Source organism: Reichenbachiella ulvae (genome assembly GCF_025833875.1).
Classification (GTDB): Bacteria; Bacteroidota; Bacteroidia; order Cytophagales; family Cyclobacteriaceae; genus Reichenbachiella; species Reichenbachiella ulvae.
In genome coordinates this window covers 1,960,832-2,076,174 of record NZ_JAOYOD010000001.1, presented here as the reverse complement: position 1 = coordinate 2,076,174, position 115,343 = coordinate 1,960,832, and the positions used below count along the sequence as shown (strand labels likewise).

Sequence of the window (115,343 nt, the reverse complement as noted above, 5' to 3'; positions counted from 1 at the left end):
TAGGCCCGTTTGAATATCAAGGTGTACTACTGCCACCAATGAACAGCGGCACAAGTCATCACTCGATTGTGGAATACAAGGGTGAGTGGTATTTGTTTTATCACAACGCCAATCTCTATTATCAAAACAACCCTGAGGTTACGCCGGGAACGGGACTGAAACCCGGGCGGGGGCCACATCGCTTTAGGCGCTCAATGACCTTTCAGAAGCTCGTATACAATGAAGATGGCACGATTCAAAAAGTAAACCCTTATGAATAAACAACTAGTCAATTTTTTGTTCGTGTCAGGATTACTGGCCGCCATTGTTAGCTGCGAAGGTCCGTCAACAGCTAGCGATCAAGATGCTAAAAGCGCCCCTAAACCCAACATTATTTTCATTCTTGCCGATGACCTGGGTTATGGAGATTTAAGCCTTACAGGTCAAACAAATTTTAAGACACCATTCATTGACCAACTGGCAGAAGACGGGATGTTTTTTACCCAGCATTATTCCGGATCAACTGTCTGTGCACCCTCCCGTTCCACATTGATGACCGGTATGCATACGGGTCATACCTTTATTCGTGGGAATAAAGAAATCAGACCAGAGGGACAGCATCCGTTGGACTCATCTGCAGTGACGGTTGCTAAATTGCTACAGTCTGCCGGCTATGTGACGGGAGCATTTGGAAAATGGGGGTTGGGCTATCCCGGATCAGATGGAGACCCAAATAATCAGGGTTTTGATGAGTTCTATGGCTTCAATTGTCAGCGTTTAGGACATAATTACTACCCTTATCATCTGTGGCAGAATCAGACTAAGGTTATGCTTGAAGGTAACGCAGGGGATAAAAAAGAAACGTATGCTCCTGATATCATCCACCAGAAAGCAGTGGAATTTCTGGAGAAAAATAAGGACACCTCTTTCTTCATGTATTATCCATCCATTATCCCCCATGCGGAGCTGCTCGTTCCTGATAGCTTGCTCCAAAAGTTCCGTGGGAAATACTTACCTGAAAAAGCGTATGCTGGGGTTGATGACGGACCAAGTTATCGAAAAGGGCCTTATGGCTCTCAGAGGGAATCTCATGCTGCTTTTGCTGCTATGGTTTATTTGCTTGATAAGCAGGTCGGGGAGATTAGGCAAAAATTGGAAGAACTTGGAATTGCAGAAAACACCCTGATCATTTTTAGTTCGGACAATGGACCCCACAAAGAAGGGGGTGCTGATCCTGACTACTTCAATAGCAATGCGAGCTTCAAAGGCTACAAACGTGATTTGTATGAAGGAGGATTAAGAGTACCCACGATTGCCTGCTGGCCCAATAAGATTAAGACAAATACTACTTCCGATCACATTTCCGCATTCTGGGATTTTTTACCCACACTATGCGATATCGCAGGTGTGCAGCCACCTGAAAATATCGATGGTATTTCCTTTTTACCAGAGCTCTTAGGCGCAGAACAAGCAAAGCATAAATATCTCTATTGGGAATTTCCAATGCGAGGGGGTAAGCAAGCGGTTCGGTTTGGGGATTGGAAAGGCATTCGACTGAATATGACTGAAAATCCCGATGCGCCAATTGAGCTTTATGATTTGGCTACTGATCCTGGTGAGGAATATAATGTGGCGGATGAAAATCCGGAGGTCTTACAGGAGATCGCCACTATTATGAGTAAAGAACATACCTATTCCGAGGTGTTCAGCTTTGAATTTGAAAAGAATAAAAACGAGTACTAAAGGACATAAAGATGAAAGTTTCTAACGGCAGATTAGTAATTATTATGAGCATCTTGCTCTTAGTTGGTTCATGTGCGATTAAACCAAGGAAAGAAACCAAACCCAATATTCTCCTTATCAATATTGATGATATGGGGTGGAAAGATGTTGGTTTTATGGGGAGTGAATATTACGAAACCCCGAATATCGATGAGCTTTCAACCGCCGGAATGGTGTTTACCAATGGATACGCAGCTTCCGCCAATTGTGCACCCAGCCGTGCTTGTTTGATGACCGGACTTTGGACACCACGTCACGGTATTTACACGGTCAATTCTTCTGAAAGGGGTGCTTCAAAAAATCGGAAATTGATACCCACTCCAAACACCACTACGCTGGCCAAAGAGCATACGATCATACCCGAAGTGCTTCGAAAAAATGGATATGTAACTTGTCATGCGGGAAAATGGCATCTAAGTGAAAATCCATTGGAATATGGTTTTGATATCAACATTGGTGGAGGACATAATGGACTTCCAAAGAGTTATTATCCTCCGTATAAGAATGTGAAAATTGAAGAAGGAGAAAACGAATATTTGACAGACCTGATCATGGAGAAAGCATTGGAGTTTGTGGACACCACGGCTGCTCCATTCTTCCTTTATTATTCTCCTTACGCCATTCACGTACCAATTGATCCTGTCAAGAGCCTGGTGGAAAAATATAAGAACAAAGAACCGTCGAACGGTCAAGACCATGCCGAATATGCTACCATGGTGGAAAACCTGGATCGTAATATCGGACTGTTAGTAGATAAACTAAAAGCGAAAGGAATATTCGACAATACCCTCATTGTTTTTACTTCTGACAATGGCGGATTGTATGCAGTAACCAAACAGCCACCGCTGCGTGCAGGTAAAGGCAGTTACTATGAGGGAGGCATTCGCGAGCCGTTTTTCTTTGTGTACAAAGACAGAGTAAAAGCAAATGTCACCAGTGATGTCCCAATCACCAATTTGGATATTTTTCCAACGATTTTGAGTTATGCCGGAATCCATAACCCTGAGTTGAAACTCGACGGTGACAACCTGTCTTCCATTCTTGAAGGCAAGGAAAGTGAGTTGAACCGTCCGCTTTTTTGGCATTTTCCAATCTACCTGCAGGCATACAACAAAACTATGAATGAAACACGTGACCCATTGTTCAGGACGCGCCCTGGCTCAGTGGTACGTCAGGGAGTTTGGAAGTTGCACTATTATTTTGAAGATAATGAAGTCGAGCTCTTTAATCTATCAGAGGATATAGGTGAACGAAATGACCTATCTACAGTTGAAGCGGAAAAGAAGGAAGAACTACTAAGTCTACTCGAAAACTGGTGGGAAGAAACGAATGCGCCTATTCCTACGGAAATGAATCCAGATTATAAAGGTCAAATTCATCGGATTTTGAATTGAACGACTGGTTTGGTGAGCGTATGGTCTTTCGTATTTAGGAATAATGAAAATGCTCCTGTGCATCTAGATGGGTTTTCGTTTTCTAAGTAGGGTTTAATCAAAATTGTTGTCTGACTATATTGTTATACAGTTATTTGTAATTATTGAGGTTTTTTATTTGCGTGTTACTTGTCAATCCCTGGGGTCTAGAAGGAGGTCGAGTAGCTTGAATTTTATAAATACGGATGATTCTACCATTCTTTCGAACAATTGTGCTTTTCTATTCAACTAGTTTTGATGCAAGATTTCTCAGTTTAAGATTATTCATATCCAATATTCTGAATAGAAGAGATTAAATAATAATAGCAGCAAAAACTATGAAGAAATTATTACTATCAATTTTGTTTTGGCTTTTTACCAACTGTATCAATGCAGCAGACTGGGGGGACGCCCAGTGGATCTGGCAGGAGGCTGATGGCCCATCCAACACTTGGATGAGTTTTAGGAAAACAGTTAAGTTGGAGGAGGTCCCCGTTTATGTAGAAGCGCAAATCTCTGTTGATAGCAAATTTTGGCTTTGGATTAACGGTGAGATGGTGATGTTCGAAGGTGGGCTATCCCGGGGGCCTAGTCAAGCTGAGGAGTGGGATAGAAAAAATAAAATCACTCCTACCAATAGCTGGTACGAAACTGTGGATATACAACCTTACTTGAAAGAAGGCGAGAATACGATTGCTCTATTGGTCTGGTATTGGGGGCGAGAGACACACAAAGGAACCCACATTGATAGTGGAAAAGGAGGGCTACTCTTTCATGCTCAGATTGGAGAACAATCCGTAGTATCTGATAGTTCATGGAAGGCTATCCAGCATCCGGGGTATAACAATGTCATAGCGCCCGCCAGTAAAAACCTGGTACAGTACAGTATCTTGTTTGATGCAAGAAAAAGTATGGGGGACTGGTCTTCGGAGGCCTGGTATACAGCAGGGTACTATGATCAGGACTGGCCAATAGCTGCCGAAAAAGGTGGTTTGGGTACTGCTCCGTGGTACGATGTGGAAAAGAATATTGTCCCTCAGTTGATCAATCACGGTTTAAAGGATTATGTTAATCATGAAGAGCTAAAATTACCTTTCGTGAGCGAAGGCGTGACCATTGAATGTAAACTCCCATTTAATCAACAGGTCACACCTTATTTGGAAATTGAGGCAGAAGCTGGAGACACCATTTTTATTACCACAGACAATCGACTCAACAAAATCAACGCCACCTACATTACCAAAGCAGGTAAGCAGGCTTTTGAAAGTTTCTCATGGTTCAATGGACATAAAGTACAATACACAATTCCAGCAGGGGTGAAGGTAATCGCCCTGAAGTACCGATGGATGAGCGTGGGCGAGATGGTGGGGCAATTTAATGTGAATGATCCCTTTTATTCTCGACTGTGGACAATGGGTAATAATACACTTTTTGTTTGTGCGCGTGATAACTTCATGGATTGTCCTGATAGGGAACGAGCCCTATGGATCGGAGATGTGGCGGATCAGACAGGTTATTTATTTTATTCGATGGACGATGCAGGTCGGCAGCTGTTAAAGAAAGCCATACTTCAAACTACATCCTTTAGTCAGGATAGCGTACTGGGTGCTCTTGGCCCACTTAGAGTGCGCGAGTTGGTATGTCAGAGTCTCCAGTTTATTGCTCAGGTAGTTTGGCCATATTACTTAAACACCGGAGATAGGGAGACACTTGAGATCGCATATCCTTATGTTTATGACTATTTGAACTTGTTTCCTATGCTGGATAGCGGATTGCCAGAGTACAGAAAGGGGAAAAGCCCAGACTCATGGAATTGGTTAGACTGGGGAGTGAAAAATACAGTTGACGAGCAGCCTATTCAGATGGCTTTCTACTATTTGGCATTGAAGGAGGCCAAGAAAATGGCTGAGGTGATCGGCAATGAAGAGCATGCGAAATGGTACGAAGAGAGGATGTCTTCTATGAAGCCAGCCTTCGACAAGGCATTTTGGAAAGATGGGTTCTACAGCACAGATTCAGAAAAGCTCAAAGATGATAGAGCTAATGCAATTGCTATCGTTTCAGGAATAGCTAAACCAGAGTATTATGACCAAATAGTGGATAATGTATTGATGCCAAATCGTTTTTCGAGTCCCCATTTTGAGTGGATGGCAGAGGAAGCGATGTGTATCGCCGGGAGATATACAGAGTCGCTACAGCGGATGAAAGAACAGTATCAAAGTCAAGTGGATCGTGAAGGAATGACTACCCTATATGAAATGTTCCCCAATGGCGGTAGTTACAATCATGCATGGAATGCCCCCAACACCATTCTTTCCAAATACATAGCAGGCGTAGAGCCCACGGATACAGCCTGGTCAGAATACAAGATCATGCCTCATCTCGAGCATTTCACGAGTTTGAATAAAACCATTCCGACAGTGAAGGGAAACATCGATTTGGAGATTGATAAAGGTGATACCGAATATCAATTGAAATTGAATTCACCAAAAGGGACGACAGCCATTATCGGTGTGCCAAAAGATGGAAAAGTGGTGCGCCAATTGCAAGTCAATGGAGTGGTGGTTTGGAAAAAAGGGAAAGCTAAAGCGGCAATGGAAGGTGTATCATTCATAGGCGAGGATCATGAATTTATCACGTGCAGTGTCCAGGCCGGAGGATACCTCATCGTGGCACAATATCAATGAAAAGATGAAATTCAGACATTTGCTTTCGATCACCATAGCGCTGCTTGGTTCAAACTCAACGTTTAGTCAATCAACCAATGAATATGTCAACTACTTCTCCAACAACGCCTTTGGAAATCCAATCGTAGGCAAAGCTGGAGAGCATTACAAGGGGGTGACCTACGTCGCCTATCAAGGCGAAAAAGAAGATTCCTACGTAGCAGCGTACCACCATGAAACAAGAAAATGGATAGGACCCTACAAAGCTGGGACGAGTCTGCTGGGTAAGACACCCGGAATGAAGATCGATAACCATGGCAAGCCAACTTTGGTAGTGGATGGCGAAGGCTATATCCATGTCGTTTTTGGGGGGCATGGGGGAACCAAGGATTTAGGTGAAAACACCCTCGGCAACTACTTTAAAGGAAAGCAAATCCATGTGAAGACCAAAAAGCCGATGGACATCAGCTCTTGGGAGGTAGTGGACAATATAACACCATTTGGTACATACAGCCAATTCTTGAAAATGGACAATGGTGATATTTATTTAATATTCCGACATGGGGCACATCGGAGCAATTGGGTCTATCAAATATCCAAGGACAACGGTCGCACTTTTACCCCAAAAGTATCTTTTCTAGATGCCAAGCCCACAGAAGAGGACGTCAATGATTGGGATTCATGGTATATCGATCTGGCACGAGGTGAAGGAAACGATATACTGGTCTCCTACAACTACCACTTTTGCAAGAGTTCTAAGAAGGGGCATGATGGAGAACGGCACCACGGGTATTTCATGAAGTTGGACACAGATAGCAAGGAATGGTTCAATGTGAAAGGCGAGAAGCTAGCTATTCCCGTTACCAAAGAGCAGGCAGACACGATGACGCTAGTGAAGAATACCGGTGATCTATGGAACCATATCGGAAAGGTAGGATTGAGTAAAGACGGGCTACCTCGTGTGAGCTGGTATGAAGGTGAGCATGATGGCTCCAAACATGGCGGACCCAAGCAGTTGGTTGGCTATCAATGGACAGGGAGCCAATGGATAGGATCAAGAAGCAATTTGCCTATAGAGGCCAGAGGAGAAATACGTGCCATTTCCATAGACTCAGTCAGTTATTTGCTGGGCTCTATGCAGCAAAATATGGGTGAGGTAGCCTGGTGGCATGGTGTCGATGGAGGGGTCAACTTTAGCAAAGGAGAGGTGCTTTTGAAGCATAACGGAGAAAAAATCACACTCTCTCACTTTATTAGAAACTCCCATCCCGACGCGATGATCCTAGCAACTCAAAAAATTAAAGGGACGGATTATTCGAAAATCTTTCTCCTAGGAGAAAACGGAGCGATTGAGAGAACTAAAAATGAAGCCGATATTCTAGAAATAGAATGATGATGAAGATACCTGCGACAATATGGACAACAAGTGCGGTTTTCCCTTTTTTTTGGATGCTATCAGGATCGGTAGAGGCTCAGAATCAGAAGGCGTTTGACGCCATCAACCAAGCGGAAGATTGGAACCTGGTGCTAAACGATCCATGTACAGAAGATTGGACAGAACAATGGACACTTGATGGTCGGATAGCTACCGTAGGAAATACCGTAGAGGGTATGCATTTCTCTGCAGGACCAGAGGCCAAAAATGATGCCCACCATGCTGTGCTATGGACGAAGGAATCGTATGAGGGAGACATTAAAATCGAGTACGATTACATTCGTAATGACTCAGCCACCAAGTATGTGACGATATTGTATATCCAGGCCACTGGCGATGGAGAGGGGCAGTTTGCCGAAAATATATCAGAATGGAATGCATTTCGCCAAGTACCCGCCATGCGTAAGTATTTTGAGAATATGAACCTATTGCATGTGAGTTATGCAGCCTTCGGAAACAATGGAGACGGATTTTATTATGTGCGGGCGCGACGGTATCCAAAACCTGAAGATAAGGGCTTTAACGTTACACGCATCGAACCTTCCTATGATTACAATGGCTATTTCAAAACGGGCCAAGAATACCATATCACCGCTATTAAATCAGACAACATACTGTTCTTTAAAATAGAAAGCGCAGACGGTACAGAGTTGCTTGTATGGGATTTGTCAGACGTAAGTCCTGTGAATAAAGGCAGGGTGGGATTGAGACACATGTACACCCGTTCTGCCGTTTACAAGAATTTTAAAATTTACACCAAAGATTGAGAGATGATATCAGATGCGAAACCTTTAACAATACTGTTTGTAACCTTACTGTTTTATTCAATTTTGATAGCAAATGGGCAATCTAGAAAGTCTAAACAGGCTATTTCCTCAATTCAGCAGACCCAAAACTTTATAAAGAAAAACGCACAGCTAAACGTCCTTTTCATAGCAGTAGATGATTTGAGACCTGAGTTGAATTTCTATGGTGCAAACCATATTCAATCTCCAAATCTAGATCACCTAGCAAGTGAAAGTATCGTTTTTGATCGGGCCTACTGCAATATACCAGTGTGTGGAGCCTCAAGAACAAGTTTAATGACAGGTGTTCGTCCTACTAGGAAACGCCTGCTCAACGCTCAGACCCAAAAGGATATTGATCTTCCTGATGTTGTGTCGCTTCCTATGCTACTCAAACAAAACGGTTATAAGACCATTTCGAATGGGAAGATATACCATCACAAGCAAGACGATTTATCAGCGTGGGACGAAATATGGCACCCAGATCAATTGTGGGATTTTGCTTTACCTGAGAACCAGCAGCTGAGAAAAGAAACAAAAAGAGGCTTGCCTGTAGAGGCTGCAGATGTGGCGGATTCTGTCTATCGAGATGGGAGGTTGGCCAAGAAGGTGATCGCTGATTTGAATAAGCTTAAAGGCCAAAATCAATCTTTCTTTTTGACGATGGGAGTGGCTAAGCCACATCTGCCATTTACTGCTCCCAAGAGGTACTGGGATATGTATGATAGAAAAGATATCAAGCTCCCTGAGAGCTATATCCAACCAGAAAGCACACCCCAACAAGCTTTTCATAAATATGGAGAACTACGACAATATGAGGGTGTTCCCAAAAGTGGAGATCTATCAGAGGAATTAGCCAAAGAGCTAATTCACGGGTATTATGCATGTGTGAGCTATATCGATGCTCAGATTGGTCTGGTGCTGGATGAATTAGAGAACTTGGGATTAGCAGAAAATACCATTGTCATTCTTTGGGGAGATCATGGATGGAATCTAGGCGATCACCAACTTTGGTGCAAACACGTAACCTTTGAAAAGGCACTTAGAACACCTTTAATCCTGAAAGTTCCTGGGAAAACAAGTGGACAAAGGACGGAAGCTATCACTGAGTACATTGATGTCTATCCTACTTTGGCAGAATTGGTAGGGCTGGATGCTCCCGAAACAGCAGTTGGGCAAAGTATGGTGCCAATCCTCAATGGACAGGAAAGTGAGAAAGACTGGGCAGTTTCCAAATTCAAGGATGCTGTCACATTGATCAAAGGAGATTTGTTTTACACCGAATGGACAGACGATCAAGGTATTGACTATGCACGGATGCTTTTCGATCATAAAACTGACCCCTTGGAATTGGATAATCTCGCTGAGAAAGAGGAGTACGCGGCTATGGTTGAAAGTCTTGCCAAAGAACTCAGAGAAAAGTGGGGAGAAAATTTTTTGGACTGATGAGTCAAAATGTAGATTTAGATACAGAGTTATGAAAGGTTGTTTTTTGTTGCCATTTGTTTTGCCTCTGGTGTTCTATTCCTGCGGGATTGGTATAGACACCAGATTGCCGTCTCCTATGGAGCTTACAGTCTCCGAGGGGTTTGTCAATCCCATTGGGTTTTACGACAGTGTCCCTGACTTTTCTTGGAAACTGCCAACTGCTGTTCAAGAGCAATCAGCGTACGCTATTGAGGTAGCGAGCAATCCCGACTTGTTAGGAAGCAATGCGGATCTTTGGAATAGCGGAAAAGTCAAGACAGGTCAGTCGACCTTCGTCAAGTATGAAGGGAAGGCTTTGAGCTCTCGGCAAAAAGTTTGTTGGCGGGTAAAGTTTTGGGACAAGGAAGGCAAGGAGTCTAGTTGGAGTGAGACGGCCTACATTGAGTTGGGGCTATTGCGCAACAGCGACTGGAAAGGAAAATGGATTCACATTCCTTATGAGCAATTGAATGAAACTGATTATCTGGGTTCGCTGCTGTTTCGTCCGCAATACATCCGAAGGGAAATTGAAATTCCGGCCGACATTAAAAATGCCAGATTATATATCACTGCCAAAGGAGTTTTTGAAGTTTACGTAAATGGGGTGCGAGTCAGCGATGATAGGATGGCGCCTGGGTGGGTGCCGTTTCGAGACTATATACCTACTATGACATATGACTTGAGTACGATGCTGAGAAAAGGAAAGAACACAGTCGGTGTTGTCTTGGCAGAAGGCTGGTATGCCGGTCGCATTTATTTGAGAAAGGAAAGAAAAGTACATAGACACACGCCTTCATTGCTATGCCAGCTTGAAATAGAACACGATCAGGGAGAAATGGAAATTATTTCAGATCAAGACTGGAAAGTGAGTCAGAATGGCCCTGTTCGCGTTTCCAAAATTTACGATGGCGAAATCTACGATGCTAATTTTGGTCTAGGGGATTGGTGCAATAATGGATATGATGCATCAGGATGGAATGATGTTCAAACCAAAGCCTTGGACAGTGCTTTATTAATGCCCAAGCGTTTTGGATGCGTAAAGGATCAAGAGGTGATCAACGCGCAAAGTATCACACAACCCGAGCCAGACGTCGCTATTTTTAATTTTGGCCAGAATAATGTGGGTGTTCCTGAGCTTAATGTTCCGATGAAAAAAGGAGATACTTTGAAGGTTCGTTTCGCAGAAATGCTGGACTCGGACGGCACACTCTACACCAAAAATTACAGAAGCGCCAAATCGACAGACTATTATGTGGCGGCCAATGACGGGATGATCCATTGGCGACCAAGTTTTACTTTTCATGGATATCAATATCTAGAGTTGAGTGGCTACAGCAAAGGAGAGCAACCTCAAAAAGAATGGGCAAAGGCTATTGTGCAATATTCCGATTTTGAAAGCAACGGTACCTTTGACTCGTCGCATAAAAAATTGAATCAACTGCAAAGCAACATCACTTGGGGCCTAAAAAGCAACTTCTTCGACATTCCTACGGATTGTCCACAGCGCGACGAACGTCTAGGCTGGACAGGAGATGCGCAAGTTATCGCACCGACTGCCATTTTCAATGCCGATATGTATGCTTTTTGGGCTGGATATTTACAAAGCCTTCGATATGAGCAATCTGAAGATGGAGGTGTACCGAGGGTAGTCCCTAATAATCTGGGGAAACGAGCTTCAACAGGTTGGGGTGATGCTTGTGTTATCATTCCATGGGAACTCTATTTTAGAACTGGCGATACCAATGTATTGGCAGAAAACTATGAGACCATGAAAAGTTGGGTGGGGTATTATGACCTTCATGCCCGAGATTATATCGTTGAAACTATGCATGCCTTTGGAGATTGGTTACAGCCTTTTGCTCGCTTGGATAGCAATGGACAAGAAGTTAGAAGTGGTGATACTCCTAAAAACTACATTGCTACGGCCTATTACGCTCGTTCGGTGGAACTCACTCAAAAGACGGCAGAAGTGTTGGGCGAGACGGAGGAGGCTATTTATTATAAAAATTTGCACGATTCCATCAAAACAGCCTTTCAAAAACGGTTTTATGATGAAGATGGAATGACCAAGAACCAAGTAGAAACACAAACGCAATATATCCTGGCTATTGTTTTTAATCTGATCACTGAGGATTTGAAACCCAAAGTATGTAGGCATTTGAAAAGGATTATCAACGATTGCGACAATCATTTGCGTACGGGTTTTTTGGGGACACCTATTTTACCATTTGCTCTGGATCAGGCTGGTGAAATTGATCTGATGTATTCAATATTGTTTAAGGAGACTTATCCTTCATGGTTTTATTCTATCAATCAAGGCGCAACTACCATGTGGGAACGATGGAATAGCTATACGCTTGAGGATGGCTTCAATAAGCAAGGTATGAACTCCTTCAATCACTATGCATATGGGGCCATTGGGCAATGGATGTATGAGCGTATTGCGGGCATCAGACCCATGCAAGCAGGATATAAAAAGATAGAAATTGCACCCGTACCTGGAGGACCATTAACCTCAGTACAGGCCAGCTACAATAGTCCCTACGGTCAAATATCATCTGAGTGGACATTGGAAAATGGAGTTTTCGAATTGAAAGTGAATGTTCCTCCAAATACGACAGCTGTCATCAAGGTTCCGGGTGATACTTACAAGTCTTTGATAATCAATGGAAAATCTATTGGTGAGAATAAGAACATTCGATTACTCCTGAAAAGAAAAAAAGTCTTTGAACTATTGGCTCAACCGGGAAGCTATGTGTTAGAAACAAAATATTAAATACTGAATTAAAAGCCGATAATAAGAAATGAAAATAAGACGCAACACCTCTAATCCTTACATTACATTCATTTCTGTCATTATCATCATCCTGATATGTGTAGCATGTGGCACGAGTCAGATTCAAGTAAACGACCTCAAATGCGAATACAAATCAGAACCACTAGGTATTGATAATACCTCTCCTCGTCTTAGTTGGAAGCTGGTTGATCCTTACCAACAGAGAGGTCAAAATCAAACCGACTACCATGTCTTGGTAGCGAGTAGCATGGATAAACTTAGTAGTGAAGAGGGGGATCTTTGGGATACCGGTAAAACTGAATCACAACAGTCTGTGAATGTGATTTATGATGGTAAAACCCTTACCTCTAATCAGGAATGCTTTTGGAAAGTGCGAGTTTGGGACAAGGATGGGAAACCGTCCGATTGGAGTGAATCTAGTCGTTTTTCTATAGGGTTGTTGACATCAGATGATTGGCAAGGTGAGTGGATTCTCAAAGATGATCAGCTTAAAACAGATCACAATTGGTACCGAAAGAATTTTAACTTAAAAGGGGAGGTACAATCGGCATTCGTCTATCTGGCTTCTTTTGGCTATCATGAATTGTATGTGAATGGTCAGAAAGTAGGCGATGAGGTACTAAATCCTGCGTCTTCGTTTATGAAAAAGCGAATTCGTTATCTGACCTATGACATCAAAGACTTTCTTCAGAGAGGTGAGAATGTCATTGCCGTATGGCATGCTGGGGGATGGGCTAGATGGTCAAGGGTAACGGAATATATGAACCCACCTTTTGTGTTTAAGGCTCAGGCGGAGATTATGACTGGGGAGCAAAAACTTACGATCGTATCTGATAAAAGCTGGAAGTGTAAAAAGAGCCATAGCCAATACATAGGTAATTGGGATATACTTGATTTTGGTGGCGAAATCATAGATGATCGACTCAGAGAAGATGATTGGAATACGGTATCCTACGATGACAGCAAATGGGCCAATGCCACAGTCTACGATCATGAGGTCCTAAATTCCAGAATCACAGGCGACAATGTCTCCCTTACCTTGAACAGTCAGAAAAGTCGACCCATGCGAAAGGATTATGAGCCTATCACTACTACACTCAGTGGGCAGATGGTAGAGCCGCAGGTAAAGTATAAGGAGATATCACCGATAAGAGTGAGCATGAATAGCGACAGCACCTATCTCATCGATATGGGAGAAAACTATACAGGTTTTTTTGAAATGAACCTATTCAATGGAATAGAGGGAGATACGGTCACATTCGAAATTGCCGACAGGCAAGAAGTCACATCTTCATGGAAACAAAGAAGTCAGTACATTTATAGTGCTTCAGGCAAAGGACAATTCACAAACCGGTTTAATGTAGCCGGAGGTCGTTGGGTCACAGTCTATGGGCTAGGGTGCAAGCCCGATTTAAAGGATATTAAGGGATATGTAGTAACCAGCAATCGCAAGCAAATCAGCAGCTTTGAAAGCTCGAGTGAACTACTGAACCGAATCTATCAAGTCAATTTGAATACCTATTTAGCTAATACAATGGATGGATTATTGGTAGACTGTCCGCATCGCGAGCGTAGAGGATGGGGCGAAGTAACTGTGGCTGCCATGTATGGAGATGCACTGCCAAACTATGAATCTGGTGCCTACATGGAGCAATACCTGCAGTACATGAGAGATGCTCAGCTAAGGGATGGGCGTACCCGGGCAGTACTCAACGAGCAGGATCGTCCATTCCTGATGTGGAAAGCGAATAGTCCTATTACGATTTGGGAGGCCTATCGCACTTTAGGTGATCCTAAGATATTGAAAGACAACTACGCCTCCATGAAAAAATGGATGGAGTGGATGCACAACTCCTCACAGTATGAATCTCAAGGTGCATTGAAGATCGGTGAACGTGGCAAGAGAGAAATGCCAGGTCTAGGTGATTGGTGCACGCCAAGAGGTAACTTTTGGGACAGTAGTAACTCACCAGATGCCGCCCATTTCAATAACTGCGTGTACGCTTTTATGTTGGAATGCGCCATGAATATGGCCGAAGCGGTTGGAGAATATGAAGATGCTACTGCGTATAGCGATCGCCTAGAAATTCAAAAAAAGGCCACACATCAGATTTCGTACAATGCTGCGACAGGACAATATCTGGATGGAAAACAAGTAGATCAGGCTTTTGCACTACTGACAGGTGTTACTCCTGAAAGCGAAAAAGAAAAGGTACTTAGCCAATTGGAAAACAATGTGCTTTATGACTTTCCATATTACGATACGGGGAGTTCAGGGCAAGCGCTATATACTCGCTATTTTATTGAGCATGATCGCATGGACTTAATCTATGAACTACTCAGAGACAAATCACACCCGAGCTATGGTTACTTTTTGGAGCAAGGAAAAACCACCTGGCCAGAGCGCTGGTCCGCCATCGGCAATAGTCAGATTCATACTTGCTATACAGGTATCGGAGGCTATTTTTTGAAAGGATTTGGGGGTATTCGATTAGCTGAGGGTCAGCATGGGTTTCAAAACTTTACGCTTAAACCTTCGCCAGTGGGGGATTTAACGTACGCGAATACGACATACGAATCTCTTTATGGTACTATAGTTTCAAACTGGAAAATTGAAAATGGAGAATTTCATTATCATATCGAAGTGCCTGTTAATAGCACAGCTAAGGTTTTCGTTCCTGCCAAAGATAGAACGCTAATTTCAGAAGGTGGTTTGTCTGCTGAGCAATCCCAAGGCATGATATATGTAGGAACGGAACAGAGCAAAGCAGTAGGTAATTATATCATTTATGAGGTGGGGTCCGGACAGTACGATTTTGTTTCTACGGAGCTTCCTGAGAACCTCTCTTCCTGATCCTATAATGGTTCCAGAAAATCTAGCAACCATCGGACGAATGAATGCATCATCAATGTACATAGAAACAGAGAAACTGCCAGGGTACGAAGCGTTCAAGGCCAACGACGAAAATCCAGAAACCGGCTGGCAGGCTGATGGTACAACAGATGAATGGCTAGAAGTAGAGTGGCTCAAGCCTCAGACTTTCAATACGGTTGTAATAGACGAAGTTGGCAATTACATCAGTAGTTATAAACTTCAATATTGGCAACATGGAAAGTGGACTGATATCACATCAGGAGAAACTTGTGGGGAAGGTAGAACTCACACTTTTGATCAGTTGAGGACTACCAAGTGTAGGGTGTGGATTGATCATGTGCTTAGGCCACCTAAGATTTCTGAGTTGAAAATCTTTGATGTAAAGTCTTAGAACCAGAAAAAAATCCAACTTTTTAGAAGCGTCTGAATAGTTGCAAAGTAGATGCGATGACTAAATTAGTCTTTATATGATAAGCAATACCAACATGATAGTTTTATGAAAAAGATAGTTGTACGACAGCTTTGTCTTTCAGCCATTGTAGTTTTCTCTTCGCTGATATTGAAAGCAGGAGATTTATCAGAATACTGGATTTATATTTCTTCGTATGAATCTGGTGGAGATCATGGCATAGGGGTCTATTCCTGGAACCCCGAAAAGAGAAGTCTTTCTCCGTCTTTCTTAAGTGATGCAGTTAAAAACTCGTCATATCTCACAGTTGACTCAATTAATAATAGGCTATATAGTGTGTATGGGAATGCTATACATGGTTTTCTAATAAAAAGAAGTACTGGTGAGTTAGTTCTAATTGATAGCATGATGACTTCAGGAAGAGGGGGAGCATATATTAGTCAAACCTCTGACATGAACCATTTGATGGTAGCCTACTATAGGTCTAGTGCAATAGGTACTTATAAACTTGAACCAACTACAGGGTCTATTGCTTCCGAAATAGTTTATAAGACATTCAATGGCAATAGTGTCAATTTAAAAAGACAGGAGGCATCTCATCCTCATATGATATATCAAAGACCAAATTCAAATAAAGTGCTGGTGCCGGATTTGGGAACAGACCAACTGATGTTTTTTGATCTCCATTCCAATGGTCATTTGACTCAGTCTAAGAAATCAGGCATAAAACTTGAACCGGGTATGGGGCCTCGTCACATCGATTTTCACCCACAACTCCCTTATGTTTTTCTGTTGGCCGAATTAAGCGGTGATGTGGTTGCCATGAAACTTGATATAAACAATGATATAGGACATATCATCGATACCCAAAGTATTTTGCCTGAAAATTATGATCAATTCAATAAGTCTGCGGATATATTAGTAAGTAAGGACGGTCGTTTTTTATATGCCTCTAATCGCGGACATGATAGTATTGCCATCTGCGAAATTGATCCGCTAACAGGAGAAATAGCACTCAAAAGGATAATGTCCAGTGGAGGGAATTGGCCTAGAGCATTGGCTATTGATCCAACAGGTGATTTTTTGCTAGTGGCAAACAAAAGGTCTAACAATATTGTAGTGTTTGAAATCAATCACCAAACTGGCGATTTGACTGAAGTAATGTCTTTGGATACTCTACCAAATCCGCAATGCATTCGATTTATTAAGAAGTAAATGTTTAGAATGGAAGTTTATTACGTGATCTGATTGTATATAAGACTAATTGAATATTTATGAATAGTATTCTTTTACCCTATTTTTTGAGTTAGATATTAGGCTATTACTGCTGATTTTTTTTCTAAGCTTTTCTGTTGAGGTAATGGGATAAACTCCATCTGGGTTGGTCAGTGATACGCTTTACTATGCGAGCAATCGGAAATTGCTGATTCCAATAATTTCACTTACTTAAGAGTGGCTAGTTTTGATCCGGAGCGTTTAATTTTTATAGGATATTACATCGATTTTAATTTGATGGAGTGATTTTAGAAAAGGATCACTGCAGTGAATATGGAAGGAAAGAAGGTCTGTTTGAACGGTATTTCCAGAATGGTAATTTGTATAGTCGGGGAGAGTTTATTCAGAACCAAGTAGCTGGAGTCTGGACATGTTATTATAAATATGGTCGCTGAAAGAAAATGTTGCATTCACTGAGGATGATATAGCGGTGATCGAATATTATGGCCCTTTGGGCAAACAAAAGGTAGAAAATGGTACAGGAAAATGGGAGTGTTCCTTGAAGATACGTGGTTGTGACAATCCATTTATCAGAGGAGAATTTCGGTTAGGGGTAAATCTAATGTAGGGGAAAGTTGAAAATTACTATCAGCCCATTGTGACAAGGAAAAGTTTTATTCCGAGTAACCACTCCATTGTAGAAATATTCCAGTTCAATAGATGGGTGACTCAGTCAACCTATCCATACTTCAAATTTTTGCCAAGAAAGAGATAGGAATAGGTCAATTTACCTATTTAAAGTGCCTTACTTTTTAGCCCTACATAGTTTTGGATGATAGTGCTACTATTTTGGATTATTCATTTTCAGTTCTAGCCTTAATTTAACTTTATAAAATCCTGCATTGCGCTTGGCTAGCCAATCAAGGCACGAGGTTTTACAAATTATTTTTTAATGCAAAATAGGAAGATGCTTTTACGAAATTTACTCATCATTTTCTTGACAATAGCTCTGGGGATTCGATCATGGGCTCAAGAAAAAACACAAACAAACAGATCGTCCAATAGGCCCAATATTATTTTCATCTTGACAGATGATCAACGCTGGGATGCCATCGGATATGCTGGCAATGAGTTGGTAACTACACCAGCTATGGATGAATTGGCTAGGTCTGGTACTTATTTCAACAATGCTATGGTGACCACTCCGATATGTGCGGCTAGCCGAGCTAGCATCTTCTCTGGATTGTACGAACGAACTCACGCTTACAACTTCCAGACCTCGGCCATCAAGGAAGAATATATGGAAACAGCCTATCCTCGGGTACTCAAAGAAGCCGGCTATACCACTGCATTTTATGGCAAATTTGGTGTAAACTATGGTGATAAGGATAAGCTCTTTGACCAGTACGAAGATTACGACAGAGCCAACCAATACAAGGATCGTCGAGGGTATTATTACAAAACATTAGAAGGAGATACAGTGCACCTGACCCGATATACTGGACAAAAAGCACTTGATTTTATCAATCAGGCGGATGGTGATCAGCCGTTCTGCTTGCAGCTAAGCTTTAGTGCACCACATGCTCACGATGGAGCTCCAGAGCAATATTTTTGGCAGAATACTACCAATGATTTACTTCAAAATATTGAAATTCCTAAAGCGGCGATTTCATCAGATAAATATTTTGACGCCCTACCAGAGCCAGTAAAAGCAGGATTCAACCGACTAAGATGGGAGTGGAGATACGATACTCCCGAAAAATACCAGCACAGTGTAAAGGGATACTACAGAATGATTGCTGGTGTGGATCATGAAATTACCAAAATCAGAAGCCTACTTGAAGAAAAAGGCCTGGCTGATAACACCGTCATTATCCTGATGGGTGACAACGGCTATTTCCTAGGAGAAAGGCAGCTTGCCGGAAAATGGCTGATGTATGACAACTCGGTGCGTGTACCTTTGATCGTGTACGATCCACGCATAAAAAAGCACCAGGATGTGAACGACATGGCTCTCAATATTGATGTGCCAGCTACTATTGTAGACTTAGCCGGAGTAGAGAAACCTGAAGCATGGCAAGGAAAAAGCCTTATGCCAGTCGTAAAAGACAAAGCACAAGGGTTGCAAAGAGATACAGTATTGATCGAGCATTTGTGGGAGTTCGAAAACATTCCGCCAAGTGAAGGTGTAAGAACCAACAAATGGAAATACCTCCGATACGTCAATGATCAGTCATCTGAGGAGCTTTACAACTTGCAAAAAGATCCGATGGAAATCAAGAACTTGGCCAAGAGTAAGAAGTATGCTACTGTTTTGGCCGATTTGAGAAGAAAAACTGACGAGTTGATCGAAGAATATAGTGACGCCTCGACTGCTCGTCCCTACAATCTGACTGTGGAATACATCCGTCAGCCACAGCACGTTGAGATACAAGATCAGACACCAGAATTTGGCTGGACAGTACCATCAGGAGTGGTGTATCAAAAAGCGTATCAGATACTTGTAGCCTCTACCAAAAGCAATATTGAGGTCAATAAAGGTGATATATGGAATAGCGGGCAGGTTCGTGGCAACAATTCCACGAATGTGACTTTTGCGGGTGCTGATCTAAAACCTGGCACGACCTATTATTGGAAAGTTAGAGTTTGGGATGCTAACAATCGCCTGAGCAGATATTCGAAAGTGCAGACTTTCAAATTAGGTAAGTCGGTGAGCGGATGGACTACACCAAACCGCTTTTTGCTTGAAGAAATCGCTCCTGATCAATTTGAAGAAATTTCATCAGGATCTTATTTTATTGATTTTGCTAAGGCGGCCTTTGCTACGCTTAAAATCAAATACGATGCCCCAGCTGCTGATACTCTGATCGTAAGGATTGGTGAATCCTTGGTGGATGGAAAAATCAATAGAGAGCCGCTTGGTAATATTAGATATCAGGAGATTAAAATGCCTGTGAGCCGAGGACTCAAGACCTATGACTTGCCGATCATGGCCAATAAGAAGAATACTTTACCAGTGGCAGTCGCTTTGGCGGATTCTTTTCCAGTGTTGATGCCATTTAGATATTGTGAGATTGAAAACGCAAAGGGCAAACTGACAGAAAGTGATATTGCTCAGATGGCATACTTTGGCTATTGGGAAGAAGATGCGAGTTCATTTTCAAGTAGCGATATGACCTTGGATCAAATTTGGGATTTGTGTAAGTATTCGATCAAGGCTACTTCTTTTGCCGGTCTTTACATCGATGGCGAAAGAGAACGTATCCCATATGAAGCGGATGCTTATCTAAACCAATTGAGCCACTATGGGACTGACAGGGAATATGCTATTGCCAGAAGGACTATTGAGTATTTTATGGATCATCCTACTTGGCCTACTGAGTGGCAACAGCATGTAGCTCTTTTGTTTTATGCCGACTATATGTACACTGGCAATTCGGAACTGATAGAGAAGTATTATGAAGAACTGAAGCATAAAACTCTAGTTGAATTGACTGGGGATCACGGTTTGATTACTTCAGACAAGGTCACTCCTGAGTTGATGTACAAATTGGGATTTGATGAAGGGTATAAAAAACCCTTAACAGATATTGTAGATTGGCCGCCAGCTAAATTCAACCGTAGCACGACCAAAGGAGAAAGGGATGGATTTGAATTTAAATCATACAATACGGTTATCAATTCCTTCTTTTATGAAAATATGAGAATCATGGCAGAGTTTGCTGATCTGCTTGGTAAATCTGATGAAGCTCTAGATTTCGAATTTCGTGCTGCAAGAGCTAAAAAGGCCATCAACGAACACATGTTTGATTCGGAAAAGGGAGTGTATATCGATGGGATCGGCTCTGAGCATGCCTCCCTTCATGCTAATATGTTGCCTCTTGCATTTGGGATCGTTCCCACTAAATATCAAGCAAGTGTAATAGAACACATCAAGTCCAGGGGAATGGCATGCAGTGTCTATGGATCTCAGTTTTTGATGGATGGTTTGTATCGTGCAGGTGAGGCGGATTATGCTTTAGAACTGCTCACTAGCCAAGAAAAAAGGAGCTGGTATAATATGATCAGAGAGGGATCGACAATTACCATGGAGGCATGGGGCAATGAATATAAGAATAATCAGGATTGGAATCATGCATGGGGTGCCGTGCCTGCCAATGCCATACCTAGAGGGTTGTGGGGTGTACAGCCCAAGAGTGCTGGTTTTGGTATCGCGCAGATCAAACCCCAGTTGTCCAAGTTGAGATCAAGTTCTATCACTGTGCCTACGATTCGAGGACAAATAAAAGCGAGTTATACCAAGCAGGGCCGAATACAAAAGTTCGAAATAGAGCTACCTGCAAATATGCTGGGAGAGTTCGTTGTACCTGATGCATCTGGCAAAGAGCTGACTTTGAATGGTCAAAGAGTTTATGCTGAATTTGGCACAATTAGGTTAAGCCCTGGAGTTAATCATATCGAATTGAAAATCAATTCTTTTTAACCTAATTCCTCAAAAATCAATCGCTTGCCAAGGTTGGAGGTGATGTCAAAATGGAATGCCAAAGTTGCAAGGAACCAAAGATTGAAATATTAATAGAATATGAAAGGACATCTGGTCGCATGTGCAATTATCTTCTTTGCGGTGAGTTTGAGGGCGCAAGAGGTAACCAAGCTTATCGAACTCAAGGTTGCTGATAATGGATTGTATTTCGATGGTGCGAAAAGAGGAAATAACGATCTAGACATAAACGAGCCTGGATTTGAATACTTTTTTGGGAGGAGAATTACTCCTCACGGAGATTGTATCAAAGTATTTGGAGACTATGTATTCATGACATGGTGGTCTGGAGGTGAAGAAGAAAAGCATGTTATGTTGTCGAGATACAATATGAAAACAGAGGTGTTAGAAACAATCGAATTTCCTCATACTCATGTCGGTTTTCGTCATCAATACGAGCATATTGGAGACTCGCACAATACCATTGCAGTTGGGATCTGTCCATTGGATAGCACCGTTCATCTTTTGTATGATATGCATTCTTATAATGAATTAGAGTACCCAGATTCGTTTTTCAATTATAATGTGTCTAAGGTAGGTGCAGCCGCCGCAGCTGACGGTAGTTTTAGTTTGGATCTTTTCTATACAAAAAACACCTACTTAAATGCTCAATACAACTATTCGGATATTACCTACCCCAATTTTTTTCTCAATGATCGAGATGAATTATTCGTTTGGTTCAGAGAAGGAGGAAACAACAACGGTTCATACAAATTCGCCAAGTACGATGGTAGCTCATGGGGTCCATTCACGGACTTCAATGTTTTGAATGCCAAAAGTTTTGGAAATGAGTACAACTGGGGGCTATATGGAGATATGAAGTATATCAATGGCAAACTGCGAGTCGGATTTGCTAAGAGGATGAACTACAATAATGACGAGTATGTCTATAATAATGGCATGCACTACGCTTACTCCAATGATCAGGACGGTAAAGTGGAATGGTATAATTATAAAGAGCAATCTTTGACCTTGCCTTTGAGCAGCCCAGAGAAATTATTCTTTTTCGAGCCAGGTAGTTTGGTGGCCAATGGAGGGGCGAACTCTATCACTATGAGCTCAGGTACTGATTGGACTGTGACTGATAGAGAGAGTGTCCACTTTATCATGAATAATGTGAGGTCTAGTGCCAGTAGTGAAAGGGTGAATGTTCATGCATACAAGAGAGCTGGCGAAAATTCTTTTACTACAACTACCGATTTCCCTGGAGGAAATCTCTATTCGGTTCCAGGAAATATGGTGTTTCTGATGGGCTTGAATTCAAAAAGACCCTATATCTATTTTACAAAAGGAGGAACAAATAACTGGCAGCTACTATTTGAGGAGACTAAGGGAGTGGAATTTCGTCATATGAATGTCTTAATTGAAGGTAATAGACTCTATCTCTATTTGATGGAGGATGCTAGTGGCGATGCTCAACCGATACATCTTCAGATATATGATTTAGGCTTGCCTGAAGTTGTTCTGGATGCTAAACCAAGCAGCTCTAAGGTATTGATCTATCCAAATCCTGTAGAACAACAGTTGATGATAGAAGGGGTAAATGAAATCGACTCGGAATATTCAATTTACAATCTGATGGGACGTCAATTAGATCAGGGGCAGTTAATCGATAATACAATAGATGTTTCCGCACTTGCTTCGGGCATTTATATTTTGAAATTAATCGGTAATACCGGAGAACGTTTGTATCGCTTTAATGTGAAATAAAACTATGGCTATGAAAATGGAAAAATATGAAATACTAAGCAAAGGACGGTTGATAACTGGATTGCTCTTGATTCTATTTGGAATGTGGGGCTGTAGTAAATTAGATAAAAATGATTCAAACGCCTCTGCAACAAAAGATCAAAAGAGACCTAATATTTTATGGCTAGTTACAGAGGATATGGGACAATATATTCCCCCTTTTGGTGACTCGACTATTCAAACGCCCAACCTGAGTAGGTTGGCTGCAGAGGGAATCAGGTTTACTAACTTGTATTCCACCTCTGGAGTATGTGCACCTAGTCGTGCCGCTATCGCCACGGGCATGTACCCTTCGGGAATAGGAGCCAATCATATGCGTACCAATTCCTACACAGAGGAAAGAGGAATGCCTCCTTATGAGGCCGTTCCGCCTGCGGATGTGAGGATGATCAGCGAACTATTAAGAGCAGAGGGCTATTACTGCACTAACAATTACAAAACAGATTATCAATTCAAGGCTCCTATGACAGCTTGGGACGAAAATAGTCCTTATGCTCATTGGAGAAATAGAGACAAGGGTCAGCCGTTTTTTGCTGTATTCAACTTTACAGACACCCACGAATCTGGACTTTTCGAACCATACGGATTTAGAAACATCGAAACTCGCCACTACCATGCTGGAGATACGAGCTACCACTGGGGCAAAGATCGCATGTCAGAAGAGGAAACGCCGGTACATTTATCAAAAGATACGAACTTCAATATTCCACCATACCTACCAGACAATGAGGTGGTTCGAAGGGATATGTGGAAAATGTACAACAACATTGCTGAAATGGATAGTCAGTTGGGCGCAGTATTGGCTCAGCTAGAAGAGGATGGTCTGTTGGACGAAACGATCATATTTTTTTATGGAGACCATGGAGGACCCTTGCCTCGTCAAAAACGATTGATTTATGATTCCGGCCTAAAAACACCTTTGATCGTCAGATATCCTAATCAGGAAATGAACGGCACCATAGACGATCAATTGGTCAGCTTTATTGATTTTGCTCCAAGTCTTCTTTCGTTGGTTGGCAAAGAGATACCGGATTATATGGATGGCCAAGCTTTTCTGGGTAATCAGGCCTCTGAGCCAAGAGAATACATACATGCCGCTGCAGATCGGTTTGATGAAGTAACCGATGTTATTCGAGCAGTAAAAGATCAACGATTCAAATACATAAGAAATTATAGACCTCAACAGGGGTATTATTTGCCACTGAACTATCGAGAACAAATCCCTACTATGCAGGAGTTGTTAAGATTGAGAGACTTAGGTCAATTGAATGATGTGCAGACCCAGTGGTTTAGAGATCAAAAGCCTGAGGAAGAATTGTTTGACTGTATCGCTGATCCGCATGAACTGAATAATCTTGCAGATGATCCAAAATATGAAGAAACGCTTCAAGAACTGAGTATGGAAATGGATCGCTGGCTGAATGAGATCGAAGATGATCCCGAGCTATCAGAGCGAGATTTGCTCACCAAACTGTGGAATGGGAATCAAGCCATGCCAGTAACCTCTACTCCTGAAATAAAAATGAAAGCAGACACGGTCGAAATCACAAGCGCCACAGAAGGTGCCTCTATCGGGTATATGGTAGTCGATAGTCCAGGTGTAGAACTTTCCAGTTGGACAGTCTATACTGAACCGTTTACCATAACGAAAGGTCAAGTGGTTCTAACAGCCAAAGCACATAGAATAGGGTATCAACCGAGTCAACAGGAGACACTGATTTGGAATGAAACAGAGTAAGGAAATCCTGGATAGATATTACATATTATGAATAGAAGAGAATTTGTACAAAGTTCAGCAATAGTAGGGTTGGGAGTGTCTTTGCCATTGAGCTCCTTGTTAGGTTGTGTGTCCGGAAATGCCAGGATTCCACATTCTAATGAGTATAGAGAGTTGGTTTTTAATTTGTTGAAGGATTGGTGTGATGGGATGATCAAGACTCAAATAAATAATCCCTCAGATCCTACTACCCATGGGTTGATGGTGTGTCCAGGTGACGATACGATTCATGCCCGACTTCAAGATGCTATTTACCCTTTTTTCTGTATGGCGAAGGCTACTGGAGAAAAAAAATATTTAGAGGCAGGTATCAATGCCTTCGAATGGTCTGATAGAAATGTAAGCTTGCCAGATGGTAGCTGGACTAATGATGTCAACCCAAAATCTTGGAATGGAACAACTGTTTTTGGAGCAATAGCTTTGGCTGAATCTTTGAAATATCATTCGGATTTAATTGGGGAAGACAGAATTAAACGATGGAAGGAAAGGTTGCTCAAAGCAGGGAAGTTTATCTACAGTAAATTCCCAACTATAGATGCAACTAATGTTAATTACGGAGCGACCAATATCTATGCTCTCTATCTACTGGGACATGTTTTGGATCAACCTATCTTTATAGAAAGAAGTCATGAATTGGCCTCTGAGATCAAAAACTATTTTACTACGGAGAACAAGTTGCTGTTTGGTGAAATAAAGCCTTCTGCTCATAAATTAAGTGAGAAGGGCTTACCAGGTATTGACCTTGGTTACAATGTGGAAGAATCCTTAAATAGCATCGTGATTTATGCGGTAGAAGAAAATGATGAGGAGTTGATTGAGATTCTAATCAAATCATTGAATAGTCATTTGGAATTCATGTTACCAGATGGTGGTTGGGATAATAGTTGGGGCACTCGAATGTTCAAATGGACTTATTGGGGTAGTAGAACGTGCGATGGAATTCAGCCCGCTTTTAGCTTGCTAGCTGCTCATAACCCTGCCTACGGTACAGCGGTCATTCGAAATACAGAATTGTTGAAAAAATGTACGGCTGATGGATTATTGCATGGGGGGCCTCATTATGTGTCGCATGGTATTAAACCTTGTATCCATCATACATTTACTCATGCTAAACCTTTGGCCTTCTTGTTAGACCGATGGGATATGCTTCCTACTATTGACAGCAAGACACCTCTGCCACGAACTCACTCTGATGGGATTAGATATTTCGAAGAATTAGATACATATCTTTTTTCGCGAGGAGACTGGAGAGGAACAGTAACAGCCTATGACGCAGAGTATTATCACAAAAAAGATGTCAGACAAGCTACAGGTAGCTCACTTTCTCTGCTTTATCATAATAGGCTAGGGCTTTTGTGTGCAGCAAGTTTGGCAATATATAAAAGAATGGAACCCTTGAATCAGCAAAATCTACCTGGAAAAGATATTGCATTGACACCAAGAATTGAATCTTATAAGAACGATGTGTGGTATACAAATTTGTTTGATTTAGGTGCAAGTATTGGTGCTCAGGATAACAATGGCCAAATCCGCATTAAAGGTCATGTCAAGCTTAAGAATGAAGCAAGGGAGATAATGACTGGTTCTGCATCAGATTTTGCAATCACTTATACGTGCAACGATGACGGAATGGAGATAGCGGCAGAGACCACTGCAGTTATTTTGAATCCAACTACCTTCGTATTGCCTATTATTTCAGCGTCTGGAGAAAAAGTTAGGCAACTGAATGATCGTAAGATCTCGATCAAAAAGGAAAATGGAGAAGTAATAGTCTCGGCAAATCTTCCCATCAAGGTAAGAGCGACCCCTCAAGGAAGAACATTCAATATGGTTCCGGGCGCAGAAGCGCTTCCTTTGGAAGTATCCTTTGATCAAACTCGAAATAATGTGGTGATTAATATTGAGGTAGCGGGATGGTGATAGAGTTAGACTGAAACTGGTTTTACAGGAACAATAGAGTTTAGTAGTATACATTTAATTTAGTCGTTTGAGCCAATGGTTTACTGCCATTGGCTTTTTTGATCGTAAGAATAGTGCCGTATTGTAGGTCAAGGACTACCTTTAAGACAAAATTTTAATTTACCATATTGACTGTGAGGAAAGTATGAAGGATTTTTTTGATTATCTAACTTGCAGCAATGCAGATAGACTTTGGGGACTATTCTTGACTGTGGTAGGGAGGTATCATGCGCCTGCCAATGAACTTTACCCATCTAAAAAACACCCGACAGGATATTATTTCGAGTGGGAGACAGGGAGAGTTCTGGATGAGTTCCAGCTTAACTATATATCTGACGGGTCTGGAGTGCTTCAAACGGTAGAGGGTGATTTTTCTATTAATGCAGGAACATTAATTTTAATTCGTCCGGGAATGAAACATCGTTACAAGCCTGATTATGAGACAGGCTGGACAGAAAACTATATTGGATTCAATGGTGAATTGTCTAGTCATTTTATTAATCAAACATTTGGAAACTCAAATGTTCCTGTCATTCAGATAGGATACCAAATTGAAATATTGGATAGCTTTCAACAAATCATTGATCTTGTGAAGGAGCAAAAACCGGCCTATCATCAATATGCATCGGGGTTGATACTGAAGATACTAGGGAGTATTAGCCGCTGTTTGAAAACTCGGGATATTGGAAATCAGGAGCTAGAAGAACTGGTCAATAAGGCCAAGGCTTTCATGTGGGAAAAGGTCAATGAGAATATTGATCTTCAAGAATTTTCTAAGAATCACAACATTAGCTATTCTCTTTTTCGTAAGGTTTTTAAAATGTATACAGGTTTTGCACCACACCAGTACTATCTGGATCTCAAAATGATGCGCGCTAAGGAGTTACTGGTGGCCACAGATCTTTCAGTCAAATTAATAACATATCATTTGGGTTATGATTCAGTATTCTATTTTAGCCGCTTATTTAAGAAAAAGATGGGGGTGTCACCAACAGATTTAAGAAAAAAGCAGGTTGGTGATTGAATCCGGTTTACCTTATCTGTTATCAATCAATGTACGATAAAGCTTTTATCACCATATTTTTGGATCCTATAAATAAAGGAGATCTTTGATGAAATTCGATAGGCTGTATTTCCATGATTCTTGTACATCCATCTGATGCCATTCCTCCACTTTGTTCAGCAATGAAGGCCAAGGCATTGGCTTCATACATTAATCTTAATTTTCCATGGGGTGCCTGATTTGACTTAGGGTAAATATAAATGCCACCTTTAATTAGGTTTCTGTGAAAGTCAGAAACAAGTGAACCTACGTAGCGTGCACTATATTTTTGGTCCTTGCAAAAATTTATATACTCTCTGATCGGGTTTTCGAAGGATCTATATCCTCCTTCGTTGATCGAATAGATTTTTCCATTTTCGGGACTTCGTATATTTTGATGTGAAAGAACAAACTCTCCTAAACTTGGTTCATAGGTAAAACCATTCACTCCATATCCGGTAGTATAAACAAGCATGGTAGAGGAACCATAAAGTACATAACCAGCAGCTATCTGGTTTTTTCCTTTTTGTAAAACATCTTTGGTGTTTACAGGTTCTCCAGGTTCTGATAGACGTCTGTAGATAGAAAAAATTGTGCCAATAGAAACTCCTACATCTATATTGGAAGAGCCATCCAAAGGGTCCATTGCAACAATATAATGGCTTTCATTGTTGACTTCTATCAATTCATCGCGTTCTTCTGATAGGATAGCACATACTTGCCCACCATTGGTCAGGGCTCTAATCATCCTGTCATCTGCGATCACATCAAGCTTTTGTTGGGCTTCCCCTTGAATGTTGAAATTGCCAAGGTCGCCATTGATATCAACTAGACCGGCTTTGTTTACATCTCTATTCAGAATCTTGCAGGCTAGTGCTATATCCTGAAGAAGTTGCGAGAGTTCTCCAGTAGCGTAAGGGAAGTGCAGTTGTCTGTTTTTGATAAAACGATCGAGGGTTGTCCCGATACTTGGTGCTATTATTTTTTGCATTTAATTGTCAAGTTGAATTTTTTACAATGATCCAAAATGGAAGCAATGAACATTATTCTGGTCGCAGGATTTGATGCGTGTGTTTAACCTAGTTCCATTGACGTTTCTATGCGCAAAGATCATAATGATTGAGGGAACAATAATCTAGAATGATAGCTGAATAGTTCAGAAATAACGATTGCGAAGCTAAATGTAACTGAATTGAGAAGCTGTAAATGTAGGACTCGTTTCAATCAATAATTTGAAAGGCGCCGAACGAATTGATTATTTAGTGAATATATGATCAATTCTAAGGTGGTGTATCAAAAAGGGCAAATGTTAAATCAATAGGTGCAATTGATAGCTTTTATATGGGTTTATATTCGCTAATACATGAGTTTGATGAATGTCAAAAAAGTAATAATTGGTAAAAAATTCAAAAAACAAAAAGATGAAACCAAAGGATTTTAAATATGTCGATTACCTATGGGACGACGTTAAGGCAGAAAGTTTAAAGGATGATCAAGTTGAATTGTTTCTTTATAGATCTAATATACTTGGTGCGGACCTGAGAATTACCAACTATGGTGGAGGTAATACCAGTTGTAAAACCATTGAACAAGACCCCTTGACAAATGAGAAGGTAGAAGTGATGTGGGTAAAAGGGTCTGGAGGTGATATCGGTACGTTGACAAGAGCTGGGATTGCGGGGCTATACACAGGCAGATTACGTGATCTGAAAAACGTATATCAAGGTCTTCATGACGAAGACAGAATGGTAGGTTTGTTTAATCATTGTATTTATGATCTGGACAGCAAGGCACCATCGATAGATACACCACTGCACGGATTACTTCCTTTCAAGCATATAGATCACTTGCATCCTGATGCTCTGATTGCTGTTGCAGCTGCACAAGACAGCGAAAAAGTAACTAAAGAAATTTGGGGAGACACGATGGGCTGGGTGCCATGGCAAAAGCCAGGTTTCGACCTAGGCTTGCAACTGGAGAAGTGTCTGAACGACAATCCTGGGATCAGAGGAATTGTACTAGGTAGCCACGGATTGTTCACCTGGGGAGATACCTCTTACGAATGCTACATCAATAGTTTAGAAGTAATCGAAATGGCCTCAGACTATATTGCAAAGAAAACCGAAGCTAACGGCAAGGTGTTCGGAGGCCAAAAGGTAGAGAGCCTTCCTGCTGATCAGCGAAAAGAAAAGGCTGCACAGTTGATGCCTACTTTGAGAGGACTTTGCTCATCTGAAAATGGCATGATCGGACATTTTACGGATTCTGATGTAGTGCTAGAATACATCAATAGCCACGATTTGGAAAAACTTGCTCCGTTAGGAACTTCTTGTCCTGATCACTTCTTAAGAACAAAAATTCAACCTTTGGTATTGGCTCTGTCTCCAGATGAAGACTTGACAGACCAAGAGGCTCTTCTTGCCAAATTGGAACCAGCCTTTGATGCTTATAGAGATGAGTATAAACAATATTACGAAACTTGCAAGCACGACAACAGTCCTGCTATGAGAGATCCAAACCCGGTAATTATCATTTACCCAGGTGTGGGAATGTTCAGCTTTGCTAAAAACAAGCAAACTACCAGAGTAGCGAGCGAGTTTTATATCAATGCCATCAATGTAATGAGAGGTGCTGAGGCAATTACGTCCTACACTTCATTACCTAGACAAGAGGCATTTAATATTGAATACTGGTTGCTGGAAGAGGCGAAGTTGCAACGAATGCCAAAAGAGAAGCCGTTATCTAGAAAAGTAGCTCTAATTACAGGAGCTGGCGGTGGTATCGGTAAGGCGATTGCGGATAAATTGGCTTCAGAAGGAGCTAATGTGGTTTTGACAGATATTGCTGAGGATAGATTAAAAGAAGCCGTGGCAACTTATCCATCAGATACGGCTTCTTATGCTGTTTGTGATGTAACTAGTCACGAGTCTATTGCCGATGCATATAAGTCTGCAGTTTTGGAATTTGGAGGAGTTGATATTGTCGTTCATAGTGCTGGATTGGCAATATCAAAATCTCTTCTAGATACAACAGAGAAGGATTGGGATTTGTTGCAAAACGTTCTTGTTAAGGGGCAATTTGACTTGTCAAAACAAGCAGTAGCTATCATGAAGAAACAAAATTTAGGAGGAGATTTTATCTTCATTGCCAGTAAGAATGGATTGGTGTCTGGACCCAACAATGTTGGATACGGAACGGCCAAAGCGGCTCAGCAGCACATGGCAAGGTTGCTGGCGGCCGAGCTAGGTGTAGATGGTATAAGAGTTAATACCGTTAATCCTGATGGAGTGATAGTGGGTAGTAAGATATGGGAAGGAGAATGGGCAGAAGGTAGAGCCAAGGCATATGGTATTACTGTCGAAGAACTTCCAGCACATTACGCAAAGAGAAACCTCCTGAATAGAATTATCTATCCAGAGGATATCGCCAGTGGGGTGTTCGCACTTGCGGCCATTCTAGACAAAACGACAGGTAACATCATCAATGTAGATGGTGGAATGGCGAATGCATTCGTAAGATAATTTAAAATTAGTTTTTCAACCCATCATGGTTCATGCCATGATGGGAATTTACAATTCGACAATGAATATAGATAAAGAACAGATAGTAGACAACAACAAACAATTGTTGTCTGAGCATCAGTCAAACATAGATTTTTTAAGTTCCAAACTAGCTAACAAGGGTCTAGATGTAGATGAAATTATCTGCAGGATAGAGGACTTTCAAGTGGCAATTCCTAGCTGGGCATTAGGAGCTGGAGGAACACGTTTTGGACGTTTTAGTATAGGAGGAGAGCCTGGTAGCTTGGAAGAAAAGATAGAAGATATTGGTGTGATTCATGCTTTGACTCGCACTGCTGGAGCTGTATCGTTGCATATTCCATGGGATATTCCGTCGGACATCAATGCTATTAAGGAATTGGCTTCTTTACACAGTATTGCATTTGATGCTGTAAATTCTAATACCTTCCAAGATCAAGTTGGACAAGCGTACTCATATAAGTATGGCTCGCTTTGCAACGTTCACCAGCAGAGTAGAGATTTGGCTATCCAGCACAACTTAGACGTAATCAAACTAGGGGATCAATTGGGTAGCAAGGCGCTTACAGTATGGCTTGCTGATGGAGCGTCCTTCCCTGGACAAAATAACTTCAGAAAAGCACTTCATAATACTCAGGATTCACTTCAACAGATTTATTCAGCTATACCTGATGATTGGAAGTTGCTCATTGAATACAAGCCTTATGAACCGAATTTTTATTCTACGGTAATTCAAGATTGGGGCACCTCACTCATGTTGGCAGAGGGCTGTGGTGAGAAAGCTCATACACTTGTGGATTTAGGTCATCATCTTCCAAATACCAACATTGAGCAGATCGTCTCTACCTTGTTGACCAAGGGTAGATTAGGAGGCTTTCATTTCAATGATAGTAAATATGGAGATGATGATTTGACCTGTGGCAGTATCAAACCATACCAGTTGTTTTTGATCTTCAATGAATTGGTATGGGGAATGGATCAAAATGACGCTGGTAACCCTCCATTGTCATGGATGATAGATGCAAGTCACAATGTAAAGGATCCAATAGAGGATTTGATGCAGTCTTTGGAGGCGATCAATATGGCTTATGCTCAAGCATTGCTCGTTGATCAGAAGGCCTTGGCTCATGCACAGGCTGATAGTGATGTGTCCTTATGCCAAGAGATTCTTCAGGAAGCATATAGAACAGATGTACGCCCATTGCTAACAGCTGCAAGAATCAAGGCAGGAGGAGCTATTGACCCAATTGGTATCTATAGGGAATTGGGGGTAAGACAAAATCTCATCAAACAAAGAGGTCAAAATACAGTGGCCACTGGATTATAGTATGGAAGTGAAAGAAGTAATAGCGGTTTTTGATATTGGGAAAACCAATAAGAAATTTTATGTCTTTGATAAGGAATTCAACCCTATCGAATTTGAGTATACTCAGTTCGATGAAATACCGGATGATGAAGGTTTTCTCGGAGAGAATCTTGATGCATTGACTGGTTGGGTTATCAGTACATTCGATTCATTATTAGAGAATGAAAAATTCAAAGTCGATAGCCTCAATTTTTCTACTTATGGTGCATCATTGGTGCACATAGACAAGGATGGAAATCGAGTGACACCCTTCTACAATTATCTGAAACCCTTTCCTAAGCAACTGGAAGAACAATTTAAAAGATTAATCTCACAGGAACAGTTCGAACTGGAAACAGCAAGTCCTTTGATGGGCTTTTTGAATAGTGGTCTTCAACTCTATTATCTCAAATATCAAAAACCGACTCTTTTTGCTAAAATCAAACATTCAATTCATTTGCCCCAGTATTTGAGTAGTCTATATACTAATGAATATGTGGCAGACTATACTAGTATAGGTTGCCATACAGGGCTATGGGATTTTAATACTGGTCAATATTCGGATTGGGTCAAAAAAGAAAAGCTTGATTCGCTGATGGCTCCTATTGTACCTAGTACACATACTAAGATGGTAGAGCGCAAAGGGCAGATTTTCAAAGTAGGCGTTGGGGTTCATGATAGTAGTTCTACTTTGATACCTTATATCAATTCTACAGATGAACCATTTGTTTTGATGTCTACTGGGACATGGAGTATATGCATGAATTTTTTTAATGAGGGGGCGATGACCAACAAAGAGCTGGAATGTGATTGTTTGAATTTTCTCAGTCTCAAAGGTTCTGCTCTAAAAGCATCCCGTCTATTTTTAGGTAAGCACCTTACAGATCAAGCGCATATGCTGAGTGATTACTTTGGATATGATAAGGATGCGTACCAAAAATTGGAATGGCAGGAGGCATTTGAGTCGAAAAGAAAGAATAGCAAGCAGTTGCTTTTTGATCATAGCTTGATACATCCTGAGCGATTCGGTTTTGTGAATAATCCGGTGCCTGATCTGGATCAATTTGATTCTTTCGAGGATGCTCTTTATCACTTATATGATGAACTAGTGGATATTCAAGTAGCCTCGTTGGATTTGGCCATTGGGAAATCCGATATTAAAAGAGTGTATGTCGATGGTGGCATTAGCGCTAGCAAAGTGTTCGTGGGTCTGTTGTCTAAAAAATTGTCGAAAATGGAGATTCTAAATAGTGAGCTAGCCGTGGGCTCTGCATTGGGAGCCGCATTGCTTGTTAACTACAGGAATTTGACTCCTACCTTTCTTGAACAAAATTATCAATCCTCAAAACAAGTAGAAATATCATGAGACTGGAACTATTACATCCTCGAAATCGGATCGCATTAATCATGGAGCTGATTTATAAAAATGGAATGACGACCACTTCGGGCGGCAATATATCTATATTGGACGAAGAGGGAAATATTTGGATAACGCCGGCAGGATATGACAAGGGGATTCTGACTGCAAAGGATATCGTCTGTGTAAGAGAAAATGGAAGAGTTGAAGGTATGCATAGGCCTTCCTCTGAGTTTCCGTTTCATGCGGCTATATATAGGAAAAGACCGGATGTTAAAGCAGTAATACATGCGCATCCACCTGCTTTGGTGTCTTTCAGTATCGTTCGTAAAGTACCTGACACCAATATCATTCCTCAGACCAAGAAGTTCTGTGGTCATGTGGGGTATGCGCCCTACCAGCTTCCAGGGAGTGACGAACTGGGCGAAAGCATAGCGAATACTTTCAGTACAGGAAGCAATGCAGTGATCATGGAGAACCACGGTACTGTCGTAGGTGGGAGCAATCTGTTCGAAGCATTTCAAAGATTTGAATGTCTTGAGTTTAGTGCTAGATCCATTATCAATTCTCAAAAACTAGGGGGCTATAAAACCTTAACTGATGAGCAAATTATCAGTTTTGAGAATCAGGATGTGAACCTACCTGAGGCGGATGAGACTGTCTATCATACAGATGAAAAGGAGATTAGACATGAAATATGCACCTATGTGAAAAGGGCATGCGAGCAGAATCTCATGATTAGTAGCCATGGTTCTGTTTCCATGCGGTGGAGAGATAATGATTTTCTCATCACACCTACTAGTTTGAATCGGAGGTTTATTGGACATTCAGATATTGTTCAAATAAAGGGAGGTACGAGAGAAAAGGGTAAGTACCCAAGTAAGGCAGTTAAGCTGCATCAGGCTATTTATGAGCAAAATCCAGATATCAAATGTATTATTAATACCCAGCCACCTGCAACGATGGCATTTGGCATTTCTCATAGCGTCTTTCAGACTCGTACCATTCCAGAAAGTTATATTTTGTTGAAAGATATTCCATTCATCGAATTCGGTGATCATCTGAATGGAAACGAAACCATTCCTAAACTAATATCAAAGGATACACCTATTGCTATCATCAAGAATGACAGCATCGTAGTGACAGGTGGAAATATGTTGGAAACTTTTGATCGATTGGAGGTTGCTGAGTTCAGTGCACAGTCATTGATCGAAAGCACTTTGTTAGGGGATTTAGTAGCTATTGGGCAGGAAGAAATAGATGACCTGGTAGAGAAATTTTTGAAATAATTATGGAAGAATATATAAATTCAGAATATCCGGATATCTCTTATCTCAGAGCCAAAGCGAAAAAACGAATTCCTGGATTTGCTTTCGATTACTTGGACGGTGGATGTAATACCGAAGTAAATAAGAGAAAAAATACAGAAGAAATCCGAGAGTTGGAATTAAGACCTTATTATCTGAGAGAGCTAATCAACCCCAATATGGAGGTGGATCTATTTGGAAAAAAGTTTTCTGCTCCATTTGGAATTTCTCCCATAGGCCTTCAAGGCTTGATGTGGCCAAGGGCTACAGAGATTTTGGCCAAGTCTGCATTTGATTACAATATTCCTTTCATACTGAGCACAGTGGCTACAGCCAGTTTAGAAAAGGTAAGTGAGATCACAGAAGGAAACGCTTGGTTTCAACTTTATCATCCCGCAGAGGCCGATCTAAGAGATGATATTCTGGATCGAGCTGAAGCTGCTGGGTATCCAGTTTTGGTCTTATTATCAGACGTGCCATCCTTTGGATATAGAAGCAAAGAAATTAAGAATGGATTGGCTATTCCTCCTAAAATGTCATTGAGAAACATTTTGCAAATCATGGGGTGTCCTAATTGGGCTATTCATACTTTATTAGCAGGAACACCAGAATTCAAAACCCTAAAACCATATATCCCTAAAGGAATGAGTCTAAAACATCTAGGTCAGTTTATGAATAGGACTTTTGATGGCAGATTAGATGAAGAAAGAATAAAAGCGATCAGGGATAAATGGAAAGGAAAACTGGTTTTGAAAGGAGTGACTAGCGAAGAGGATGCAGAAAAATGTGTGAAGTTAGGAATTGATGGAATCATCGTATCGAATCATGGCGGCAGGCAGTTAGATCATGGTGAGTCTGCTATTAAGTCTTTAGGCCCTATAGTCGAAAAGTTTAGAGGGCAGATCAAGGTAATGATGGATAGTGGGATTCAAACAGGTCCCGATATTGCTTCTAGTTTAGCAGCTGGAGCAGAATTCACCTTTTTGGGGAGATCATTTATGTATGGTGTTGCGGCATTGGGAAGTAGAGGGGGAGATCATACCATTTCGATTCTAAAGAAACAATTAAAGCAGGTCATGGATCAAGTTTGCTGCGCAAGGCCTGAAGATTTTCCTGATTTCTTAATCAGAGAATGAATATAAGACTAAAAGATTAAAGCATGAATTATGGAAGAAAATAAAGAAATACAGAGCGGAGAATTCGAAAGAACGCCTGTGCCTCAATCTAAACTTAAAAGTTGGAAAAGCTTCTTGGGGATGTATGCAGGAGAACATGCTGCAGGGACTGAGTTTGTAATTGGCCCCCTCTTTTTAACAACTGGAGTAAGTGCCTTTGACTTGATTGTTGGGTTGTTCGTAGGTAATCTGCTCGCAGTATTGTCATGGCGCTTTCTTACCGCAGAGGTGGCTGTCAAGCATAGGTTGACACTTTATTATCAGCTAGAGAAAATTTGTGGTCCAAAACTGGTGACTGTTTATAATTTGGCCAATGGAGTACTTTTTTGCTTTCTTGCTGGTTCAATGATCACAGTTTCAGCAACGGCTGTTGGGATTCCGTTTGATATGGAGATGCCTAAGCTCACCGACACTTTGCCCAATAGTATCACTTTTGTAATCATAGTAATCCTTGTCGGGTTGGTTATTTCAGTGATAGCAGCTAGAGGGTACGATACGGTAACCAAGGCAGCCAACTGGATGTCACCTGTCATAGTATGTGGTTTTGTTGCCGCAGGGATTGTAGCCTTGGTGCAGTTAGAGGTTCATTCTTTTTCAGATTTTTGGAATATTTGGGGTGAAGGTAGTGATCCCTTTCCTGGACAAATCAAATATACGATTTGGCATGTGATATTTTGGTCTTGGTTTGCCAATGGTGCTATGCATATTGGAATGTCTGATTTATCTGTTTTTAGGTTTGCGAAATCTGCAAATGCGGGCTGGACCACATCTGCAGGTATGTATGTAGGACATTACATGGCTTGGATAGCGGCAGCTCTGCTGTATGCTGTGTATTTGAAGTCGCCAGAGGTTCAGCAGCTCCTGCAGAGTGGTACAGCCCCAAGTGTTGCCCCTGGTCCATTGGCATACAATGCCATAGGTTTTTTTGGGATAATAGTCGTTGTACTTGCTGGATGGACTACAGCTAATCCAACAATATACAGGGCAGGGTTGGCTTTTCAATCTCTCTTACCAAAGACTTCAACTTTTTGGGTAACCATAATCGCAGGGTCTGTTGCTACGATTGCTGGTTTGTTTCCTGCCTTTGCCATGAAACTGTTGGATTTTGTCTCCTTGTATGGCTTTATTCTTGCACCTATGGGAGCTATCATTGTATTTGATCATTTCTTCATAAACGGGTCAAATTTGAAGGCATGTAAAACTTCCTTCAATGTAAAGGTGTTTCTAATTTGGACTCTTTCGGCTGTAGTGTTTTATGGTTTATCACTATCCACAGGAATATTTTTATCATATCTGACTTTGCCAGCATGGTTGGTCTGCGGGGTGTTATACTTGACCGTTAATAAAAAGCGAAGTTGAATGGATGTGTATAGTATGAGTTTAATCATCCTATTACATTTAAGCTAAATCGAATATGTTAGGAGAAAATGTTTTAGAAAACAAAGTAGTAGTGATCACCGGTGGAGGTGGCGTGCTATGCGGCAGTATGGCTGAGCGCGTAGCTGCCCAAGGTGCCCAGGTGGCCATATTGGATCTGAAAAAGGAAAATGCAGAAAAGGTCGCTCAGTCGATCAATTCAAAAGGAGGCCGTGCCATCGGTCTGGAAGCGAATGTACTCGAAAAGGCCAGCCTGCTCAAGGCACAGGCAGAACTGCACAAGAATTTTGGCCCCTGTGACATTCTGATCAACGGTGCAGGAGGCAACCACCCCAAAGGTACCACCTCCAAGCCCTTTTTGGAGCCGGAAGATCTGAAAGGAAATGAAGAGCTGACTACCTTTTTTGATTTAGATCCAGATGGGGTCAAGTTCGTCTTTGATCTGAACTTTATCGGGACATTGCTGCCATGCCAAGTCTTTGCAAAGGACATGGCCCAGCGGCAATCTGGCAATATCATTAACATCTCGTCGATGAATGCCTTTACGCCACTTACAAAAATTCCTGCTTACAGCGGAGCGAAGGCAGCCATCACCAACTTCACGCAATGGCTGGCGGTGCATTTTTCCAAAATGAACATCCGTGTCAATGCCATGGCGCCTGGTTTCTTCCTGACAGAGCAGAACAGGCGTTTGTTGACCGAAGAAAACGGAGCTTTGACAGCTCGTGGTAATACCATCATCGAGCATACCCCGATGGGTAGGTTTGGTAGTCCGGAGGACCTGTTGGGTACGCTGGATTGGCTCTGTGGTGACGGTTCGGCGTTCGTGACAGGGGTGACAGTACCAATTGATGGAGGATTCAGTGCATTTAGTGGAGTTTAATATCGAGACAATGACAAAAATGAAATTAGAACAGATCTGGAGGTGGTACGGCCCTAATGACGGTGTGAGCCTCTCAGATATCAAACAAGCAGGTGCTACTGGAATCGTAACGGCCCTGCATCATATACCTAATGGGGAAGTATGGCCTATAGAGGAGATCGAGAAGCGAAAAGCAGAGATAGAGGCGGCCGGATTGACCTGGAGTGTAGTGGAAAGTGTACCTGTTCACGAAGACATCAAAAAGAGAACGGGCAAGTATGAACTTTACATCCAAAACTACCAGCAGAGCATCCGTAACCTGGGACAGTGTAGAATAGATACGGTATGTTACAACTTTATGCCGGTTCTAGACTGGACACGAACGGATTTAGAATATGCCTTTGGAGACGGATCAACTGCTCTTCGTTTTGATGCCACGGCCTTTGCTGCTTTTGAATTGTTCCTGCTTGAGAGACCAGGAGCCAAGGAATCCTACAGCGATCAGCAAATTCAGGCTGCGGAAAAGTACTACAAACAGATGTCTGAGGCAGATAGGGAGCAATTGATCTCCAACATCATCGCTGGACTGCCAGGTGCAGAAGAAGGCTATACTCTGGAGCAGTTTCAGCATGTGCTTTCTGCCTATGACAGTATAGATGCAGCAGGACTAAAGAAAAACCTCTATGCGTTCCTGGCAGCCATCGTACCTGCAGCAGAGGAAGCAGGCGTATTGCTTTGTATCCATCCCGATGATCCACCATTCCCTATTTTGGGTCTCCCCAGGGTGGTGAGCACCGAACAGGATATCGAAGAGTTATATGCTGCAGTGGATAGTCCGAACAATGGCCTGACCTATTGCACAGGATCATTTGGTGTACGAGAGGATAATGATCTGGTCGGGATGGTAGAGCGATTGGGTCACCGGATTCACTTCATCCACCTGCGAGCCACCAAGAGGGATGCGGAGGGCAACTTCCATGAGGCTGATCACTTGGATGGTGATGTAGATATGTACGGTGTGATGAAAGCTTTGGTAGAGGAGCAGGCAAAACGCCATGAGGCTGGAAGACAGGATCTGCGTATGCCTTTCCGCCCTGATCATGGTCATAAGATGCTGGATGATCTCAGCAAAAAGACCAATCCTGGTTATTCTGCCATTGGTCGTTTGAGAGGATTGGCTGAGTTAAGAGGGCTGGAACTAGGGATCAGACGAAGTAAAGATTAGATCCTTTTGAATAAGATGCTGTAGAATAGCCCAGCAATAGGCTGGGCTATTCTATGTGATGTAAGGGGATATTAAATAAGTCCCACTAAGATTTGCTAAAAGCTGAAGAAAAATGTTTTACAATTTGTTTTATCTATTTATTGCTAGTAACTGTAAAATAAATAGATAAAAATCCCTGGCGGGGATCGAAAGCTGTTCAATGGTTAACCAAAAGCCTTCTTCATCTGATCATCTACACTTTTTTCATCCATGCCTAAATAGTGTTTCATGATTACCTTGACTGTTTTGCCAGTCATAAAAGATACAGTTTTAGGATGGATATTCTTTTTGGAACAAAGTGAAATAAAGGTCTTTATGGCCACATGGTTGGTTATGACTTCATATTTGGGGACTTGATTGTAAGTTTTGTTACCAGAGGAGGTGCTAATTCTTTCTACTGGTTGGTCGATTCCTGCTTCCTTACAGGCCGTCTTTATATGTTCATTCATCTTCTGCTCTGAAAGTAAGGGGAGTTCGTATTCATACTTTTCTAATATTTCTTTCACAGTAGGTGTAATTGTTACATGTATATCCTTAAGTGTTTTATAGGCCCTCATTATTATCGCTCCATCGACTATATGCCCCTTGTTTAGTCTTTTAAGATCGGAATACCTTAACCCTAAATAGCAATTAAGAACAAACACATCTCTGATTTTTTCGAGTTTCTTTTTCTTGAATTGATGATTGTATAGCTTTTGAATTTCCTCTTCGGTTAGATAATAGATGGTAGTGTCCTGATAAGATATCTTGAGGTGAGGGATGATGTGGCTAAAGTCGTATCCGAAATTCTGTAAGTAGGTCAGAAAAACTTTAAAGTTTTTAATTGAAGAGACTACTGTATTATCAGCAAGTCCTTTTGTATTATCAGGTTTTTTGAAAGTATTGTAAAGATAGTGAGTAAACTCCTCATAGAATTTAAAATCAATTGATTTTACAGTGAGCTTCTTTTTCTTGTGCTTTGCGAACGTTTCTAAGTGATACTTGGCAGTTCCATACTTCTTTTTAGTACTATCACTTTTGTTCGAATTTTGAATGAATGAATCGAAAAGCTTTATCAAATCGGTTTCTTTCTTTTCTTTTGGAGCAGTTGTTTTTCGAGTAAATTCTTCTTTTACAACTGGTGCTATGGGGTCAATACCATCGTGTTGCAAACGTCTAGAAATACTTGAGATCTCCATCTTGATTTTTTCAATACAGGAATTGGCATAGAGGTCTGATTTTTCTCGTTCTTTTAGTGCCTCTTCGTTTCGCTTTGATTTTCTAATTCCCGAAATAGAGTTGACTTTCTGTTTTGATTCATTCCAATGGTTGGGTAATACTCGTATCCCAGTACTTATGTTAGTGACAGTTTCTTTGTGTCTGTATTTAATATAGATGGTGCATTCTCCCTTTGAGTTGCTCTTGTTGTTTCTAAGAATGACTGTGATACTTGGCATAGCATTAGTTGATGTTTGGTCATTCAAATGTAGGAAATAAAATCAGAATGGGTCACGGTATAGGTCACGGTTTTATGCGTTTTTTGTTGTTTTTATATTTTCTTCACTTAAGTAAAACAGCCTTTAAATGTATTATAATGTGTTTTATGGTGTGTTTGTGTATTTTAGTTCGAGTCCGGCCCTGGGTACTGATTTAAAATTAAAGCCTTGTAAATCATTGATTTACAAGGCTTTTTCTTTATTACTGAATTATTCCTCTAAAACTTTATGGACCCATGGATAAGGTTAACATGAGAGTAGATAGAAAGGGGGTATATAACAGTCTGTTTTTCCTTTTAATAGCATTTCCCAATATAACCAAGTGGAAAGGATTCATATTTATTGAATAGACCTCTAGGTGCATTACATCGTCTAGAAAGGAATAAATTAAATAATGATGGTAGTATTAGGAATTCTACTGGATCGAATTGACTAATTATGTTCAAGATTATTGTTTATACATATTGTATTGTGATTGGAATAGTACTTCTTGTTCTTGGTTTGAGTGAAGGGTATGTATTGCTGAATTATCTTGTTGCTAGTTTCGTGCTTATTTTTCTTGTAACTCTGTTTTATTCTTACGGAGTGAAAAATGGTATTAATAAAATTGTTGAAGCAGTTAGAAAGGTGTCAAGATTTCGATTGATTTATATTTTAATTGGTGTTCTAGTATTGTTGATTTCAGGTGTTTGGAATGTTGCTTTGTTCGTTTTAGTAGCAATAATCTTTTTGGAAATGTCATTTCTTTGAACCTTTCTGTTTCCGAATTCTACTCGATAACAACTGCCTTGCGATCGCATATTTTTTGACATTTCACCCGCCATGTCGGTCGTACACGAATGCCCTTAAGGTTTCAGTCGGATTCGGAAATGTGACTGAGCGGGAGAGGAAGAGGGCTTAGTGTGATGCTTGAGTGGACATGCCTAGCAGGACAGGCAGGCGCTCTATTTATTAAAAAGGATCTTAGCGGACGCTAAGACCAGAGGGGTACCCTCAGAAATTACGAATGTCGAATGATGAATATCGAACGCTGAAAAGGCTTGGCTCATCAAATCCCAGCCCGATCAATAATTCAAATACCACTCGAAACTTTGATGCAGGATTTCTTCTTTGTGCTCTCGGATGAAGTGGAGATAGGCTTCTGCCGCGGGGCTCAGTTGCTTTTCTTTTAGCCAGATGATCCGCCAGGTAGTGGTGATGGGTAGACCTTTACGTTCTACGATATGCAGGTCTCCATTGATCAACTCATTTTTGATTCCAATCAAGGGGAGTATCGAACTACCGATGCCTGCAACTACCGCTTGTTTCACTGCTTCATTGGAGGTGAGCTCCAGTCTGCCTCTTTCTCTATTGCTCTTGTTCTTGAAGTATTTTTCCATTTCTGCTCGGGTGGCTGAGCCCTTTTCCCTAAAGATCTGGGGTTTGGATCTGTTGATCTCCGGCTCATGGTTGATCAGGTACAGCTTGTTCTCTATCAGTTTTTCCTCTTCCACCTCGATCTCTTCTGGCAATACCGACACCACCGCAAAATCAATTTCTTTGTTTTTTAATGCTTCCACTACTTGTGACTTGTTTGTCACGTCCAGCATCAGGTCTATCCCCGGATAATTGTCCAGAAATTGAGACAGGAAAAAGGGTATGACATACTTGCCAGTAGAGGCGGCAGACATCTTCAGTTTACCCGTTACCACCCCCTGGTATTCCTTGGTTTTGTACTGCAGGTTGACCAACTGATCCAAGGCTTTTTCGGTGATGGAAGCGATCTCCATTCCGAAATCTGTGACCTGAATTTTCCTTCCTTTTAGCTCTGTCAAAGGAATATCAAACTGATCTTGAAAATTTTTTAGCTGGATAGATACCGCTGGTTGGGTCATAAATAGCTCTTCTGCCGCCTTAGTTATACTCTTGGTTTCCACCACTTTACGGAAGACTCTCAGCTGGTTCAATGTATAGTTCATAAATAAACGTTATGATTATGATATTAAACATAAATAAAAACTTATCAAATACTGTCCATAGGTTTGCAAAAAAAACTAAACATGTCTCAAAACTTATTGTTCTTAATTGCAAGCCTCCCCCTGATCATGGTGGTGTTGGCAGTCAGTTCACGAAAGGCCCGCATGGCTATCAAATCTGGGAAAATGGTTTTAGGTCTAACCACGGCGGCAGCTCTGTCTGTGCTGATCTACCTGATCGTGAATGCCCAGACGGATAGATTGACGATCGGATGGGAGCTGGTCTCATTCAGATTCGATACCCTCAGTGTCTCCATGCTTTTGATGGTTTCTATCATAGGTTTGGTGGTGTCTCGATTCAGCCAAAATTACCTGGAAGGCGATCCAAGACAACTGGTATTCGTGCAAAAACTGCTTTTGACCATCGCGTTGGTGCAGTTGCTGGTCGTGTCTGGGAGTGTGGTCAATTTGTTTGTCTGCTGGGTGGCGACTAGTGTCAGTCTGCAATATCTGATCCTGCATTTCAAGGAAAGAAAAGAGACACAGCGTGCAGTCAAGAAAAAATTCGTAGTGGCTCGATTGAGTGATCTGTCACTTGCAGTAGGATTCTCGCTGCTCTATATAGAATTCGGAACGGTACAGTTGGAAGGTATATTTCAGGATTTGAAAGAGTTGTCTGCTATTTCCGCCAATCTGGAATTGGCAGGGGTGTTTATCGTCATGGCTGCCATGATCAAATCTGTTCAGATCCCCTTCCATAGCTGGATTCTGGATGTGATGGAGGCGCCTACACCCGTCTCGGCGCTACTTCATGCAGGCTTGCTCAATGCGGGACCATTTTTGATCATCCGATTTGCCTATCTGATGGAGGCAGTGACTGTAGGGCCTGTTATTCTGCTGGCACTAGGTGGGATCACCGCGCTTTATGGGACGATCGTTTTTCCCTCCCAACCAGCTGTCAAAACGAGCCTGGCTTATTCCAGTATTGGACACATGGGCTTTAGCCTGATGATGTGCGGCATGGGACTTTACTCGGCCTCTTTGCTTCATTTGATCGCCCACTCTTTCTACAAAGCACATTCCTTTCTCTCCTCGGGCAGTGCCATCGACTATCACCGATTGAAGCAGCTGAAGGGCAACCATCAGCTCCAGCCCACGGCTTTGAACATCCTTGTAGGGTTTTTGATGACCTGCGCGATGTATCTGGTGATTGCCGAGTTGTGGGGAGGCGTTCAGTTCCAACACTTCCAAAAGGTAGTACTGGGCGCCATCATCATCACAGGAGTGTCGTCCTACCTGGCTAAAACCACTTCTCTGGACAATGGCCTGACCACCTTGCTGAAAAGCGTGGCGCTGTCCGCGGGGGTGTTGCTGTCCTTCTTTACGTTCGAGCATGGCGTAGAGGTGGCGATTGCCAGCCAGATCCCAGAGACCTATGCCCCTGGCGTACTGATGAAGTCCATAAGCATCAGCATTCTGATCCTGTATGTAGCGACCGTATTTGTGCCGATGCTGATAGATGGAAAACAAGAGATCAAATTCAAATGGGAAACCCATAGACGTAACGGTTTTTACCTGCACGTCCTCCTGGATCGTGCATTCAGTACGGTCAACCAAAAATTATCTAAGTAGAATCAATCCTAAAACCACAAGTATGAACAAAGCACAAATCCAGGCCAAAATCGAAAAGGCCTGTAGCAGAATAGCGCCCGCTTGGCCCCTCGACAACAGTGTAGCGGTCAATCCCTATCTGGGTTTGTCGGACATGACCTTTGAGCAGGCCGCACAAACGATGAACGAAAGAGGAGGGGTGCAGCTTTACATGCCTATCCCGTTTTATCTGGAGAAAATTGAGAGAGGTGAAATCACCCACGCGGATATTAAAAATGCACTGACGGAAAAGTCGCTGAAACTTTCTGTCGATGAATTTTTGAATCAATTGGATCAGGTAGAAGCAGAAGGGGAGAAGCGAAAGTTTACCTTGATGAGTGTGGCCGAAGCTGAATTGGAGACGGAACTCTCTGAAATCATGATAGACCATACTTCTCACTGGCTGTCGGTCTATTTTAGTAAGCGTCAGATGAACCAGGGATCTGCTCAGCAGCTCTACAGCCAGTGGAAGAACGAAGCAGAGATAGATTTGATGCCAGAGCTGAAAGGAATGAAAACCTTCAGAAAGGAAGTCAAGTCGCTACCGGATGACCCGATATCGACCATCCTATATGGATTGGAAAAACTGAGCATACCCGAGGCATCAGTAGAGGCCTACTTGCATGCCCTATTGATGCAGATGATCGGCTGGTCCTCCTACTGCGCAGGGCAAGATTGGCAAAACAACCTGTATGGAGGAGAAGGCAAACATCTCCAGTCCCTGCTCGCGATATTGATGGGTTGGGAACTGTCCCTGCTGTCCTCCCAGCCAAAGCTGAAATCCAGTTGGGAAAGAGCCCTGGACAATCTGGAGGATGCCCTGGAGGGATTCCGAATCAATAAAAACCTGGTGTCCAAATCTGTGCTGCAGGATGCCTTCGACTGGGCACATCAGCGCCAACTGGCTGAGAAATTTGCCACTGCTTCGAATGCTGAAGCGAAAACGTCGGACAGACCTCAGGCCCAAATGGTATTTTGTATCGATGTGCGCTCGGAGGTGTATCGCCGAAATCTCGAGGCAGTCAATGATCGAATAGAAACCATCGGTTTCGCAGGCTTTTTTGGATTCCCTATCAAATACAAGCCGATCAATCATGCAGATGGTAGAAATCAATGCCCCGTACTGATACCCTCTGGACCGCAGGTGCACGAGACTACTGCCGAGGAAAAAGACCTGGCCAAAGAGCAGAAGTCCAGATTGCTATCTGGGAAACTAGAAGTGGCCTGGTCCAAGTTCAAGTCCGGATCGGGTAGTTCCTTCAGTTTTGTAAGTCCCGTGGGATTGTTTTACCTGCCTAAGCTGATCAGCGACTCCCTGGGATGGACACGCCCCATTCATGATCCTAAAGAAAAGGAGTTTGGTAGTCTGCTGTCTGGCAAGGGAAGACTGGAGCTCGCAGGTATTCCTTTTGAGGACCGGGTGAAAATGGCCCAATCGGCCCTGAACGCCATGGGACTGACCCAAAACTTTGCTCCTCTGGTTTTGATCACCGGACATGGCGCATCCAGCGTAAACAACCCCCATGCTTCGGGCCTGGACTGTGGCGCCTGCGGAGGGAATTCTGGTGAGGTAAACGCCATCACAGCCCAATTGATACTGAATGATCGGGAGGTGCGCAGTGCACTGCAGGACTCCGGGATAGAAATACCTGAGGACACCTATTTTATGGCATGCCTGCACAATACGACGACAGATGAGATCACGGTGATAGACGAAAATTCCATCCCTGCCACCCACCACCATGAGTACCTGGAAGTCAAAGACGCACTGGTCAAAGCAAGTGCGCTGGCCAGAAAGAACCGATCCGAGCGCTTTGGGATCAAACAGGCAGATGCTATCATGGATAGAGCCAAGGACTGGTCTCAGGTAAGACCTGAATGGGGACTGGCCGGTTGTAGTTCCTTCGTCATTGCTCCACGGGAGAGAACCAAAGGAATCAATCTGGAGGGCCGAGCTTTTCTGCATTCTTATCAGCACCAAAACGATGAAGGCTACAAGGTACTGGAGGCCATTATGACGGCACCTATGATCGTCACCAGTTGGATCAATCTGCAGTACTATGCCAGCACGGTGGATAACAAACGCCTGGGAGCAGGAAACAAAACCCTGCACAATGTGACAGGAGGTTTTGGAGTCCTGGAAGGTGCCAAAGGGGATTTGCGCATAGGGCTTCCCTTTCAGTCCATCCACGACGGGACGCAGTATCAACACCAGCCCCTTCGACTCAATGTAATCATCGAAGCGCCAATAGAAGCGATCAACGAAGTGCTGAACAAACATGCCAATGTGAAGGAGCTCTGCGATCACCAATGGATCAACCTGATGGTACTGGATGATCATGGCCAGATAAGCCACCGATACATCCGAGACTGCCAATGGGAAGACTTGCAAAAAGACGAATTAACACAAAAAGAAAATTTAGTTGAAACTTTATAAATCAAATATTATGAACACGAAGACTATAGCAGTAAATGAAACTGGACATGACCTGAATGAAGGTAGATCGATTATCTTCAAGATCATCGATAGTCAAATCGATAATTATAAGTCGAAGTACTTAGCTGATTGGGAGAAAGATCATAATATTTCTCCAGTAGAGAAGGATCAAAAGATCGGTGAGCTGAGAGCTGCCAAAGAAGAGTTGCTACAGATGATGAAGGCAAACGAATCTGAAGACAAGGAAGTCAACTTCAGACTAAAGCTGGAAGTAGAAGTGGCAGAGAAGCAACAAGTCCCAACGGAAGAAGATATGCTAGTAGCCAATTGAGGAGAGCATTAAATCTGAACATATATTGGTAAAACCAAAACAAGCCCTTTTATAGAGAGGGCTTGTTTCTTTTTTGACCATGACCACTTATCTGCCACAGGTGCTGCCAGATCTAAAGCCCCTCACCCCAAAGCATATGGCCCTTGACAGTTATTTCTATTTCCTCACCACAGAATAGGAGCTTCATGGCTTCCTAGATATGCTCCATGGTCACCATGGAGGGTGGTGATACTCCCATGACGATATATTATTTGGCATGGAGAAAGTCGGGATTGCCATGGTAGAATATTATTTGCCATGAGAGGTCGTTGGTGAGCCATGAGCACTTACTCAATCGCCATGAGACCTTACTTGAGTGCCATGAGTAGTCACTTAGTCGCCATGGGCTATCCCTTGATCGGCATGAAGGCCTGCTCAATAATCATGGGAATGGATTGGGTAACCATGGTCAAAGTTAATGGAGAAGCCTCCCTTTATCTGGGGATATTGAGAGTGAAAGTCTGAGTTGGACTGCTTATGCTTGGAGAGAACAGGGAATGGCGGTAAATTCGGGGAGTTAAAAATTAGAATGCCTAAATCAGTTCTTCAAACTCTATTGGTGGAGGAGGGGTGTTGATTGGGTGTTGGAGAGTAAAATTATGCAACTCAAAAAGTTAGTCTTAGTAGCCTCTTTTATTATCAGTATATTACTTGTTAACTGTGGTGATAGTGATGAACTGAATATTAGCTCAAATATTTTTAATTCAAATCCTGGTACTAAGTGGATCTATGTAAATGATTATTCAGATACACTGACTTGGGAATTTACCCAAATAAAGGGAATTGAAGGACTAGAACTTTCTGAACTTGGGATAACTCAAACAGTGACCAATTTTTCCTATTATTCTCAAAGCGGAAATCGGATTTTGAAGCATGCCGAAATCTTACCAAAAATCAAATATCAGATTGATGATCCAGATGATCTAACCAACCTTGAAACTGATACGCTCATTCTTTATTCAACACCCTCTATAGAATATGTGTTTAATCAAGAAATAGGGTACAAATGGAATAGGAAAGTTTTTATAGCAAATACAGATAGATATCAAGAAGTGAATGTGCAAATGGAAGTAACTGGAAACGAAACCATAGAAACCGAAGCGGGTAATTATAACTGCAATGTGATTGAGGACGAATTTGGTGTTACATATTTTGTGTCTGAACATGGTTTAATCAAAACAGAAACTACGGTTAGCTTAAGTGATACAACTTTTATTCTAACCCAGGAATTGGTTGAAATCGTTCTCTAAAATCCCCTGAGAGGGCGCGTTTACAACGCTTTCGGTTTTCCTGATGGCAAGAAAGTCTGGGTTGGACTACTTGGGCTTGGAGAGAACGGGGAATGGGGGTAGATTCGGGGAGTTAAAAATTAGAATGCCTAAATCAGTTCTTCAAACTTCATTGGTGTAGGAGGGGTGATGATTAGGTGTTGTCAGCAATTCGCAACCTATGATGAGACTTTTTTTACCTATATTATTCTTAATAATTGTTTTCGAAGGGACATGCCAAACTCGATGCGTAGATGTGATCCAAAGGCTTGATCCAGATCCATACGAGCTTTTGAATGACTCCATTACTTACATTGCAACTGCTGAAGAAATTGAAGGTTTAATTAAAGAGCAGTACCTGATATTTTCCTATACCTTCAACCTACAAACCTTAGAAATCAATAAAATAAAGATGGATTATTTTGAGGCAGGTCTTCTGAACGGTGAGGTACCTTTAAGCTCTGAATTAATCAAGAACATTGAGAACCTATTTAAACGAAATTTGAAAGTTATTGTCAATCCTGAATATACCAGCTCTGAATCAGAAAATATAGTTGACTGTTCTTTTCTAAGTCGAATTATACCGGAATAGCTAGCTTCCCACTTCGCTGGCAAAACTTGTAGCTTGTACTGTGCATGATAGTTTATGCGATAGGAAAAGGGCTATAGACTATATTTGACTGTGGGATGACCAAGATACGAGCTACAAGCTCGCACCAGCAGGGGGGAGTAACCCGTGGAAGCAATGAAGCATTTACATAACAACCTATGAGAAAATCTTATGCAGTTCCGTTTTTGATTATGTGTATAGGTGCCATCACAAGTGTTCTTTTAAAACAAAAAGATGAGAAAAGGGATGAAGCTATACGTTCTCACCCCATGATGTATGCTTATTTTATTGATAATGGCGGTGTAATAAATCGAGTTTTAATGACGGACGATAGAGAATGTCTGGAGGATATTAAAGCCTATTATGATTTGCCAGTTCCTTCAAATCCAATGCCCAATTGTCAGTATCAAGTTATAGAGTTGTTCTCCGAGGTATTTATTATAGAGGACATTGATAGTACTGCAGTGGAAGTTGCTTGGTACAGAGAAAGGCAAGGGATAACTTATTTTTATAGTGGACTTGTATGTAAAGAACATTTGACTAAGGACATACCTGATAGGATTCGTCGGAAGTATAGAGATAAATTATAATATCATTGATCGATCCGGATCCGGCTTGCAACCCTATCGGTTTCCACCATGAATAGGACTTTTATTACCAAGATAATGAGGAAAACAAAAGTGTTATTACCGTTGATTGCAGTGTCGGTTTATCTGTATGTTGTTATTTTCATTTTTAGTGATCAGGATGCAATTGATTGCAATTTGAAGAAAAAGCTAATGCGTCAAAGTTTCGATGGGGTAGTTGAAAGTAAATTCATTGATACGTCAAATCACAGCTACAAAATGATTACTCTTCTTAAAGATGGAAGAGAGTCAAGCGTTAATTTGACATTTTTTTTACCAAGTATATATGATCAAATCCATGTGGGAGACCATCTTTCTAAGGCTAAGGGTAGTAAATATGTAAGCGTAAATAATAGAGAATTAATAACAGTAGATGAAGAAATCAAATGCGAATGAGATTGTGAATTCCTCCACTACCGTGTTTTTTCAAAGCGTGCTGATTTTCCTTAGTATTCCTGCCGATCCGGCCCCATCATCAACGGATAGATTCATCAATGTTCGCTTTCTTTTAATCTTGGGTCTATTGGTAATTCGAGAAAATCGCTAACTGTAACTTTACCAAAATCTTTGAATAAAGGATTAAGAATATAATTGTATTCCATACCTACAATTGTAGAAGGGACTTTAAGCGCAAAAAAGTCTCGACTTTTTGCCAATTCAGTAAAAACCGAAGTTGTGTTGGAAGAATACGGGTATTGATCCCACTTCTCGGGCAAATTCTCTAATTTATTAATCTCAAAGTCATCAGGTATTTCAATCTTGGCAACCAGAATTTTCTTTGGCAGGGTTGCAATGTTTTCTGAATGAACATAATATTCCAAAAGTGCCAAAGAGATGTTTTCAGAACAATAGACAGCCCTTGTACCTACTTCATTCCATCTGCCTCCGACTTTTTCTGCACCTATCCCAGATAAAGTAGCGTCTTTAAACTTCACGTTTGCAACCCTGTATAGAAACATTAACTATAAACATTGTATTGAATGCGCACGATCTCGTTTTCGACAACTTGAAACCCAAAACTACTATCCAGTAATTCAAAAGGTTTTTTATCCCCAAGTGATTTAGATGGTGAGATCAGCCATTGTTTGAAGCTTTCTTCTGAATCAAAAACTTCATACCCCAAACTATATAACTTGGCTAATTCGTAAATTCTTTCAGAAGTTTCTTTGCTATAAATAGACCTCTTTTGCATGCTACTAATAGATGCCGGAAGTATATGCTCTAGTTCCTTTTCAGAATGGCCGATTTTTACAATTAGGTCTTTCCAATCTGATTTTTTAACACCCATTCGAATGCGATTAATGAGCTCCAAATTGTATCCTGGTGCATCTTTTGAATGACCAACTACCCAGGCAGGTGAAAACTTAGAGAAACGCTTTATTTTCCCTCCTTTGGGAGCAACAGGCACTTTACTTCCTCTCCTTTTAGTTGTTCTATTCCCTATTTGTTTCTCACTCATAATTGTAAATTTACATAGATGTAGACGTAAATGTACAATAATTGTTTTAATGGTCAAGAATAACTATCGTCTACATACGAAGTAACGAATGAACTCATGTTTTTTCTTGATTTATTCTTCCCCCTTCTGGTCGTAGCGTCCGCTAAGACCCAAAATGTAGAAGGGCGCCTGCCTGTCCGGCTAGGCAGGTCCGCCCGATGTTGGTGTTTTGCAGGGTGCGACTATTCCAAGCGGTCAATTTACACCCCCGCTGGCGCAAGCTTGTAGCTTGTGCTGTCCATTCCGCAATGAGTTCTACCCCTTTTTAACCGCAATAGGAGCCCCCAGACAGCTATCAGGAATCCTAAAAGCATCTACCAATGCTACTGCTTCTGGTCTCAGTTCTGCACAGAGCTGATTGACTTGTCTTCGGATGGCCTTGGTTTTGGTCCCCGCCATATAGTCGTGCTCCAGGTACCATCCCTTGTTTTTTTCGATCTGAGTCAATGCAAACAACTGGCAAAGTTTCGTTAAGGTAGCCTTGCATTGCGGATCGGTAGTTCGTTCGACCTGGGCCTGGAACTGCTCCAGTACTACCCTCTCGATGTAGGCAAAGCCCACATGTAGCATATGGTATTGGGTCTGGTTAAAAGCATCGAAGGAGTCCATGCCTGCGTCCAGATGTTTTTTGATTCGTCGGGCGGCAGAGGTCAGGATGTCACGTTCGCGGTATTGGAAGGCGTTGAGATGAAAATCGAAATCCAACAGGTGCTCCGAATCGGTGTTGCGGACAGTGATGGGGTTCATTTCTATCAGGGAGGTTCTGGCTTGTTCGCTCACGTAGTTGACCAGGCCGAAGAAGTTGATGTCCGAAAATTCCTTTTTGAACTCAGAAAGCCTGCTCTTCGCCACTAGCTGCATCAGCACGGTATTGTCACCTTCGAAGGTGGTGTAGATGTCTGTATCATTTTTCAGCCTGTCTATGCGGTTTTCTGACAGATATCCTTTGCCTCCCAGTGCTTCTCTGCATTCTTGTAGTGTAGCGGTAGTGTTCCAGGTGCAAAAGGATTTGAGTCCTGCGGCTAGTGCTTCGATTTCCTGAGCATCGGACTCACTGCGTTTCAGAAAGCGATCGGTCAGATATTGAAGAGAAAAATGACTGGCATAGGCATTGGCCAGCAGTGGTAGCAGCCTGCGCTGATGGGTTCTATAGTTGAGGATAGGGACCTCACCGGCATTTTCCGGCCCGAATTGTTTTCGTTGGTCGCTGTATCGAATGGCAATGGTTAGACCGGATTTAGCGGCGCTGAGTCCTGAACGCGGGATGCCGATGCGACCACCAACCAGAGTCCCTAGCATAGTGAAGAAGCGTCGGTTGTCACTGGCGATAGGACTTTGAAACTGCCCATTTTCATCCACCAAGGCATAGCGATCGAGCATGTCCTTCTTAGGGATGCGCACCTGATCGAAATAGATGCGGCCATTGTCGACTCCATTCAAACCCATTTTTCTGCCACAGTCCTTGATCGTGACACCCGGGTGCAACTGGCCCGCCTTGTCTCTAAGCGGTACGACGAATGCGTTTACCCCATAGACCGTACCATCGATGACCAGTTGGGCAAACACGGTGGCTTTCTGGCCGTGAAGGGCAGCATTGCCGATGTATTCCTTGCCGGCCAGTTCATTTGGCGTGTGAATGATGAATTCCTGACTCGAATGATCATAGGTGGCAGTCGTTTCGAGTCCTTTGACATTGCTGCCATGGCCCGTCTCGGTCATCGCGAAGCAGCCTGGTAGCTCCAAAGTGCCGATTTTTTCCAAATATTTTTTGTGATGCTTTTCAGTACCGAGGAAATACACACTCATCCCCCAAAGCCCAAATTGCACACCGAACTTGATCACCGTGCTGAGGTCATGATAAGAGAGCCCTTCCATGATGGCAAAATACTTTTGCATGTCGCCCTCTCCGCCGTATTCTTTCGGATAGGCAGTCGCTCCCATTCCTTCTTCTGCCAGTCTCTTGCACCACTTGAATACTTGCTCGCGATACTCACTCAGATGGTCTGTATCGAGGTAGTCAAAGGATTCTTCTTGCAGGAGGTTCCTGATTTCTTCCAGTATAGTTTTGTTTTGGCCATCCAGGATATCCGCCATCGTTTCCATGTCAAAACTGCCAAGGGAGCTTTGAGTTTCTGAGGTGGTTTTTCGCTGAGCTGAGCGCAGATGATAGGCCGCTTCTGAAGAGATAACACCCAGGGCTTCCTCTACTTCTTTGAGTGAGGTTTTGGCCTTTTCGACTGATAGCTGATCCATGGTCTGCGCATTGACTTCTGCGAGTTTGATGCCCATTTCTACCAGGCTTTTTTTCATGTCATTAGTCATCTGATCAGATACCGACCGGATGCTATGCAGCCAGCTTTTCAATTCGTCGGGGCTGGGAGGAGACTGAGGGTCGAGTTGACTAAGAAGGAAGTCCTTTTCTTCTGGATTGAGCCAATCTTGCTCTTTGACTAGTTCTCTTACCTTTTTGATCTCGTCATGGGTAAGTATGCCATCTGCCCATACGATATAAAACATCGGTACAAACATGTAAAGGGAAGGGTTCTTTTGGAAGTAGATGGATTGAATCATGTGGTTTGTCGAATGTAATTTTATGCTCATTGTGAGCATCGAATATATTGATTTTACGGTGCTTATTATAGTGGGTTGGTCCTCGAAGTTAGAAGTTGAGGTGATGAAGTTGAAATGAACTTGTTAGGGATCGCAATAGGGTTGTATGATAATTGATGAATTGGATGTTTACTAGGCTGGCTTAATATCTTCAGCGGAAGGGTTTTTTCCTTCCTTTTTTTGTGCCAGTCTCCCGTTTAGGGTGGACGGTTTTGATATGCTAAAATGGTCTATCTTTAGAGCCTTATGCAGACAGACAAAATTCGCTACAGTTTTACCATAGACAGGTCCGTTGTAATCGTCGTATACTTGATAGCATTACTATTGGGTGCCTGGAGTCTGACCTGGTTTGAAGATCCCTGGTGGCAGATAGCTGTGGCCGATGGTGTCGCAACGGTGGTTGTTTTTGTGGCGAGTCGGGCCTTTCGCAATTCCAGTCTTTACGATCCATACTGGTCGGTTATTCCTCCTTTTATTTTACTGTTTTGGTTGATACAGTTTGAGGGTGTTTTCCATCTCAGATTGATGTTAACCATAGCTGTGGTGCTCTACTGGGCTATCCGTCTGACGCACAATTGGCTAAAGACCTGGCCGGGACTTGATCATGAAGACTGGCGATATGGTAAACTGGCTGAAGATACAGGGATGTGGTATTGGCCCGTGAGCTTTTTGGGGATTCATTTATTTCCTACCATTTTGGTCTTTTTGGGGTGTATGCCTTTTCGGCCCATTGCCGAATCAGATGCCTCTTTGTTATGGACAGATGTTTTGGGAGGACTTGTATCCTTGATTGGGATTGAATTTGAGCGGCGAGCAGACAATCAGTTGAGACAGTTTAAGTCTCAAGGAAAAGGAGAGGTCTGCCAACAAGGACTCTGGAGCTATTCTCGTCACCCTAATTATTTCGGTGAAATCTGCTTTTGGCTTGGAGTATTTGTACTTGGCCTGGGGACTGAAACAGGTAGTAGCTGGATCTATGGGATAGGTGTGATCAGCATGCTACTGCTGTTTACCTTCGTGAGCATCCCTATGATGGAAAAGAGGCAATTACGAAAGCCCGATTATTCAGCCTATCAAAAGCGTGTTTCTCGTTTGATCCCCTGGTTCCCCAAGCGCTGACTCAGGTGTACATATAGGCCCATGCGATCAATACGCACTGCAAGGGCAGCCTGAGCCAAAGTACCCATTTCGGGATTTTCATGCCTGCACCTCCTAATTGTAGATGGTAAACATTAGCAGGAAATACTGCGATGAGCAAGGCGATGATGCCCCATGCTGCCATGGTTTGGGTGGCAGGAATGATTAGTCCGATAGCGAGGATGATTTCTGCTGCACCGGAGATCCAGTTGATCCACTCTTTGTACTTGAAAAATGGCGGTATGATTTTGAGGTATAACTTAGGGTATCGAAAATGCATGATGCCAGCTGCCAGATAAAGCAAGGCCATCAGATAGAGGCTAATTGTTGTCATTTAGTAAAGCTAATGAGATTTCTTTGACTGGATGTAAAACCAAACAATGTGCTGGTTACGTATGTAGCTACATGAGAAAAGACTTCCTTAACTATTTTGTTGTAGCCTTCCTGCTTCTGTTTTCAATGGGGTTTGTCTCTTGTGAGGAGGAAAGCCTGGAGCCTGTGTCAGATCAAGAACAAGTCGACAATCAGGAGGACCAAGAGGAAACGGCAGAAGATGACCCAATTGAAGAGGGAGGACCCAATGCTGCATTTAGTTATCTGGCTTTGGGGGATTCTTATACCATAGGGGCTAGCGTTACAGAAGCCGAGCGATGGCCGGTGCAACTGGTGGATCGATTGAGATCGCATCAGATCGATATCAAGAATCCTAGGATCATTGCCCAGACTGGCTGGACGACCGGAAGCCTACTCAATGCCATCGACCGAGCCGATGACCTGAAAGAAAGTTATGATTGTGTGTCGCTCTTAATCGGAGTGAATAATCAGTTTCAGGGTAGGAGCCTGGACGAATACAGGCAGCAGTACGAGCAGTTGCTAGACGTTGCCTTGTCGAAAGTAAATCAAGATACCAGTCGTGTGATTGTTTTGTCTATTCCAGACTATGGCGTGACGCCTTTTGGCGAGAACTACGGGGATGAAGTTTCGCAGGAGATAGATGAGTTCAATGGAGCGAAACGAGCCATTACTGAGCGTAAGGGGGTGGCGTTTTTCGATATCACACCCATATCCAGGCAGGTGCCATCGGACCCTGATCTAGTTGCTGGGGATGATCTCCACCCATCAGGCAAAATGTATGGCCTATGGGTGGAGGAAGTGTTTGATTATGTTAAAGCTGAATTGAATCAATGACTCAGGGCTGACCCAAGTAACTATATGGTTCTTGTCCTGTGATCAAATCCAATCTTTGAAAGGGTATTTTGCTATCGATGTGCCAGATATTCAAGGTATGCTGCCCTGAATCCAATCCATGGGTAGTCGTAGTAAAGGTGGCATTGTCAGCGACCTGCTTATACCAGTTGACATAGTTCTCTTCGCTGTGAATATTTACTATTTGTGCTTCCTGATCGTCAAATGAAATGGCATAGCTCAATCCTTCATCATTGTGATAGTTCATCGTTGGAGCGGTAACCACCTTCACTTTTAAGCTGTCAGTTGCCTCCATCAGGTAGATGTTATATTCCAAGTGTGGCGTATTGGCATCTAAAATCTCTGATTTAGCATAGCTTGGCTGTGCTACCACGGTCGAGGCTGTTTTGCCCATCTGAGGGATCGTCAACCAGCTGATGGTTTCATTTTCCTTCTTCTGATCATAGTCGATCGCCTGAATGGAGGCCATTCCGTTGTTGATGACTGTGGCTGTAGTCCCTATTGCTTCTGGTATATTAGTGACTTTCCATGCTATGGAAACCGTGTCTTGATTCAGCACCAGGCTAAACTCGCCAGTTTTTGAATCATTCACTTTTTCCCAATCTACCTTTATCTCGATTCTCTGTTGCGAATCGATGTTGCCACTTTGCTCTGAAAAACTCAGAGGACTATTGTCGGCTAGGATGGCGAAGCTAGAAGCTTCTGAACCACGACTGAATACTTCGATGTAGAAGCGTTGATCATTTCGGGAATCAAAATTGGGTAAAGCCCATTCTTTTTCCATTTCAGGCCACCAGTCGCTGGAGTTTTCTATCATAAAACCCGCCTGAGGCCCTTTGATCAAGGCCATATCAGTAGTCACCTCCGGCATGGCCTGTACGTCAGGTTGCTGCCAATAGGTATAGCCAATGTGTGTTTGTGACATCATATGGTTCCACTTGCCGTCTTTCAGTTGATGATACTGTTGAGTGAGTAAACTGTCTTTGCCATAGAGTTCTTGTGCTTTTTGAGCAGTTAGAGCCGTGGCTTGTCTGCCTTGAGTAGCATACATTCGGTTTTTAGCCACCTCAAAGTACATTTCGTTGAGGTTAGTACTTGCTGCTATCGGGAATTCTACCAATTGGAAATAGGCATCATGATATTCTGGCGAAAGCTCCTTCTTTACCTTTTTGGCTTTTTCGGCTAGGGCTTTGTAGTCTTCTACGATTCTTTCAAATTCATTGAAGCGAACCAAACTGTAAGTGTTCTGATCCAATAATTCGGGTTTTCTTCTACTGTTGAATAGCGTGTATTGGTTCAGCAGGTCAGCTATAAGCTCCGAGCTGGTTTCGTCGAACTGATTGGCTGCCCACTCTACGCCATATTGTGGAATGTCTTCTGCCTTGATCGCTTCTGGATCCCAGGCCAGATCCAAAAAGAAAGAAATGGGAAACTCCATAGGCTTGATGTCACCTACATTGACAATCCACACCTGGTCTACGCCATAGTCATAGGCAGTAGTCATTTGTTCCCAGACGCGTGATATTTGGGTGGTGTTGATCCATTTGTAGTTTCTCGGCCCTCCTACATAGTCGAAGTGATAGTAAATGCCGTATCCACCGCTTCTGGCAGTATCTCCGTAGGCGGGTAGTTTGCGTATGTTGCCCCAGTTGTCGTCGCAGAGCAGCAGGGTGATGTCATCGTCTACACGCATGCCTTTGTCGTAGTACTCCTGTACTTCCTTGTAAAGCGCCCATATTTGTGGGGTTTCTTTGGCGGGTTTACCGGTAACCTCTTCTATGATCTGTCTTTGATCTGCTACTATAGTTTCTAGTAGTTCGATGGCTGTGCCTTCTGTCATAGGCTCATCCCCATCGCCACGCATACCGATGGTCAGGAGGCTTTCTTTGTCTCCCATTCTTTCTGCTCCTTCGCGCCAGAATTGACGCAGGTTTTCTTTGTTTTTGACATAGTTCCAGGGACCTCTGTCTTTTCTGCCCCAGTCTGCATGTGCTCGGGTCAAGGGTTCGTGGTGAGAGGTGCCCAGTACAATACCCATTTTGTCGGCCAGTATGGGGCTCTTAGGGTCGTCTTCATAGATGGATCTGCCCCACATGGCTGGCCAGAGATAGTTGCCTTTAGATCGAAGGATCAGCTCAAATACATGTGCGTAAAACTCACTATTGAATCCTCCAAAATTGGAATAAGCCCAACCGGATAGGGCAGGTGCTTCGTCGTTGATGAAGATTCCTCGGTATTTCACCTTAGGCTCGCCTGTAGTGTAGGGATTAGGATTGACAAAAATTTGATTTTGTTTCTGGATAGGAACGTCTGCCCAGAAATACCAGGGAGATACGCCCATTTTTTCAGATAGTTCATAGATTCCGAAGATGGCTCCTCTTTTGTCACTTCCGCTGATGACAAGTGCCTCAGATCCATTACCAAAAGGGTTGCTGATACCCTGGATCAGGAATTGCTCCCATTTTCCTTTCAGCGATTTCGTGTCCACATCAAGAGAGGTTATGACTTCATCGTTCGTGTTCCCTATGATGATGAGCTTTCCTGCTGTTATCTCCTCTTTTGATCTAAACAGTTGAGGGGTTTGACCAGTAAGTGCTGTTAAATCCTTTTGCAGGTTCTGCGCGGCTATTAAAATGCCTTCATCCTCCGATTGATCTACATATAGATTGGCAACAGTACCATCCTCGTAGATAGGGAAAAAGTTTTCTCTGCTTTCGAATGAGACCCACTCGTCAGATTTCTGTTCAGGAGTCTGTGTACAGGCTGTCATTATTGATAGCAGGAGTAGGCCCGCTAGCTGGTAGTAATTCATAGTCTTTCAGTTTTGTCTTTCAAAAATAAATGTATGCAATCGATTGATGTTATCAAATTCAGACAGGTAGAATCGAATAAACTTAAGGAGGTGGATGAGTCGATTTTATTTCTTTCTGGTGCTGGACGCCCGTTGTATCAGGCTAGTCTTGAGCTTAATCGTACTAGACGAATCAATGATCGGGTCACTTTTGTGCTCTAGAAGTTGTCTAGCGGCTAATTCCCCCATTTGCTTGGCAGGATGGTCAATGGTCGATAGTGCAGGGTCAATAATGGTACAGATAGGGTCATTGTTGAACCCTACAACAGCAAGCTCCTCAGGAACCTTGATACCAAGCTTTTTGGCACATTGGATAACACTCACAGCTGTCGTGTCATTAGATGCAAATATGCCATCAGGGCGATTTTTACCAGTTAATATTTTTTCTGCGGCTTTATAACCTTCTTCAGAATTGAGATGCTTCAGTTCCAATATGAGGCTATTGTCTACCGGGAGTCCTGCTTCAGTTAATGCGTTTTCGTAACCTGTACGCCTGTTTCTGTATACATTTCGATGTTGAGCTCCGGCAAAATGAGCAATGCGTGTACAACCTTGTTCTATTAGGTGTTTGGTAGCGATATAGGCTGAATGGGTATTGTCGATAACAACGAGATCGGTGTTGAGTGTTTCTGTGACTCGGTCTACAAATACCAAGGGAATTTCTTTGTCAAGAAAAGGTTTGAAATGCTCATAGGATTTGGTTTCCATCGCCAGGGAGACGATTAAACCATCAATTCTTGAATTGAAAAGGACATTGGCATTTTCAATTTCTAGTTTCACCTTGTCATGCGATTGGGCGAAAATTACATGGTAGCCCTTCTTTTTAGCTTCTGATTCTATACCGCCTATCAAGGTAGAAATAAACGGACGATCCACTCTGGAGATAATTACTCCGATGGTATGCGTCTTTTGATTTCTCAGGTTGGCAGCTACCACATTGGGCCTATATCCCAATTGAGAGGCTTTTTTCTCGACCTTTTTGATGGTTTCCTTCCCAATGCTTTTGTGTTTTTTAAGTGCACGTGATACGGTGGAGGGGGAGACGTTTAGCTCGGTGGCTATGTCGTATATAGTGATCTCCTTGCTTCTTTTCATTCGATTTTACTCTGGCTTATCCCTTTTTATTCCCTAAAGGTAGGTTGACTTTTTATTTATCCCAATTTATACACTTATTATGAAATAATACGCAATCGATTGTGTAAAAAGAAAATTCTCTCTACATTTGGATATTCCCGAGAACTAGGGAGTTCGTATTATAACATGATTGATGAAAAAGTAGCTTTTATGTCGTTTTATGAGCTTTTTAGCTTTATGGGATGAGACTTAAATCAAACTATATTATATGAATCATGATTACAAGACTAAGTAACTATTCTTACCGATTGCTTAAATATTATGCAATCAGTTGTTTGCTTGTTTTTGGCAGCTTGTCAGCTTTGGCGCAAGAGGCAAAGGTGAGCGGAAAGGTCACAGATGGAAGCAATGGTGACCCACTCCCAGGGGTGAGTGTATTAATTAAGGGTACAACTTCTGGGGTTGTGACCAATTTTGACGGAGAATACAGTATCAACGTACCTGTTGATGCGACATTAATCTTCAGTTTTATTGGATATGCCAAGCAGGAAGTAGCTGTAGCCGGTCGCAGTTCGATCGATGTGGGTCTTCCATTGGATGTACAATCCTTAGAGGAAGTGGTAGTAGTTGGTTATGGTACCATGGAGCGTTCGAACGTGACAGGTTCTATCTCTACTGTGGATGTAGAGGCCATCAACAAAGTGCCAGTACCTAACGTGGTAGAATCCCTAAGAGGTCAGGTAGCGGGTGTGCGAGTACAGAGAACCAGTGGTCAGCCGGGCTCTGGCGTGTCATTTACCATTAGAGGGATCAATTCTTTGGGTGAGGGTTCTGACAACATTCAGGAGGCGAATCAGCCAATTATTGTAATAGATGGTGTACCTCTTCCAGGTGGTAACTTGAACGAGTTGAACCCTGATGACATAGAATCTATCAACGTAATTAAGGATGCAGGCGCTGGTGCAATATATGGTTCCAGTGCAGCCAATGGGGTAATTTTGATCACCACAAAGAATGGTAGTGCTGGTAAGCCGACTATCAAGGTGAATGCTTCAGCGGGTATCAACGATATCAACACAAGGTTGAACCTGATGGATGGAGACGAGTATGTTCAATACTTGTTTGATTCTGGCCAGGGTACTACTATTAATGGTGTTTTGGATCCTAATGAAATAGAAAACTATGTGAATGGTGATTTTACAGATTGGCAAGATGAGATCTTGCAAACTGGTGAAGTGTACCAGGCAGGTGTTAGTGTTTCGGGTGGTTCAGAAAAGCTACGTTATTACTTGAATGGTGATGTTTATAGAGAAAAAGGGATTGTACAGAACTCTGACTACAATCGTTATTCTTTAAGAATTAACACTGACTATAAAGCTTATGATTGGCTAACGATAGGTACCAGAGTACAGTTGACCAGAAGTGATGCAGATGAGACTTCCAACACAATTGAGGATTTCGGTGGATCATTCGCTGCATTTGTTCCGATTCTGGACAATACGCCACTTGGTGATATTTATGATGATGAGGGTAACTATGTGAAATATGTCAGAGATGATAAGTTTCAAGTCAACCCCTTCCACAGGTACAATGAATCTGTTGTAGATCGATACGTCAATAGAACCTATGTGAACCCATACATTGAGATCAAAATAATCGACGGTCTGTCTTATACACTTAATACGTTTGCAGAGCAGAGAAACCAGTTTTACGGAAGATTTACTTCTAGTAATTATGGGGATGGTGATCCTAATACTGCTCGTATCCAGGAGCAAACTTCAACTAACTACTTGTTAGATAACATCCTTACTTACAAAAAGGTTTTCGGTAAGCATGGAATCAATGCCACTCTGGTATATGGTTTTCAGAAGAATGAATGGGAGCAGTATGATGCTTTCGCAGATAAAATGGGTACTGATTTGTTAGGGTATCATGCGATTGACGTATCTGCTTCTGCAGATCAAAGATTCAGCTGGGATACAGACGAGTGGGGACGTGTTTATACAGTAGGTAGGATAGGATATGACTACAACGATAAGTATGTCGTTACTCTGACCATGAGAAGAGATGGGTCTTCTAAATATACTGGAGACAATAAATATGGGTATTTCCCATCCTATTCAGCAGCATGGAATGTGCACAACGAGAACTTCTGGGGATTCGATTTCATGAATATGCTGAAAATAAGAGCAAGTTACGGTACACTAGGGAATGACCGAATTGGTACATATAGATACTATTCCAGACCTAATGTAAATGTGACAACCGAGGTGCCAGTAGATGATGACAATGATCCTTCTACTCCAGATGTGCTTAGAGATATAGCAGGTTATCAGATTGGAACTTTGGGTAATGAGTATCTGAAATGGGAAACCAGTAAGCAATTGAATATTGGTGTGGATCTCGGGTTCTTGAATGACAGAATTACCGCGACGGTAGATGCTTACCAAACCAATACGACTGATCTTCTTTTGCCACAATTGATTCCCAATACCAATGGATACGACAGCTACATAGCCAATATCGGTGAAACTAGAAATCAAGGGATCGATGTAGCATTGAGTGCGGATGTGATCGATGGATCGGATCTCAGATGGAATATTGCTGCCAACTGGGCCACTAATCAGAATGAAATTGTGAAGTTGAACCGTACAGGTCCAAATGGTGAACCGATTGATGATGAAGCGAATGGCTGGTTCATTGGGCAAAATATCAATGAGATATACAACTATGAATACATAGGGGTATGGCAAGCCGACGAGGCAGATGAAGCCTTGGTATACAATCAAGTGCCAGGAGATGCCAAATTCCGTGATGTGAACAATGATGGCCAAATCACCCCAGGAGATGATAGAGTGTTTTTGGGGAATTCTACACCAGATTGGTATGGCGGTTTGACCAACACCATTTCTTACAAAGGCTTTGAGCTTTCGGTATTGTTGGAATATGCGAAGGGAATCACTGTTGTAAACAACTTTTACGGAGGGTATACCGGTAGAGGAAATCAATTGGCCATTAATTATTGGACAGAAGATAACCCTAGTACGGAGTATCCGAGAGTGGGGTCATCCGATTGGACTGGAGTTAGAGGTGATGCGATTAAGACTGAAGATGCTTCCTATATTTCTTTGAGAAACGTGTCTTTGTCCTACAACCTTCCTTCTAAATTTTTAGAAAACACTCCGATCAAGGCTGTGTCAGTATTCGCAAGAGGTAACAACCTCAAATACTTCACTAAAATGAAAAATGCCTATTCTCCAGAAACGGGTAGAGGGCAATATCCTATAGTTAGAAACTTCAGATTTGGAGCATCATTAACTTTTTAAAAGAGATTGATTATGAAAAGTATAAAATATATAGTCGCAGTATTCTCTTTGCTGCTCATATCAGTGGGCTGTGAGGATGATATAATAGAACTAACAGAAAGAGATTCACTGCCAAGTGATCAAGCTTTGGCAGGTTTGAATGGTATGCAGACGACCTTGTTCGGCGTGTATGAAAGAGCAAGATCACTGCATGAGAACAATGAAATTTCGCTTTACAAGCAGTGCGGTACGGATATCGTACAGTCAGGTACTCACATGCAAGATGTAGGTAATGATGGTATGCGTGGAATGATGGAGTATGTAAATGCCTTTGATGCATCCAGTGCTCAAGTAAATAATATTTTTAGTGGCTTGAACCAATCCATTAGTGCGGTGGATGCCATTACCTCCTTTGGTGAGAATTTAGTACCTAAAAATGAGGACGAGGAACGAAAGAAAAATGACTACATCGGTCAGGCTTATTGTCTTCGTGCTAATGCATATCTAGAAATGGCTGAGAGATGGGACAATGTGGTTTTTCCTGACTTGGCTGAGCACGTAGACAGCATCAAATATGATTTTGATTTAAATGATCAAACGGCAGTTCTTGAGCAAGTCATCAGTGATGCAGAGGCCGCAGTTCCTTATTTGAGAACAAGGCTTGAAAATGCCAACGTGGGTGTTCCTTCAAAGGATATGGCGTATTTGTTGATCATGAAAGCCAATCTATGGTTGGGTAACTATGCCGAAGCAGCCCAGGCCGCAGAAGATGTGATTGCGCAAGGCGCACAGTTACAGCCATTGGATGGTATTTTTGGACTTGATGGCGGAAAAGGTGGTGAAGAGAATAATGAAGAGATCATCTTCTCCTGGATTTTTAGTGAAAACAATCAGGATAGACCACAGCGTACTGTTCAGATGTATGTGCCACTTTATGATAGAGTACCGGGTGTGGGTAGGACATTAGGTCAAGGAGGAAGACCATGGGCCAGACTGTCTCCTTCCGAATACTACTGGGATCTATTTGATAGTGATGCAGATGGCGATTTGAGTGATGAAGCAGATGGTCGTATCAGCGCTTGGCACAAGTTTGCTTGGACAATTGACGATATATCCAACCTGGATACTTCATTGCCAGGAGCAGAGTATTTGTCAGAAGGAGATCTTTTGACGGTTGATTCTCTCTACTTCCAGTCTTGGGCCTCAAACGATAGGGAAGCAAGATATCTGGAGCCTACCACTACGAAAACCTGGGAAGATGGTACTTACGGTAGATTGGCAGATGAAGCGCAAGGGTTTAGAAACATCATCGTTTACAGACTGTCAATGGCTTATATCCTGGGAGCTGAGGCGCATTGGAGAAATGGCAATGAAGCCAGAGCCCTGGAGTTGTTGAATGCAATTAGAGAGAGAGCCTATGGCAATACGAGTAATAACTTCTCTTCTATAGATTTAGAAACGATTATAGAGGAACATGCAAGAGAGCTTGGCCATGAGGGGCATAGATGGGCTTTCTTGAAGCGATTAGGGATTTTGGAAGAAAGAGTGAAAATGCACAATCCAAGTGCAGCGCCTAACATCCAGCCAAGACATGTTCGTTGGCCTTTGCCACAGAATTTTGTAGATCAAACAGGTGTACAGCAAAATCCTCAGTGGTAATCATTTTTAAATAAGCAAGAAATGAAAAATATCTTAAAATACATATATGGATTGATGGTGCTGGCTGTTCTATTATCAGTGGCCAGTTGCCAGGAGGATTTAGTAGATCCTGTGAATATCACGGATGTGAGTGTTACCTCATTGTATCAGGGAGAGGATATCTCTTTGACAGGAGAGGGTTTTGATCAAGTGCAATTCTTGTTCCTGGGCAATGAACAATTGGATTATACTTTAGAAGAAAACACAATTACTTTTACCGTTCCAGATACTTATCCGGTAGGTATGGCTACTATTACATTGGCCATGAAAGGAGCTCGACGTGAAACTCAAGAAGTGGAAGTATTGTTGAAACCTACTCCAGTGATTGGGCCGTTTACTCCATTCGTGCCAGTGGGAGAGGATGTGACTATAACTGGTACCAGTCTGGATAACAATACAATCGTTGCGATAGATGGTGTGCCAGCTACAATCGTTTCGGTATCAGATACAGAACTAGTTGTAACCGTGCCAAATGGTGTGAATACTAGTGGGGCAATTGAAATAGAAGTTACCACTGATTATGGTACTGATGTGACTCCTACTGCTTTCTATGCAATGGAAAACTTACTTGCCAATTCTGACCTAGAAGCTGGTGAAGGAGATGAGTTCACAGATTGGGAACAATTAAACAACGGAGATGTCATTACTGAGTTGCTAAATGGTTATGGCGGTACTCGTTCTATTCATGTAGCACCAACAGGAGCGAATCCCTGGAGTACGCAGATGGCCAGTACCGGAGTGCCTTTGACAATGGGAGCGGAATATACGATCGTTATGTGGGCCAAAGCGGATAATGCAGGTGCTTTCATGCGTGTGTCCGCATCACAATACGATGGCGCTGGAGCTGATTATTTCTATGGAGCAGATCAAGAGATAGCTGCTAATGCATGGCAACAATATACCTGGACATTTACGGTAGGTAAAGATCTACCAACGCATAGAGTAGTGCTAGATATGGGTGCAGGTAGTGTTCCATTTGCAATCGATCACATTGGTTTGGTGCCTGGTGTCGTTGGTGAGGCTGGAGCTATTGAGTTGCTGACAAATTCTGGATTCGAAGATGGATTAACTGATTGGGATATCCTGAATGGATCAGTAGAAGCTTCGGCTGAAGATGCTTATTGTGGAGCACAGTCGCTTAAAGCTGTTGGTACGGGAGGTAATCACTGGGATGTTCAGGTAGCAGTTAACCCAGATGTAGCACCTACATTGGATATCGGTACCATGTACGAATTGGGATTCTGGGCCAAAGCTGGTGGTGCAGATGGTGTGATGAGAGCTTCAGTATCTAGATGGGCAAGTGGACAGTCTGATGACTTCTTCTATACGCCAGAATTTACGGTTGCAGAGGATTGGACTTACTACTCATTTGTGTTCGAAGCTGCAGCTACTTCCACTGGCGTGCATCAAGTAGTAATGGATTTTGGATCTACAACACAGACTTTCTATATCGATGAAGTAAGTCTGAAAGAATATGATCCTACAAGTCTGTATGCCAATGGAGATTTTGAGGATGGTTTCAATAACTGGAGTATGTTAAATGGTACAGTAGAAGTTACTACTGCTGAGGCCTATGAGGGAACAAGTTCCTTGATGGCTACCGGAACAGGAGGAAACCACTGGGATATTCAGGTGGCTGCTGATGCTGTCGCATTAACAGAAGGTCAAGATTACAAATTGAGTTTTTGGGCTAAAGCTGCAGGACCAGATGGTGTCATTAGAGCATCTGTATCAAGATGGGCTAGTGGTCAGTCCGATGACTTCTTCTATACGCCTGAGATTACCGTCGCGGAGGAATGGACTTATTATTCTTATGTCTTTACTGCTGCAGCTACATCCACAGGAGATCACCAAGTGGTATTGGATTTTGGGTCTACTGCTCAAACATTCTATCTGGACAAACTTGTGATAGAAGAATTTGATAGTTGTGAATAGTAATTAGTTGCATATATCATGCTTATATAAAGCCGTCCACTTAGTGGACGGTTTTTTTGTGCTGGTGTATCTCATTCTGAAATGAAGTAGTCTCCGAAAAATGAATTACAATCCTGCCTTGTGCGGTGTAACACTCGTGAGTTAGCTTCTATTGGCTTTATCTCACTGTTAATTCCGGCTTTTGCTAATGCATAAAGCAGTTTTGATCTTTCTTCTAGGAATAGGGACAGATCAACATTCTGATTCCAATGGGGGTTAAAGCCGTTGTTTGAAATAATTACTCACTGCAGTGGGAATGAGCAAACAGAGGAAAGAAAAATGGCGAGCAAACTGAAGTTATTCAATCTACTCGCCAAAGTTGTGTGGATGCAATTAAGACCTACTCCAGAATGACCGTATAGACACTGTTAGGTGATATTGAAAGCTCAGCTTTACCTTCCGTAATTTCCAATTCGCTGTATCCTCTATTCACCGAGATATTGGTCAGAAAGGTATATGCTTTGTTTATATCTCTTTCAGCTGCCGATAGGTTCACTTTGATTGTTGCATTGGTGTCATTTAGGATAATGGCCACCAAATGACCTTCTCCCTGATAGGCAGTAATCGTCGCGTCAATAGAACTACTCGTTTCCAGATCTATTCTTTGATAGCCGGGTTTGATGAATTTAGAGAAATGTGAGTAGGCATAACCTCTTTTTAGAATTTCTCCATTGACCGTTCCCTCATCGCCATCACCAATGAATGAGTAGTAGCGCTTCAAGTACCACCAGATATAAGCATTCCAATTGTTGTTCATGGCGGTTTGCATTGTGCCTAGCATTTCCATGGTTTCATTCCATTTAGTCCCATCTTCTGCGGCTTGCCAATCCCCAACATTGAGATTCATCAGGTATTCTGTCATCCAGATCTCCTTTTCTTTACTTTCTGCTAAGGGGTAGGCTTCCTGACCTCCACCATAGATATGGCCAGCTATGATATCAAAATTGTTGAGCGCAGCTTCATCATTCAATAGCATGTCGGTATAGGCGTGATTGAAATTGAAGGATTCTGCACTGGTTACTTTAGCTCCCACTATTTTGTCTCCGTAATTTTTAATGAAATTTAAGATTTCACTGGAAGTCCAATCACATGATTCATAACTCACTTCAATATCGGGTTCATTTTGAATCGAAATGGCATAAATATCCACTCCATTGGATTCCATCAAAGAAATGAAATCATTGAGGTGGGAAACATAGGCACCATAGTTTTCTTCTAATAGATGGCCACTAATATCGCTGTTGTTGCTTTTGAGGGCTGGGGGAGGTGACCATGGTGAGGCTAAAATCTTAGCTCCATGACCTTGCGCACGCTTGGCTACATCTATGATCAAGGGCCATTCGTTTGGATTGGAAGCTATTCGTACTCTGAAAATACTAAGGCCCAGATCCTCATCACCAGACCCAAAAGCTTTATCGATTTCTTCGTTGTTGGGGAAAGTGGAGCCCCACATTTGATTGGCTCCTCCAAATCCAGAGATGGTTTGAAAGGTAGTCGACGGGATTAAGTTGATGTTGACCCCTGGGTCACTTCGGTCAGGTTGTTTTATATCTTCCTGACAGGAAAATAATGAGGTAATAAGGGCAAGCCCAAAATAGAATATTCGTTTCATCTTTTGCTGTGTTTTTGAAATGGATCAATCACCTAATAGTAATAGGTCACTGGGTTAGGGGGGGTAGGTATGCCACCTCTGGGCAGAGGTGGCTGTATCAAATGGTGTTATTTTATAACCAATCTTCTTTCTTCCGAAAGAGACGGGCCTTCAATTTTTACCAAATAAAGTCCTGCGGGTAGATCTATTTCTAGTTCTATTTTCTGTGTTAATTGGTGAGGACGATATTCTAACATTTTTTGCCCGCTGATATTCCTAATGGTCAATTTCTCAATTGCTTTATCAGACTGGACATGTAGTGAGCCATTGCTGATAGGGTTAGGGTAGATCAGGGTAGCCTTGGTGTTGAAACCGGTGTTTAATGGAGGGTCATACCCTTCACAAACGGAGTTGTAAGGGGTAATGTAGTCCTTGAGCCATGTTAGAGCGGATCTTTCTGTTCCATTGCTATTCATGATGTAGGCATCTTCACGCCACATAGTGCCCTGTCTATAGCCCCATAGAGTGACTCCTGCTACTGATGGATGCTCCCATATGGCCGGAAAAATCTCCTTGTATTTTTCAAGCTGGGTATTTTCACCCGGGCCGTCTATGTCTAGTTCTGTGATGTAAACAGGGAGACCATGCTTAGCCAGGTCATTGATGGCAGTGGTCATATCTTCTGCTGTCATATCTTTGACCGTAAAGGCATGCCCCTGAGCACCTACCGCATCGATCAACTCTCTTTCTGTCAACAGACCTATGATCTTCGAATAATCGTATCGATTATTTTCGCTATTCAGAAGATTGTATTCATTGATCATGAGTGCAGCATTCGGGCAATGTTCTTTGGCGAGCTCGAAGGCTTTGATGATCCAGTCATATCCAGTATCTCCACGACCGCCGAGGGCATTGGCGTAGTTTCCATTAGTCGAGCCAAATGGAGGGTCATTGATTGGTTCATTGACTACTTCAATAAAATCCGTATCAGGATATCGCTCACAGTATGCCATGATCCATTCTTCTATCTCTGCCAGTTGTTCTTCTTCTGTGAGGGTCTCGATCCAGGAAGGCTGTTGATTGCCCCATGCAAATACGTGCTGTTTGAAGAGAAGCCCATTGTCTTTCGCCAATTTATAGGCTTTATCAAGGTCTGTCCAATTCATCACATCCCGTTCTCTCTCTACCGATCCCCATTTTCCGCCATTTTCGGGAGTTACCTGGTTCCAATATTGGGTCCAGTCGCTATTGTTGCTCCCCTGAGAGATATTACCCAAAAATTTTCCGCAGTTATCCCATTGGATGATCTGTGAATGACTAGGTAAGTAAAAGAGCAAGGTAAAAACAGTCAGGCTAGTGGTCAATAGGTGTTTAGTCCAGTAATTCTTAATCATATTATCTTTTAACAAAGTCCATTATCATGTTTCTGGGGATAAATATAAACATTAGTAACGCAATCGGTTGCGTTGGTTTAAAATAAATGCTTTCTTTGTCGAGAAACATTTAATAAAAGGTGATTTGACTGGTATTTTGAATGGTTGTTCGGAATGCTACGAATCTTTAGACTTTATAGAATATATTTTTAGACCGGCAATCAGAAATCAGCCTTGTACTGATCTTCTTTCAATAGAAATTGTCCAAATAGCTAGAAAATATTTTTACAGGAAAGTCAATTGGGCAAATTACTTTTGACCTAACCAACATAGAATTAGAAAAATCAATGGGAGATTTTAGTGTAGAAAACAAAGTTGTAATAGTAACTGGTGGCTCTGGTGTATTGGGAGGCAGTATGGCGAGGCATTTTGCCCGGCATGGTTCCAAACTGGTACTCATAGGTCGCAACAAGGAGAAAATTGATGAAGCTGTTTCCGCTGTAGAGGAGCTGGGGGCTAATGCCCTGGGGATTGCATGCGACGTATTGGATTCAGATGGGCTAAAAAGCGCGAAGAAGCTGATTATTGATACCTTTGGTCAGATCGATGTGCTGATCAATGCGGCAGGGGGCAATGTGGCTGGAGCAACTCAAAGCAATGGGCAAGAGGTTTTTGATCTTAACCACGAGGCTTTGAATCAGGCCATTGATATCAATTTGAAAGGAGCGATATATCCTTCCCTGATTTTTGGTGAGGCCATTGCTAAAAACGGAGCTGGATCTATCATCAATATATCCTCTATGGCGACATATACGGCCATTACCAGGGTGATGGGGTATTCGGTAGCCAAGACGGGGGTAAATTCATTTACGCAATGGATGGCATCCGAAATGGCTCAGCGATTTGGAGACAAAGTCAGGGTCAATGCTATAGCGCCAGGCTTTTTCATCGGAGATCAAAACCGTAAGTTACTGTTGAACGAAGATGGCAGTCTGACCGAACGAAGCGAAAAGGTAATTGCCAAAACGCCGATGGGGCGATTTGGTGAGATCGATGAGCTCAACGGGGCGGCTCAGTTTCTATGTTCTGAGCAAGCGAGCTTCATTACTGGTGTAGTATTGCCAGTGGATGGAGGTTTTAGCGCCTTTAGCGGGGTATAATAGTAGATAAATTACATATGATGATGAAAGCAAAAAGTAGCTGGTTGGTCCTCTTAATTTTGGTGGGAGCGATGGCTTGTGAGCAGAAGAAGCAGACCCAGGAGGACTCAGATGTCAGGGAAGATAAAGGGCTAAAGACCTACTATCAGGATTATTTCCCGATGGGAGTCGCTGTGTCTCCTTATGCGATTAAAGGGGAACAAGCCGAGTTGATCAAAAAGAATTTCAATAGTATGACGCCAGAAAATGTCATGAAGTCTGGCCCTATACATCCAAAAGAAAATGAATACAACTGGAAGGATGCAGACGCCATTGCCGAGTTTGCTAAGGCCAACGGGATGAGACTGAGAGGTCATGCTTTAGTTTGGCACAACCAGGCTCCAGATTGGCTTTATGTAGACGAAAACGGTGAGGAAGTATCCAAAGAGGTGCTCCTGGCCAGGCTCAAGAGCCATATAACTGAGGTGGTGACAAGATACAAAGATGTAATCTACGCCTGGGATGTAGTAAATGAGGCCATATCTGACGATCCAGATGAGTTTTACAGAGATTCTAAGTTGTACCAGATCTGTGGTGAGGAGTTTATCGCCAGGGCCTTTGAATATGCCCGTGAGGCAGATCCAGATGTACAGTTGTTTTACAACGACTATGAAGTCATCAACCCAGTCAAAAGAGAGAAAATCTACAAAATGGTCCGTGGACTTCAAGACGCGGGAGTACCTATAGACGGTGTGGGGATTCAAGGGCATTGGTCAGTATTTGAGCCCTCAGAAGAGACACTCAGAGCAACGATCGATCGATTCACTGGTTTGGGACTTGAAGTGCAAGTAACTGAACTAGATGTTTCAATCTACAAAAAAGAACATACCAGAAGAGAAAAACTGCCTACTGATGATGACACCTTCACAGATGAACTGAAAAAGAAGCAAATCGAGCAGTATGATATGATTTTCAAGGTTTTCAGAGAAAACAAAGAGAAGCTTTCATCGGTTACTTTTTGGAATGTGTCGGATCAGTATAGCTGGCTGGATCATTTTCCAGTTCCGGATCGAAAAGATTATCCGCTTCTTTTTGGAGAAGACAATCAGCCCAAAGAGGTCTATTGGACGGTAGTAGATTTCTAAAAAGATAATGTTTAGTAAATACGTTGAAAAGGAGCCCCGGTCATTGATCGGGGTTTTCTTTTGTGTTATTACTACGTATTATTGGATTAATCTTCGAACTATCTCAAATCAACAGGCGTAGATTTTAAAAATCTGTTCATTTCTTGTTAATTAGCGGGTTGATAATATTGAACAAATTAACTAATCTAACTTAAGCTTTCCTTTATGGTTTATGTGTTGTTTTTGGTCGGCTTTTTTTTATTGATCAAGGGTGCTGACTTGTTAGTGGATGGAGCTTCCTCCATCGCAAAAAGAAATAATATTCCTGAACTTGTTATTGGTTTGACCATCGTTTCTTTCGGAACGAGCTTACCAGAATTGATCGTCAACCTCATGGCCAGTTTTGATGGCAGTTCTGAATTGGCGGTAGGTAACGTGTTTGGTAGCAACATCGCCAACGTGCTGCTGATTCTGGGTGTATCTGCCTTGATCAAGCCGCTACCTATTAAAAAGAGTATTTACTTCACCGAGATACCTATTTCATTGGTCGCCACTTTTATGGTGGGCTTTCTGGCCAACGCCAATTTGTTTGTAGATACCAAAGGCCTGTCCCTTAGTCAGGTAGACGGGATTATCCTACTGTTCTTTTTTGCCATGTTTATGGCCTATATCTATGTGATCTCAAACGAAAGAGATGGAATCCCAGACATGCAACCTGTAGAGACCTCTCAGGACCTGCTACCTAGACGAAAAGCAGTGATTTTTGTCCTGATTGGAGCCGTGGGGTTATTCTTAGGAGGTAAATGGGTAGTGGATGGAGCCATTCACCTGGCACATATGTTTGGATTGAGCGAAACCTTCATTGGCTTGACTGTAGTCGCCATCGGTACCTCTTTGCCAGAGTTGGTGACATCAGCAGTGGCCGTGACCAAAGGGCAAACCGATATGGCAGTAGGTAATGTGATCGGCTCCAATATCTTCAACCTTTTGTGGATTTTGGGTTTTAGTGCCCTTTTGAAGCCACTGCCTTTCGATGTGGCCAACAACAGTGATATCATGATGGTGATCCTCGCCAGTACCCTGTTGATCATGTCTGTGATCGTGGGTAAGAAGACGCGAATCGATCGATGGGAGGGTGCTATCTTCCTGGCGGTATATTTTGGTTACCTGACCTTCCTGGTCATGAGAGGATAAGAAATTGAAAAGCGAAGGCGAACCCTTCGCTTTTTTTGTGTGCTTTGTTGATGGGTCCAAGCGGACGCTTGAACTAGTGGGGATCTATTTAAGAATGAAATCGCCAACCGCTTAGCGCTGACCGCTAACCGCCATGCTCCATTAATCCTTCCCTAGGGAATGTGCCGATAGGCGGAAGGGGTAATAGGTAGGTACTAGATTTAAGACTCAAGAACCAAGATTCAATACTGAATGCTTTTTATTCTGTAGTAAAACCCACCCCTGCTCCGAGGAGGGGATTTGAATCAGCTACATTTATCTGGACGATATCAAAAGCGTGAAAGACTATGTGTTCAGCCTAAAATGGGGCTCTCATGGTTCACTGGATATGCCTCATGGTCGCCATGGAGGGGGGTGATACTACCATGGCGATATATTATTTGGCATGGAGGTAGTCGTGATTACCATGACAGAATATTGTTTGCCATGAGAGGCCGTGGTTGAGCCATGGGCATCTACTTAATCGCCATGAAGCCTCACTCAGGTGCCATGAGCATTCACTTAATCGCCATGGAGTATCAATAGGTCGGCATGAAGGTCTGCTCGACAGCCATGAGGAAGGGTTGGACAGCCATGGTCAGAGTATATGGAGAAGTTCCATACCCAGATCTGGGGATATTTGGTAGTGAAGGATAACTATCATTCAGCTGGGCTTGGAGGACTAGGGGGATGGGGGTAGATTCGGGGAGTTAAATTTAAAATGCCCATTTGGCTGCTTTGGACTTGTTTTGAGAAGGAGTGGCTAATATTTGGGTGTTATAGCCAATAATCCTCCATGGCAAACAGAACTCTAAGCCTCATATTTGTAGTACTTGTTTTTCTTACCGCATGTCAGACGAACTCTGGTAAACGACCTTTCGAACATAATTACGCGAAGTATTGGAACCGCTATTCGGACGAACAACTAACGAACGAACTCTTTGCTGACACCCTAAAAGTCGGTCCTGATTTCGACGGAGGATTTACCAACCGAGAATTCTACGTGAACACAACTTCTGAACTTCTCAACGACCTCAGAGATGACATTAACAAAATTGATAGTTTGTTCCCACAGAGAGCATTTGACGAACTAACAATTAGGCAATTGCCTCTTGGATTTAAACAGACATTCACAGATGAACAGGCGAATAGATTTCTTGAGATTCTCAATGATCCAACATCTTTCGACTGGTCTGAAACAACCTATGAACCAGAATTTCGAGTCAACTTTCTGAACAACAACAATATTGTGGCAACTCTAACTTTGGGAGATAATTTCGGAGTTGTAAAAACCGAACCGAACTGGCCAACATTCAAAAAAATGAAATTCGGTGCTCTCAAAACAGAGAAACGAGCTGAACTCAGACGACTTATGATCGAACTGGGTTATTGAAACTGGCTATAACAGACGCTTCCATGAATAACCCTTTGCAGATATAAATTTAGCTAATCTTGTTCATAATGTTTCTTTTGGCTGTTTTGGAATCGAATCTTTGATCCAATAGGTTGGCAGAAGTAAGTCAAGGATGGCCGTAGTTCTCCTGTGTGAGGCCTGATGTAGCTCCCACACCCGATCGGGTGCGTTTGCAACCTCGATCGGGGTGTTAGAGAGCACGAATAATTTATTTAACTTGTTGAAATGCTACCTTTTTATTGAAGCAGTTACTCAATATTATGTGAGGTTACTTTATTATTGAAAAATGCTTATTCTATAATAGCGAACTATTTTCTGTGGATGATGAACTTAAAGCCGAACAAACGCCAAATACGATCAATTTTACTAATCCTTCGAATCAGCTATGTGTTCTCAAATGTGGTAATAGAGTTGTAGATAATAACCCTGATTTGCCTCCTAATCATGACCACTAATTTGTCAAGACTGGCTTCCCAAAAGGATATGGCCAATTTAGAAATCATAAGAGACATCATCTTCGATTTACCTCCAGAAGAGTTCAACAAAATTCACTACCATCTCTACCCCTTAGTACTAATAGAACGGCTCATGGAGCAATAGTCATGATAAGAGTGTTCGTGTATAAAAAACAATTAATACAATGCAACTCATACTTGAACAAGAGGAAGGAAAGAACCTAAAAGAGGAGGAGCTTCACGATGCTGCGATTGGATCAATTGTCAACAGCATCGATTGGTCGAAGTTCACCTTTCTGACTCTGAAAAGAGACGAGGGAAACTGGATTGAGATCAGTGGAAATCTTGCAGAAGATGGTCTGGCTATATTGATCGAGAAAGAGGGTGTCCAGGAAATATCAGAGTTTCCGCCAGAGTCTGTGTCCGAAGTGGAGGAGGTGCTCGTTGATTATTATAACGGTCGAATGGATCGTATTTCCAGATATTTCGAACCGAAGTATAGACCTTTTCATTTGGATATGGCTGAATCCAGAATGATCATTGAGTATCCGAGCCTGACGCGACGTATCATCGTGAAATTAGCTTCTGTCGTTTTTGCCTTGTCCCTAGTCGCGTTTGTGTATTGGGCATTGAATCTTTGGTTTACTCATGACTTCAAATTTTTGGGTCATGACACGGCCATTACAGCTGCCACTGTAGTAGAGACCAAGTATCGCCCCTATATGAAGTCCATGGTGCAGATAGCTAAGTATGAGTTCGTAATTGATGACAAAACCTATGAAGGATATTTTAGAGCAGCCACATCTACTACACGCAAGCATAATGTGGGTGATCGTGTAAAGATCAAATATGCTATCGACGATCCTTCCATCTCCAGGCGGTTGGCTACCTATGTGAGTGACTGAATCTGGATAGATTGAAGGTCGAATCTAAACTTTGTCAAAGTTGAGATTTCAAGCAGCATGCAATGCCATATCCTATCATGCCCCTCGTCTAGGGTGGTCAGAAGTTTCATGGGGATAGTATTTGGCTCATAATAGGATAATCAGAAACGCTCCATTAATGTAATCCAACTAGCTACAACCAGAACATGAGACTCCTCGTCGTAGCTCAGTGCTATCGCCCTAATCTACTCTGTCGGAGTGACGCGGGTTAAAGCTGTTGTTCCTGACTCCCGACTTTCAACTTTTCACTTTTCACTTTTCACTTTTCACTTTCAACTTCAATATTTCCACCTCCCCAACCAACCGCCCATCAAAAACTCTTGTGTCTTCCATCGCAGGCTTATTAATTTGCTGCTGAATTAAACAAAAGAATTAGAATGAAATATTTGAAGGCATTATTGATCCTAACCCTACCTTTTCTGTCCCATGCCCAAGACCGCTGGCAACAGCGCGTGGAGTATTATATGGAGATCGATATGGATGTTGAGGCCAATCAATTTGCCGGAGATCAAACTTTGAAGTATTTCAACAACTCACCCGATACCCTGGATCGTGTTTTCTTCCATTTGTATTACAATGCCTTTCAGCCAGGCAGTATGATGGATGTACGTAGCAGGACACTGCCCGATCCCGACAGCAGGGTCAAAGACAGAATCTATCACCTCGGCGAGGATGAAATCGGCTATCATAAAATTCAATCCCTGAAGCAAGATGGGAAAAAGTTGAGCTACAGCATCGATGGTACGGTCATGATCGTGGACCTGAAGAAGCCGATACTGCCAGGCCAGAGCACCACTTTTAGCATGCAGTTCGAAAGTCAGGTGCCGGCTCAGATCCGCCGCACTGGCCGAGACAACAAGGAGGGCGTTCGCTTCTCTATGGCGCAGTGGTTTCCTAAGATCGCAGAGTACGATCGTTCGGGCTGGCATACGCACCCTTATATTGCCAGAGAGTTTTTTAGCCCATGGGGTGACTATGAAGTAAAGATCACGATCGATAGCGCATACGTAGTGGCAGCTACAGGCGTATTACAGAATCCACAGGAGATCGGGAAGGGCTACAGCGAGGCAACTCCATCTGGCGAAAAGCTCACTTACCATTACCTGGCAGAGAATGTACATGATTTCGTTTGGGCGGCAGATGAGGACTATGCTCACGATGTGGTGCAGATGCGCGAAGGGTTAGAATTCCACTATTTCTATCAGAAAGATACGCTGGTGGAGAACTGGAAAGACTTGCAGACTTATATGAAGAAGGCCTTGCCTTTTATTGAGGAGAATTTTGGCGAATACGCTTACCCGGTTTACTCCGTGATTCAAGGAGGTGACGGAGGGATGGAATATCCGATGGCTACTTTGATCACTGGACACAGAAAACTAAGAAGTCTGGTAGGGGTGACCATTCATGAGATGATGCACAGCTGGTACCAGATGATGCTGGCTACCAATGAGAGCTACTATGCCTGGATGGACGAAGGTTTCACGACCTATTCTTCCAACATAGTAGAGGACTACCTTTTCAATCCTCACTATCCAGCTACCAATCCACATGCCTCTAACATGAGGGGCTATCGCAAACTGGTCGATTCAGGTAAGGAGGAGCCTTTGACTACCCATTCGGACATGTTTAGTACCAACAGAGCTTATCTCACAGCTGCTTACTCCAAAGGTGCTATTACTGTCAGACAGCTGGAAGGAATCGTAGGAGTAGAAAACCTGAGAAAAGGATTGCTGGAGTATTACAAGCAGTGGAGGTTCAAACACCCAGATATGATTGATTTCATGAGGGTAATCGAGAAACAAAGCGAGATAGAACTGGACTGGTACTTCGATTTTTGGGTGAAGACGACCAAGAGCATCGACTATGGTATCACGCAGGTTTATGAATCCAAAGGCAAGACGAATATCCATCTACAGAGAGTGGGAGAGATGCCTATGCCAATAGATGTAAAGGTCACAAAGAAGGATGGGACTGAAACCACTTACAATATCCCATTGAGCCTGATGCGTGGAGCCAAACCATTGGCCGAGGAGGCAGAGCGATTGACCAACTGGCCGTGGGTGTATCCGTATTACACATTCGAGATCGAAGTGCCGTTAGACGACATTAAAACCATCGAGATCGATCCCGAACAATACAATGCAGACATGGATTTGAAAAATAATGTTTATCCATTTCATTCATCCAGCATTGAATTAAACGGTGTAATTCAAGAATAAAGACTAGATTTGGCTTTTACCAAATCATGAAGATAATTGAAGTTTAAAGAAGTAGGAATTCAAAGTCCGGTACTAGAAGGGATCGAGGCGATGGGCTTTGAAAATGCAACTCCGATTCAGGAGCAAGCGATCCCACTTATATTAGAAGGAAAAGACCTGATTGCCTGTGCCCAAACGGGAACGGGCAAGACGGCGGCTTTTTTACTCCCTACGATACAGCAGATTCAAGCGCAGGCCAATCATGGTTCTATCGACTGTTTGATCATCGTGCCTACTCGCGAGTTGGCTGTGCAGATCGATCAGCAGTTGCAGGGATTGGGCTATTTTGTCGATATCAGTTCTCTCGCTATCTATGGTGGAGGAGACGGTAGCTCGTGGGATACCCAAAAGAAAGCCCTCGTCAATGGTGCCAATATCATCATCGCCACTCCGGGTCGACTGATCGCTCACCTCAATCAAGAATATGTGGATCTGTCAAAAGTGACTCATTTCATATTGGATGAAGCAGATCGTATGTTGGACATGGGATTCTATGATGATATCAAGAAGATCATGGAGGGACTCCCCGCTAAGCGCCAGAACCTGATGTTTTCGGCGACCATGCCTCCAAAGATGAGGGTACTGGCCAAGGAGGTATTGAATGATCCCGCCGAATTGAATATAGCGATATCTAAGCCTAGTGAGGCGATTGTTCAGGCTGCCTTTATGACCTACGATAGTCAGAAGTTGGATTTGATCAAGCACCTGCTGAAAGCGAAGAAGCTAGACAGCGTTTTCGTTTTTCTATCGAAGAAGACTGAGGTAGACAAAGCGGCTGCCGCGATCAAGAAAATTGGGATCAATGCTGAGGCGATTCACTCCGGTCTGGAGCAATCCAAAAGGGAAGTAGTTCTCCAGGATTTCATCAACAAGAAGATCAATGTACTGGTAGCCACAGATGTGATGAGCCGCGGTATAGATATCAAGGGTATCGATATGGTGATCAACTACAATGTGCCTGGCGATGCGGAGGACTATGTACATAGGATCGGACGTACAGGTAGAGCTGAGGCTCGAGGTGTGGCCTTCACCTTCGTCAATGAAGAAGATATGTACAAGTTTGCTCAGATCGAGGAGCTGATTGGTGCGGAGATTCGCAAAGTTCCATTGCCTGAGTACATAGGTGAGGGACCGGAGTACAATCCTAAATCTGGTAGCAAATCGAGAGGAGGATCTGGAGGTAAACGTAAATTCTCAGGAAAGCGAAAGAGTAAAAGCTAAAATATTTAGTATAAACGTTGGTTTGCTAAAATTAATAGCCTAATTTTATTGTCATTATTAGCTGGTAATACTTTATGTATTTTTTAATTGACAATATTATTAGTAATGGAAGAGTATCATATCGGTGGAGACTATAAACTCAAGCTTTCGTCCAAGAGATTGAAATCAGGAAAATGCCAGGTCAAATTTCATGCTTCCCTTGAAAAGAAGAGAAACATGTATGGATATGTCCTGGCAGACTCTGGTGAGACACTGACGAACGTGGTTCAGAAGATCTACATGAGGCTGGATCAGATCAAGAACAAGACCAACATCCATCATATCAACTTATATTCCATTGGCAAAGCCTGTAATAATGACAATGGTATTATTATGTTTGATGCCTAATCTAGATCGAGTAATATGGAAGTAGCTAAGCTCAATGAGAACATCAAATATCTAAGGAAGAAATTTGGTTATACGCAGGAGACTTTCGCCCAGGCTATAGGCATCAAGCGATCTCTGGTAGGTGCCTATGAAGAGGGCAGGGCAGACCCTCGTCTGCATAATTTGCTGGGAATGTCGGAGCTTTTCAATGTGTCGGTAGATACGCTGATTAGTAAAGATGTGAGCGAGTTGTCAGAGGAAGAATTGTATATCAGCTCCAATGATCAGGCTAAGATACTTTCGATTACGGTAGATAGTCAGGACAGGGAAAATATTGAACTGATTCCTCAGAAGGCGTCAGCCGGCTATCTCAATGGATATGCGGATCCTGGATACATTGAGAATTTGCCTAAATTTCGTCTACCCATGCTGCCTGGCAATGCGACCTACAGGGCGTTTGAAATCTCTGGCGATTCGATGTTGCCACTACAGCCGGGCACGATCATTATCGGTCAGTATGTAGAGAATGTCAATGATATCAAAAATGGTAAGACCTATGTGCTCCTAAGTAAGGAAGAAGGGATCGTCTACAAAAGGGTGTTTAACTATGTAGATGAGAATGGGATGCTGTTTTTGGTGTCGGACAATAAGTCTTACTCGCCCTATCAGGTGGAGGCTAAGAGCATCATAGAGGTATGGGAGTCCAAAGCCTTCATTAGTATTGATTTTCCTGATCCTACAGGATCTCCTTCTGGAGATATGAATATCTCAGAGCTCACCGCCATAGTGGCTAATTTGCAAAATGAGATAGTGAAACTCAAGTCAGAAAAGTAGAAAAAATAAAACAGCCTGATCAATAGAGCAGGCTGTCCTTGTTTCTTGTGTTCTGTTTCTTTTAGAATCCAATTTCTAGCTGAGCGAAATAGAGCATTTCGTCATCTTTGGTTAATCTATCTCTATAGGCTGTACTTACTTGTAGTTTCAAGGAATGACCTGCGATATATTTCCCAAATCCAATTTCATACCTCTTTTCTGGATCATCCACACCTGCATCTGGTTGGTTGTCTGTGAATCTACCATCAATACTCAGGTTGTTTTTGAATAGATAACCGCCCTGGATGTTGTGCGCCTGGCCAGTATAAAAGTTACGTGCTTCACCTTCAGTTCCAAAACCAGATTTTTCACCTTTGGCTACAGTTTTGTGTGCATATTCATACATGACACTCCAGCCGTTATACTTGAGATATGCATCTACAAATACGGTAGAAAGTGTGCTACGAAGTTCTTCACCAGTCTCATCAAATATGAAATAGCCTAATTGACCTCTTTCTCTGCTGGTTCCTACGTTGTAGTCATAGGTAGCTGCTAGCGAAAGTTTAACACTTTCTTCGCGAGCCAGATCAGCACCGAAGTAGTCTCCTTTTGAACTGAACTTGCCAAAAGGTAGAACTTCTATTCTACCTGTATAGTCATAGCCATGGTTGTTGGGCAAGGTGACGTTTCGGCCTTCTCCAGACGAGATGGACCCGATCTCCCTCAGTACCACAGATCCGACTTTATGCTCATGGTGCAGCTGAAGCCCTTTATCACGATCGATGTTGTAGCGACTATTGAGTCTACTACGATCTACCAACTGTAGTGCACCGGATGAAATCACTCGCTCACGGTTACCTGGGAGTTTGGTCTGACCTACCCAAAGCTGCCATCCTGGAGCGAATCTCCATTTTAGCACCGCATCCAAAACAATACTGGCCGCTCCGTTGTGTTCGGCAAAGAAGTCACCCTGATCGCGATTAGATAGCGCGAGCTCTGTTTTGTATTGAATGTTGGGGTTGAATAGGAAACCTTTGAATTTGAGTCTAAATCGACGAATCGTAAAGGCATCTGAATATTCATCAGATTCCAAATTCTGGACTCCAACATACTGAGTTTGAAATCTGGTATTCCATTGGATACTAAAGGACGAATCCTTAGGGACAAATCGTATTCCTTTTCCGATTGCACTTCCCTCGAATGATTGGGCATGAGAATACCCAACCAGGCAAATCATTGCCATTCCTAATAATAAATAACGCATTTTCTGAATCTGAATTAAGTATTAGTTTACAATTTATTGATGTTTGTTTTATGATTTCTTAACATAAAAGTTTCTTTGGTTTTATGGGTAAATAGTTTGATTTCAAGCTGTTAGAGTCGGTTTAGAAAAATGAGAGAAAGAGGTAGAATGAAGAAAATGACCAGGATGTAGAAAAAGCCAATGACTTTGTATCTCATGGTCATCTTTCCAAATTTTTCGGCGTATAGCACAGGTATCCTCTTTACTCCGGGGATTAGCAGGAAGATGATTGTTCCCAATAGGTTGAATAGAAAATGTACCAAAGCGATATTCATGGCTGCTTCCGATTTGTTCAAAGCAGCGATGAGTGCGGTGATGGTAGTGCCAATATTGGCGCCTACTATATATGGGAAAATTTTCTCTAATTTGATTTTACCAGTAGCACCAAGTGGTACGATTACAGTAGTGGTAATCGAGCTAGACTGAATGACTCCAGTAAGTATGGCGCCTAGTCCAAATGCTTTGAAATTGTTTTTAAAGAATACCTCTTCAAATTTTTCTCTAATGGTGCCAATTAGTCTTTTGGAGATTGTTCTGGAGATAATCTTGATCGAAGAAAATAAGGCCACCATGGATATAATGATAACCAGTGTCTTTGAAGGAATAACCTCGATGAGGTACTGATTAAGCGTGCCAAATAATCCAAATCTTCCGTGCTTTATGGAGGAGGCTTGTGCAGACTCCATTCCAATCATGTGAGTGATGCTGATGGATAGGTCAGAAACAATATGATAGTAGTATTCTAAGGGAAATAGAATGATTACAGTCAGAATATTGAAGAAGTCGTGCATGACTCCTGTAGCTATGGCTTTTCTGAATTCTTTGTTGTTGGTAATGTAGCTAAGAGATACAATAGTACTAGTCAAAGTGGTACCAATATTAGCACCCATGATCATAGGGACGGCATTTTGTAACGAAAGACTACCGGAAGCTACGATGGCAACCACAAGCGAAGTGCTGGTCGAACTGCTCTGGATCACCGCAGTAATAAAGATGCCAATGAAGAGGCTGATGAATGGATTAGCTATGGCTTCTAGCAGGTTGGAGATGGTGTTGGAGCTTAATAGCTGAAAAGTGCCAGTCATCAAATCCAGTGACCATAGGAAGACTACTAAAGCCGCTAATAGGCTTAGTATGAACTTAATTATGCTTATTGATTCTTTTTCCTTTTTACCTTCCATATGGAGGCGCAAAAGTAAATCATATAGGAATGCGGTATGTTACCTAAATGTTAAGTATTGGATTCTTTTGGATACTGTAGTAGGGTATTTGTTAACATTAAGTTAAAATTGAGTGTGGGAATTATCTTTAGATTTGCACGCATTTTAATAATTCAGGAAAACAAAAAATAGACAAGTGGAATACGGATTATTCGAGGTTTTGAAATTGATTGGAGCGTTAGGTTTCTTCATCTATGGGATGAAGGTCATGAGCGAATCCATTCAAAAGGTAGCAGGGGACAAGTTAAGGTCTGTAATGAGTCTCATTACGTCAAATAGAGTGAGTGGGGTTTTTACCGGATTTCTGACTACAGCTATTATCCAATCATCATCAGCCACAACTGTGATGGTTGTAAGTTTTGTCAATGCAGGATTACTCAAGCTAAGACAAGCGATAAGTGTAATCATGGGGGCCAATATTGGTACTACGATTACTGCAGTTTTGATACTGTTCTTAGGCTTTTCTAAGTTCAGTATTTCGCATTATGCATTGCCAATCATTGCATTTGGTTTCCCATTATTGTTCGCCAAAAAGGCTGAATTGAAATATTGGGGTGAGTTCATGATTGGGTTTGCTTTATTATTCATGGGACTAAGTGAATTGAAACATGCAGTTCCAGATCTAAAGAGTAATCCGGAGATTTTGGCATGGATTTCTTCATTGAATGAAATGGGCTTCATGGCCATCATTATTGCCGTATTTATTGGTACTGCTTTAACCGTGGTGGTACAATCATCGAGTGCAGCAATGGCCATTACTTTGATCATGTGTGACAATGGATGGATTCCATTCGATATGGCAGCAGCTATCGTGTTAGGAGAAAACATCGGAACCACCATTACTGCAAATCTGGCCGCTCTGGTTGGTAATGTTCACGCCAAACGAGCCGCGAGGGCACACCTCTTGTTTAATGTATTGGGGGTAGTTTGGATGTTGCTGATATTCAATTTCTATATCAATGCAGTGGACGGAATCATGTCAGCGACAGGACATGGTTCGCCTTTGAACAACGTGGCAGATGTAAAATGGGGGTTGACTTATTTTCACATCAGTTTCAACGTGATTAATACACTTCTCATGATTTGGTTTATTCCATACATCGAGAAAATTGTGATTAAACTGGTACCAACTAAGGATGATGAGGATGATGAATTCCACTTGGAATACATTGGTACTAACTTGATGCGTACTGCTGAGATTTCACTTTTGGAGGCAAGAAAGGAGCTAGTGATCTATGGAAAGATCATCAAGAAGATGCACGGTTTCTCAAGAGAGCTGATTAAGTCTGATAGCTCTAAGAAGATAGACAAGCTGCTGAAAAAAATTGAGAAGTATGAGCAAAGAACAGATGATCTGGAAATTGAAATCAATGATTATTTGGTGAAGGTTGCCGAGGGACGTCTTTCCTCATCTGCATCTGAGGAGATCAGAGCTATCTTGAGCATTACAGGTGACTTGGAAAGAGTAGCTGATATCATTACCAGAATGTCCAAAGATGCCAGTAAGAAATCTAAATACAAGTTTGAGTTCTCTAAGGATCAAATGGATAACTTAGAAGGCTTGATTGATTTGGTAGAAAAGGCAATCAAAGTGATGTTGGAGAACTTGAATAAAGATTACTCTGACGTAACTTCCGTTTCTGCAGAGAAAGCGGAGGATGCCATTAACGCGATGACCAAGAAACTAAATAAAGCATACTACAAGCACATCGAGGAGAAGAACTATGATGTACGTACGGGTGTTGCTTATAGAGATTTGATCGTAGGTTGTGAGAAGATTGGTGATCACATCATCAACGTTTCTGAATCTTTGGCAGAGATAAATGCAGAGGATTAAATAGTCCTCATTTAGGATATGGAAAGCCCATTGAACTTAATGTTCAATGGGCTTTATATTTTATAACGGATCTGAAATTTGATTTCTGATTTGATATTACCGATGATTTGTTCATTTCCAGAACCGATCGATTCTGTTTCTATATCGTAGCGGTAGCGACCATATTTTGCCCATAGGGTGAGCTTTCTAAAGGGCTGATATCTTAACAGGATGTATGCGCGGGTGCCGGTTCCATAATATGCAGGGATTGAAAATGCATAGAGAAGGTCTTTTTCATAAACATACTGCCGATTTTCATAGTCTTCCGTTTCGAATATTGAGAATCGTCCGCTTATTCTGAATCTCGAGAAGCTTAAATTGATGTCCTGAATGATAGTCATGCCCTGGCTTTCCTCTCCTGCAATTGTAAACTGACTGTATTGTATTCGGGATTTTAGTCCGATATATGAGTTGAAGTTGTAATCCATATTGGCTGCAAAGGAGCGCTTGACACCTGCATTTATACTTTTAGTGGGAGTATCTGTAGAGGTATCTCGTTCTTTGGATTGTTGTCGATATTGCAGGTACAGATTGATTTTGCGATTGACTCGAAAATCTGATTTGATCAAGTATTCATAACCAGAACCGGGAGCCGAGGCTCGATACCTTAGCCAGGGAAATCTGAAGTAGTCGTAATAGGCTGAGAGCTGCCATTTTTTGGAGGGTTTGATTTGAATGCCCCAGTAGAAACCGTTTTCATTGATGCTTCTGGAGCCTTCTGCAAAGCTCTGTGCATATAGACCATGATAATCCTTTGCATAGTTGCGATAGATAAAACTAGAGGAGATGGAGGGACTAAGACTTGCCATAAAACCTGCTATCAGTGCTTTGCCACCAGATCTGGAATAGGCCGCCTCGCTAAATAGTAAGAAGTTTTGCCAGTTGTAATTCACAAATAGCCCCAGATTATAGTTTTGATTTCCACTGAATTCGAACTGGTTGTAGTTGCTGGGAGTTCTGTAGATAGGTCGTGAATATTGGTTGACCAAATAATTGAAACCCGCCTCTAGATTTTTGCTCTTTTTATCTCTGAAACTCAGGTTGAACCCATAGCTCTGTTCCTTGATTTGATTACGTTTTTCAATTTCGCCATAGCTCCGATGAAATCCAGTGGCTAAAATGCTCGACACATATTCTTCATAGGATTCGGTGTCTGATGAGTTTTGAATGTTGGCATCCAGCTGATTGTGAGAATAGAATGTGGTCAGGTTAATGGTCGGTAATATAGAATAGGTGATGGCGGCTCCTCGCATAAATCCCGATTCGATAACGGACGTGTATGGCCGAATACCGGTATTGCTGCGCCTTACTGTGGTGATGGTTTCTGCTCCTTTGCCGGGGTTGAATCCTGCTCCAAAAATGAGCCCCTGACCAAATTGAAGTTGGTAGTCTCCCAGTGCCAATTTTTTCAATCTGCCTTTATTTTCCCATAAGAAGTGAAAGGAATAGTAGTCGAATCCATATTGTTGGTTTTTGTTATTCCAGGCTAGAGTTTCTCCGGGGTCCTTTTCAAAGGTGAACCCCAGACTATAATCGCCAGTATGCCGACTCAAAAATCGTCCATATACTTTTAATGGAGAGCCTAAATAAGAGTTTGAATCATTGCTCTGATAGCCCTTTTTCTCCTCCAAAACGCTTTCGCTTCTTAGGAGAAGATAGGTGTTATCTTCCTTCATGATTCTTTTGACCAATCCATGTTGCGAATGACTCGATGAATTAGGGTTTACGATTACAAAAGGTAGGATGCTATGTATCGTTTCTTCATCAAATGACTCTAATACCTGAATTTCATAAATTGAAAGTAATGGTCCATGATTTTGGATATAGTTCATGAGTTGATTGATTTGAAGGGGGGTAAGTTGATACAACTGGTTGAGTTCGGATAGGGAGGTCTGATTAAGATCTATCGGGTTCAGGTAAAGTTGATAAAGAGACTCGTATAGATCTTCGTAGTTGATGTCCTGATCTGGTACCTGAAAAAGATCAATCACAAATTCTTGAATGTCAATTTCAGGTCGAGGGGGTTCTTGAGCGCTAGCAAATGGGATGTTGAAAACCATCCATAATATAAGCCAACCAATCCTTTTCATTCTTTTGGTTTGATTAGATATGCGAAAGAGATTTGGTGGATGTCTCCTAGATCTTTGTGAATACTATAGCTGTAGTCAATTTTGATTTTATGGGGTGAAAATCCTAGGCCAAAATTGCTAATGAACGGTTCGGTTCTAAAGCCTAAACGTAGGGACAGCATATTGATCAATTGATGCTCCAGGCCTAGTTTGAGTATCATTGGGTCATCCAGATTCTTTTCTACTTCAGCATTGATCATAAGGCTGGTTATAGGTCTATAGCTCAAGCCGGACTTCATGTAGGTAGGGACTAGTTCACCAGTGTCTTCTGTTATTTCCGCTTGATTGATGTTGGATATGTGTGCTCCAAACAACAGCTGAGGAGTGATCTCGGCTCTACCACCAAAGTCTATCATGAAGTTTTGGGAGCGACCTCCATTTTCGATATTCAATTGATAATAGCTCACGTTTAGCCCCAGACTCACAATTCCGAATCGATTACTGAACCCAAGGTTGACTCTTTGTTCGTTGAGTAGATCACCTCCAAATCTATAGGCTCCCAGTCCCAGGGTGCCGTTCCATAGTGGGAGAGTGGCTCCAGCAGCTATGCTGGAAAGTTCACTTATACCATAAAGGTTTTTGTATGTGCCAAAGACACTCAGGTGCTGATGGTCTGCTAAGGCTCCAATATTATTGAATAAGGCCCATTCGTCTGATAAGGTAAGACTACTGCCGGCCAAAGCAGCAGAACGGGCGCCCATGCTGTAGTTGCCATTTTGACCAAAGGCAGTAAATGATAGCATGAGGCTGATCAAGGTTGGTATCAGGCTGGTTTTGATCATATTCTAATGTAATGGATTTTGTAATCATATACAAGTGTCATCTTTTGGATTTGGATCTTTGGACCGTAACATATGTTACAGACTTGGGTGCAGATATTTCGTTAGTTAGTAGAAAATAAAAGAGCACACCCATGAAATATTATTATGACAGAAGTTTCGATTCCATCAGTTTTGATGAAGCTATAGAGAAGGTCACAGCTTCCTTAAAGGATCAAGGATTTGGTGTCTTGACTGAAATTGACATTCAGGCTACTTTAAAAAAGAAACTGAATGAAGACTTTAGGCCTTATCGCATTTTGGGGGCTTGCAATCCACCCTATGCATTAAAAGCACTCTCTGCGGAAGACATGATAGGTGCCATGCTGCCATGTAATGTGGTAGTGCAAGAGAAGGATGGAAAGGTGATCGTGGCAGCCATAGACCCTGTTGCTTCTATGCAGGCGGTGGATAATGAAGCCCTGGCACCAATCGCCACAGAAATCAGAGAAAAATTGAAAGTAGCGATTGACAATATTTGATATAGAGATTTGACATTGAAATGAAAGATTTTTGGGATGCCAGGTACAGAGAGGAGGAGTATGCGTTTGGGGTTGAACCCAATGTCTTTTTTAGAGAAATATTAGAAGACCATCGACCCGCAGGCAGCATATTGTTGCCTGCTGAGGGAGAAGGAAGAAATGCCGTCTATGCAGCAAAATTTGGTTTAGAAGTTTATGCTTTTGACCAAAGTATGGAAGGGAAGAAGAAAGCTATTCGCTTCGCAGAAAAGGAGAATGTGAAGATGGATTATCAGGTAGGGGAGTTCACAGAACTTCCCTTTTTTAATCAGCGTTTTGATGTAGCTGCTCTAATATATGCTCACTTCGAGCCTGGTCTGGTTTCGAGTTATCATAAAAGAATGGCCGAGCTACTCAAACCCAATGGTTTATTAGTTTTAGAAGGGTTTAGTACCAATCATCTCAGAAAGCAAAAAGAGAATCCAAATGTAGGTGGTCCTAAAAAGGAGAGTATGCTCTTTAGTCTGAAACAAATGAAAGCTGATTTCTCCATTTTGGAGCCTATACTGCTAGAAGAAAAAATGGTTCATTTGAATGAAGGACGGTTTCACCAGGGAGAAGGCATGGTTATTCGGTTTGTTGGGAGAAAGACTAGCAGAAAAGTGAAATAGTGATTTACTCTTCTAACACTTCATTGATCACTTTGAGCAACTCGTCGTTGGTGTAGGGTTTGGTAATGATGTTTTTGAATCCGTAATGCTTAAATTCAGACATTGCTTGATGGTTGGCATAGCCACTAGATGCAATTACTCTTGCATTAGGGTCGATTTTTAATATTTGATCGATGGTTTCTACTCCGCCCATTCCATCTGGCACGGTTAGATCCAAAATGGTAACGTCGAATGGAGTGCCGTTAGCAATGCTAGCCGCAAAAATTTCTATGGCAGTTTTCCCCTCTCCAGTTGCAAAAACTTCAAAACCATCTGCTTCAAGCATCCTGGTGATGACTTTTCTCAACATTTCTATATCATCCATGACCAATATTCTGGCTGGGCTTGAATTGTTTAATGTACTTCCATTTTGCTTTAGAGGTTTTTTTACTGTTTCTGGTTCACTATCTGTAGCTGGAAGCAGTATTTCAAAAACAGTCCCTTCTCCTTTGACAGAAGACACATTAATGAATCCTCGATGTTTAATAATAATTGAATAAGCGGTGGCCAGTCCTAAACCATTGCCAAATTCTTTGGTGCTAAAATAGGGGTCAAAAATTTGATCCAAATCGTGAGGTTCTATTCCTATTCCGTTATCAGCAATCACCACCTTTAGGTATTTCCCTTCTTCCAAATTAGGATGATCGTTTTTATCCATTTCAACATTTGATAAATTGACCTTAAGAATGCCCCCATGTTCCATGGCTTGATTGGCATTGATCACCAAATTGGAAATGACCTGTTGTATTTGTCCCTTGTCTACGATGGCTTGCCACAGATCGGGAGGGAAATCAAAAACAGGTTTTACATTGCTACCTGATAAATCGAATTTCACCACCTCAGCAATCATTTGTGTAAGATCAACTTCCTCCTTTATAGGTTCTCCACCTTTCGAAAATGTAAGAAGTTGCTTGGTGAGGCCGCTCGCGCGATTCATCGCATTGAGTGCATCCTCCAGGTATTCCCTTGAGGCACTTTCCTTCGGTAGCTCGTCTTTGATCATAGATATGTTGGCAAATACACCAAGAAGGATATTGTTGAAGTCATGGGCGATACCGCCAGCTAAGGTCCCTATACTGTTGAGCTTGTCCATTTTTCTCATAGCCTCTTCACCAAATTTTCTATCCGTAGTGTCTCTACTCAAAATAGAGGCTCCAATAATCTGTTCATGATCAAATATGGGTGAGTAGGTTGTCTCCCGATATGCCTTATTGCCATTAGTTGCATGTTTGCTTTTATTATCTTCCTCCTCTTCGAGGAAAAGATGTTGACCAGCTAAAACCTTGTCAAGAATGGATTTGGCCCTGACAGCTTGGTCGGGAGGCAGAAGATCCAATACGTTCACTCCTTTGTTGATCTTGGCATTGAATTTTTCAAAAAAGTATTTGGCAGTATTTTCGTTATATGCCTGGATTCGGTAGTTCTTATCTACTGAGAGAATGTTTTCCGCAGAATTGTCAAATAGGGATTTGAGATTGCGCTCAGATTCTATTAATTCCTGTTCAGCTCGTTTCTTTTCGGTGATGTCGTAGCGAACCGACATATATTGGTAAATGTCTCCATTCGCGTCAAATACAGCATTGACGGTGGTGTCGACCCAGTAGTAAGATCCATCTTTTGCGGTGTTTCTCACATCATTTCTCCATGATTTGCCTTGTCTGAGTGATTGCCACATTTCCTTCCAAAAACTTCGGTCATGATAACCAGAATTTAATATGCGATGATCTTGTCCTATGAGCTCTTCTTTATTGTATTTTGATAATTCTACAAACTTGTCATTGGCGTATATGATTTGACCTTTCAGATCCGTAATGCTCACCAGAGCCGAGTTGTTTAAGGCGTCTCTGAAGTTGTCTCTGTCCTGCAGGGCAATGCTGAGCATTTCGTCATTGAGCTTGCGCTGGGTGATGTCCGTTCCCACCAGAATGGTCCCTGTAACGGAGTTGTTTTCTATGATTTTGCTATTGGCCCAGGAAATGAATAGTTCCTTTCCTGATTTAGTGACAAATGCACATTCTTCATGATCAGGAATTGATTTTTTGTTGATCCATTTGTCTTTGGATATTGGATCATTGGGCATAAAAATATCAAACCAGTTTTGCCCAATCAGTTCCACGTTTGCATAACCTGATATCTTCAAGCCGGATTGATTGATCATTTTAATCTTGAACTCTTCATCTAATACTACTACAAGACCCGATGTGATGTTCAAGAGGTTCTCTGCATATTCTTTGGATCGAATCAGTTCTTCCTCGTATAGGAGTCTTTGTAATTCATTGGATACAGTGATTCCTACTAATTCGAGTATGGATTGCACGAATTTTATATCCTCAAATGGTGATTCTGAAAGTATATTGAGAATCCCAATGTGATTAAGTTCCTTGTCAAATATTGGAGTGCCAGCATAGGCTTCCACACTCATTTTCTGTAGCAATAGGTCTTTGGGATAGGTTTGACATACCCCCTTAGGGACTAAACACGTGTCTCGGCCAACTACATTATCACATGGAGTGTTTTTTAAATCATAGGTTATTTTATCTTGAATTTTAAGATGAGAACACCACGAAATGGTTTCAATCTTATTGTTCGTGGTTTTCTTACCTAAAATACAATGGCTAGCTCCTAGCATTTTTGATACTGATAAAACTATTTTATCAAAATAGGCCTGACCGCTGAGGTCAGCTGTGTCCAGTATTATTCTTTTATATGCTGCTTCGTATGACGGCATTTTTGATGATAAGTTTAAATATTGCTGGCGGAAATGAAACAGGAGTTGGAGAAAATATGAATGTGTTTTGATTCTATTTCCTGTAATAAATATACTTGATTCGAAAGTAGGAAATGCTATCTGAGGCCTCAATTTAGGTGATTTAGCCTATGAGAAATTTTGTTAAAGGTTGATTTTAATGAGAATAATCAATGAGTTGTACGCTTCTGAGCATACAAGTTATCAACTGTAAAAAAAGAATATAGATAAGAGGTCGAAGTAGGGGAGGTCCGAAATAAAAACGGGCATTTGAATTCGATCCAAATGCCCGTTTTTTTTCAAACATACTGTTTAATGCTTGCCAGTACTTAGTGCTTTATTGATGGCCTCATTGATATTGAGTGAGGCAGCTGCCTGTCTTGGAGGGAATTCTTTGAAGGTAGCCAGGTGTTCGGATAGAATGCCAATGGCTGGCTGAAAGACCCAGGATTTCTCCATGATCTGATGGAAGCCAATGATGTCATCATATTGCTCGAACGGATCCTTTCTCAAATTGAACAGTTGAGGCATGGTGTGGAACACCATATCATCAAAATATCTCTCCTTGGTAGCAAAGTGCATTTTCCATGGACCGACTCTTAAAGCAGTGAGGCTGGACTCATAGTAGTAAAAGAAATGATTGCGAGCTGAAACATCAGTCTTTCCTGTCCAGTAGTCTAGATTGTTGTATCCATCCAGATGAACTTTATAGGTCATTTTTCCAATTTTTTTACCTTTCAAAAGGTCTTCTGTAATGTTTTCATCTCCAACAGCGGCCATTAGTGTAGGAAGAATGTCTTCGTGAGCTGAGATTCCATTTCTGATCAAACCAGCTGGGATTTTGCCAGGCCATCTCACTAAGAAAGGTGAGCGCAGGCCACCTTCATAGGTGGTCATTTTTTCACCTCTAAACATGGTGGTGCCTGCATGTGGCCAGGTGCTTTGTTCTGGACCATTGTCAGTAGTGTAAACTACGATGGTGTTATCATCAATTCCTAACTCTTCCATGTAGTCCAGAATCTCACCTACGTGTCCATCATGCTCTATCAAGCCATGTCCAAAAAGGTCACCATCAGTACTGATTTTAGTCGCTAGGTTCTTAGACTCCTCTTTTAGGTGAGTGTAGACGTGCATGCGGCTTGTAGCATGCCAGATAAAAAAGGGTTTGTCTGCATCATTGGCTCTTTTCATGAAATCTTTCGTTCTACGCACCAATTCGTCATCAAAAGTTTTCATTTTCTCTCTAGTCAGTGGACCAGTGTCTTTCACTCGTTGCCCTCCTTTGCCATCTGCAAAAGATTCAATGATTCCTCTAGGGCCATATTTTTTGATGAATTCTTCATTTTTTGGATAGTCGGCCTGCTCTGGCTCTTCTGATACATTGAGGTGGTAGAGGTTGCCGTAGAATTCGTCAAAGCCATGAACCGTAGGGAGGTGTTCGTCTAGATCTCCCAAATGATTTTTACCATATTGGGCAGTCATGTAACCATGTGGTTTTAGTAATTCAGCGAGCGTTGGGTCTTCCTTTTTAAGTCCCAGAGGATTGCCAGGTTGGCCTACAGTGGTAAGACCCGTTCTTACTGGCTTTTGACCAGTTATAAATGCGGCTCGTCCTGCCGTACAACTAGGTTGTGAATAATGGTCTGTAAATAGCACTCCTTCTTTGGCGATTCGGTCCACGTTGGGAGTGGGGTATTGCATGCCCAAACTGTAGCAGCTAAGTGAGTTAGGGGCTACATCATCTACAAAAATTACGAGAATATTTGGTTTGTCCTGTGCATGGATGATCAATGACATCAAGGCCAAAAGACAGGATAAGGATAATTTTTTCATGGTGTTTTTTTTGTTATTTAAATTCAAAAAAAAACTCCTAATCAACTCATAGATCGAATTGTTGACTTGATAGGTTTCACAAGTTGGTTAAGAGAATGTTTAAAGATAAATATATTGACTATTAATAAAGGGATGTTCTTTTGTTTATTTGATCACCTTGTTTGGGTAAACAAAAAAATGATCTCTTTATAACATTTACGTAACACGATAGATCGGTTTGTGATCGGGATGGCTGGTGTCATGTCTGAGTTCTTTTTGAACGTTGAGTGAAAGGTAAATAAACATGGTTAGGCTTTTGACTAAGCCTCTGAGGGTGGGTTTGAGGTGTTTGATTCATACATGCTCGAGTTGGGTCTTTAAAACGGGTTTTTGGGAATTGCCGTTTCACAGGAGTAGAAGATGTTAATTAATCATATGACAAGACAGGAGTGTTATACATAAAAAAAGGGCCTGACTCATTGAGTCAGGCCCTTTAGAATTACCTTAAATTAATGTCTTATTTCAATTCAACGATTTTCTTCACGCTGTAAACATCGTTTGAAACTTCGTAGGCATATTTACCAGCTGGGTAAGCTGAAAGATCAAAAGCTTTTGCATAGGTAGTGCTATCTACATCTTTGTCTGAATAAATCAAAGTGCCTTCAGTATCATAGATTTTTACTATTACTTCTTCGCCTACTAATTTGTCGAATCTCACGACTACTTTAGAATCTGCCGCAGATCTGATTTGAACGTTTAGTTCTGAGCTTACTACTTTTTCTACTTTGTCTGCTGCAAACGCAGAAGTCGAAATGGCTACTAAAAGGGATAGGGCGATTGTTTTTAACGTCGTTTTCATGATGTGTAATTTTATCGTTTTTTGAAATTGATTACGATGCAAACATAGATCACACCTCCCTACTGTTAAAGTGAAAATCGGTGAGCTTAAAGATTTGTTAGGTGAATTAAAGAATTATTTAGGTGTTAAAAATCTCTGTTATATTCATTCGTGTACGTGCACGGGTGAGAGTGTTGGATTTAGCGCTGAAAAATGGAGTTAGTTGACACCTGATTTTTTGGATCATTCTTTCTTTCAAAAAGTATAAGAAACTTCCGTCTGGGTATGAGTCTGTAAAACTGGATTCGGAGTGTGAATGACTGGGTAATTTCTACTGAAGTGTATATGTTTGATGTCAATGATCATTCCTCTCATGAATTGAACTGCTGGATGCTTCCTGCTATAGAATAAAGGTGGATATTTATGGATGAGGTATTGAAGAATTAGGATAAGGTAATTATGAAATTAAGAATTGAGTTGTTGGTAGTATTGGTATTATGTACTCAAATTTCTTTAGCTCAGGAGGTTATTCCCCTTTGGAAAGATGGGGAGATGCCCAATAGCAAAGGGATGGAGCTAAAGGATAGCATAGTGAATGAACGATATCTTCAGAGTGGGAAGCCTGTACTTCGAGCTTTTTTTTCATCCAAACAGGAAAATACTGGTGCTGCTGTATTGATTATTCCTGGTGGAGGTTATCATCATGTTACTTACCAAATCAGTGGTGATCAAATCGCTAAGTGGTTCAATACCATGGGAGTCAATGCATTTGTTTTGATTTATAGACTCCCACTTTCTCCAGATCTTGAGCAGAGAGAATTGGGGCCTATACAAGATGCTGAACAAGCCATGCGCATGATCCGAGACCGTTCTGTAGAATGGTCGATAGATCAGGATCGTATAGGGGTCTGGGGCTGCTCAGCTGGAGGGCACCTGTCTGCAGTTTTGTCTAATAGTCAAAATTTAGATGCTAGACCTGATTTTAGCATACTAGTGTCACCCGTGATTGATCTTGGTATCTATGCCCATGAGGGCAGTCGTGATAACCTTTTGGGAGTCGGCGCGAGTACCAAGAAAATAGAGGCTTATTCCGTGCAAAATATGGTTAGTTCAGAAACACCTCCTACTATTCTTTTTCATGCAGATGATGACCGGTCGGTTTCCCCAATGAATAGTATCCTCTACTATGAAGCCCTCAAATCTAATAAGACAGCTGCCTCGCTTCACATTTTTAAATCGGGTGGACATAACATTGCCTTGCGAAATAATCCAGGAGCCACACAGTTGTGGACCGAAATATGTGAGGAGTGGTTGATGGAGTCAGGGTATCTAAAGGAGGATTAGATGCTACCCATGTTGTAAAAAAAAGCCTGATTCATTCGAATCAGGCTCTTTAGTAGTTTTCTCTTAAATTCTTATTTCAATTCGACGATTTTCTTCACGCTGTAAACTTCGTTAGAAACTACATAAGCGTATTTACCTGCTGGGTAAGCAGAAAGATCGAAAGCTTTAGCATATTCAGTATTAGCTACGTCTTTGTCAGAGTAGATCAAAGTACCGTAAGCATCATAAATTTTTACTTTAACAGCTTCTCCTTCTAGTTTAGAGAACCTCACGACTACTTTAGATTCTGCTGCTTGTCTGATCTGTACGTTTAGTTCTGAGCTAACTACTTTTTCAGCGTTGTCCGCAGCGAAAGCAGAAGTAGAGATGGCAACTAGTAGAGATAAAGCGATTGTTTTTAGTGTCGTTTTCATGATGTGTAATTTTATCTTTTTTGAATTTGATTACGATGCAAACTAAGAGCAGGGTAGGACAGATTTAAAGTGAAAATCGGTGAGCTTAAATTTTTTTTCGGTGAAGTGAAGAGTATAAATAGTGTTTGATAAAGCTGTTTAATTGCGCCATGTAGGTACATAGAAATGGTAGGTTGGTTCAAATATACCTTTGATACCTTGTGGGGTTCTATCAGATAGCAGTTCATGGGTTGGAAGTTGGAATCAAAGCTACAATTTGAAGAATCGGAACAAGGGGTCGGGATTGTACTATCACAAATTAATAAAGTGCAAAATTGTGAAATTTGGATTTTATCATCTGTATTTTTTGACATGTCATAATCCGTGTTTTAATCAGTTGTTTATGAGTGGTTTAGGTGTAGAGTTTGTCTGCTGAAATGGGTGGGTGGCTCTGCTCTATAAAAGCTTTGTCTCAATTAATATCAAAAATTGGTCGTATTTTGACAATTTCGCATGCAGCAATTCGAGAAAAGGATAAAAGAGTAGTAATCTTTTGACAATCAACTAATGAGAAATTTTATTGTGGTCATCCTAATGACCATGGGTATAGCTGCGCATGCCCAAAACCAATCCGTAGAATTTGTAGAGAGAACCGTTCGAGTCAAATTCTTAGAAAACCATGGTTTGAATTTAGCTTCAAATCAGAACCTTACCACCAGTCAGGCTTCACTTTCGTTGGGTAACTCACAACTGGATCGAATCAACAATCGCTATTCTGCACAACAGATTCGACGTGTATTTCCATATGCAGGCAAGTTTGAAGATAAGCATCGTAAATATGGTTTGCATCTTTGGTATGATATCACGGTTGGAGAAAACATAAGTGTTGAAAATCTATTGAAGGCTTACGGTCAGTTAGATGTTGTTTCTATGGCTGAGCCTGTCACTGTATACAATAGTGGTGCAGATGGGGAAATGCAAACGGTCAATGACCCTAGATTTGTTGAACAATGGCACTATGAAAATACTGGGCAAACGGGAGGTCTTAGCGGAGCAGATATTTCTTTGTCAGAGGCATGGCAAGTAGAAACAGGCGACAATAGAGTTGTAGTTTCTGTTCACGATTCAGGTATTGATATCTATCATCCTGATCTAGCCAATATGCTGTGGACCAATGAAGGTGAAATCCCTAACGATAACCTCGATAACGATAACAATGGATTCGTCGATGATTATTACGGTTACAATTTTGCAGCTGAGGTGGTAGGAGGAGATCCTTCTAGTGTCTATGACTATCATGGTCATGGCACACATACTTCAGGTACGATTGCTGCTCAGAACAATAATGGAGTCGGCGTATCTGGTGTCGCGGGCGGTACAGGCTCAAATGATGGCGTGAGAATCATGATGATGAGGTTGGGAGATGACTATGGTTCTAATTCCATCTATAATCCAGCCCCGTCCTTCGTTTATGCAGCAGATATGGGAGCTGTTATTTCTTCCAATAGTTGGGGTGGTGGTAGTTTCAATCAGTCCATCTATGATGCCATTCAATATTTTGTAGCAGAAGCCAAAAGCCCTGCATTGAATGGAGGGCTGGTTGTTATGTCTTCAGGTAATTCATCGAGTTCTTATCCTGATTATCGCTCCGATATAGATGGGGTTATTATGGTGTCAGCCACTAATCATGTGGATCAACTGGCCTGGTACTCCAATTATGGCCAATGGGTCGATATTAGTGCACCGGGTGGAGAGACTAATTATTATGGACAAGGAGTCTTGAGTACTTTACCGGGCAATAGTTATGGTTTTTTTCAGGGTACATCGATGGCATGTCCGCATGTAACTGGGGTGGCTGGTTTAATAGTATCTAAGGCCTACGGTACAGGCTTGACCAGGCAACAATTGAGCGAAGCTCTAATCAGTTCTACAGATCCAATAGATGAATTGAATCCTGCATATGCGGGACAAATGGGAAGTGGTAGGGTTAATGCTGCTGCTGCACTCGAAATGGTAGGGGCTGGTGCTGGATCTAGTGGCGATATATTGTTTGAACCTATGGCATTTGAAATGGAAATTCAAGCGGGTGAGCTTAGATCCGAAACCATAACAATTACGAATACTTCTGAATTTGAAGTTACGCTTAATATCCTTGAACCTGAAGTGGAGTGGATTCAGATTGAGTCTGGGGCTCTAACCATTTCCTCGGGTAGTACTGCCAAATTGCCTATTAAAATTTTGGCAGATACGGAGATGGGCGCTCATCAGACTGAGATTAGATTTACTCATCCATCGATTTCGGGGCTTGTAACGAACCGTTTGCCTGTTTTTGTATACACTCTAGGTGAACCTGAATTAGTCAGTACTGATACCCTGCAGTTTCCCGATGTATACCCCGGTCAAGTGGTTTTTCAGGATGTCACCATCTCTAATTCTGGTACTGACTACATCACCTTAGAGTCAGTATCAATAACCAATTCATATTTTGGAATTGATTTTGAACCCATAACAATAGCACCTGAGTCACAAGTGGCAATGCCCGTTTCATTTATTCCAGAAACAAGTGGTCAGAAAATAGATTCTTTGGTTTTCCAGACAGATCAGGAAGGTGATTTGGCTGGGCATACTGTGGTTTTAACTGGGTTTAGTAAATCTACAACTCCACCTTCATTGGTATTAAGTCAAGATACAGTGAATTTAGGTTTGGACAACCTAGGAAGTGGTGTCATTAATGTTACTTTAACCAATGAAGGAGAGGACGACCTCATTTATTCTTTGGAGAGATACCCTAACGAATTTTACAATCCTGACAGTCAACAAGACGGGGAAGTTGATTATCTGGGAAGGTATAGGAAAAGCTTGGATCTACCTGTAGACAATATTTTAGATCTGGCATGGGATGGAAATTACCTCTGGATGCTCCAGGATGAATCAGGATTCATATTTCAGTTTGATCTGGAAAATGAATTAGTTTTAGATACTTTGATATCCGAAGCTACTAGTCCTCGCTCTATAACGAGTGACGGTGAGTATATATACGAACACGATAACTCCAATAATCAAATTTTCAAGTATAGTCTCAGTGATACCAGTATCACAGTTTTCGAGAATTTGACAGCTTTTATGGGTGACGGTATTGCCGTTGATCATAGAGGAATATGGGGGACATCTTATGGTGATATCATTTTAATAGACAAGGAGAGTGGAGAGGAACTATCAAGAAGCTATAGTTCCTATGCAAGAAATTCTAGAAGTCTCATAGCAGTTGCCGGTAGGATTGTGTGTCTTACTTCATCTTATTTAGTCTCTGTTAGAAATAGTTCATATGGTTATCTTGATAGATATTCCTACCTGGCAGGATTTGATGTGGATCAATTCATGGGATTGGCTTTTGATGGTTCAGGAGGATGGTCATATCATGAGGAGGCTGGTAAACTGGTTTATTTTGATATTTATCGAGATTTTACCACTACCGATACCTATCAAAGAACACTCATGGGTGGTGAGTCAGTTGAATTGACATTTTGGTATGATCTGTATGATCATGATAGAGGGCTTACCTATCAAGACCAATGGAATATTGTAAGCAATGATATTGATGAGCCAGAAAGGCTCATTACGGTTAATGCACATGTGCAGGACGAGATTGATTTGTCGGTTACCCAGTTCAATTCTAGTATCAATACTTCTACCGGTTATCAATATTTAGACACCTTGGTTATTTACAACAATAGCTTTACTGCAGCCGCATTAGCAAACCCTGTAACTGTTGATGATGCTCGAATAGTCATTGGTGAACATGCTCAGATAGTTGAGTCTTTTTCAGAGTTGAAAGTGCCTTATTCTATGGAGTTGTCAGAACCAGCTGAGTTCCAGGCTACTTTTTCCATTACCTCATATGAGCCGATTCCATTAATAGAAGTGGTTGCATCCGTAAAAGTTCAGTATCCACCTTCTATTTCTATTGATACAGAATCTATTAGCATGAGTATCTATGAACATGAATTGGATTCAGTGGATGTCACAATTACAAATTCAGGCTTAGGGCCGTTGTATTATGATATTTTGAATGACCCTAACCCAGACACACATGTGCTTGGGCAGTCAAAAGTCTTTACAAACTTGTTTCCCAGGGTAGATAAGTCGGATACAGTTGATCTACATATGACTGGAGAGTTAATTTACCAATCTGAAGCCTATGAATCAGAATTATCTATCGAGAATACGGAACTACCTGTTTTAAGCGAACTTCTGGAAAACCTGAACATTAACTATTCATCAATCAATTCCCTAATTCCCAATCGCTATGATTTTTATGATGGAGAAACAGGTTACCGTATCTCTGATGGAGGAAACGATATGTATGATAGTGGTAACCGATTGAACACAGATCTTGGAGGTTCTATCAATTATACAGGAGGTAGCTTATCTACTTCTTATTATTTAAGAGATGCTGAATATTTTACTGCGAAATACCCAGGCCTGTTCGTGATGGCTGCAGATGTTTCTCAAGTTTCCAGTTTTTACATTACAGGAGGACTGGGGGCTGATGGATCCGGCTCTGTGGATGGAACCGAGTTGTCTATTCGAATCGGAGGTGATGAATATCTTGGGTTTGTCAAACGTGTCTACAATGCAGGTGATCCGTCGGTTAACCATTTGATTATTGTTAAAAACAATGGTCAGGTCAATCATTCATTTTATGCTGATACCAACAGTGATTATCATGAGGTAAATAACCTTGAGGAAATAGACCAACTTTACTACTTGCTCTTTGCAGGGCAATCTGGAGCGTACATTGATAATGCTCAAATGTTGGATATTATGCAGGCGTTTTTGGATGTGGCAGAAATAGAGTCATTGGAAGTGCCAGCCAACGAAACAATGGAAGTCCAGATTTATTTTGATGGAAATCAATTGGATACAGGTTTCTATAATTACGATGTGGAGATTGTCAGTAATGATCCAGAAAACCCCTCCATTGCCATTCCTACTGAATTGGAGGTGTTGCCGTCTCCGGTATTAAGGACTTTTGTTGATACGTTGAAGTTTGGAGACCATATGGTAGGGACAGAAAGATTTAAAACTCTAGAATATAGAAATGAAGGTAGCGATACACTGATCGTGTTCTCACATACCAGCTCCAATCCCGAATTGTTTCAGGTATACAATTTTCCTGATACGATTGCTCCTGGTGCTTATGGATATATTCCGATCACATTTAGACCTGATGCTGTAGGAGATTTTAAGGAAACAATCTTGATGTCTTCCAATGATAAGCTACACCCGGAAAAAGAAATTCCTGTTTCAGGAGCTGGGCTACCTTCAGCTATTATCAGCTATAACCCTTACCAAATGTATGATACTTTGGCTTTGGGAGAATCTGGTTCATTAGATTTTGAAATAGTAAATAAGGGAACAGAACCTACCTCTTATCGCTTGGTGGTAGAAGAAGCCGTTACCTATGGTGCAATTGATTCGTTGATCGAAAGACAGCGAACAATGAGTGGTGTTTACGATAAGGAAATATTAGTGGAGCAAGTGACCTTGCCATCAGGCAAAACTTTAGCTTCTCATATTTTACAGCCAGAAGAAGTCGCAGGTGGTATCCAATCTGTAGGCGGTAAAAATGTCTTGGTGTTAGGTACTGGATACAATTCTAATGTCCTGCTAGAGGTTGCCGAGGATTTAGAGGATACTGAACAGTTTAATTACATCGTCTACGTTGATACCAGATATACCATAGATATGGACTTAAATGGTCTCAAGTATTTTGATGCGATTCTGTTCTTTAGTTGGGATAGAAGTCACGGGCTTCCTGAGGAGTATGGAGATTTATTGGCAGATTATGCTGATGCAGGTGGCGGTGTGGTCATGGCCTTAGAGGAGCCTTTAGAAAATGGTTTGTAAGGACGATGGGTTAGCGATCCTATGTATTCCGTATTTAACAATTCGGATATCAATATGATTATGCCATATGATGAAATAGGGCTCGGAGAAGTGCATTTACCTGCTCACCCACTCATGAATGGAGTCAACACTTTTAGTGGAGGTTATTACTCGTACAGAACAGATGCTACTGCCGATGATCTTCAGGAAGGAGTAGAATTGGTGGCATCCTGGTCTGATGGTTCTCCTTTAATTATGGTGAAGGAAACTGATAATTTTAAATTGGTCCAGTTAGGTTTCAACCCAGTTTCAAGTGATTATTCGTGGGGCTTGTGGGACAGCAGTACGGATGGTATGAACATTATCAGCAATGCGCTGAACTATGTGGCGGGGGGGCTCAAAGGGACTGAAGTCGACTGGGTTACTTTATCATCATATGAAAGTGATTTATTGGAACCAGGCAGTCCTCATACCATAACGGTCGATTATTCTACCGTCCTGGAGGAAGAAGGCTGGCAGACGGCCCGTATTACAGCTTTTGGTGGAGACAGTAGACAAGCTTTTCCCGATACATTCTTAGAAATTTTTGTAGATGCTACATCGGATTTGATAGCAGCAGATACATTGGATTTTGGCGAGATCACTGTAGGAAGTGAGCTGGCCAAATCGTTTAACCTTTTAAATCAAGGGAATGGTTCTGCCCAATATGTCATCACTGGAGATACGCTAGGTGTGATTATGGATGGCTTGTATGACACCCTTTTGATAGGAAGTAACAGTACCAGGCTCCATCAGTTAAGTCTGATGGTAAAGGAAGTTGGAGAGCTGCACGAGAAAGTCCTCATTCATAATCTTACAGATGAGCAGGAAGCCATCGAGGTAGTTTTAAGAGCAGAAATTAAGTCGCCTGGAATTATAAGGATTACCCCAGAATTAGTTGATGTAGAGGTAGCATATCAAGGGGAAACCAATGGGATTTTTATGTTGCATAATGATAGTGAGGCAGATTTGGATTTCGAATTCAGTGCATTCCATTTGCAAGGATTGTCTGAACCTATCGCTCCGGTGGTTCGAATGGATAATGAACAAGTTCCATCAAAGTTGGAAACTGATAACCGAATCGGTGGGCCAGCTCTCGACGGTATTGGAGAGGATAGTTATGGTTATATTTTCGTTGACAGTGAGGAAGAGGAAGGTCCGTCCTATATATGGAACGATATATCCACGGCGGGAGAATCGCTGACATTGGCAGACGATGGAATGCATCGAATAGAGCTGCCTTTCGAGTTTCCTATCTATGGAATCATGAAGAAGGAAGTCTACATTAGCGCCAATGGTTTGCTCTCCTTTGACGAAAAAGCGGGTAACCCGATCAATACTCAGTTGCCTTCGGGTTCGGCACCTAATGGAATTATTGCTGCGTTTTGGAAAGACCTGAACCCGGGTCTTGGTGGACAAATTCATTATGTGTTGAATGATGATCAGCTGATTGTTCAATACAGCGAGGTACCGGATTATGAAGAAAGCGGTGTGTTTACCTTCCAAATTAAAATTCTCTCATCTGGGGATATCTTTTTCTACTATAAGGAGATGACTGGTAAGATTAATGATGCTACCCTGGGAATAGAAGATTTGACTGGCAGCAAAGGACTGCAGGTGGCTTTCAATACAGAATACATCACAGATGGATTGGCAGTAGAGATCTTGCATCCTGAACTCAGGATTTTACCAGCATTCAGTTCAGGAAGTATTGCAGCGGGAGATTCATTGGAGGTTCCATTTCTTTACCATCCACTAGACGATCTGGGTGGTTATCACATGGATCAATTGTTGGTCGCTAGTAATGATACGATTAATCCTACTAGTCAGGTGTTTATTCATTCATGGGTTGAGGGGCCTGCGAATATTGCAGCGGAAAAGGATACCCTATTAATGGATACTACTTATATCGATCAATATGATTTTGCAAGAAACTTCTACAGGAATGATAATGTAGGTGTGCTGAAAATCGATTCGATCAAAAGTTCCAGTGATCAGTTTGCGGTGATGATGCCTCGATATCAGGTGCTGATTGATGAAGATGGTGTCCAGGCCAATCTGGAATATGAAAATATTACGCGTTACCTAAATGGAGAAATTACTGGTATTGTTGATCCTTTAGAAATCAAACTGGTAACAAGGAATCAAGATGGGACCAAGGTCGTCCAGGATATCAATTTTTATACGCCTAATGATTCTGTGATCAGTATTAATACGACTATTGAATGGGGGCTTTCGATCGACTGGGGTTTTGCTCAGGAAGAAATGTATTTGGAGGTATATACTGAGCAACAGTTAAGTGGAGCCATTTCTGAAAGATTTGTTCCAGTTCAAGATTGGATTTATCACAATTCGACTTCTGGGAATGTTAGAGTCCTCTATCGACCAACAAGGGTCGAGACAGATACTGCACAAATAGTAGCTTACAGTAATGCACTCGAGTCAACAGAGATGAGTTTTACTGCCATAGGAACTGGCAAAAGCTCAGCGGCTTCAATTTCTATCAATGTTAGGGAGTTGAAAGAGCACCTGGTGGTGAATGATAGTTCCGAACAGGCCTTTGAAATTTCTAATGTGGGTACGGATTCATTGTATTTGAGTTTAAGAAAGAAACGTTTCGAATTCGAATCGAATTACCAACCCATAGTAGTTGAAGAGTTTGATGAGACTGTGTTGACGACCAATGACGGAAGTATGAAATGGAGAGCTCCTCAGGATGAAACATTGGAAAATAGTCATTCAGATAATAGTGCACGGATTTTAGAAGAACCTTTATATGATGGGGTGTTTTATGGAACACTATCGGCTGGTTTTGATACATATTTAGGATACGGTGAATTGGGTTCTCCTGAGGAATTATCGATTGAAAAAAGTATATGGTCTGGTCCCTTCTATTTAGGGGCTGAATACCTTTATGGTAGCAGTACCGAGTTGCTTTTACTTGGATCTGGTGGTGAACTGTTTTTATATGATTTTAATGATCAGACAAGTCTTAGGATAGCCACTCTAGAAGGAGACTCAGATTGGACAGGCTTGGCTACTGATCCAAAAACTGGCGAGCTATATGGGGTTACATTGACAAGTTTATTTAAAATAGACCAATATAGTTTTGAAACTGATCATATTGGGTTGATCGGCTTTGACTGGGTCATTGGTCTAGCAATTAACAATGAATCGGAAATCTATGCATACACACTGGATAATGAATTTTTATCTATCGATGTGTCTACTGGTGCAGGGACTTATATAGGAGATATTGGATTTAATGCCAATTATGGGCAAGATATGGCCTATGATCTGTCTAATGATGCGATTTTTATGGCTTCCTATTCTTCTTCATATGGAGGGCAATTGAGAATAGTGAATGAAGAAACAGGTGCCACAGAGGTAATAGGTCAGTTAGCTACCAACATGCCTAATGATCAGGTATCAAGTATAGCCTTCCCGATGGTTGGTAATAGTTATGGTCTTTCCTTGAATGTGAGAGATACAGTTCTGGCCCCAGGTCAAAGTCTGGAAGTAATAGCAGGCTTCAATTCTAAGGGATTGATGAATGGAACCTATAGATCAGAGGTGACCATTACCAGCAATGATTATAGTCATCCGCAGGTAGAGATACCGGTAGAGTTGTTGGTGTCTGGTAACGATCCTGCTGTTGGAGATTATGACAAAATCATCAACTTTGGTATGACTACTCTGTACGACACCTTGTCTGCCGAATGGACAGTATGGAATGATGGAATGGAAGTATTGATTTTGAACCTGGAAGAGTTGGGCAATGGATTTGTGCTTCAGGATTCTACCCAGGATTCGGTGAGAATAGATGTTGGTTCATCGAAGCGCATTGGTTTCTATTTTATCCCAGAGGAGGCTGATACTTATGAATTTAAATCCAAGTGGCGCACCAATGATCCGAACAATGAATTGATAGCAGTGACACTTTCTGGGGCTGGTCAGCGATCAGAAACGCATCTGGAGATGGATCAAATGCAATTGGTATTCGAAGGAGTAAGAGGTGTGACAATCGACCAGGCGATTAACTTCTACAGTATGGGATCGGACACGGTGGTGTATGATTTTAGATTGGGAGATGAGACTGTATCATGGATCAGTTTGGAGCGAGACAGTACAAGTCTTGCGCCAGATTCAACTAGACAGTCGGTGATTCAAGTCAATACCACTGATTTAGAGGTAGGTACTTACGAAAGCTATCTGGTACTTACTAGCAATGATCCATACTATGATAGTCTGACCCTACCAGTGACGCTAGAGGTATTCAATCAGGACTTGATTGTGGAGCAAGCCTTTGAGCTGCAAGTATTGGCGATAGAGGAAGATACACTAAGGTATGATCTGTCTACCTTCTTTAGTGATCCGGATCTGGATGAGTTGAGTTATGTGGTTAGCACAGCAAACGGCCTGGCAGGATTCGAGTTATTGGAATCCAACCTTGCCATCTGGGGTGAGACTGCTGGTGAAGATCAGGTAGTAGTGCGAGCTACCGACGGCAATGGATCAGAAGCTGAGGTGCAGATTCCCCTGTTGCTGAACGATAGACCGATTGTTACTACAGCTCTAGAGAATCAGATAGTAACTCTGGGCCATGATTTTGTGACTGCTTTTGAGATAATGGATCACTTCGAAGATGTAGATGCCTTGTCAGTAGATATTGAAGCAACAGAAATGGCTGCTATACAGGTATCGGATGATCTGATGGTGTCTATCAAAGGACTGCAAGCAGGGCAGGTCGAACTGATGGTAACTGTATCTGATGGGAACCATGAAGTGTCGCAAGTGCTGAACTTGACAATCAATAGCCCGGTTGTGGTGGATAGAAGTTTTGAGCAGCAATTATTGGCAATTGAGGAGGATACATTGAGATTGGATTTGACTAGCTTCTTTAGCGACGCAGACGCGGATGATCTATCCTATGAGGTGACACAGCTCAACGAGCATTCTGGTTTCGAGGTAGAAGGGACTCAGTTGATCATATGGGGTGAAAGCACGGGTGAATCTCAGGTGATGGTCCATGCTTCCGATGGTAAAGGGGGGACTGGAGAAGTCGCCATTCCATTGATGATGAATCATAGACCTGTAGTGTCTAATCCATTTGCCAGTTATTATCTGACCATAGGGGATAGTTTCCAGCCATCATTGATGTTGGGGGACTATTTTGAGGATGTGGATGGTCAGGACTTGACGGTAGCCATTGATTCTTCGGACTTTGTACATTTCGTGATCTCTGAGAATATGCAACTGTTGATCAAGGGACTGCAAGTAGGTAACGATACGGTTACTGTCACTGTATCGGATGGGTATCACGAGGTGAACCAATCACTGATTCTGGTGATCAACGAGGAATTGCTCAAGTTGTATCCCAACCCGGCCATTGATTTCTTTACGGTTAACTTCCCAATAGAAATTGATGATCAATTGGAGTTCAGGCTCATTGATATGGGTGGGGTAATAGTGAAATCCTGGGATGTAAACCCGACAGACGAAAACAGTGTCAAGCTAGGTGTGCTTGGAGTGGAATCAGGACTCTACTTTTTGGAGATTTTCCAAGGAGAGGAACGTTTGAGTCAGGAAAGAATAATGATCAAATAATAGAAAAGGGAGTAGCTAAGCTGCTCCCTTTTTTGTTTTTACATATGTGCTTCAAATTTTGCACTGTCTTTAAAAGCACAGAGATTTCCATCTGGATCGTAAAATTTGGCCACAGTACCCCAGTTGTGTTCTTGATAGTCCACGCTTACTCCTTCTGATTCTAATTGAGTGGCTAGCTTTTTTACATTGGGCACGTTCATGCGTAGACAAGTTCTGATTCTACTAGAGTCATTGCCGTCATCAAGGTATTCATCATCCATTTCGATCATGAGATAGGAAGATCCAAATTCGAAACACGTGAGCGCTTCAGTATGGAAAAGCTTTTTAAGACCTAATTTTTGTTCATAAAATTGAAGGCATGCCTCATAGTCGATCACATACAAGATGATGCCTGTTCGATCAAAATTCATTGCAAAGGGGTTATTGTTGTTTGTTAATGTTAAGATAGCAAAAATCTGTGGGATTGACAGGCCTCTTATTTAGTCAGTCTATTTTGCTGATTAGCGATATATTGGATGCATTAAGCGATTTGAAAAGAAAGACATTCGTTTTTGATACTATATTGGCGTTATGAAACTAGTAATATCAACTCTGCTATTTTTCTCCTCTTTGGTTCAGTCATTTGGACAAGTCCTTATCGAAGATAGTGTTCGTAATGTTTATGGATTTGCAATAGCTGCTCCGCAACCCCAGGATATGGAAAGGTTCGTTCAATTCATCGATCAGGAGTTAGGCCCTAACGGGATCAATACTTTGGTTCTTCGAGTAGATTATGGATATGAATATGAGTCCTATCCCAACCTGAGAAACGAAAATCCACTGAGCAAAAAGGAAGTAAAGAAGATCGTTGCTGCTGCTCAGAAATGGAACATACAATTGATCCCTCAGATCAATTTGCTTGGGCATCAATCCTGGGCTGGTGATTTGGAAATGCTATTGACAGAATATCCAGAGTTTGATGAAACTCCTCATGTCTCAATGCCCAGGGAATACAAGTGGCCCAATGAGGATGGTTTGTACTGCAAAAGCTATTGTCCCCTGCACCCAAAAGTACATGAGGTCGTTTTTGCTCTGGTAGATGAAGTGACCGAAGTGTTTGAGTCCAAAGCTTTTCATGCCGGGATGGACGAGGTGTTTTACATTGGTGACGATAAGTGTCCAAGATGTGCAGGAAAGAATAATGCACAGCTTTTTGCGGATGAAGTGGGACGAATTCGCGATCATTTGGCTCAGTCAGGTAGAGAGCTTTGGATTTGGGGAGATCGCATGCTGGAAGGTGAGATCAGCGGTCTAGGTATGTGGGAGGCCAGTGAAAATGGTACAGAGGCCTCTATCGATCTTGTTCCGAAGGATATTGTCGTTTGTGATTGGCATTACAATGTGGCAGAACCGACTCCAGCCATTTTTGCATCCCGGGGGCTTCAAGTTGTTTCCTGTTTTTGGAACAAGGAAGAGGTAGCGCTAGCACATATGGAGATGATGGACTTCTTCAAAGCGAATAGCAACGAAACCATGCGTCCAAAATATCTTGGTACGATGCAGACTATCTGGAGTCCTGCCAAACCATTTTTGGATGCTTACTATGAAGTGGAGGGTAGTTCCCAATCTAGCCTGGATCAAGCAGCGAGCTTCAAGGCTATGTTGAAGTATATTAAAGAGCAAGAGTGATTTCTAAATTTTAGGGGATTGTCAAAATAGATTGGCAGCTCGGTTCCTTTGGTTTAGCTTTGTTTGATCATTGTTTATCAAACTTAAACTGGTGCTGAAATCCGTAAGCTTCCTTGCTCTTCTGTGTTTATTGCTGTTCGCTTTTAGTTTGGCGGTAGGTTCTGTATGGATACCGGTAGGGGATATGTTCAATATTTTGTTTGACCCGGCAGAGGACCAGTTGGTTTGGCAAAATATCCTGATCCAATATCGCTTGCCTAGAGCGCTTTCCGCCTTTGCGGCTGGTATTTCCCTGAGTTTGAGTGGTCTTTTCATGCAAACCTTTTTTCGCAATCCATTGGCGGGTCCTTACGTGCTTGGGATTAGTGCTGGCGCTAGTTTAGGGGTAGCTGTTGTCGTATTGGGTAGTTCTGTTTTTGGGATGATGGGCTATGTGCTGGATGCCAATGTATCCTTGACTTTTGGCGCTGTGTTGGGATCATTTCTGGTCTTTATGGTCGTTATTTATTTTTCGACTCATGTATCAGATCACACTTCCTTGCTAATCATTGGCTTGATGTTTAGTAGTGCGACTAGTGCTGTGGTAAGCGTGATGCAATATTTCAGTAATCCGGAGGATATCCAGTCTTATCTGATCTGGACATTTGGAGACTTGGGTAGTGTCACGATGAGTGAGTTGACTTTGATGCTTCCATTACTGTTTTTGGGATGGGTATTGTCATTGACGTTGGTGAAGTCTCTCAATATTTATCTGATCGGTAACAACTATGCCAGAAATGCCGGTTTGAATATCAAGATGTCAAAATATGCGATCATTTCTATCACGGCTTTACTGGCTGGAACTGTGACCGCTTATTGTGGACCGATAGCCTTCATAGGCCTGGCAGGACCGCACATTGCACGGATGATATTGAATACATCAGATCATAAGAAATTGATTCCTTATTCTGCTTTGATTGGAGCTGCAGTGCTGCTCTTTTGTGATGTGATTTCCCGTTTGCCAGGTTTACCTCAAGCCTTGCCTTTGAATGCGATCACCTCGCTTTTGGGAGGTCCTCTGGTGATCTATTTGATTGTAAAGAAAAAGAACCTTCAAAATAGCTTCTGATGAATAGTCTGCGTACCAATAATCTTTCTATCGGCTATGACCATAAGATAATCGCCAAAGAGGTCAATCTGGAATTAAACCCTGGCAAGCTGGTCTGTCTGATTGGTCAAAATGGAGTGGGCAAAAGCACCTTGCTAAGGACTCTGGCTGCTTTGAAAGAACCTATAGCAGGAGAAGTGACTTTTGGTATGGAACCCATCAGTCAAATAGACAGGAGGGATCTCGCTCGCAGTATTGGGGTGATCACCACCGACAAGATTGGGATGAGCAATATGAGTGTTCGTGAATTGGTGGCTCTCGGACGTTTTCCTTATACCAATTGGATTGGGAAAGAGGAGGAAGAGGATCGCCTGAAAATTCAGGAATCTATCGATCGCTGTAAGATCAACTACATCGAAAATGCTAAGCTCGGGCAGTTAAGTGACGGCCAATTCCAAAAAGCGATGGTGGCAAGAGCATTGGCTCAGGATACACAATTTATCCTGATGGACGAACCGACGGCTCATCTGGATGTAGTTAACCGACTGGATATGTTTGCCCTGTTTTCTGACATCATTACTCAAACACAAAAGTCAATTTTGGTTTCAACTCACGAATTGGATCTTTCCCTGCAATTTGCTGATGAACTCTGGTTGATGGATTTTAATCAACCCATAGTTTGCGGATCTCCGCAAAGGTTGATCGACGAAGGAGCCATTTCAAAGATTTTTCACCATGAAGAATATGAAATTGACCTTTCGGTAGCCCGAAGCATGATTCGCAAAAAAAAGTGAGTCAAATCCAAAGATCAATCTTTGTCGATATTGCTGATGATCTGGTCCACTTCTTTGAGCATTTTGTCTAGGGCCTGAGTATAGGCTTCATGACTCATGTCTTCTTGAGAAAGCAAACTATCCATTTCGTCTAACAGATGTACCTCAGATGCCAAAAGTGCCGAATCTTCAGGTATATCTGGTGAATGTAGAATCAAAGCATTTTTGATGTGGAGTTGGGCGTAGCGCAGTGCTGACCTTCCCTCTTTTAACTGGTTCGATTCTGAATACTTTTCAGCTACTTCTAATTCGGCGAATGCGAGATTTCCTAAGGCAAATTCAAAGGCCTTGAGTAGTTCAGTAGAAGGAATAGAATCTCTTATCAGTTTGCGATGAACTTCTTCTAGTTTTTCTATTGCCTCTTCGAGGTGATCAAAACTGGCATCATCCACATCTTTCTCTAATTTCCAAATGGCCTGAATCGCTTGCTCTATGCTATAAGCACTCTTGTCGTGTCGATGCATGTCTTCATAATCGATGGCTTCCATCAGATAATCGTCCGGTTTGGCAGCCGAATCGTGAATGGTCGGATGCTGCTCAGCCTTTTTTTCTTCTTTGTTCCAAAAATAAAGAATGGCATAGAAGCCGCTGAGGATTAGAAAGGGTACAAGAAATTTCTTTTTCATCGGTTTTGCATTGGTTCGCAATTTACTTCAAAAATGACTTTCTCATTGGATTATTATGGATGGATCTCATTCTCTTTTTTTAATTAGTCTCCACTCATTTTAAGCCGTATTCCTTTAGCAATTGTACCCGCTCATGTTCTTTCTTGCTTCGTTCGAAAATTGTAGGAGGAGCCACTCTTTGTTTGCAATTGGATGCAGGACAGCGTTCACAGGTGTCATGTACTAATTTGGTTTTGATTCTTGGATCATTGATGAATTTGATCGTTTCTCGGGCTTTTTCATTGACCCTGATTCCAAGAGAAAGACTGTTGTTGATGCCTGGAGTGGGGCTGAAGGGTTTCGCTAAAGACAATAGAAGAAACTCATCTTTGGTATCTAGATATTGAGCTACATGGGCACCTCCAATGATCTGATCTGGTTTGTCTTCATGAATTTCAGCCAGATCGTTGAGCATACGGATAAATTCCCATCTTCTACAGAAGTGTTCCTGAAGCACCGTGCCCCTAGGCTGATGCTGGCGAGACAGGTGTAGCTCTTTACTCAATTGATAGTGGTCAGATCCGGGTTTGTGATTGAACTTGAAAAAGAACAATTCCTTTAGCCCGAAGGATGCAGGAAGGAGGTTCGTCATGCGCTGAAGCACCATTTCAGGGGTGGCATTGTATTCGCGCATGGTGTCGATTAGGATGTTTTGGTTCCAGGTTTCGTTGTTGAAAAAAACCTTGAGGTCTTTGATGAAGTCAACACGGTTGATTAGAACTGCAGAAGCGAAATAGGAGGCTTTGAAATCATTAAGCACCTGATCGAAACTATCAATTTTTACCCATGGCATAGTGTAGTTCCGTTCTTTGAAGCCCAGGTAGTTATAACCTACTTCTTTGGCCAGATAAAAGGCACGCTGGCGCGTACTCAATCGGCTGTTAAGAATCAGTTGCTTACGCTTTCTTTTGACAACCGTAAGGGTTCTCATGTCCTTCAAGGCGCTGTGCGTAGAAAAATCGTTCGATTCTACATTGTAGTTGTATTCTTCGGTAAGGTAATCTTCGAACTGTTGCGCTGATAGATGTTTTTGGCGGATGGCGTTTATTTTGTTGCTGAATTCCTCTGCGGCGGTTTCTATACTTTCAAAATAGTTTTCGTGAATCTCCTGATAGGATCTCAGCACTGAAAAGTAGAAAGTTTCAACCCTTACATCATAGTTTCTGCTGACTTCCAGCAAAGTACCTATAAAGGCATTGAGTTTCGAAGGTGCATTGGATAATAGATCTAGTAGCCTCGATGCTTCCAATCCAAAAAGATCCAAAGGCAATTCCGATAATATCCCAGAATGGATTAGCTGAGTGATAGGAGCTAATGTTTTGTCCAGGTTTTCTGACTTCAGATCTACTGGATGCACTTTAAGTGCATCTGCAAGCGCTATGATTTTATCAGTTTTGGGATACTTTTTACCTTTTTCTATCTCATTGAGATAAGATACTGAGATGCCACATTTATCCGAAAGACTTTGGAGGGAGAGGTTTTGTCGCAGGCGATATTGCTTCAGTTTAATCCCAAATATGAGTTTAATGTATTGCTTTTCTAAGGGCATATAGGCAGGTGGACTTTAACTTGTTTCATCATTTTGGGTGAAAAGTTGTAGCAAAGATGTGAGATGTGCAAAAAGTACAGCCGGAACTATGAATCCTGGCAACCAAACAAAGGGGAAATAAAAGACTGCAATGTTGGGCTGATCAAATCCAAACTTTTGGAAAGGAAGAGGAGTAGCAAGGAAAGCGTGACTTACAATGTTGATCAAAAGCAGAAGAGCCGCGATGTTCCAAATGATCGCTCCTAATTTGACCTTGCTTCTTAGTCCCACCATAAATATGGCAACAAAAGGCGCCGAAACCCCCGACAAAATATCGTAGTTGATTCCCTCGAAGGTGAGTAGGAAAGGCAACCACTTGACCAGGGCTAACCACCATAGTACGATTTCTACAGGTACTCTTACCAGATGTAAGTAAGTAAGAGATGTGATGGGGATTCGCATCAGGAAGGGACGCGATCGTTTGTTGAAGATGATCAGGATTGCAAATAGATTGGGTGGAAGAATGACCACTGCCAGTTTGGGAGGGAGCGTATCGAAATCAGCAAACCAACCATATAGCGCTAAAATTCCTATGAAAAATAGCCATAC

Annotated in this window: 79 protein-coding genes (2 of these 79 running past the window's edge); 56 read left to right on the top strand and 23 right to left on the bottom strand. The window is 42.0% G+C overall.

Annotated elements, in window-relative coordinates:
- From N7U62_RS08245 to N7U62_RS08170, 16 genes are all read left to right on the top strand, one after another.
- Window positions 1–260, top strand: partial view of a family 43 glycosylhydrolase gene (locus tag N7U62_RS08245; protein ID WP_264137463.1) — the end only. It extends 679 nt beyond the left edge of the window; 260 of the gene's 939 nt are visible here — the last part of the coding sequence; its start codon lies off the left edge, out of view; it ends in the stop codon at window positions 258–260.
- Window positions 253–1,722 (top strand): arylsulfatase, encoded by a 1,470-nt coding sequence (locus tag N7U62_RS08240; RefSeq protein WP_264137462.1) that lies wholly within the window; start codon window positions 253–255, stop codon window positions 1,720–1,722. The genes N7U62_RS08245 and N7U62_RS08240 overlap by 8 nt, the downstream gene beginning before the upstream one ends.
- A gap of 11 nt (window positions 1,723–1,733) precedes the next feature.
- Window positions 1,734–3,155, top strand: coding sequence for a sulfatase (locus N7U62_RS08235; protein ID WP_264137460.1), 1,422 nt, complete (start codon window positions 1,734–1,736; stop codon window positions 3,153–3,155).
- A 356-nt stretch (window positions 3,156–3,511) separates the two neighbouring features.
- Complete coding sequence (locus N7U62_RS08230) at window positions 3,512–5,860, top strand: alpha-L-rhamnosidase-related protein (protein WP_264137459.1); 2,349 nt, start codon at window positions 3,512–3,514, stop codon at window positions 5,858–5,860.
- Window positions 5,799–7,232, top strand: a complete 1,434-nt coding sequence (locus N7U62_RS08225; protein WP_264137458.1) for a BNR-4 repeat-containing protein — start codon at window positions 5,799–5,801, stop codon at window positions 7,230–7,232. Before N7U62_RS08230 ends, N7U62_RS08225 begins: the two co-directional genes overlap by 62 nt.
- Window positions 7,232–8,041, top strand: a complete 810-nt coding sequence (locus N7U62_RS08220; RefSeq protein WP_264137457.1) for a DUF1961 family protein — start codon at window positions 7,232–7,234, stop codon at window positions 8,039–8,041. Before N7U62_RS08225 ends, N7U62_RS08220 begins: the two co-directional genes overlap by 1 nt.
- 3 nt (window positions 8,042–8,044) lie before the next feature.
- A complete protein-coding gene (locus tag N7U62_RS08215) occupies window positions 8,045–9,505 on the top strand; it encodes a sulfatase (RefSeq protein ID WP_264137456.1) in 1,461 nt (486 codons plus the stop codon).
- A gap of 31 nt (window positions 9,506–9,536) precedes the next feature.
- Window positions 9,537–12,302, top strand: coding sequence for a family 78 glycoside hydrolase catalytic domain (locus N7U62_RS08210; protein ID WP_264137455.1), 2,766 nt, complete (start codon window positions 9,537–9,539; stop codon window positions 12,300–12,302).
- 28 nt (window positions 12,303–12,330) lie between these two features.
- Complete coding sequence (locus N7U62_RS08205) at window positions 12,331–15,177, top strand: family 78 glycoside hydrolase catalytic domain (protein WP_264137454.1); 2,847 nt, start codon at window positions 12,331–12,333, stop codon at window positions 15,175–15,177.
- A 40-nt stretch (window positions 15,178–15,217) separates the two neighbouring features.
- Complete coding sequence (locus N7U62_RS08200) at window positions 15,218–15,589, top strand: discoidin domain-containing protein (RefSeq protein WP_264137453.1); 372 nt, start codon at window positions 15,218–15,220, stop codon at window positions 15,587–15,589.
- A gap of 105 nt (window positions 15,590–15,694) precedes the next feature.
- A complete protein-coding gene (locus tag N7U62_RS08195) occupies window positions 15,695–16,822 on the top strand; it encodes a lactonase family protein (protein ID WP_264137452.1) in 1,128 nt (375 codons plus the stop codon).
- Between the two features lie 967 nt (window positions 16,823–17,789).
- A complete protein-coding gene (locus N7U62_RS08190) occupies window positions 17,790–21,305 on the top strand; it encodes a sulfatase-like hydrolase/transferase (RefSeq protein ID WP_264137451.1) in 3,516 nt (1,171 codons plus the stop codon).
- Between the two features lie 99 nt (window positions 21,306–21,404).
- Window positions 21,405–23,072: a BNR-4 repeat-containing protein gene (locus N7U62_RS08185; RefSeq protein WP_264137450.1), complete on the top strand. Its 1,668-nt coding sequence runs from the start codon at window positions 21,405–21,407 to the stop codon at window positions 23,070–23,072.
- Between the two features lie 10 nt (window positions 23,073–23,082).
- Window positions 23,083–24,849 carry a sulfatase family protein gene (locus N7U62_RS08180; RefSeq protein WP_264137449.1) on the top strand — a complete coding sequence of 589 codons (1,767 nt, stop codon included), beginning with the start codon at window positions 23,083–23,085 and terminating at the stop codon, window positions 24,847–24,849.
- Between the two features lie 27 nt (window positions 24,850–24,876).
- Window positions 24,877–26,808, top strand: coding sequence for an ulvan lysase-like protein (locus N7U62_RS08175; RefSeq protein WP_264137448.1), 1,932 nt, complete (start codon window positions 24,877–24,879; stop codon window positions 26,806–26,808).
- A 184-nt stretch (window positions 26,809–26,992) separates the two neighbouring features.
- The gene (locus N7U62_RS08170; RefSeq protein ID WP_264137447.1) at window positions 26,993–27,871 is read left to right on the top strand and encodes an AraC family transcriptional regulator; all 879 of its coding nucleotides are present in this window, start codon (window positions 26,993–26,995) and stop codon (window positions 27,869–27,871) included.
- A gap of 22 nt (window positions 27,872–27,893) precedes the next feature.
- Here N7U62_RS08170 and fbp read toward each other — a convergent pair whose 3' ends face one another.
- Complete coding sequence (gene fbp, locus N7U62_RS08165) at window positions 27,894–28,880, bottom strand: class 1 fructose-bisphosphatase (protein ID WP_264137446.1); 987 nt, start codon at window positions 28,878–28,880, stop codon at window positions 27,894–27,896.
- 430 nt (window positions 28,881–29,310) lie between these two features.
- On the opposite strand from fbp, the gene N7U62_RS08160 reads away from it, so the two are divergent.
- From N7U62_RS08160 to uxuA, 8 genes are all read left to right on the top strand, one after another.
- Window positions 29,311–31,410, top strand: coding sequence for a bifunctional aldolase/short-chain dehydrogenase (locus N7U62_RS08160; protein ID WP_264137445.1), 2,100 nt, complete (start codon window positions 29,311–29,313; stop codon window positions 31,408–31,410).
- 61 nt (window positions 31,411–31,471) lie between these two features.
- Entirely contained in the window at window positions 31,472–32,755 is a 1,284-nt protein-coding gene (locus tag N7U62_RS08155) for a sugar isomerase (RefSeq protein WP_264137444.1), read from the top strand.
- Between the two features lies 1 nt (window position 32,756).
- Entirely contained in the window at window positions 32,757–34,139 is a 1,383-nt protein-coding gene (locus tag N7U62_RS08150) for an FGGY family carbohydrate kinase (RefSeq protein ID WP_264137443.1), read from the top strand.
- Window positions 34,136–35,419, top strand: a complete 1,284-nt coding sequence (locus tag N7U62_RS08145; RefSeq protein WP_264137441.1) for a class II aldolase/adducin family protein — start codon at window positions 34,136–34,138, stop codon at window positions 35,417–35,419. Before N7U62_RS08150 ends, N7U62_RS08145 begins: the two co-directional genes overlap by 4 nt.
- A 2-nt stretch (window positions 35,420–35,421) precedes the next feature.
- Window positions 35,422–36,573: an alpha-hydroxy acid oxidase gene (locus tag N7U62_RS08140; protein ID WP_264137440.1), complete on the top strand. Its 1,152-nt coding sequence runs from the start codon at window positions 35,422–35,424 to the stop codon at window positions 36,571–36,573.
- Window positions 36,574–36,603: 30 nt separating this feature from the next.
- Window positions 36,604–37,971: a purine-cytosine permease family protein gene (locus N7U62_RS08135; RefSeq protein WP_264137439.1), complete on the top strand. Its 1,368-nt coding sequence runs from the start codon at window positions 36,604–36,606 to the stop codon at window positions 37,969–37,971.
- Between the two features lie 55 nt (window positions 37,972–38,026).
- Window positions 38,027–38,872 (top strand): SDR family oxidoreductase, encoded by an 846-nt coding sequence (locus N7U62_RS08130; protein WP_264137438.1) that lies wholly within the window; start codon window positions 38,027–38,029, stop codon window positions 38,870–38,872.
- A gap of 19 nt (window positions 38,873–38,891) precedes the next feature.
- Window positions 38,892–40,076, top strand: coding sequence for a mannonate dehydratase (gene uxuA, locus N7U62_RS08125; RefSeq protein WP_264137437.1), 1,185 nt, complete (start codon window positions 38,892–38,894; stop codon window positions 40,074–40,076).
- 203 nt (window positions 40,077–40,279) lie between these two features.
- On the opposite strand, the gene N7U62_RS08120 is transcribed toward uxuA, so the two are convergent.
- The gene (locus tag N7U62_RS08120) at window positions 40,280–41,551 is read right to left on the bottom strand and encodes a phage integrase SAM-like domain-containing protein (protein WP_264137436.1); all 1,272 of its coding nucleotides are present in this window, start codon (window positions 41,549–41,551) and stop codon (window positions 40,280–40,282) included.
- Between the two features lie 1,103 nt (window positions 41,552–42,654).
- Window positions 42,655–43,548, bottom strand: coding sequence for a LysR family transcriptional regulator (locus tag N7U62_RS08115; protein ID WP_264137435.1), 894 nt, complete (start codon window positions 43,546–43,548; stop codon window positions 42,655–42,657).
- 81 nt (window positions 43,549–43,629) lie between these two features.
- Between N7U62_RS08115 and N7U62_RS08110 the strand changes: the two genes are divergently transcribed.
- From N7U62_RS08110 to N7U62_RS08075, 8 genes are all read left to right on the top strand, one after another.
- Window positions 43,630–45,177: a proton-conducting transporter transmembrane domain-containing protein gene (locus tag N7U62_RS08110; RefSeq protein WP_264137434.1), complete on the top strand. Its 1,548-nt coding sequence runs from the start codon at window positions 43,630–43,632 to the stop codon at window positions 45,175–45,177.
- A gap of 22 nt (window positions 45,178–45,199) precedes the next feature.
- A complete protein-coding gene (locus N7U62_RS08105) occupies window positions 45,200–47,632 on the top strand; it encodes a YbcC family protein (RefSeq protein ID WP_264137433.1) in 2,433 nt (810 codons plus the stop codon).
- 10 nt (window positions 47,633–47,642) lie between these two features.
- Window positions 47,643–47,963: a hypothetical protein gene (locus N7U62_RS08100; RefSeq protein ID WP_264137432.1), complete on the top strand. Its 321-nt coding sequence runs from the start codon at window positions 47,643–47,645 to the stop codon at window positions 47,961–47,963.
- 318 nt (window positions 47,964–48,281) lie between these two features.
- Entirely contained in the window at window positions 48,282–48,467 is a 186-nt protein-coding gene (locus N7U62_RS08095) for a hypothetical protein (protein WP_264137431.1), read from the top strand.
- A gap of 134 nt (window positions 48,468–48,601) precedes the next feature.
- A complete protein-coding gene (locus N7U62_RS08090) occupies window positions 48,602–49,252 on the top strand; it encodes a hypothetical protein (protein WP_264137430.1) in 651 nt (216 codons plus the stop codon).
- A gap of 199 nt (window positions 49,253–49,451) precedes the next feature.
- Complete coding sequence (locus N7U62_RS08085) at window positions 49,452–49,862, top strand: hypothetical protein (protein ID WP_264137429.1); 411 nt, start codon at window positions 49,452–49,454, stop codon at window positions 49,860–49,862.
- A gap of 176 nt (window positions 49,863–50,038) precedes the next feature.
- Window positions 50,039–50,470, top strand: coding sequence for a hypothetical protein (locus tag N7U62_RS08080; RefSeq protein WP_264137428.1), 432 nt, complete (start codon window positions 50,039–50,041; stop codon window positions 50,468–50,470).
- Between the two features lie 75 nt (window positions 50,471–50,545).
- Window positions 50,546–50,902, top strand: coding sequence for a hypothetical protein (locus tag N7U62_RS08075; RefSeq protein WP_264137427.1), 357 nt, complete (start codon window positions 50,546–50,548; stop codon window positions 50,900–50,902).
- A 95-nt stretch (window positions 50,903–50,997) separates the two neighbouring features.
- Here the strand turns inward: N7U62_RS08075 and N7U62_RS08070 are convergent, their stop codons facing one another.
- The 3 genes from N7U62_RS08070 to N7U62_RS08060 all read right to left on the bottom strand — a co-directional run bounded on the left by N7U62_RS08070 (window position 50,998) and on the right by N7U62_RS08060 (window position 54,575).
- On the bottom strand, window positions 50,998–51,465 hold the full coding sequence (locus N7U62_RS08070; RefSeq protein WP_264137426.1) for an RES family NAD+ phosphorylase: 468 nt from the start codon (window positions 51,463–51,465) through the stop codon (window positions 50,998–51,000).
- Complete coding sequence (locus N7U62_RS08065; RefSeq protein WP_264137425.1) at window positions 51,465–51,965, bottom strand: Xre family toxin-antitoxin system antitoxin; 501 nt, start codon at window positions 51,963–51,965, stop codon at window positions 51,465–51,467. The genes N7U62_RS08070 and N7U62_RS08065 overlap by 1 nt, the downstream gene beginning before the upstream one ends.
- A gap of 294 nt (window positions 51,966–52,259) precedes the next feature.
- On the bottom strand, window positions 52,260–54,575 hold the full coding sequence (locus N7U62_RS08060) for an acyl-CoA dehydrogenase family protein (protein ID WP_264137424.1): 2,316 nt from the start codon (window positions 54,573–54,575) through the stop codon (window positions 52,260–52,262).
- Window positions 54,576–54,860: 285 nt separating this feature from the next.
- Here N7U62_RS08060 and N7U62_RS08055 point away from each other — a divergent pair, with 285 nt between their 5' ends.
- Window positions 54,861–55,733: a DUF1295 domain-containing protein gene (locus N7U62_RS08055; protein ID WP_264137423.1), complete on the top strand. Its 873-nt coding sequence runs from the start codon at window positions 54,861–54,863 to the stop codon at window positions 55,731–55,733.
- A 1-nt stretch (window position 55,734) separates the two neighbouring features.
- On the opposite strand, the gene N7U62_RS08050 is transcribed toward N7U62_RS08055, so the two are convergent.
- Window positions 55,735–56,085: a DoxX family protein gene (locus tag N7U62_RS08050; protein WP_264137422.1), complete on the bottom strand. Its 351-nt coding sequence runs from the start codon at window positions 56,083–56,085 to the stop codon at window positions 55,735–55,737.
- 71 nt (window positions 56,086–56,156) lie between these two features.
- On the opposite strand from N7U62_RS08050, the gene N7U62_RS08045 reads away from it, so the two are divergent.
- Window positions 56,157–56,939 carry an SGNH/GDSL hydrolase family protein gene (locus N7U62_RS08045; RefSeq protein ID WP_264137421.1) on the top strand — a complete coding sequence of 261 codons (783 nt, stop codon included), beginning with the start codon at window positions 56,157–56,159 and terminating at the stop codon, window positions 56,937–56,939.
- 1 nt (window position 56,940) lies between these two features.
- Here N7U62_RS08045 and N7U62_RS08040 read toward each other — a convergent pair whose 3' ends face one another.
- Both N7U62_RS08040 and N7U62_RS08035 read right to left on the bottom strand, forming a co-directional pair.
- A complete protein-coding gene (locus N7U62_RS08040) occupies window positions 56,941–59,769 on the bottom strand; it encodes a glycosyl hydrolase 115 family protein (protein WP_264137420.1) in 2,829 nt (942 codons plus the stop codon).
- A gap of 105 nt (window positions 59,770–59,874) precedes the next feature.
- Window positions 59,875–60,903 carry a LacI family DNA-binding transcriptional regulator gene (locus N7U62_RS08035; RefSeq protein WP_264137419.1) on the bottom strand — a complete coding sequence of 343 codons (1,029 nt, stop codon included), beginning with the start codon at window positions 60,901–60,903 and terminating at the stop codon, window positions 59,875–59,877.
- A gap of 254 nt (window positions 60,904–61,157) precedes the next feature.
- Here N7U62_RS08035 and N7U62_RS08030 point away from each other — a divergent pair, with 254 nt between their 5' ends.
- Genes N7U62_RS08030 through N7U62_RS08020 form a run of 3 tightly spaced genes read left to right on the top strand, consistent with a single transcriptional unit; the run spans window position 61,158 to window position 67,820 of the window.
- Window positions 61,158–64,208, top strand: a complete 3,051-nt coding sequence (locus tag N7U62_RS08030) for a SusC/RagA family TonB-linked outer membrane protein (protein ID WP_264137418.1) — start codon at window positions 61,158–61,160, stop codon at window positions 64,206–64,208.
- Between the two features lie 12 nt (window positions 64,209–64,220).
- Window positions 64,221–65,846 carry a RagB/SusD family nutrient uptake outer membrane protein gene (locus N7U62_RS08025; protein WP_264137416.1) on the top strand — a complete coding sequence of 542 codons (1,626 nt, stop codon included), beginning with the start codon at window positions 64,221–64,223 and terminating at the stop codon, window positions 65,844–65,846.
- A 21-nt stretch (window positions 65,847–65,867) separates the two neighbouring features.
- A complete protein-coding gene (locus N7U62_RS08020; RefSeq protein WP_264137415.1) occupies window positions 65,868–67,820 on the top strand; it encodes a carbohydrate binding domain-containing protein in 1,953 nt (650 codons plus the stop codon).
- Between the two features lie 379 nt (window positions 67,821–68,199).
- On the opposite strand, the gene N7U62_RS08015 is transcribed toward N7U62_RS08020, so the two are convergent.
- Both N7U62_RS08015 and N7U62_RS08010 read right to left on the bottom strand, forming a co-directional pair.
- Window positions 68,200–69,471: a glycoside hydrolase gene (locus tag N7U62_RS08015; RefSeq protein WP_264137414.1), complete on the bottom strand. Its 1,272-nt coding sequence runs from the start codon at window positions 69,469–69,471 to the stop codon at window positions 68,200–68,202.
- Window positions 69,472–69,578: 107 nt separating this feature from the next.
- Window positions 69,579–70,844 carry an endo-1,4-beta-xylanase gene (locus N7U62_RS08010; protein WP_264137413.1) on the bottom strand — a complete coding sequence of 422 codons (1,266 nt, stop codon included), beginning with the start codon at window positions 70,842–70,844 and terminating at the stop codon, window positions 69,579–69,581.
- A gap of 326 nt (window positions 70,845–71,170) precedes the next feature.
- On the opposite strand from N7U62_RS08010, the gene N7U62_RS08005 reads away from it, so the two are divergent.
- The 10 genes from N7U62_RS08005 to N7U62_RS07960 all read left to right on the top strand — a co-directional run bounded on the left by N7U62_RS08005 (window position 71,171) and on the right by N7U62_RS07960 (window position 81,790).
- Window positions 71,171–71,983 carry an SDR family oxidoreductase gene (locus N7U62_RS08005; protein WP_264137412.1) on the top strand — a complete coding sequence of 271 codons (813 nt, stop codon included), beginning with the start codon at window positions 71,171–71,173 and terminating at the stop codon, window positions 71,981–71,983.
- A gap of 23 nt (window positions 71,984–72,006) precedes the next feature.
- A complete protein-coding gene (locus N7U62_RS08000) occupies window positions 72,007–73,107 on the top strand; it encodes an endo-1,4-beta-xylanase (protein WP_264137411.1) in 1,101 nt (366 codons plus the stop codon).
- A gap of 204 nt (window positions 73,108–73,311) precedes the next feature.
- Complete coding sequence (locus tag N7U62_RS07995) at window positions 73,312–74,280, top strand: calcium/sodium antiporter (RefSeq protein ID WP_264137410.1); 969 nt, start codon at window positions 73,312–73,314, stop codon at window positions 74,278–74,280.
- Window positions 74,281–75,094: 814 nt separating this feature from the next.
- The gene (locus tag N7U62_RS07990; RefSeq protein WP_264137409.1) at window positions 75,095–75,691 is read left to right on the top strand and encodes a hypothetical protein; all 597 of its coding nucleotides are present in this window, start codon (window positions 75,095–75,097) and stop codon (window positions 75,689–75,691) included.
- A 465-nt stretch (window positions 75,692–76,156) separates the two neighbouring features.
- Window positions 76,157–76,312, top strand: coding sequence for a hypothetical protein (locus tag N7U62_RS07985; protein ID WP_264137408.1), 156 nt, complete (start codon window positions 76,157–76,159; stop codon window positions 76,310–76,312).
- 40 nt (window positions 76,313–76,352) lie between these two features.
- Window positions 76,353–77,072, top strand: a complete 720-nt coding sequence (locus N7U62_RS07980; protein ID WP_264137407.1) for a hypothetical protein — start codon at window positions 76,353–76,355, stop codon at window positions 77,070–77,072.
- Between the two features lie 416 nt (window positions 77,073–77,488).
- Window positions 77,489–79,330, top strand: a complete 1,842-nt coding sequence (locus N7U62_RS07975) for a M1 family metallopeptidase (protein ID WP_264137406.1) — start codon at window positions 77,489–77,491, stop codon at window positions 79,328–79,330.
- Window positions 79,331–79,366: 36 nt separating this feature from the next.
- Window positions 79,367–80,590, top strand: coding sequence for a DEAD/DEAH box helicase (locus N7U62_RS07970; RefSeq protein ID WP_264137405.1), 1,224 nt, complete (start codon window positions 79,367–79,369; stop codon window positions 80,588–80,590).
- Between the two features lie 105 nt (window positions 80,591–80,695).
- Window positions 80,696–80,977 carry a hypothetical protein gene (locus N7U62_RS07965; protein WP_264137404.1) on the top strand — a complete coding sequence of 94 codons (282 nt, stop codon included), beginning with the start codon at window positions 80,696–80,698 and terminating at the stop codon, window positions 80,975–80,977.
- 15 nt (window positions 80,978–80,992) lie between these two features.
- Window positions 80,993–81,790: an XRE family transcriptional regulator gene (locus N7U62_RS07960; RefSeq protein ID WP_264137403.1), complete on the top strand. Its 798-nt coding sequence runs from the start codon at window positions 80,993–80,995 to the stop codon at window positions 81,788–81,790.
- 61 nt (window positions 81,791–81,851) lie between these two features.
- Here N7U62_RS07960 and N7U62_RS07955 read toward each other — a convergent pair whose 3' ends face one another.
- Together N7U62_RS07955 and N7U62_RS07950 are read right to left on the bottom strand one after the other, a co-directional pair.
- On the bottom strand, window positions 81,852–83,033 hold the full coding sequence (locus N7U62_RS07955) for a porin (RefSeq protein WP_264137402.1): 1,182 nt from the start codon (window positions 83,031–83,033) through the stop codon (window positions 81,852–81,854).
- A 110-nt stretch (window positions 83,034–83,143) separates the two neighbouring features.
- Entirely contained in the window at window positions 83,144–84,253 is a 1,110-nt protein-coding gene (locus N7U62_RS07950) for a Na/Pi symporter (RefSeq protein ID WP_264137401.1), read from the bottom strand.
- Window positions 84,254–84,428: 175 nt separating this feature from the next.
- On the opposite strand from N7U62_RS07950, the gene N7U62_RS07945 reads away from it, so the two are divergent.
- The gene (locus tag N7U62_RS07945; RefSeq protein WP_264137400.1) at window positions 84,429–86,129 is read left to right on the top strand and encodes a Na/Pi cotransporter family protein; all 1,701 of its coding nucleotides are present in this window, start codon (window positions 84,429–84,431) and stop codon (window positions 86,127–86,129) included.
- A 53-nt stretch (window positions 86,130–86,182) separates the two neighbouring features.
- Here the strand turns inward: N7U62_RS07945 and N7U62_RS07940 are convergent, their stop codons facing one another.
- Together N7U62_RS07940 and N7U62_RS07935 are read right to left on the bottom strand one after the other, a co-directional pair.
- Window positions 86,183–88,258, bottom strand: coding sequence for a helix-hairpin-helix domain-containing protein (locus N7U62_RS07940; protein WP_264137399.1), 2,076 nt, complete (start codon window positions 88,256–88,258; stop codon window positions 86,183–86,185).
- Window positions 88,255–89,079 carry a PorV/PorQ family protein gene (locus N7U62_RS07935; RefSeq protein ID WP_264137398.1) on the bottom strand — a complete coding sequence of 275 codons (825 nt, stop codon included), beginning with the start codon at window positions 89,077–89,079 and terminating at the stop codon, window positions 88,255–88,257. The genes N7U62_RS07940 and N7U62_RS07935 overlap by 4 nt, the downstream gene beginning before the upstream one ends.
- Window positions 89,080–89,210: 131 nt before the next feature.
- Between N7U62_RS07935 and N7U62_RS07930 the strand changes: the two genes are divergently transcribed.
- Both N7U62_RS07930 and N7U62_RS07925 read left to right on the top strand, forming a co-directional pair.
- Window positions 89,211–89,597: a DUF302 domain-containing protein gene (locus N7U62_RS07930; RefSeq protein ID WP_264137397.1), complete on the top strand. Its 387-nt coding sequence runs from the start codon at window positions 89,211–89,213 to the stop codon at window positions 89,595–89,597.
- A gap of 20 nt (window positions 89,598–89,617) precedes the next feature.
- On the top strand, window positions 89,618–90,247 hold the full coding sequence (locus tag N7U62_RS07925) for a class I SAM-dependent methyltransferase (protein WP_264137396.1): 630 nt from the start codon (window positions 89,618–89,620) through the stop codon (window positions 90,245–90,247).
- 4 nt (window positions 90,248–90,251) lie between these two features.
- Here N7U62_RS07925 and N7U62_RS07920 read toward each other — a convergent pair whose 3' ends face one another.
- From N7U62_RS07920 to N7U62_RS07910, 3 genes are all read right to left on the bottom strand, one after another.
- A complete protein-coding gene (locus N7U62_RS07920; RefSeq protein WP_264137395.1) occupies window positions 90,252–93,014 on the bottom strand; it encodes a hybrid sensor histidine kinase/response regulator in 2,763 nt (920 codons plus the stop codon).
- Between the two features lie 330 nt (window positions 93,015–93,344).
- On the bottom strand, window positions 93,345–94,865 hold the full coding sequence (locus tag N7U62_RS07915) for an arylsulfatase (RefSeq protein WP_264137394.1): 1,521 nt from the start codon (window positions 94,863–94,865) through the stop codon (window positions 93,345–93,347).
- Between the two features lie 496 nt (window positions 94,866–95,361).
- Window positions 95,362–95,703 carry a T9SS type A sorting domain-containing protein gene (locus N7U62_RS07910; RefSeq protein WP_264137393.1) on the bottom strand — a complete coding sequence of 114 codons (342 nt, stop codon included), beginning with the start codon at window positions 95,701–95,703 and terminating at the stop codon, window positions 95,362–95,364.
- Window positions 95,704–96,141: 438 nt separating this feature from the next.
- On the opposite strand from N7U62_RS07910, the gene N7U62_RS07905 reads away from it, so the two are divergent.
- Window positions 96,142–97,026, top strand: coding sequence for an alpha/beta hydrolase (locus tag N7U62_RS07905; protein ID WP_264137392.1), 885 nt, complete (start codon window positions 96,142–96,144; stop codon window positions 97,024–97,026).
- Window positions 97,027–97,097: 71 nt separating this feature from the next.
- Here N7U62_RS07905 and N7U62_RS07900 read toward each other — a convergent pair whose 3' ends face one another.
- Window positions 97,098–97,439, bottom strand: a complete 342-nt coding sequence (locus N7U62_RS07900) for a T9SS type A sorting domain-containing protein (protein ID WP_264137391.1) — start codon at window positions 97,437–97,439, stop codon at window positions 97,098–97,100.
- Window positions 97,440–97,985: 546 nt separating this feature from the next.
- On the opposite strand from N7U62_RS07900, the gene N7U62_RS07895 reads away from it, so the two are divergent.
- Window positions 97,986–103,328 carry a S8 family serine peptidase gene (locus N7U62_RS07895; RefSeq protein ID WP_264137390.1) on the top strand — a complete coding sequence of 1,781 codons (5,343 nt, stop codon included), beginning with the start codon at window positions 97,986–97,988 and terminating at the stop codon, window positions 103,326–103,328.
- Window positions 103,329–103,349: 21 nt separating this feature from the next.
- Window positions 103,350–108,953 (top strand): NIDO-like domain-containing protein, encoded by a 5,604-nt coding sequence (locus N7U62_RS07890; protein ID WP_264137388.1) that lies wholly within the window; start codon window positions 103,350–103,352, stop codon window positions 108,951–108,953.
- Between the two features lie 38 nt (window positions 108,954–108,991).
- Here N7U62_RS07890 and N7U62_RS07885 read toward each other — a convergent pair whose 3' ends face one another.
- Window positions 108,992–109,363 (bottom strand): VOC family protein, encoded by a 372-nt coding sequence (locus N7U62_RS07885; RefSeq protein WP_264137387.1) that lies wholly within the window; start codon window positions 109,361–109,363, stop codon window positions 108,992–108,994.
- Window positions 109,364–109,523: 160 nt separating this feature from the next.
- Here N7U62_RS07885 and N7U62_RS07880 point away from each other — a divergent pair, with 160 nt between their 5' ends.
- The 3 genes from N7U62_RS07880 (at window position 109,524) to N7U62_RS07870 (ending at window position 112,502) form a co-directional block, all read left to right on the top strand.
- Window positions 109,524–110,621: a family 20 glycosylhydrolase gene (locus N7U62_RS07880; RefSeq protein ID WP_264137385.1), complete on the top strand. Its 1,098-nt coding sequence runs from the start codon at window positions 109,524–109,526 to the stop codon at window positions 110,619–110,621.
- Between the two features lie 91 nt (window positions 110,622–110,712).
- Window positions 110,713–111,729: a FecCD family ABC transporter permease gene (locus N7U62_RS07875; RefSeq protein WP_264137384.1), complete on the top strand. Its 1,017-nt coding sequence runs from the start codon at window positions 110,713–110,715 to the stop codon at window positions 111,727–111,729.
- Window positions 111,729–112,502, top strand: coding sequence for an ABC transporter ATP-binding protein (locus N7U62_RS07870; protein WP_264137383.1), 774 nt, complete (start codon window positions 111,729–111,731; stop codon window positions 112,500–112,502). Before N7U62_RS07875 ends, N7U62_RS07870 begins: the two co-directional genes overlap by 1 nt.
- Window positions 112,503–112,516: 14 nt before the next feature.
- Here the strand turns inward: N7U62_RS07870 and N7U62_RS07865 are convergent, their stop codons facing one another.
- The 3 genes from N7U62_RS07865 to N7U62_RS07855 all read right to left on the bottom strand — a co-directional run.
- A complete protein-coding gene (locus N7U62_RS07865; RefSeq protein WP_264137382.1) occupies window positions 112,517–113,167 on the bottom strand; it encodes a hypothetical protein in 651 nt (216 codons plus the stop codon).
- Window positions 113,168–113,261: 94 nt separating this feature from the next.
- Window positions 113,262–114,755: an XRE family transcriptional regulator gene (locus N7U62_RS07860; protein ID WP_264137381.1), complete on the bottom strand. Its 1,494-nt coding sequence runs from the start codon at window positions 114,753–114,755 to the stop codon at window positions 113,262–113,264.
- 15 nt (window positions 114,756–114,770) lie between these two features.
- Window positions 114,771–115,343, bottom strand: partial view of a hypothetical protein gene (locus N7U62_RS07855; protein WP_264137380.1) — the 3' portion only. Its footprint extends 141 nt past the window's final position; only the last 573 of its 714 coding nucleotides appear in the window; the start codon falls outside the window, past its right edge — the gene reads right to left on this strand; the stop codon is at window positions 114,771–114,773.

Coding starts and splice junctions, on each gene's coding strand:
- N7U62_RS08025 (WP_264137416.1), top strand. CDS start 64,221: ATGAAAAGTATAAAATATATAGTCGCAGTATTCTCTTTGCTGCTCATA.
- N7U62_RS08120 (WP_264137436.1), bottom strand. CDS start 41,551: ATGCCAAGTATCACAGTCATTCTTAGAAACAACAAGAGCAACTCAAAG.
- N7U62_RS07925 (WP_264137396.1), top strand. CDS start 89,618: ATGAAAGATTTTTGGGATGCCAGGTACAGAGAGGAGGAGTATGCGTTT.
- N7U62_RS08075 (WP_264137427.1), top strand. CDS start 50,546: ATGAGGAAAACAAAAGTGTTATTACCGTTGATTGCAGTGTCGGTTTAT.
- N7U62_RS08195 (WP_264137452.1), top strand. CDS start 15,695: ATGAAAAAGATAGTTGTACGACAGCTTTGTCTTTCAGCCATTGTAGTT.
- N7U62_RS07895 (WP_264137390.1), top strand. CDS start 97,986: ATGAGAAATTTTATTGTGGTCATCCTAATGACCATGGGTATAGCTGCG.
- N7U62_RS08205 (WP_264137454.1), top strand. CDS start 12,331: ATGAAAATAAGACGCAACACCTCTAATCCTTACATTACATTCATTTCT.
- N7U62_RS08100 (WP_264137432.1), top strand. CDS start 47,643: ATGAACACGAAGACTATAGCAGTAAATGAAACTGGACATGACCTGAAT.
- N7U62_RS07905 (WP_264137392.1), top strand. CDS start 96,142: ATGAAATTAAGAATTGAGTTGTTGGTAGTATTGGTATTATGTACTCAA.
- N7U62_RS08145 (WP_264137441.1), top strand. CDS start 34,136: ATGAGACTGGAACTATTACATCCTCGAAATCGGATCGCATTAATCATG.
- N7U62_RS07935 (WP_264137398.1), bottom strand. CDS start 89,079: ATGATCAAAACCAGCCTGATACCAACCTTGATCAGCCTCATGCTATCA.
- N7U62_RS08015 (WP_264137414.1), bottom strand. CDS start 69,471: ATGAAACGAATATTCTATTTTGGGCTTGCCCTTATTACCTCATTATTT.
- uxuA (WP_264137437.1), top strand. CDS start 38,892: ATGAAATTAGAACAGATCTGGAGGTGGTACGGCCCTAATGACGGTGTG.
- N7U62_RS08095 (WP_264137431.1), top strand. CDS start 48,282: ATGAGCACTTACTCAATCGCCATGAGACCTTACTTGAGTGCCATGAGT.
- N7U62_RS07890 (WP_264137388.1), top strand. CDS start 103,350: ATGTATTCCGTATTTAACAATTCGGATATCAATATGATTATGCCATAT.
- N7U62_RS07930 (WP_264137397.1), top strand. CDS start 89,211: ATGAAATATTATTATGACAGAAGTTTCGATTCCATCAGTTTTGATGAA.
- N7U62_RS08170 (WP_264137447.1), top strand. CDS start 26,993: ATGAAGGATTTTTTTGATTATCTAACTTGCAGCAATGCAGATAGACTT.
- N7U62_RS08140 (WP_264137440.1), top strand. CDS start 35,422: ATGGAAGAATATATAAATTCAGAATATCCGGATATCTCTTATCTCAGA.
- N7U62_RS07985 (WP_264137408.1), top strand. CDS start 76,157: ATGACCACTAATTTGTCAAGACTGGCTTCCCAAAAGGATATGGCCAAT.
- N7U62_RS08155 (WP_264137444.1), top strand. CDS start 31,472: ATGAATATAGATAAAGAACAGATAGTAGACAACAACAAACAATTGTTG.
- N7U62_RS08190 (WP_264137451.1), top strand. CDS start 17,790: ATGCTTTTACGAAATTTACTCATCATTTTCTTGACAATAGCTCTGGGG.
- N7U62_RS08225 (WP_264137458.1), top strand. CDS start 5,799: ATGAATTTATCACGTGCAGTGTCCAGGCCGGAGGATACCTCATCGTGG.
- N7U62_RS07975 (WP_264137406.1), top strand. CDS start 77,489: ATGAAATATTTGAAGGCATTATTGATCCTAACCCTACCTTTTCTGTCC.
- N7U62_RS08175 (WP_264137448.1), top strand. CDS start 24,877: ATGAATAGAAGAGAATTTGTACAAAGTTCAGCAATAGTAGGGTTGGGA.
- N7U62_RS07910 (WP_264137393.1), bottom strand. CDS start 95,703: ATGAAAACGACGTTAAAAACAATCGCCCTATCCCTTTTAGTAGCCATT.
- N7U62_RS07940 (WP_264137399.1), bottom strand. CDS start 88,258: ATGAAAAGGATTGGTTGGCTTATATTATGGATGGTTTTCAACATCCCA.
- N7U62_RS08045 (WP_264137421.1), top strand. CDS start 56,157: ATGAGAAAAGACTTCCTTAACTATTTTGTTGTAGCCTTCCTGCTTCTG.
- N7U62_RS08180 (WP_264137449.1), top strand. CDS start 23,083: ATGAAAATGGAAAAATATGAAATACTAAGCAAAGGACGGTTGATAACT.
- N7U62_RS08055 (WP_264137423.1), top strand. CDS start 54,861: ATGCAGACAGACAAAATTCGCTACAGTTTTACCATAGACAGGTCCGTT.
- N7U62_RS08240 (WP_264137462.1), top strand. CDS start 253: ATGAATAAACAACTAGTCAATTTTTTGTTCGTGTCAGGATTACTGGCC.
- N7U62_RS08105 (WP_264137433.1), top strand. CDS start 45,200: ATGAACAAAGCACAAATCCAGGCCAAAATCGAAAAGGCCTGTAGCAGA.
- fbp (WP_264137446.1), bottom strand. CDS start 28,880: ATGCAAAAAATAATAGCACCAAGTATCGGGACAACCCTCGATCGTTTT.
- N7U62_RS08110 (WP_264137434.1), top strand. CDS start 43,630: ATGTCTCAAAACTTATTGTTCTTAATTGCAAGCCTCCCCCTGATCATG.
- N7U62_RS08035 (WP_264137419.1), bottom strand. CDS start 60,903: ATGAAAAGAAGCAAGGAGATCACTATATACGACATAGCCACCGAGCTA.
- N7U62_RS08010 (WP_264137413.1), bottom strand. CDS start 70,844: ATGATTAAGAATTACTGGACTAAACACCTATTGACCACTAGCCTGACT.
- N7U62_RS07960 (WP_264137403.1), top strand. CDS start 80,993: ATGGAAGTAGCTAAGCTCAATGAGAACATCAAATATCTAAGGAAGAAA.
- N7U62_RS07865 (WP_264137382.1), bottom strand. CDS start 113,167: ATGAAAAAGAAATTTCTTGTACCCTTTCTAATCCTCAGCGGCTTCTAT.
- N7U62_RS07860 (WP_264137381.1), bottom strand. CDS start 114,755: ATGCCCTTAGAAAAGCAATACATTAAACTCATATTTGGGATTAAACTG.
- N7U62_RS08070 (WP_264137426.1), bottom strand. CDS start 51,465: ATGTTTCTATACAGGGTTGCAAACGTGAAGTTTAAAGACGCTACTTTA.
- N7U62_RS08200 (WP_264137453.1), top strand. CDS start 15,218: ATGAATGCATCATCAATGTACATAGAAACAGAGAAACTGCCAGGGTAC.
- N7U62_RS08230 (WP_264137459.1), top strand. CDS start 3,512: ATGAAGAAATTATTACTATCAATTTTGTTTTGGCTTTTTACCAACTGT.
- N7U62_RS07870 (WP_264137383.1), top strand. CDS start 111,729: ATGAATAGTCTGCGTACCAATAATCTTTCTATCGGCTATGACCATAAG.
- N7U62_RS07885 (WP_264137387.1), bottom strand. CDS start 109,363: ATGAATTTTGATCGAACAGGCATCATCTTGTATGTGATCGACTATGAG.
- N7U62_RS08060 (WP_264137424.1), bottom strand. CDS start 54,575: ATGATTCAATCCATCTACTTCCAAAAGAACCCTTCCCTTTACATGTTT.
- N7U62_RS07980 (WP_264137407.1), top strand. CDS start 76,353: ATGCAACTCATACTTGAACAAGAGGAAGGAAAGAACCTAAAAGAGGAG.
- N7U62_RS08215 (WP_264137456.1), top strand. CDS start 8,045: ATGATATCAGATGCGAAACCTTTAACAATACTGTTTGTAACCTTACTG.
- N7U62_RS08050 (WP_264137422.1), bottom strand. CDS start 56,085: ATGACAACAATTAGCCTCTATCTGATGGCCTTGCTTTATCTGGCAGCT.
- N7U62_RS08005 (WP_264137412.1), top strand. CDS start 71,171: ATGGGAGATTTTAGTGTAGAAAACAAAGTTGTAATAGTAACTGGTGGC.
- N7U62_RS08030 (WP_264137418.1), top strand. CDS start 61,158: ATGATTACAAGACTAAGTAACTATTCTTACCGATTGCTTAAATATTAT.
- N7U62_RS08130 (WP_264137438.1), top strand. CDS start 38,027: ATGTTAGGAGAAAATGTTTTAGAAAACAAAGTAGTAGTGATCACCGGT.
- N7U62_RS08065 (WP_264137425.1), bottom strand. CDS start 51,965: ATGAGTGAGAAACAAATAGGGAATAGAACAACTAAAAGGAGAGGAAGT.
- N7U62_RS07880 (WP_264137385.1), top strand. CDS start 109,524: ATGAAACTAGTAATATCAACTCTGCTATTTTTCTCCTCTTTGGTTCAG.
- N7U62_RS07990 (WP_264137409.1), top strand. CDS start 75,095: ATGGCAAACAGAACTCTAAGCCTCATATTTGTAGTACTTGTTTTTCTT.
- N7U62_RS08020 (WP_264137415.1), top strand. CDS start 65,868: ATGAAAAATATCTTAAAATACATATATGGATTGATGGTGCTGGCTGTT.
- N7U62_RS08235 (WP_264137460.1), top strand. CDS start 1,734: ATGAAAGTTTCTAACGGCAGATTAGTAATTATTATGAGCATCTTGCTC.
- N7U62_RS08080 (WP_264137428.1), top strand. CDS start 50,039: ATGAGAAAATCTTATGCAGTTCCGTTTTTGATTATGTGTATAGGTGCC.
- N7U62_RS08150 (WP_264137443.1), top strand. CDS start 32,757: ATGGAAGTGAAAGAAGTAATAGCGGTTTTTGATATTGGGAAAACCAAT.
- N7U62_RS08160 (WP_264137445.1), top strand. CDS start 29,311: ATGAAACCAAAGGATTTTAAATATGTCGATTACCTATGGGACGACGTT.
- N7U62_RS08135 (WP_264137439.1), top strand. CDS start 36,604: ATGGAAGAAAATAAAGAAATACAGAGCGGAGAATTCGAAAGAACGCCT.
- N7U62_RS08115 (WP_264137435.1), bottom strand. CDS start 43,548: ATGAACTATACATTGAACCAGCTGAGAGTCTTCCGTAAAGTGGTGGAA.
- N7U62_RS08090 (WP_264137430.1), top strand. CDS start 48,602: ATGCAACTCAAAAAGTTAGTCTTAGTAGCCTCTTTTATTATCAGTATA.
- N7U62_RS07995 (WP_264137410.1), top strand. CDS start 73,312: ATGGTTTATGTGTTGTTTTTGGTCGGCTTTTTTTTATTGATCAAGGGT.
- N7U62_RS07900 (WP_264137391.1), bottom strand. CDS start 97,439: ATGAAAACGACACTAAAAACAATCGCTTTATCTCTACTAGTTGCCATC.
- N7U62_RS08185 (WP_264137450.1), top strand. CDS start 21,405: ATGAAAGGACATCTGGTCGCATGTGCAATTATCTTCTTTGCGGTGAGT.
- N7U62_RS08220 (WP_264137457.1), top strand. CDS start 7,232: ATGATGAAGATACCTGCGACAATATGGACAACAAGTGCGGTTTTCCCT.
- N7U62_RS07965 (WP_264137404.1), top strand. CDS start 80,696: ATGGAAGAGTATCATATCGGTGGAGACTATAAACTCAAGCTTTCGTCC.
- N7U62_RS07950 (WP_264137401.1), bottom strand. CDS start 84,253: ATGGAAGGTAAAAAGGAAAAAGAATCAATAAGCATAATTAAGTTCATA.
- N7U62_RS07920 (WP_264137395.1), bottom strand. CDS start 93,014: ATGCCGTCATACGAAGCAGCATATAAAAGAATAATACTGGACACAGCT.
- N7U62_RS07955 (WP_264137402.1), bottom strand. CDS start 83,033: ATGCGTTATTTATTATTAGGAATGGCAATGATTTGCCTGGTTGGGTAT.
- N7U62_RS08000 (WP_264137411.1), top strand. CDS start 72,007: ATGAAAGCAAAAAGTAGCTGGTTGGTCCTCTTAATTTTGGTGGGAGCG.
- N7U62_RS08085 (WP_264137429.1), top strand. CDS start 49,452: ATGATGAGACTTTTTTTACCTATATTATTCTTAATAATTGTTTTCGAA.
- N7U62_RS08040 (WP_264137420.1), bottom strand. CDS start 59,769: ATGAATTACTACCAGCTAGCGGGCCTACTCCTGCTATCAATAATGACA.
- N7U62_RS07915 (WP_264137394.1), bottom strand. CDS start 94,865: ATGAAAAAATTATCCTTATCCTGTCTTTTGGCCTTGATGTCATTGATC.
- N7U62_RS08210 (WP_264137455.1), top strand. CDS start 9,537: ATGAAAGGTTGTTTTTTGTTGCCATTTGTTTTGCCTCTGGTGTTCTAT.